The organism is Streptomyces sp. NPDC042364 (assembly GCF_056437585.1).
Genome location: NZ_JBWKAJ010000006.1, coordinates 360,955 through 473,042 on the forward strand (window position 1 = coordinate 360,955; position 112,088 = coordinate 473,042).

A 112,088-nucleotide genomic window follows, 5' to 3' on the forward strand; every position below is an offset into this window, starting at 1 on the left:
GCTGGTCGAGCAGGACGCAGACATAGGCGGGCGGAAGGGGACCGTAGTCGTTGACGAGATTGACCAGGGAGCCCCCGGCGACCAGGTCCATGGTGAACAGGACCTTGTCGTCGTCGGCGGCCCAGCTGGCGGGCGCGAGCACGTGGGGGTGGTCGATCCGCACGGCCTGTTCGCGGACGAAGCGGAGCAGAGCGTGCGCGTCGCGCTGCTGCAGGACTTTGGCGGCCACGTACCGGCGGCGTCTGTGGTCCCACGTGCGCCAGACCGCGCCGACTCCCCCGCGTCCGATCGGGTCGACCAGTTCGTACCGGCCGGCGAAGACCTCACCCATGGTTGTGCGTCGTTCCCCCTTCGGCTCCCCCCTTGGCTGCCCGTCGGCGGAGGACACGGCATCCGAGCCGTCCTCCGCGGCGTCGGCTTCTGCCTACCGGTTTCCCGCGGAGCTCGATTCCGTACCTCTGTCCCCGGACGCCCTGTGCGGCTCTTCCCCTCTTCCCCCTCTGCCTTCCGGCTCTCGGCTCCGGCCGGCCCTGCCGCCGACTCGTTCCCTCCCGGCTCTCATCGAGCCTACGGTCGCGTCCTGGTGTTCCCGCTGGGCCTGTTCGGCCCTGCGCTCTCGCCCCCTGCTTCGGCCGTCCCCCGTCTCGGCCTCGGCCCGGTCGCCGACCCCGTCTCGGTGACCGGGCCCTGCGCTCAGTTCTGGTGGGACTGGTAGTGAGCCACCGCGTCCGAGGTTCGGCCCGCGCCGTACACCCGGAGGAACTCTGCCAGTTCGGGGTGGGTCGGGGCGAGGGTGTCCGCCGCGTCGATGATGTCGCCCGCGGCCGCCACCGAGCGGAGCAGCGACTGGATCTCGCGGACGACCCGCTTGACCGTGGGCGCCCCGGAACTCGTCGTCGACTGCGTGGTGTTGCTGAGCACAGATCCCCCCTGTGACTTCTTGATCTCGTCCATGCGCTCGGTCGCCTCGGCAGCGCTCACGCTGCCGTCCGCGACCTGACCCGCCAGGTCCTGCAGCAGTTGCACCCGCTGGACCACGGCCGGGTTTCCGATCTTGGCTCGCTGACCACTCATCAGCTGCGACAGCATCGGTGCGGAAAGGCCCAGTACCCCCGCGAGACGGGCCTGGTTGAGACCCAGGTCCTCGATGAGCCTACGGAAGAGCGCCCCCAGCGGCTCTCCGTACCAGTTCCGCTGCAGCTCCCGGGCTCTTGCGGTCGCTTCCTGCTGTGCGGCGTCCATTGCGTCTCCCCATCGCTTCCCCAAAAACTGCGGTTCGCTGTAGCGAACCACGACGAGCATCTTACGGAGAGTGGTCGTTCACGGGGACCCCCAATCTTTTTGCGAGATACCGGGGGTGACCCGGTACTCTGGTCTGCGGCGCCACCCGGTGGTCGGTACTTCCGGGCGGACGCCTCCCTTCCGGGGCCTTAGCTCAGTTGGTAGAGCGCTGTCTTTGCATGGCAGATGTCAGGGGTTCGACTCCCCTAGGCTCCACAGCGGATGGACCGGGCCGGACGTCGTTGGACGTCCGGCCCGGTCCTTTTTCGTCGCCCGCCGCCGACCTGTCATATCGGGCCCCGGTGGAGCCTCGTCGCGATCGCGATCTGTGCAGTGGGCGAACAGACTGCCCCTGGAGCCGCGAGACGGTTGAAGGCGTGTGTCGGTGTGCGCACATGCGAAAACCGTGGGTTGCGTCACAGGGGCGGAGGTTCGACGACGGCTATCACTCTTCGCAATCGGACCGACACATTCCGGTGGGGGTGTTCAGGTGCCCGGTACAGGTGGGCGTTTCACGTGAAACAGCCCTGTGGGCCGGAAGGCAGTGAACGCTTCCGGCCCACAGGGCTGTTGAAAGGCTCCCGCCTCAGGCGAACAAGGTCACACCTGTGTCCGCCGCGGGCGAAAGCCCTCGGCTGCCAACGTCGCTGTGCGGCCACTGTCGATCTCGGCAGCCATCTCGGTTGCGTCGATCTCGGCGGCACCGCCCGCTGCCTGTCAGGGCTGCGGTAGGGCCCGTCCCGGGAACGGCGCCACCGGCTCAGCGGCGGTCGTCGCTGTTCGCTTCGTCCTCGGCCTGCTTCGCCTCCACCTCGGGGTCGAGGCCGGACTCGCCGCTGCCGTCCACGGACGACAGCCGGCCGGGCTCGGAGACCTCGGTGGCAGCGGGGGGCTCGACCAGCCAGTCGGGGTTGGCCTGCTTGTCCCACCACTTCCAGGCGGCGAATGCACCGCCCGCGAGGACACCGAGTACGGCTACACCCTTGAAGGCGCGGCCGGCCCTGGCGCGACGCTGCTGCTTGCGGACCAGCTTCTGGATCTGCTCGGGTGACACCTGCCCGCGCAGCGCGGCCAACGCGGCCAGGCTCCGGGCCGTCGCCTCTTCCCGCATGGGGCCGGCAGCGGCCACTGCCTGCTCGAATCGCGGGCGGGAGTAGTCGGCGGCCTGACGGGCCGCCTTGCGGGTGCGGACGGCGGCCTCGTGGGCCGCGCTGTCGATCTTCGGCGGTACATGCGTGCGTGCCTGTTCCAGACGCGGGACGACGAGGGCGCCGTACTGGACGCGTGCCTGTTCCGCGGCCTGCGACACCTTCGGCGCGATCTTCACGCGCGCCTCCTGGGCGTAGTGCGAGGCCTTTTCCTTGGCCGTGTCGGCGTAAGGCGCCACCACTTCCGCGGCGTGCAGCACGCTGTCCTTCGCCGAACCGGTCGCGGCGCGCACGCTGTCGATGCGGGTCACGGGATCCTCCTCCTCGGTGGCGTACGGTATTTCGACTTTCCACCCTTTTGGCGATCATGCCTCCTGGAATGCTCTGAGGCATGTGAGGGCGGGCATCCGGGTCATGCGAGTCGACTCCGTGTGATCAGGAAGCAGGGAACCGCTCGAGATCCGGTGCTGTGCAATTGCGGATGAATACGGGGCAACGGGAACTTGTCCACGACAGTGCCGACAATGCCACGGATCGTCGCCAAGCGCGCCGATACCGCGGGTACCCGACCGTTTTTCCGTGCGCATGCCGTACAAGGGTGTGGCCGTCGGGCGACTCCGGGCGCCGTCCGTGCGAGGATCGGGGAAGTCACAGAGGACAACGGAAGGCAGATCGTGGCTGAGCAGCTGTACGCCACCCTGAAGACCAACCACGGCGACATCGAGGTGCGGCTGCTGCCGAACCACGCGCCCCAGACGGTCAAGAACTTCGTCGAGCTCGCCAAGGGCGAGCGTGAGTGGACCCACCCGGCCACCGGCAAGAAGTCCACGGACAAGCTCTACGACGGCACGGTCTTCCACCGGGTGATCAGCGGATTCATGATCCAGGGCGGTGACCCGCTGGGCAACGGTACCGGCGGCCCCGGCTACCAGTTCGGGGACGAGTTCCACCCGGACCTCGCGTTCGACAAGCCCTACCTGCTGGCCATGGCCAACGCGGGTCCCGGCACCAACGGCTCGCAGTTCTTCATCACCGTCGCCCCGACGGCCTGGCTGAACCGCAAGCACACCATCTTCGGTGAGGTCGTCGACGCGGCCAGCCAGAAGGTCGTCGACTCCATCGCGACCGCCCAGACCAACCCCCGCACCGACCGCCCGGTCAACGACGTCGTCATCGAGTCCGTCGTCGTCGAGACCCGCCAGGGCTGAGCCGCCCGGCGGGTCCGCCCCCGGACCGCGGCCTGAAGGGCACCTTCGCCTGCCGGACCCAAAAGGTTCGCAAGGTCCCGAAGGGAACCATTCGCCCCGCTCATCCGTAAGGAAGGGCGGGGCCGATGCGTTCCGCACAGAGACGGAGGGGACCGATGGACCAGGTGCCGAGCAGCCCGCAGGAGGCGCAGAGCCTGCCCACCTGCTACCGGCACCCGGATCGCGAGACGGGTATCCGCTGCACCCGCTGTGAGCGCCCGATCTGCCCCGAGTGCATGGTGAGCGCCTCCGTCGGCTTCCAGTGCCCCGAATGCGTCCGCACCGGCTCGGGTACGGGCCACCCGCCCTCCGCCTCCCAGCCCCGCACCCTCGCCGGCGGCACGGTCAGTGCCGACCCACGGCTCGTCACCAAGATCCTGCTCGGGGCGAACCTGCTTCTGTTCCTGGTGCAGATGTCGCTGGGCAGCCGTTTCACCAACCGGTTCGACCTGATCGGGCGGGCCTGGGTCCCGGAACTCGGCACCTCGCTCCAGGGCGTCGCCGAAGGCCAGTGGTACCGGATGGTGACGTCGATGTTCCTGCACGGCGGCGTCGCGCACATCCTGTTCAACATGCTCAGCCTCTGGTGGATCGGAGGCCCTCTGGAGGCGGCCCTGGGTCGCGCCCGGTATCTGACGCTCTACTTCGTCTCCGGGCTGGCCGGCAGTGCCCTCACCTACCTGCTGGCCTCGCCGTACCAGGCGTCCCTCGGAGCCTCAGGCGCGATCTTCGGTCTCTTCGGCGCGACCGGCGTCCTCATGCGGCACCTCAACTACGACATGCGCCCGCTGGTCATCCTGCTGGTGATCAACCTGATCGTCACCTTCAGCCCGATGTTCAACATCTCCTGGCAGGCCCATGTGGGCGGGCTCGTAGGCGGTGTCGTGGTCGGCTACGCGATGGTGCACGCTCCTCGAGAGCGGAGGGCGCTCATTCAATTCGGGGCGTGCGCCCTGGTCCTGGCCGCCGTCGTGATCATGACCCTGGTCAGGACGGCCCAGCTCACCTGACCAGCCCTGAACCACCCAGGAACGGCCCTGGGGCGGTATCCCCGCAGCATCGTTGTCCACAGACCGTGGCGGATCTTGTGCATAGGGTGCGGGAACACGTGTGCCCCCTGTCACTCACCGGCGTTTCCGCAGGTCAGGCAGGGGGCGAACATACTTGCGAGTGTCGGTGAACCAGTCATACCGGCGTCAACGCCCGATGAGTTATCCACAGATCGTCGTTCTTTTTCCCCACTGTGGAAAACGCCTGTGGATAACTCCGTGGATAGCTCTGGGGAGGGCTAGCCGCACGGTGTGGGAAGTGCTACTTCCACTGGGTCGAGACACCGAATCCGGCGGCGATGAAGCCGAAGCCCACCACGATGTTCCAGTTGTCGAGCGAGTCGATGGGCAGCGAGCCGTCGGTCACATAGAAGATGACGATCCAGGCGAGGCCGATGAGGAACATGGCCAGCATGACGGGAGCCACCCAGCCACGGCTGTTCAGCTTGATGGCAGTGGCCTGCTTCGACGGCGGCGGCGTGTAGTCGGCCTTCTTGCGGATACGTGACTTCGGCACGAGGGTCTCTCCTGTCGATGCGCTGCGTGGCCGCGCAGGGAACGGGGCGGGCTCGGGGCAGCGTACAAGGGGACACTGAATGCTCCCCCGGGCGTCCGTTAGCGTAGTGCTTCCGCGCCGCCTAAGGAGATAAGGGTACGTTGAGCAATTCAGCCGACTCCCCCGAGGCCGGTTCCGGCGACTCCTCCGGGACGGTTTCCGGGGCCACCGCGTCCGACGGCGCATCGGCCACCGAGACAGGTGACGCCTCCTCCCGGGGCGGCTTCCGGCCCGTGCGCGTGCTCACCGTGGGAGTCTTCGCCCTCGCCGGGCTGATCTTCTTCACCAGCTTCGACACGGCCAAGGGCACGAATATCCGTACGGACGCCTCGTTGCTCAAGCTCTCCGACCTGATCCAGGAGCGCAGCCACAAGAACGGGCAGCTCGACGAGTCCAACGCGGTGCTCCGGGACGACGTCGAGGCCCTCGCCGAGCGGGACGACGACAGGTCCGAGGCCGACGACGCACGGCTCACGGCGCTGGAGAAGTACGCCGGCACCCAGAAGCTCAAGGGCGAGGCCATCACCGTCACCCTCGACGACGCTCCGCCGGACGCCACCGCGAAGCTCCCCGGCTACCCCGAGCCCCAGCCGGATTACCTGGTCATCCACCAGCAGGACCTGCAAGCCGTGGTGAACGCCCTGTGGCTGGGGGGCGCCAAGGGCATCAAGGTCATGGACCAGCGGCTCATCTCCACCAGCGCCGTGCGGTGCGTCGGCAACACCCTGATCCTCCAGGGCCGCGTCTACTCGCCCCCCTACAAGATCCAGGCGGTCGGTGACCCCGAGAAGCTCCAGCAGGCGTTGGCCGCGAGCAAGGCGATCCAGAACTACATGGTGTACGTCAACGTCTACGGACTCGGCTGGAAAGTCACCGAGGACGGGCCGGTGACTCTGCCCGGCTACTCGGGCACAGTGGATCTGCAGTACGCGAAGCCCGTGGAGTAGAAGCCCTCAACGGCAGCCGGGGGATCTGTGTCGGTGCGTGTGGTCGTCAGGACCGTCAGCGAACTCTGCATCACCGTCGGCACCCTGATCGTGCTCTTCGTCGTCTACGTGCTCTTCTGGACCGGTGTGAAGGCCGACACCGAGATGGACCGCCAGGTCGACCTGCTCCGGGACCAGTGGGCGAGGCAACCGGTGCGGCCGACATCCGTGCCGGGGACCACGGCGAGCCCGAAGCGGCCCGCGCCGTACGAGGACGCTAAGCCCTTCGCCCTCATGTACATCCCGCGTCTTGGTTTCACGTGGAACAAGCCCGTCCTCGAGGGCACCAGGACGAACACCCTGAAGAAGGGGCTCGGGCACTACGCGAACACCGCTCAGCTGGGACAGAAGGGAAACTTCGCGGTCGCCGGCCACCGCCGAACCCACGGCGACCCCTTCAAGGATTTTCCCGACCTGCGCCCCGGCGACGCGGTGGTCCTGACCGACGGCGCCCACTGGTTCACCTACGTCATCGACAAAGGGCCCTATCGGACATTGCCCACGGACGTCCAGGTCATCGACCCCGTGCCGAGGAAGTCGGGCTACACACGCGCGGGGCGCTACCTCACGCTGACGACCTGCGACCCGGAGTGGGGCCACAGCCATCGGCTCATCGTGTGGGGCCATCTCGAATCCACGAAGCCTGTGGAGTCAGGGAAACCTGAGGCACTACGCCGTTAGTCTGGTGGCGGTACGGCGTGAGTCCGGTGCCGCGGTGTGAAGGAAGGGACGGCATGTACGGCTGGATCTGGCGGCATCTGCCCGGCAATGCATGGGTGAAGGCGCTGCTCTCCATCGTGCTCTCCCTGGCCGTCGTCTACGTCCTCTTCCAGTACGTCTTTCCCTGGGCGGAGCCCCTGCTGCCCTTCAACGATGTGACGGTGAACGACCAGTGAGTGCCGCCCGACCCGCCCGCATCCTCGTTGTCGACAACTACGACAGCTTCGTCTTCAACCTGGTCCAGTACCTGTACCAACTGGGCGCGGAGTGCGAGGTGCTGCGCAACGACGAGGTCGCGACCGCGCACGCCCAGGACGGCTTCGACGGTGTCCTGCTGTCCCCGGGACCGGGCACCCCCGAGGAGGCCGGCGTCTGCGTCGACATGGTCCGCCACTGCGCCGAGACCGGCGTGCCCGTCTTCGGTGTCTGCCTCGGTATGCAGTCCATGCAGGTGGCGTACGGCGGTGTCGTCGACCGCGCCCCGGAACTGCTGCACGGAAAGACGTCCCTGGTGGAGCACGAGGGCAAGGGCGTCTTCGCGGGACTGCCCACGCCGTTCACCGCGACCCGCTACCACTCGCTGGCCGCCGAGCCCGCGACCGTGCCGGTCGAACTGGAGGTCACGGCTCGCACACACGACGGGATCATCATGGGCCTCAGGCACCGTGAACTGCCTGTCGAGGGCGTGCAGTTCCACCCCGAGTCGGTGCTCACCGAGCACGGCCACCGCATGCTGGCCAACTGGCTGGCGGAGTGCGGGGACGAAGGGGCTGTGGCGAGGTCGGCGGGGCTCGCCCCGGTGGTGGGCAGGGCCACGGCGTGACGGCCCTGCGCCCCGAGCGCGAGAGTGCCCCCTACGGCGGCGAGGCCGCGTACGGGGGCGCCGAGTCGTTCGAGGCGGAGGACTTCCGCACTCGGCCCCCGGCCGAGCCGCCGCGGCAGTGGTACGTCCCGCCGCAGCCCCAGGCTCAGGACATGGAGTACGCCCAGGGCGAGTGGTACGGCCGACGGGACTACCCGGAGCCGTCGTTCGAACCACGCTCCAGGACGCCCTACGGCGAGCCGTACGAGAGCTACGAACCGAACGCCTACCAGGCGGCACGGCCCACGGTCTATGAACCGGCCGTGCACGAGCCTTCCCCGGCCGACATCGCGCAGGAGCACCCGCCGATCGACGAGGAGACGGTGGCCCTCCGGGTGGAGGAGGCCCGGCGTCTGGCCGCGGAGACCGAGGCGATAGGCGCGCCGCCCGCGCCGGGGGGCCGTGCGGCGCGCCGTAAGGCCGCCAGAAGGCACGGGAGGCACGGAGGGTCCCCGGGGGGCCGTACGAGCTCCGGAGCCGCTCAGGGGCCCGATCAGCCCTTGGGTGCGACCCGAGAGGCATCGGGGGCTCTGTCCCGGGTCGAGGCTCGGCGGGCTGCACGGGCACGCAAGCCCAGCCTGGGCGTGGTCGCCAGCCGGGCGATCGGCGAGGTGTTCATCACCACCGGCGTGCTGATGCTGCTGTTCGTGACGTACCAGCTCTGGTGGTCGAACATCCGCGCCCAGCAGCAGGCGGGCCGGGAGGCGACGAGCCTTCAGGAGGAATGGAGGAGCGGCAAGCGCGCGCCAGGTGCGTTCGAGCCCGGGCAGGGCTTCGCCATCCTCCACATTCCGAAGCTCGACGTGGTCGTGCCGATCGCGGAGGGCATCAGCAAGTCGAGGGTCCTGGACCGCGGGATGGTCGGGCACTACGACGAGAACAGCATCAAGACGGCGATGCCTCAGGACAAGACGGGGAACTTCGGTATCGCCGGACACCGGAACACCCACGGAGAACCGTTCCGGTACATCAATCGGCTCAAGCCGGGCGACCCGATTGTCGTGGAGACGCAGGACACGTACTACGTCTATGACATGGCCTCGATTCTGCCGGTGACGGCGCCGTCGAACGTCAGCGTGCTGGCTCCCGTGCCCCCGGGCTCCGGGTTCACCGGGCCGGGCCGCTACATCACGCTCACCACGTGCACCCCGGAGTTCACCAGCAAGTACCGCATGATCGTGTGGGGCAAGATGGTGGAGGAACGGCCGCGCAGCAAGGGGAAGCCCGACGCGCTCGTCCAGTAGGGGCTCGACCAAGGGCGGATGAACTGTGGCAGTGACCACCGACGAGACCGAAGAGCAGACGGACACCTCCAAGCCCGAGCGGAAGCGTCGTCGCATGCGACGGATCGCGATGGCGGTGAGTGTCTTCGGGGAACTCCTCATCACAGCGGGCGTGGTGCTGGGCCTGTTCGTCGTCTACTCGCTGTGGTGGACGAACGTCCTGGCCGACCGGGAGGCCGGCCAGGAGGCCGACAAGGTCCGTGACAACTGGGCGGCGGCGGACGACCGCCCGGGCGCCCTGGACACCAAGGACGGCATCGGCTTCCTGCATGTGCCCGCCATGGGGAACGGCGAGGTCCTGGTCAAGAAGGGCACCTCGGCCAAGGTCCTCAACGGCGGTGTCGCCGGCTACTACACCAGCCCGCTCAAGGCGACCCTCCCCACCTCCGACAAGGACGGCAACTTCACCCTCGCCGCCCACCGCGACGGCCACGGGGCCAAGTTCCACAACATCGACAGGCTCGAGAAGGGCGACCCGATCGTCTTCGAGACCCGCGACAACTGGTACGTCTACAAGGTCTACGAGACCCTCTCCGAGACCTCGAAGTACAACGTCAAGGTCCTGTCGAGCATCCCCAGGGAGTCCGGCAGGAAGAAGGCCGGCAAGTACATCACCCTCACCACCTGCACTCCCGTCTACACCTCCCGCCACCGGTACATCGTGTGGGGCGAGCTGGAGCGAGTGGAGCGGGTCAACGCGGAACGCACCCTGCCGAGGGAACTGCGCCAGTAGTACCCGCGCCGAGTGTGGAAAGGCGGATGCCCGGCCCTTCTCAGGAAGGGCCGGGCATCCGCCTTCGTGCGGGGCGAGGTGGTGATCAGTCCTCGAAGCGGGCGCCGGTGAGGCCTCCGAAGAAGCCGCCGTTGTTGCCGCCGTTGTTGTTGCCGCCGTTGTTCCCGCCGAAGCTCACGGAGGCGAGGGTGATCGTCGTCTGGCTCGGTTCGGCGTCGTTGCCGCCGTCCGGGTCCTGGTCGGTGACCAGCGCGGTGTCGCTCTGGTCACTGCCCTGGGCGAACTGGATGTTCGTGAAGCCCGCCTGCTGCAGCAGCTGCTTGGCCTCGCCGACCGTGCGACCGACGACGTTCGGGACCTTGGACTTCTTCTCCTCGGCCTTCTTGCCGACCTGGATGGTCACCGTGTCGCCCGGGTTGAGCTCGGTGCCGGCCTCGGGGTTGGTCGAGATGACCTTGCCGACGAGGTTGTCGTCGTCGGTCTCCACATCGATGCAGCTGCCGACGAGGCCGTTGGCCTGCATCTGGGCCTTGGCGTCGTCACAGCTGCGGCCGGTGACCGTCGGCACGACGGACTTCTCCGCCTCCTTGGCGACCGTCAGCGTGATCGTGGAGCCCTTCTCGCGCTTGCCGCTGTCGGGGTCCTGGCTGATCACGACACCGGCCTTGCGGTCGGACTCCTCGTTCTTCCGGTCGACCAGGAAGCCCTTCTCCACCAGCTGGGCCTTGGCCTCGTTGAACTGGAGTCCGGTGACGTCGGGGACGGAGACCTTCGGCGCGCCCGTCGAGATCACCAGGGCGATGGTGTCGCCCTTCTTCACGGGGTCGCCGGCGCCGGGATTCTGCTTGCAGACGTTGCCCGTCTTCTGGTTCTCGCACGCGGCCTGGGTGGTGGTGACCTCGAGGTCGACGTTGGTCGCCGCCTGCCGGGCCTCCTTCTCCGTCTGGCCGACGAAGTTCGGGGCCTTGAGGGTGTCACCGCCCGTGTCCCCGCCGGCGAACATCCACCGTCCGATGAGGATCGCGCCCACCAGCACCAGCACACCAGCGACGACCAGCAGGATCGTCGAGGTGTTGTTCTTCTTCTGCTGGCGGCGCCGGCCCTGGCGGTCGTCGTAGCCGTAGCCGTCGTCCCCGTTCATCGGGGGCAGCATCGTGGTGGCGCCGGCGTCCTGGGAGCGCATCGCCGTGGTGGCCTGGTCGTCCGGGTAGCCGCCGTAACCGACCGAGCCCATGGCCGCCGTGGCCGCGACGGGCTGGCCGTCGAGGCAAGCCTCGATGTCGGCGCGCATCTCGTCGGCGGACTGGTAGCGGTAGTCCGGGTCCTTGACCAGGGCACGCAGGACGATGGCGTCCATCTCCGGCGTGATCTCCGGGTCGAAGACGCTCGGGGGCTGCGGCTCCTCCCGTACGTGCTGGTAGGCGACCGCCACGGGCGAGTCGCCGACGAACGGGGGACGGACCGTCAGCAGTTCGTAGAGGAGACAGCCGGTGGAGTACAGGTCGGACCGGGCGTCCACCTGCTCGCCCTTCGCCTGCTCAGGGGAGAGGTACTGGGCGGTGCCGATGACCGCGGAGGTCTGGGTCATCGTCATGCCGGAGTCGCCCATGGCGCGGGCGATACCGAAGTCCATCACCTTGACCTGGCCGTTGCGCGTCAGCATGACGTTGGCCGGCTTGATGTCACGGTGGACGATGCCGTTGCGGTGGGCGTACTCCAGACCCTGGAGGATGCCGATGGTCATCTCCATGGCCCGCTCCGGCAGCAGCTTGCGGCCGCTGTGGAGAAGCTCACGGAGGGTGGAGCCCTCGACGTACTCCATGACGATGTACGGGATCGAGACCCCGTCGATGTAGTCCTCGCCCGTGTCGTAGACCGCGACGATCGCGGGGTGGTTGAGCGAGGCGGCCGACTGGGCCTCCCGGCGGAACCGGGCCTGGAAGGTGGGGTCGCGCGCGAGGTCCGCTCGCAGCGTCTTCACCGCCACGGTGCGGCCGAGGCGGGTGTCCATCGCGAGGTAGACCTCCGCCATGCCACCACGGCCGAGCACCTGGCCCAGCTCGTACCGGCCGCCGAGGCGACGCGGCTCTTCCATAGCTTCCTACCAGCCCTCTCCGTCGGTCCCGACCGCACCTTTGTGTGGTCCGGCGGCTGTGCTCCGGGCATACGGTACCCGTCTCGCCTTTCATGACCTGGCCAACCGCGTCACCCGATACAGGACCGGTATCGCAACGTGCACCGATGTGGAGGTGACGTGAGCGGGGTCACTTCTTGCTGTTGATCACTGCCTGCATGACGCTCTTCGCGATCGGGGCGGCGAGACCACCACCGGAGATCTCACCCCGGTCGGCACTGCCGTCCTCGACGACCACGGCCACGGCCACCGGCGAGCTGCCGTCGCCGAGCTTGGCGTAGGAGATGAACCAGGCGTACGGCAGTTCCTTGTTGTCGATGCCGTGCTGGGCGGTACCGGTCTTGCCGCCGACGGTGACACCGTCCGCGTTGATCTTCGCCGCACCGCCGGTGCCGCCCGGATCGTTGACGACGGTCTCCATCATTTCCTGGAGCTTCTGGGCTGTTCCCGGCGAGACGGCCTGGGAGAGCGGCTCGGGGTCGTGCGACTCGATGACGTCGAGGCTGGGGGCGCGCAACTGGTCGACCATGTACGGCTTCATCAGCTCACCGTCGTTGGCGATCGCCGCGGCGACCATCGCCATCTGCAGAGGCGTGGAGCGGTTGGAGCCCTGGCCGATGCCGTCGAGCGCGTTCTGCGGACGGTTGTCCTCGGGATAGACGCTCTCCGCTGCGCGGACGGGGGTGTCCAGCTCGGCGTCGTTGAAGCCGAACTTCTCCGACTGCTCGATCATCTTCTCGTTGGTGACGCTGTCGCTGAGCTTGGCGAAGACGGTGTTGCAGGACACCTTCAGGGCCTCGCGCAGGGTCGCGTTCTCGCACTTGCCGTGCTGGTTGGTGAGGTTGGTGCTCGTGCCGGGCAGTCGGTAGGGATCGGGGGTGTCCGTGGCCTCGTCGATGCCGTCGACCTTGCCGCTCTCCAGCGCGGCGGCGGCCGTGACCACCTTGAACGTGGAGCCCGGCGGGTAGGTCTCGCGCAGCGCGCGGTTCAGCATCGGCTTGTCCTTGTCCTTCTCCAGCTTCGAGAAGGTCTCACTGTCCTTCTGGCTGATGCCGGCGAAGGTGGACGGGTCGTACGACGGCGTGGAGGCCAGGGCGAGGATCGCGCCGGTCTTCGGGTCGATCGCCGCGACGGCACCCTTCTTGTTGCCGAGGCCCTTGAAGGCGGCCTTCTGCGCGGCGGAGTTGAGGGTGGTGACGACGCTGCCGCCCTCCTTCGTCTTGCCAGTGATCATGTCCAGCGTGTTCCGGAAGAACAGCCGGTCGTCGTTGCCGGTGAGGATCCCGTCCTCGAGGTTCTCCAACTGCGTGGCGCCGACGATCTGCGAGGAGTACCCGGTGACGGGGGCCCACATCTCGCCGTTCTTCCAGGTGCGCTTGAACTTGTAGTCGGTGCCCTTGGTCTCGACGGACCCGGTGATGGCCTTGCCGTCGACGATGATGTCGCCGCGTGGGGTGCCGTAGCGCTCGATGGCGACGCGGCGGTTCTTGTTGTCGCTCTTCAGGGCGTCGGCCTGTACGTACTGGATCCAGTTGTCGCGGATGAGCAGGGCAAGGATGAGGAGCCCGCAGAAGATCGCGATCCGGCGCAGCGGCTTGTTCACGGTCGGACCACCTGGGTCATCTCGGCGTCGGGGTTCGGGGCGGGGGCCGGCGCGGGGCGCCGCGCGGTGTCACTGATGCGGATCAGAATGCCGATCAGCGCCCAGTTGGCGATCACGGAGGAACCGCCGTATGCCACGAAGGGCAGCGTCATACCGGTCAGCGGGATCAGGCCCATCACACCACCGGCGACGACGAAGACCTGGAGTCCGAAGGCTCCGGACAGGCCGACGGCCAGCAGTTTGCCGAACGGGTCCCGAGCGGCCAGTGAGGTACGAATGCCGCGTTCCACGATCAGGCCGTAGACCAGCAGGATCGCCATGACACCGGCCAGGCCCAGTTCCTCGCCGAAGGTGGCGAGGATGAAGTCGGAGTTGGCTGCGAAGCCGATGAGGTCCGAGTTCCCCTGACCGAGACCGGTGCCGAGGGTTCCGCCGGAGCCGAAGGCCCACAGGGCCTCCATGGACTGCTGGGAGTGACCGGCGATGCCCTGCTGGCTCAGCTCGTACTCACGCATCGGGTCGAGCCAGGCCTGGACACGCTGCTGGACATGGATCTCGAACGAGGCCACGCCGACGGCGCCGGCGGCGGACATCAGCAGACCGAAGACGATCCAGCTGGTCCGCTCGGTGGCGACGTACAGCATGATCACGAACATGCCGAAGAAAAGGAGCGACGTACCGAGGTCGGTCTCGAAGACCAGGATCAGGATGGACAGGACCCAGACGACCAGGATGGGCCCGAGGTCGCGGCCGCGCGGCAGATAGAGGCCCATGAAGCGGCGACTGGCCAGGGCCAGCGCGTCTCTCTTCACCATGAGATAACCGGCGAAGAAGATGGCCAGCACGATCTTGGCGAACTCACCTGGCTGGATGGTGAATCCGAAGATGGAGATCCAGATGCGTGCGCCGAAGACGTTCAGACCGAGGCCGGGCACGAGCGGCAGCAGCAGCAGGACGAGGGCAGCCGCCATGGAGATGTACGTATAGCGCTGCAGGACGCGGTGGTCCTTCAGGAAGACGAGCACGGCGATGAACAGCGCCATGCCCAACGCCGAGTAGAGCAGCTGCCTGGGGGAGGCTTCGAAGAACTCGTCGCGCAGCTGGAGTCGTTCCGACTGGTCGAGCCGCCAGATGACCACCAGCCCGAGCCCGTTCAGCAAGGTGGCCAGCGGCAGCATCAGCGGGTCTGCGTACGGTGCGAACTTGCGCACGGCGAGGTGGCAGATACCGGCGACCAGACCGAGTCCGAGGCCGTATGCGAGGAGCCCGGCGGGGACCTGGTCGCTGATGGCCAGCCCGGCGTTGGCGTAGGCGAACACCGGGATCGCGACCGCGAAAGCCAGCAGCGCCAGTTCGGTGTTGCGGCGGCTCGGCGCGCCGATCGCGCCGATCGTGGACGTGTGCTGCGTCGACGTGTTGGTAGTACTGCTCATCGTGTGCGTGGGCCCCTCGCGGCTTGCCTACTACTCACCGCACCGCGAGACCAGCTTCTGCTCCTCCTCCGAGAGGCTGGGGCCGGCTGACGGTGTGGGTGTGGACTGGGTCGGGCTCGGGGACGTCGATGGCGTCGACGTCGGGGACGGTGTGGCCTTGGACGTGAGGGAGGTCTTCGTGGTTCCCGTGACGCCCCCGGCCTCGCCCGCACCGGTCTTGGCGTTGTTGTCCGCCGCCTCACGGCGCTCGGCGTTCTTCTTGCACGCCGACGCCTGGGTGGCCAGTTCGTCGATCTTCTTCCTGGCGTTGTCCAGACCGCCCTCGGCGATCGTGGCCTCGACAAGCTTCTGCTGGTAAGGCGGCAGGTACTTGAGTTCGATCTCGGGGTGGTCCTTCTCCACCTTCGAGAGCGAGATCCAGGCAAGGTCCTGGCTGATGCCGCGGTAGAGCGCGACATGGTCGTCCTTGGTGCCGACGTAGTACTGCGTCTGCGTCCAGCGGTACCCGCCGTAGAGGCCCCCGCCGATCACGGCGAGGGCGAGGACGCCGAAGAACGATCTCTTGAGCCACCTGCGCTTCTTGCCCGGCTTGACGAAGTCGGAGTCGGAGTAGTCCCCGAAACCGCCCGCCGCCGGCAGGTATCCGGTGGTGTCGCCGGAGCCGGGCGGGCCGAACTCGCCGCCACCGCCATGGCCGTGCCCCTGGCGGCCGAGCCCGGAGGCGCGGCCGGCGGGGGTCTGCATGATGCCGTTGTCCTGAAGGTGGAGCTGGTTCTCGGCGACGGCGCCCACCACGACGGGGGTGTCGTGGAGCTGGCCGGCGAGGGTGTCGCCCGTGTCGAGGTCGAGGACGTCGGCGACGATGACCGTGATGTTGTCCGGGCCACCGCCGCGCAGCGCGAGCTCGATCAGCTGCTGGACGGTCTCCTCGGGCCCCTGGTAGCTGGCGAGGGTGTCCTCCATCGTCTGGTGGGACACGACGCCGGACAGGCCGTCGGAGCAGATCAGATACCGGTCACCGGCGCGGACCTCACGGATGGAGAGGTCGGGCTCGACGTGGTCGCCGCTGCCCAGCGCGCGCATCAGCAGGGACCGCTGCGGGTGGGTCGTGGCCTCTTCCTCGGTGATGCGGCCCTCGTCGACCAGACGCTGCACCCAGGTGTGGTCCTGGGTGATCTGGGTGAGCACACCGTCGCGCAGGAGGTACGCGCGGGAGTCGCCGACGTGCACGAGGCCGAGCCGCTGGCCGGTCCACAGCAGGGCGGTGAGCGTGGTGCCCATGCCCTCCAGCTGGGGGTCCTCCTCGACCATGGCGCGCAGCTGCTCGTTGGCCCGCTGCACGGCGGTGCCGAGGGAGGTCAGGATGTCGGAGCCGGGGATGTCGTCGTCGAGCGTGACGAGGGTGGAGATCACCTCGGAGGAGGCGACCTCACCGGCCGCCTGGCCGCCCATGCCGTCGGCGATCGCGAGCAGCCGCGGGCCGGCGTAGCCGGAGTCCTCGTTGCCCTCGCGGATCATGCCTTTGTGCGATCCGGCGGCGAAGCGCAGTGACAGACTCATGCGCACCTCGCCCGTCGGCTCCGGGTACATCCGCACGGTGCCCACCCTCCGGTCGGGAGCGCGCCGGGGCCCCTGGTGGGGGCCTCCGCTGCGTGCTCGCTCCGCTCGCGCCTATTCATGATGTAGCACTACTTCCGCAGCTCGATGACGGTCTTGCCGATGCGGATCGGCGCGCCCAGCGGAATCGGCGTGGGGGTCGTCAGTCGGTTCCGGTCGAGATACGTGCCGTTGGTGGACCCCAGGTCCTCGACGATCCACTGGCCGTCGCGGTCCGGGTAGATCCGGGCGTGCCGACTGGAGGCGTAGTCGTCGTCCAGCACGATCGTGGAGTCGTGCGCGCGGCCCAGCGTGATGGTCTGGCCCTGCAGCGCGACGGTCGTCCCCGTCAGCGTGCCCTCGCTGACGACGAGCTTGGTCGGGGCGTTGCGCCCGCGGCGCCCGCCACCACCGCCTGCGGCGGGCTGCTGGCCGCGCTGCTGCGGAGGCGCGGCCTGCCGGGCGGCGGTCTGCGGGCGCGCGTTCTCCCGGCGCGACCCCCGCTGGGTGACGCGCGTACCGAACAGGTCGCTGCGGATGACCTGCACGGCCACGATCACGAACAGCCACAGTACGGCCAGGAACCCCAGCCGCATGACCGTGAGGGTCAGCTCTGACATTGCCCCCGCTTCACCCTTCGGCTTGCCGGTAAATGATGGTGGTGCTGCCCACGACGATCCGCGAGCCGTCGCGGAGCGTAGCGCGGGTGGTGTGCTGCCCGTCCACCACGATGCCGTTGGTGGACCCGAGATCCTGGATCGTCGAGGGCGTTCCGGTCCGGATCTCGCAGTGCCGGCGGGAGACGCCGGGGTCGTCGATCCGCACGTCGGCTTCGGTGCTGCGGCCCAGCACCAGCGTCGGGCGGGAGATCTGATGGCGGGTGCCGTTGATCTCGATCCAGTAGCGCGTGCGTCCAGCGGCGCCCGGGGCTGCCCCGGCGCGCTGGAGGTAGGGGGCCGAGCCGGGACGACCGCCGGGCGGCGGTGTGGGCGGCATCGGCGGGGCGCCGACGGGCGGGTAGCCGTAGCCACCGGGGCGGCCGTCGGCGGGGTTCGCCGGGGCGCCCCCGGGGGCCTGCTGGTTGGTGGAGGAGGCGAGCGTACGGCTGCGCACCCGGTACAGGCCGGTGTCGAGGTCGTCCGCCTTCTCCAGGTGGACCTTGATGGGGCCCATGAAGGTGTACCGCTGCTGCTTGGCGTAGTCGCGCACCATGCCGGCGAGTTCGTCGCCGAGCTGACCGGAGTAGGGGCTGAGGCGCTCGTAGTCGGGTGTGCTCAGTTCCACGATGAAGTCGTTGGGGACGACCGTGCGGTCGCGGTTCCAGATGGTGGCGTTGTTGTCGCACTCGCGCTGGAGCGCTCCCGCGATCTCCACGGGCTGGACCTCGGACTTGAACACCTTGGCGAAGGTGCCGTTGACCAGACCTTCGAGACGCTGCTCGAACTTCTTCAGGACTCCCATGGGGCACCTCCTCCGTCGTCACCGCTCTGCGTACTGCGTCCGTACTGCTTACTGATCGTATCCACGCGCCGGGAAATCGGCTGGTTCCCCCCGTCGGCCCGGTCGGCCGGTGTCACCGGCGCCGACGCCCACTGAGGTCCCCTCCCGGCTTCCCACCGGAGCTCCTCTTCGAACTACCTCTGCCCGAACTCTGCCAGGGATCGTAGAGGCGGCACGAGACCAGTGTCCCGCACCTGACCGTGCACCCTGCCCTCCTCCCATGGAGATGGCCGGGACCGGTACGAGGTTGATACGTGAACCAGCACTCGTTGATACGCGACGCAAGGGGGCAGGTGTTCGGTCCCCGCTGGTCGCCGCGAGGCCGGGTGAGCCGGAGGGGCGGCCACGGATAAGGGATGTGAACCCACCCTCGACAGCGTGCTAATCTTCTGGATGTCGGAAGGCGCCAGCACCAAAAGGCCGGGGCCGGATGACACACCCAATGCGCGGGTGGCGGAATAGGCAGACGCGCTGGATTCAGGTTCCAGTGCCCGCAAGGGCGTGGGGGTTCAACTCCCCCCTCGCGCACAGCGAAGCGGTCCCATCGTGATGACGATGGGACCGCTTCTTTTTGTGCTCTCCAATGCATCCGGGGCCCGGCCGTCTGATCCGTGAGTGTGAGGAGTCTCTCAGCGGGTTCGGTAAGGGCTTTCACTCTTTGACGGCACGGAATGGCGTGGGAGGCATGCCGGGTCCCCTGTGTGGGGGCGGGTTCCTGTTTCACGTGAAACGTCCTGGAGTGGCACATCGGGGATGTTCTACGTGAAGCACTGTGGGACGTGGCTGGTGAGGCGGCGTGCTCGCTTCAGCAGGTCCTGGTAGACGGGATGCTCGGCGATGGCGGGCTGCGTCCCGTGAGGGAGGCGGGACGGGGCGCGGCCGGAGCCGGCGATCAGGCCGGTGCCGGTCTCGCGTATGACCGCGTGGAACTCCTTGCGCTCGCCCTCGGGCAGAGGATGAGGCCTCGGGGTGCTCAACTCGATTGGGCTATCCATGGTTCGGACAGGATCAGCCGGTCGATCTCCGTCCCGGGCGCAACCGCAGTGGATGCGGGCGCGAGTGAGGTGGCTGACCAGTGTGTATCGCGGTCATCCACCGGTCGATTCCCCATGGCTCCCGGGGGCGCGCGGTGCCAGGTTCGCGCCGCTTCGCGGGGCGTGCGCGGGTGAAGGGAGGCCCCCAGCCTGGGCGTTCGCCCTGTGAATTCCCGTCGCTACCGTTGACGCTCGCTCGCCTCATACCTATCTTCTGGTCGGCAAATCGTACAGCGTTCGTAATTTCGAATGATGAGTTGTCTGGTCCCCGCCCTCCCCAAGTCAGAGACGAGACGCACATGGCTCCGCCCCTCTCCAGGCGCTTTCTCCTCCAGTCCGCGCTCGTCGCCGCGGCACTGCCCGGTGTCTCCATCGGGACGGGCGGTGGTCGCGCGGCCGCCGCGACCCTTCCGGTGCCGTCCACCTGGTCCGTGCGGCCTTTCGAGCTCAAGGACGTGAGGCTCGGACAGGGCGGCCTGTTCGCCGGCAAACGGCAGCTGATGCTCGACCACGGTCGCGGCTACGACGTGAACCGGCTGCTCCAGGTGTTCCGCGCCAACGCGGGGCTCTCCCCGAAGGGCGCGGTCGCCCCCGGGGGCTGGGAGGGTCTCGACGGTGAGGCCAACGGCAACCTCCGGGGCCACTACACCGGGCACTTCCTGACGATGCTCGCGCAGGCCTACGCCGGCACCGGGGACACGGCGTACGCCGACAGGATCCGGACCATGGTCGGGGCCCTGAGCGAGGTGCGTGAGGCGCTGCGCGGCGCCCCGAAGATGCTCGCCGTCACCGGGAAGTGGGGCAGCGCGCACGAGAACGTCCGGGGCTCGTACCAGTACATCGACCTGCCGGCCGCCGTGCTCGGCGGTGCCGCGGCGATCACCCTGTCGGTCTGGGTGAAGCCCACGCACAACGCCAACTGGCAGCGGGTCTTCGACTTCGGCGACAACACCACCCGGTACATGTACCTGGCCACCCGCAACGGCAACGGGGTGCCCCGGTTCGCCGTCACCACCAGCGGGCCGGGCGGGGAACAGGGGCTCAACGGCACGGCCGCGCTGCCGCTGGACCAGTGGAGCCATCTGGCGGTGACCATCTCCGGCTCCACGGGCACCCTCTACGTCAACGGCACCGCCGTCGCCCAGAACGCCTCCATGACGCTCAACCCGTCCGTCCTGGGCGCCCTGACGAACAACTGGCTGGGCCGCTCCAACTTCTCCGGCGACCCGGTGTACGCGGGCGCCTTCGACGAGTTCAACGTCTGGTCACGTGAGCTGTCCGCGGCCGAGATCACCTCGCTGCAGACGAACGAGGCCAAGAACTCCTCCGCAGGGCTCGGCGACCTCGCGTCGTACTACTTCGCCGCCACCAACGGCGGCACGTTCGCCGACGCATCGGGGCGCGGCCTCACCGCCACCCTGCGCCGCACCTGGGGCGGGCCGAGCCATCCCGGCTTCCTCGCCGCGTACCCGGAGACGCAGTTCATCGCGCTGGAGTCGATGACCAGCGGTGACTACACGAAGGTATGGGCGCCCTACTACACCGCGCACAAGATCCTCAAGGGCCTGGTGGACGCCTACCAGGCCACCGACGACGCCCGGGCACTGGACCTCGCGTCCGGGATGTGCGACTGGATGTACTCCCGGCTGTCCAAGCTGCCCGACGCCACGTTGCAGCGCATGTGGGGCATCTTCTCCAGCGGCGAGTTCGGCGGCATCGTCGAGACGATCGTGGACCTGTACGCGATCACCGGCAAGGCCGATCACCTCGCCCTGGCCAAGCTCTTCGACCTCGACCGGCTCATCGACGCCTGCGCCGCGAACACGGACATCCTCGACGGCCTGCACGCCAACCAGCACATCCCGATCTTCACCGGCTACGTCCGCCTGTACGACGCGACGGGCGAGACCCGCTATCTCACCGCCGCCGAGAACTTCTGGAACATGGTCGTCCCGCAGCGCATGTACGGCATCGGCGGGACGAGCACGGCCGAGTTCTGGAAGGGCCGCGGGGTCATCTCGGGCACGATCAGCGACACCGACGCCGAGACCTGCTGCGCGTACAACCTGCTCAAGCTGAGCCGGATGCTGTTCTTCCACGATCAGGACCCGAAGTACATGGACTACTACGAGCGGGCCCTGTTCAACCAGGTGCTCGGCTCCAAGCAGGACCAGGCCGACGCGGAGAAGCCGCTGGTCACGTACTTCATCGGCCTCGAGCCCGGCCATGTGCGCGACTACACCCCGAAGCAGGGCACGACCTGCTGCGAGGGCACCGGTATGGAGAGCGCGACCAAGTACCAGGACTCGGTGTACTTCACCAAGGCCGACGGCAGCGCCCTGTACGTCAACCTGTACAGCGCCACCACGCTGAACTGGAGCGCCAAGGGCGTGACGGTCGCCCAGACCACCGACTACCCGCGGGAGCAGGGCTCCACGATCACCATCGGGGGCGGCAGCGGCACCTTCGAATTGAAGCTGCGTGTGCCGGCGTGGGCGACCGACGGGTTCCGGGTGACCGTCAACGGCAGCGCCGTGAGCGGCACGCCGACCGCCGGGAGCTACTTCACGATCCCCTCCCGCACCTGGCGCAGCGGGGACGTCGTACGCGTGACGATCCCGTTCCGGCTGCGGGTGGAGAGGGCGCTCGACGACCCGTCCCTGCAGGCCCTGTTCCACGGACCGGTCAACCTGGTCGGCAGGAACAGCAGCACGAGCTGGCTGCCGTTCAGCCTGTACCGCAACGCCGGTCTCTCCGGTGACCTGCTGCCCTCCCTCACGCCGGTGAGCGGAAAGCCGCTGCACTACACGCTCGACGGCACGGAGTTCGCACCCTTCTTCGAGGGAACCGAGGATCCGACGCACGCGTACATCAGGCGCTCCGAACCGAAGGTCTTCTTCGGCGGCACCGACTCGGGCGTGGCCAACCCCGCGAAGTCCGACGGCACGACGCTGCTCGACGAGATCTGGGCGGGGGCGCCGTTCACCGGCAAAGGCGCGCTGGTCGCGCGCGTGCAGTCGACCGTGAACTCCTGGGTGTCGGCCGGGCTGCTCAGCCAGGCGGACGGGCAGAAGGTGGTCACGACCGCGCGGAACGCGTCCTATGCAGCCTGAGCCCGACAACGGAGCTGGAGGCTGAAACCCGAGGGCTGTGCGGTGATTCTCCGATCGCCTCACGGAACTCGCCGCGGCCGGCCTCGTGGTGCGCGAGGTCAACGAGGGGCCGCCCCTGCGGGGTGGGTTTTTCCACAGGCGGACGGAGGGCGGGCGGCTGGTTGTCCACAGGGTCTGACGAGTTTCGGCCATCGGCTGTACCGTCGTCACGAGTTGATGTTCGTGCGTGGACAGGTGCGGGGGAGGCGGTCGCTGTGACCGAAGACGGGACCACGACGGTGCATGCCGGAACCGGTTCGGTGGCGGAGCCCGAGGCCGTTGCGACGGCGGCCGAGCCCGTGGCCGACGGCCGGTCGCCGGGGTCGGCGCAGTCCGGGGCGCGGGCGGCACGGACACGGGTGCCGTGGGTGCCCGGGTTCGCGCGGTGGCGCTCGCAGGGGTCGCCCAAGGAGGAGGGCAAGGCCCTGCGCGAGCGGGTGCCGCGCGGCGTGCACGCGGACCTGACGCTCACCACCGACCGGCCCGACGCGGTGACGGCGGTCGAGGAGTCCAACCGGGGCCGCATTCCCACCCTCACCCCGATAAGGGTCGGCAGGATGGCGGCCACCCCGTTCGCCTTCCTGCGCGGCTCGGCCGGCCTCATGGCCCACGACCTCGCCCGCACGCCGATGACCGGCATCGGCACGCAGATCTGCGGCGACGCCCACGCGGCGAACTTCGGCCTGTACGGGGACGCCCGCGGCGGCCTCGTGATCGACCTCAACGACTTCGACGAGACCGTGCACGGCCCCTGGGAGTGGGACCTCAAGCGCCTCGCCACCTCGCTCGTGCTCGCCGGCCGTGAGGCGGGCGCGGACGAGGACACCTGCCGCAAGGCCGCGCTCGACACGACAGGCGCCTACCGGCGCACGATGCGGCTGCTCGCCAGGCTTCCGGCCCTCGACGCGTGGAACGCCATCGCCGACGAGGAGCTCGTCTCACACGCCGACGCACACGACCTGCTCGGCACGCTGGAACGGGTCTCGGAGAAGGCGCGGGCCAACACGAGCGGACGTTTCGCGGCCAGGTCCACCGAGGCGGTGGAGGGCGGCGGGCGCCGCTTCGTGGACGCCCCGCCGGTGCTGCGCCGGGTGGACGACGCGGAGGCCGCGGCGGTTGCCGCGTCTCTGGAGCAGTACCTGACCACTCTCTCGGAGGATCGCCACCCGCTGCTCGCCCGCTACGCCGTGCACGACGTGGCGTTCCGTGTGGTCGGCACCGGCAGCGTGGGCACCCGCTCGTACGTCGTGCTGCTGCTGGACCACCGGGGCGAGCCGCTGGTGCTCCAGGTGAAGGAGGCCCGCCCCTCGGCGCTCGAACCGCATCTCGCGACGGCCGGTTTCGATGTCCCGGACGTGGCTCACGAGGGCCGTCGTGTGGTCCTCGGGCAGAAGCGCATGCAGGTGGTCAGCGACATCCTGCTGGGCTGGACGACCGTGGACGACCACCCCTTCCAGGTACGGCAGTTCCGCAACCGCAAGGGCAGCGTCGACCCCGCGGCCCTCGCGGCGGACCAGATCGACGACTACGGCCGTATGACCGGCGCCCTTCTGGCCCGTGCCCACGCCCACAACGCCGACCCTCGGCTCATCGCCGGCTACTGCGGCAAGAACGAGGAGCTCGACGAGGCCGTGGCGATGTTCGCCGTGGCCTACGCCGACCGCACGGAGGCCGACCACGCGGACCTGGTGGCGGCGGTACGCGCGGGGCGGATCGCGGCGGAGGCCGGGGTGTGACGGCGTCGGGATGTGACGGATGACGGGCGTCGGGATGACGGGGATCGGCGAGCGGTAGCCCAGACGCCGCCGGCCTGAAGAGACTTGACCCCGAACGCGCCCCGCCCCGGAACGGACCGCACCCGCTCAACTGCTCCGGGTGCCCGCGCGGAGCTGCGGCGGTGGTGGTGCGAGCCGTCGGTATCCGGTTGTTTCCCGGTCGGGTCGTGGGCGTTCGGGCGGGCTCGGTGACGCTCGGCGTCGTGGCCTAGGCTGGGTCGGGTGACGAGCCCGGAAGCCGATCAGACCCAGTCCGAGCACCCCGCCGAGCCTGTGGAGCCCGCCGGGGGCCCGGGGCAGGCCGAGGGCGTGTCAGCAGAGGCTGCGGAGTCCGTGGAGGATGCCGCGTCCGCCGAGGGGGCGCTGTCCGGTGACGGCACCGGGGGTGAGCGGCCCGAGGAGCGGCTGGAGCGGGCCGTGCGGGCGGCCGAGCAGGCGTTGATCGAGTACGAGATCGCGGTGGAGACCTTCCGGGTCGAGGTGGAGAACTTCTCCCGGTTGCACCACCAGAAGCTCGGACCGATGTACGCCCGGCTGGACGAACTCGACGCCCAGATCGCCGAGGCCAGGGCCTCACGGACCGGCGACCCCGAGGACGTGCGCAAGGCGCAGGAGGCACGGGCGCGGGTCATGCCCATGCCGGGCGTGGAAGAGCTGTTCCACGGCTGGATGGACTCGGAGGGCCTGTTCCCCGAGGCCGCGGCCATGCTTACCGACCAGGCCGTGAAGCCCCCCGAGCGGGTCCGTCCGAGCGACGAGGCCCGCAGGCTCTACCGCGAGCTGGTCCGCAAGGCCCACCCCGACCTGGCCCAGGACGACATGGAGCGCGAGCGGCGTGACGCGTTCATATCCCGGGTCAACGCGGCATACGGGCGGGGTGACGAGACGCTGCTGCGGGAGCTGTCGCAGGAGTGGGCCGCGGGTCCCGTGCCCGAGGAGCGCAGGCCCAGCCGCAGCGAGGAGCTCTACGCCCGCCTCGAATGGCTGGCCCAGCGCAAGGAACTGCTCACCCTGGTCGCCCGCGAACTGGAGGAGGGCGCCATCGGCTCCATGCTCCGCATCGCTCCGGACGACCCCGACCGCCTCCTCGACGAGATCGCCGAACAGCTGCTGGCGGAGGTCGCTCAGCGGGAGGCGGAGCTGGCAGGGCTCCTGGGGCAGGACAGCCACGACGGCCCCGGCGGCCAGGACAGCCACGGCGGGCAGGGCGAGCAGGGCGGCCAGGACAGCCACGGCGGATAGGCCGGGCAGGCTGGGGGACCGGTCATACCGGGCCGGCCGGGGTGAGTGAGCGGGGCACGTCGGCGCTGCGTGGGCGGGCGGGCGGTCGGGTAGCGTCGTACGTATGCATTTCGGAGCTGGTGTGCCCACGGTCGAGGTCGGGGACCTCAAGGACGACGACTTCCTGCTCGATGTCCGGGAGGACGACGAGTGGCAGGCGGGTCATGCCGCAGGGGCGTTGCACATCCCGATCAGTGAGTTCGTGGCGCGGTACGGCGAGTTGACCGAGGCGGCGCCGCAGGACGGCAGGGTTCATGTGATCTGCCGCTCGGGCGGGCGTTCGGCACAGGTCACCATGTACCTCGTCCAGCAGGGCATCGACGCCGTGAATGTCGAGGGCGGTATGCAGGTCTGGGCGGCCGCCGGCCGGCCGGTCGTGGACGACAAGGGCGAGAACGGGTTCGTTCTCTAGGAACCGGAGAGCCGGGAGCCGTCCGGCTCAGGGGCGTCTCAGGGGCGTGTGGGGGTTCCGCGCGCCCCTTTCGCCGGTGTGCGCGGCGCTCAGCCCAGCGGGTGCGCGGCGAGCAGGTCGCCCAGGGCCTCTTCGTGCGCCGCTGCGGGGCCGAGAGACAGTTCGAGATGCTTGGCCCAGGCGTGGTAGCGGTGCAGTGGGTATTCGACGTCGGCGCCGAAGCCGCCGTGCAGATGATGCGCGGTCTGCACGACCCGTCGTACGCCCTCCGAGGCCCAGATCTTCGCCACGGCGACGTCCCCGGCCGAGGGCAGCGCGCCCGGCGCTCCGGAGCTGATGCGCCAGGCGGCCTGCCACAGGGTGGCCTCCATGGCGCGCAAGTCGATGTAACGGTCGGCGGCCTGTACGGCGACGGCCTGGAACGAGGCGATCGGGTGTCCGAACTGCTCCCGCTTCCCGGTGTACTCGCCGGTCATGGTGAGCACGCCCTCCCCCAGTCCGAGGGCCAGCGCACAGGTGCCGGTGGCCAGAAGTTCGCGGAGGCCCTCCCAGGCGCCCTCCGCGACGATGACGTCCCGTGCGGCGATCCGGGCCCCGTCCAGCCGCACCTCGGCGAGCCGCTCACCCGCCGTCGAGATCTGCTCGGCGAGGACGACGCCCTCGTGAACGCGGGGGACGAGCGCGAGCAGGACGGTGTCGGCGCCGACCGCGCCCGTGTCCGCGTGCCGGGGCCCGGCGAACCCGGCGGCACCGACCGCTTCCGGAGCCCCCGCGATGTCCGGGGTCCCTGCGGTCCCCATGGCTCCGGCCACCGGCACGACCGTCGCGGGCACGACGATGTGGTCGGCGTTGAACGCCCAGGGCACCGCCGTCTGCACGCCGTCCAGGACCCAGGTTCCGTCGGCGTCGCGTCGTGCGGTGACGGCCAGTTCGGCCGGGTCGTGGCCGGTGCGGCCGTGGGCGGCCACGGTGAAGACGACCTCACCCCGGCCGACCCGCGCGAGCAGATCGGTCTTCGCTTCCTCGCTGCCGTACGCCTGTACGGTCGCGGCGGCCGCGCTGCTCTCCAGCAACGGCACCCGGGCCAGCACCTTCGTCGACTCGCGCAACACCAGGCACAGTGCGATCGCGTCGAGCCCCGACCCACCGTAGGCGGGGTCCAGCAGCAGGCTGAGCAGGTCCGCGCCGGCCAATCGCGCCCACAGCGTCCGGTCGAAGTCGTCGGCCACCGCCCCAGGTACGAGCGAAGGGCTCGGAACCCCGTCCGGCGCGACCCCGGCGAACACCGCCCTCGCCGCCTCGGCCGCCGCCTGCTGCTCCTCGGTGAAGGTGAAGTCCACGGTTCCGCCCTTCCGTGTCGGCGATGACGGGGCGTCAAGATAGAACAGGTTCTAGAAGAAGACCAGGTTCTGGAAAGGGGTTCGGCCTGCCCGGCTGCTCGCCTCAGCGGTGGGCCGCTGCGCCGTAAGGTGTCCCAGGCTGTGGATAACCTCGTGGATGCCGTGCGAGCGGTGTGACGATGTGACTGCTGTGGCCACCGGGACTGTGCCGGATGCGCGCGGCTGAGTAAGTTCCGGTGGGGAAACGGACCGGGTGTGGGAATCGGGGAGCGGGGCGGAATGGACGCGTACGACGAGGTCTCGAACGCCCGGCGCGGGCCGGACGAGCCCGAGGGCTCCGCTTCCACAGGCCCGGGCGCCGAGGTTGCCAAGGGCGGGGACGACGCCGGCACCGGCGCACCTGCTCCCGCGCCCGTATCGGGCCCGGGCGCCGACCCGGCCGCCGGGTCCGAGCCCGGGTCCGAGTCCGGGTCCGAGTCCGGGTCCGAGTCCGGGGCCGAGCAGGAGTCCTACGCCGTCCCGGCCACCGTCCCCGTGCCCGCGGCCGAGCCCGGCACCCTTCCCACGCCGTCCCCGGCTCGTGCCCCGGCATGGGCGGCGAGGCCGAATCCCCCCACCCCGCTCCCGGCCCCCGGCGCCCTCCCCCCGCCGCGACCGTCGCCCCGGCCATCCGGCATAGCCGCGCTCTCGCTGCCGTATCAGATCGTCGTGGCGCTCGTGCTGGCCGTGGTGGCCGTGGTGGCCTGTGTGCATGTCGGGATGGTGTTCCTGCATGTGGCGCCCTCGAACACGATGACGAAGCAGCACGGCCAGGCGGTCGACGACTGGGTGTACCCGGAGTTCGAGCAGAACTGGAAGCTGTTCGCGCCGAACCCGTTGCAGCAGAACATCGCGGTGCAGGTCAGGGCGGAGGTCCGCAAGCCGGGCGGCGGATTTCGCGAGACCGGCTGGTACGACCTCTCCGCGTTGGACGGCGCCGCCATCGACGGCAACCTGATGCCCAGCCACACCCAGCAGAACGAACTGCGCAGGGCCTGGGACTTCTACGTCTCCACGCACGACACCGACAACCGTGCGACGAGCTCACGCGGTGAGCTGTCCGAGCGCTATCTGCGCCGCATCGTCGTGATGCGCCTCGACCGGGAGCTCGACGGCGCGCAGGCCGGGGGCTCCGGTGGGGTCGTCGAGCGGATACAGGTCCGGTCCCGTACCACCAACGTGCCGGCACCGGAGTGGAGCGAGGAACAGGTGTCCGACAAGCCTGTCGTCCGCGAGCTGTCCTGGTGGTCGGTGACCGACCGCGACCGCACGGAGGCGAGCGCCGAATGACCTCGATGACTCCGACCGGCCAGGCCAACCCGACCGGCTTGACCGGCCCGGCCGGCGGCCTCCTGGCTCGTCTCTCGGCCGTCATCGGTTCCGGGATCACCCGGGTCACCGACAACGCGCTGGGGCCGTACCAGAGCGCGATCGTCCGTATCGGCTTCGCCGGGACCTGGCTGCTGTTCCTGCTGCGGGAGTTCCCGCACCGGCGCGAGCTGTACGGGCCGGACGGGCCCTGGAGCTGGGACCTGGCGCAGCGGTTGATCGCGGACAACGGCGCGTTCACGACCCTGATGTGGTCGGACGGCATGCTGTGGTTCGAGGTCGTCTACGCACTCGCCGTGCTGTCGAGCCTGATGCTCGTGCTCGGCTGGCGCACCCGTGCCGCGAGCGTGCTCTTCATGGTGGGCGTGCTGTCGCTGCAGAACCGCAGCGTGTTCATGGGCGACGGCGGCGACAACGTCATCCACCTCATGGCGATCTATCTGGTCTTCCTCCGCTGCGGCCAGGTCTGGTCGCTGGACGCCCGGCGTGAACGGCGCGGGCGCGAGCGCCTGGAGCGCCAGGGCGAGGCGTCGGCGGACCGCGTCGGTCCCGTCCTGTGGTGCGTGCTCGGCTTCCTGCTGCTGGTGGCGACGTTCGGCGGTCTGATCCCCGGCGGCTTCTGGGGCGGCTGGCTGACCGTCTACTGGGGGCTGTGGGCGGTGCACGGCGTGTGGTGGGCCGTACACCGCATCGAGTCGGACGTCAGGCCCCGTGTCCTGCTCGACATCGTCGGCAACCTCGCGCACAACGCCGCCCTGGCCGTGATCATGGCCGAGGCGTGTCTGATCTACGCGACGGCCGGCTGGTACAAGATCCAGGGCTCGCGCTGGCAGGACGGTACGGCCGTCTACTACCCGCTGCACCTGGACTACTTCTCGCCGTGGCCGGCGCTCTCCGAGCTGATGACGTCGAGCGGCACGATGGTGATGCTGGTGACGTACGGGACGGTCATCGCCCAGGTCGCCTTCCCGTTCACGCTCTTCAACCGGCGCGTCAAGAACGTCCTGCTCGCGGTCATGATGACCGAGCACGCGGCGATCGCCGTCATCCTGGGGCTGCCGTTCTTCTCGCTCGCGATGATCGCCGCCGACGCCGTGTTCCTGCCGACGTCGTTCCTGAAGCGCGTGGGCGGCTGGGCGGCACGCGCGCGTGACGGCGCGGTGCGCCGGGTGCTCCCGGGCCGCGCCCGTACGCGGTCGGACCAGAGCGAGCAGGTGCCGCCGCCTCCCGAGAAGGAGACGGCCGAGCAGGCGCACGTAGGCTTCACCGCATGAGCGATCCGTTGAGCGCGGTATGAGCGCGCCCGTGGCGGAACCGGCGTACGGGGACGGCGACCCGGTACGGACCTGGCGCCGTCTCGCCGGCACCTGCGTGCTGCTCGACGGCTTCCACGCCCTCAAGCACGCCCTGCGCTTCGCGGCGGACGTCCCGGTGGCCGTCACCACCGACCGGGCGGCGGCGCTGGCCCTCGCCGACGACCTGGCCCCGGACGTGCGGGAGCCGCTGGCCGCGCTGCTCGCGGAGGTGCCGGAAGAGACGTACCGCACGCTCGTGCCGCGCCCGCACCCCACGGCGGTCGCCGCCCTGGCCGTGCGCCCCCCGCGCGCGAGCAATCTGGCGGCGCTCACGCACACCCCGCGCACCGCGCCGGTCGTCGTGCTCGACAATCCGCGCAACCTGGGCAACGCGGGAGCCGTGATCCGGCTTGCCGCCGGTTTCGGTGCGACCGGGGTGGTCACCACGGGCACCCTGGACCCCTGGCACCCCACGGTCGTACGCGGCGGGGCGGGCCTGCACTTCGCGACCGCCGTGGAGCGTCTGGAGGTGGCCGATCTGCCGTCGGGCCCGCTCTTCGCCCTCGATCCCGAGGGGGACGACATCCGGGCCCTGAAGCTGCCGGACGACGCGCTGCTCGCCTTCGGCTCGGAGCGCAGCGGGCTCTCCGCCGAACTGCGGGAGCGCGCCGACCATCTGGTGTCCCTGCCGATGCGTCCCCAGGTGTCCAGCTACAACCTGGCGACGAGCGTGGCCATGACGCTTTACCACTGGAGCACGGCGGCCTTCTGAGCAGGCATCTACCACTGGAGCACGGGAGCCCTCTGAGCAGGCGTGGCCCGGCGCCTCCCCCGAGAGCGCCGGGCCACGTGCCGAGCAGCGGTGCGTTACGCCTCGCGCCGGATCTCGACCATCCGGAAGCGGTTCGCCACGAACGCCGCGTCGCACAGCGCCGCGTTGGCCGCCGGGTTTCCTCCGGAGCCGTGGAAGTCGGAGAACGCCGCGGTCTGGTTCACATAGACCCCGCCCGTCAGGTTCAGCGAGAGCTGTGCGCACTCGTCCAGGCAGACCTCCTCGACGGCGCCGGCGACCTCGTCGGAGGTGGTGTACGCCCCGACGGTCATCGCACCCTTGTCGCGGATGGTCCTGCGCAGCAGTTCGACGCCGTCCGCCGCCGAGTCGACGGCCACGGCGAACGACACGGGCCCGAAGCACTCGCTCATGAAAGCGGCCTCGTCGTCGGGCTTGGCGCCGTCGAGCTTCACGATCACCGGCGTACGGACCACGGCGTCCGGGAACTCCGGGTTGACGATCTCGCGGGAGGCGAGCGCGACCTCGCCGAGACCGGCGGCGGCTTCCAGCCGGGCCTTCACATCGGGGTTGACGATCGCGCCGAGCAGGGCGTTCGCGCGGGCGTCGTCACCCAGCAGACCGCCGACCGACCGGGCGAGGTCGGTGACGACCTCGTCGTAGGACTTGGGTCCCTCGTCGGTGGTGATGCCGTCGCGGGGGATCAGCAGGTTCTGCGGGGTGGTGCACATCTGGCCGCTGTACAGGGACAGGGAGAAGGCCAGGTTGGAGAGCATGCCCTTGTAGTTGCCGGTCGACTCCACGAGGACCGTGTTGACGCCGGCCTTCTCCGTGTAGACCTGCGCCTGGCGGGCGTTGGCCTCCAGCCAGTCACCGAACGACGTCGAGCCCGTGTAGTCGATGATGCGGATCTCGGGGTGCGTGGCGAGGGTCTTGGCGATGCCCTCGCCGGGGCGCTCGGCGGCCAGCGCGACCAGGTTCGGGTCGAAGCCGGTCTCGGCGAGCACCTCGCGGGCGACCCGCACGGTCAGCGCGAGCGGCAGGACCGCGCGCGGGTGGGGCTTCACCAGGACCGCGTTGCCGGTGGCGAGCGAGGCGAACAGGCCCGGGTAGCCGTTCCACGTCGGGAACGTGTTGCAGCCGATGACGAGGGCGATGCCGCGCGGGACGGCCTTGAAGCGCTTGTCCAGCTTGAGCGGGTCGCGCTTGCCCTGGGGCTTGCTCCACTCCACCTCGTCCGGGGTGCGGACCTGCTCGGCGTACGCGTAGGCGACCGCCTCCAGCCCCCGGTCCTGCGCGTGCGGGCCGCCAGCCTGGAACGCCATCATGAAGGCCTGGCCGCTGGTGTGCATGACGGCGTGGGCGAACTCGTGGGTGCGGTCGCTGATCCGCTTGAGGATCTCCAGGCACACCGCCGCGCGCGCCTCCGCGCCCGCGTCACGCCACGCGCGCTGTCCTGCCTTCATGGCGGGCAGCAGCGTGTCGAGGTCAGCGTGCGGGTAGGTGACGCCCAGTGCGATGCCGTACGGGGAGGTCTCGCCGCCCACCCAGTCGTCGGTGCCGGGCTGGCCGAGGTCGAGGCGGGTGCCGAGCAGCGCGTCGAAGGCGGCCTTGCCCTCGGCCATGCCCAGGCTGCCGTTCTCGCCGTACGCCTTGGGGTGCTCGGGGTGGGGTGACCAGTACGCGCGTGTGCGGATCGCCTTCAGCGCCTCGTCGAGGGTGGGCCGGTGCTTGGCGATCAGGTCGTGCGCGGACAGTTCGGCGGCCATGCGTGACCAACTCCTCACGTCAGGGGCTCTGCTGTGAGCTCTGACCTGGGCAGCGACAGGAGGACAGAGTTAGAGTAACCGAACGATCGGTCGGGACAAGGGGGTCCGCCGCATCTGTGGACAACCCCGTGCGGGAGGATCGCGCACATGACAGGACTCGACCTCAGCAGCCCCGTGGCCGTCGTGGGCACCGGCACCATGGGCCAGGGCATCGCCCAGGTCGCACTGGTCGCCGGCCACTCCGTACGCCTGTATGACGCCGTGCCCGGCCGCGCCCGGGAGGCGGCCGAGGCGATCGGCGCCCGGCTGGACCGGCTCGTGGCGAAGGACCGACTGGCCGGCGCCGACCGGGACGCCGCCCGTGCCCGGCTGCACGCCGCGCAGGACCTCGCCGACCTTGCGGACTGCGCCCTCGTCGTCGAGGCCGTGCTGGAGCGGCTCGATGTGAAGCAGGAGCTGTTCCGGGCGCTGGAGGAGGTCGTCGACGACGACTGCCTGCTCGCCACCAACACCTCCTCCCTCTCGGTCACGGCCATCGGCGGCGCCCTGCGCAACCCGGGACGCTTCGTCGGCCTGCACTTCTTCAACCCGGCGCCGCTGCTGCCGCTGGTCGAGGTCGTCTCCGGGTTCGCCACCGACGTCACCTCGGCCACGCGCGCGTACGAGACGGCCCGCGCCTGGGGCAAGACGCCGGTCGCCTGCGCCGACACCCCCGGCTTCATCGTGAACCGCATCGCACGACCGTTCTACGCGGAAGCTTTCGCGGTGTACGAGTCACAGGCGGCCGACCCCGCCACCATCGACGCGGTGCTCCGCGAGTGCGGCGGTTTCCGGATGGGCGCCTTCGAGCTGACCGATCTCATCGGCCAGGACGTCAACGAGTCCGTCACCCACTCCGTGTGGCAGTCCTTCTTCCGGGACGTGCGGTTCACGCCGTCGCTGGCCCAGCGGCGGCTGGTCGAGTCCGGCCGGCTCGGCCGCAAGACCGGCCGGGGCTGGTACGACTACGCGGACGGCGCCGAGCGCCCAGAGCCCCACACCGCCGAGCCCGCCCCGGCGCCCGCCCATGTCGTCGCCGAGGGCGACCTGGGGCCCGCCACCGAGCTGCTCGCGCTGATCCGGGAGGCCGGTATCGGCGTCCGCGAGGAGGACGAGGACCACGGCACGCGGCTGGTCCTGCCGAGTGGCGGCCAGCTGGCCCTCGCGGACGGGCAGACCTCCGTGGAGTTCCGCGACGTCGTCTACTTCGATCTGGCGCTCGACTACCGGCGGGCCACCCGGATCGCCCTGTCGGCGTCCCAGGACACCTCGTCGCAGACGCTCACCGAGGCCATCGGGCTCTTCCAGGCCCTCGGCAAGGACGTCAGCGTCATCGGGGACGCCCCCGGCATGATCGTCGCCCGCACGGTGGCCCGGATCGTCGATCTCGCGCACGACGCCGTGGCCAAGGGAGTGGCGACGGAGGAGGACATCGACACCGCGATGCGGCTCGGCGTCAACTACCCGCTCGGACCCTTCGAATGGGGCCGAAAGCTGGGCCGGAACTGGGCGTACGCCCTCCTCGACGACCTGCATCTGCGCGACCCCTCCGGGCGCTACGCGCCGTCCCTGGCGCTGTACCGCCACGCCTACGCGTCCGACAAGCGGGAGGGGACCTCCTCATGACCACCGCCAAGCGCGACACGTACACCCCGGAGACGCTCCTCTCCGTCGCGGTGCGGGTCTTCAACGAGCGCGGCTACGACGGTACGTCCATGGAGCACCTCTCCCGGGCGGCCGGAATCTCCAAATCCTCCATATACCACCACGTCAGCGGCAAGGAGGAGCTGCTGCGGCGGGCCGTGAGCCGGGCACTGGACCAGCTCTTCGGGATCCTCGACGAGGAGCCCGCGCGCACCGGGCGTGCCGTGGGGCGGCTGGAGCACGTCGTCCGGCGCATGGTCGAGGTCCTCATCGCCGAACTGCCGTATGTGACGCTGCTGCTGCGCGTGCGCGGCAACACCGACACCGAGCGCTGGGCGCTGGAGCGGCGCCGCGACTTCGACCACCGGGTCGCCGAGCTGCTGAAGGCCGCGGCCGCCGACGGGGACGTGCGCGGGGACGTGGAGGTGAGGCTGGCCACCCGGCTGGTGTTCGGGATGATCAATTCGATCGTGGAGTGGTACCGGCCGGACGGGCGTGGGATGGGCGAGCGCGAGGTTTCCGAAGCGGTGGCCCATCTGGTCTTCTCGGGGCTGCGCGCCCAGCGCTGACGGTCATTCGGCCGGTTTCCGCCGCCGCGGATCGGTCACTTGACCGGTTCCCGCCGTCGGCCGTCGGCCGTCGGACCGGTTCCCGCCGCGCCGCAGTGCGTCGGCCCCCTGCCGGTTCCCGCAGGCGCGCGTCCGGGCGTCCACGGGCCCACCGACCCATTATATCGCTCACTTGTTCGGTTTCGGAGGTGCGTGGCGGTCACCCCTCCGGTTCCACGTGCTCCTCCTCGAAGACCAGCAGCGTGCGGGTGCTGAGGACCTCCGGGATGCCCTGGATCTTGGTCAGGACGACCTCGCGCAGGGCTCTGTTGTCCGCCGTGTGCACCAGCAGCAGGACGTCGAAGTCGCCGCCCACCAGGGCGATGTGGGCGGCGCCCGGCAGCTGGCGCAGCTGTTCGCGGACGGTGCGCCAGGAGTTCTGCACGATCTTCAGAGTGATGTAGGCGGACGTGCCCTTTCCGGCGCGCTCGTGGTTCACGCGTGCCCCGAAACCGCGGATCACGCCGTCCTCGATGAGGCGGTTGATACGGGCGTAGGCGTTGGCGCGGGAGACGTGGACCCGCTCGGCGACCGACCGTATCGACGCGCGGCCGTCGGCCTGCAGCATGCGCAGGATGTCCTGGTCTATGGCGTCCAGCGGTCTGGGGGGCGGCAGGGCCGGGCCGTACTCCGGCGGCTCGGCCATTTGTTCAGATGCCATGCGCCCCCACCTTCCCGCCATGGACGTACTGCGTTCATTTGAGGCTGTGCAGAACCGTTTGTCCACAGCCTCGGGGTGCCTGTAGCCAAAATGCGTCATCGACCGAACAATCGGTAGGTGAGACGCGTCACAACCGTGCCGCGTCCCAGAGCCACTCCCACGAGGAGGTGCCGTATGACGGTCATGGAGCAGCGGGGTGCGTACCATCCGACACCGCCCCCCGCCTGGCAGCCTCGCACCGACCCCGCGCCCCTGCTGCCCGACGAGCGTCCGTACCGCGTGCTCGGTACCGACTCGGCGGCTGACGCCGACCCCGCACTGCTGCGCCGCCTCTACGCGGAGCTGGTGCGGGGCCGGCGGTACAACACGCAGGCCACGGCCCTGACCAAGCAGGGCAGGCTCGCCGTCTACCCCTCCAGCACCGGCCAGGAGGCCTGCGAGGTCGCCGCCGCGCTCGTTCTCGAGGAGCGCGACTGGCTCTTCCCGAGCTACCGCGACACGCTCGCCGCCGTCGCCCGCGGCCTCGACCCCGTGCAGGCGCTCACACTGCTGCGCGGTGACTGGCACACCGGTTACGACCCGCACGAGCACCGGGTCGCGCCCCTGTGCACCCCGCTCGCCACCCAGCTCCCGCACGCCGTGGGCCTCGCGCACGCCGCCCGCCTCAAGGGCGACGACGTGGTCGCGCTCGCCCTGGTCGGCGACGGCGGCACCAGCGAGGGCGACTTCCACGAGGCGCTCAACTTCGCGGCCGTCTGGCAGGCGCCGGTCGTCTTCCTCGTCCAGAACAACGGCTTCGCCATCTCCGTGCCGCTGGAGAAGCAGACCGCCGCCCCCTCCCTCGCCCACAAGGCCGTCGGCTACGGAATGCCGGGCCGTCTGGTCGACGGCAACGACGCGGCCGCGGTGCACCAGGTGCTCGCCGAGGCCGTGGCCCACGCCCGCGCGGGTGGTGGCCCCACCCTGGTCGAGGCGGTGACGTACCGCATCGACGCCCACACCAACGCCGACGACGCCACCCGCTACCGCGGCGACGCCGAGGTGGAGACCTGGCGCGCGCACGACCCGATCACGCTCCTGGAGCGCGAGCTGACCGAACGGGGCCTCCTCGACGAGGCCGGCATCCAGGCGGCGCGCGACGCCGCCGAGACGATGGCCGCCGATCTGCGCGAGCGCATGAACCAGGACCCGGTGCTCGACCCCATGGACCTCTTCGCCCATGTGTACGCCGAGCCCACCCCCCAACTGCGCGAGCAGGAGGCCCTGCTGCGTGCCGAGCTGGCGGCGGAAGAGGAAGGGGCGCACTGATGACCACCGTCGCTCTCAAGCCCGCCACCATGGCGCAGGCGCTCACCCGCGCCCTCCGGGACGCCATGACCGCCGACCCGACGGTGCACGTCATGGGCGAGGACGTCGGCACCCTCGGCGGGGTCTTCCGGGTCACCGACGGACTCGCCAAGGAGTTCGGCGAGGACCGGGTCACCGACACCCCGCTCGCCGAGGCGGGCATCCTCGGCACGGCCGTCGGCATGGCGATGTACGGGCTCCGGCCGGTCGTCGAGATGCAGTTCGACGCGTTCGCCTACCCGGCGTTCGAGCAGCTCATCAGCCATGTCGCCCGGATGCGCAACCGCACCCGCGGCGCCATGCCGCTGCCGATCACCATCCGGGTCCCCTACGGCGGCGGCATCGGCGGCGTCGAGCACCACAGCGACTCCTCCGAGGCGTACTACATCGCGACTCCGGGTCTCCACGTCGTCACCCCCGCCACCGTCGCCGACGCGTACGGTCTGCTGCGCGCCGCCATCGCCTCGGACGACCCCGTGGTCTTCCTGGAGCCCAAGCGCCTGTACTGGTCGAAGGACTCCTGGAACCCCGAGGAACCGCAGTCGGTCGAGCCGATCGGCCGCGCGGTCGTGCGCCGCTCGGGCCGCAGCGCCACGCTCATCACCTACGGCCCGTCCGTGCCCGTCTGCCTGGAGGCCGCCGAGGCGGCCACGGCCGAGGGCTGGGACCTCGAAGTGGTCGACCTGCGCTCGCTGGTGCCCTTCGACGACGAGACGGTCGCCGCGTCCGTACGGCGCACCGGGCGGGCCGTCGTCGTCCACGAGTCCGGCGGCTTCGGCGGGCCGGGCGGCGAGATCGCGGCCCGGGTCACCGAGCGCTGCTTCCACCACCTGGAGGCGCCCGTGCTGCGCGTCGCCGGGTTCGACATCCCGTACCCGCCGCCGATGCTGGAGCGGCACCACCTGCCCGGTGTCGACCGGATCCTCGACGCGGTCGGGCGTCTGCAGTGGGAGGCGGAGCACTGATGGCCCAGGTCCTGGAGTTCAAGCTGCCCGACCTCGGTGAGGGGCTCACCGAGGCGGAGATCGTCCGCTGGCTGGTCCAGGTCGGCGATGTCGTCGCCATCGACCAGCCCGTCGTCGAGGTCGAGACGGCCAAGGCGATGGTCGAGGTGCCGTGCCCCTACGGAGGCGTCGTCACCGCCCGTTTCGGCGAGGAGGGCACGGAACTGCCCGTGGGGGCGCCGCTGCTGACGGTGGCGGTGGGTGCGCCGGTCGCCGGCGGTTCCGCGGGGTCCTCGGGCGCCGCGGAGGGTACGGGCGCCGCGCAGGGTTCCGGCTCCGCCGCGAAGGCCGAGGGCTCCGGGAACGTACTGGTGGGATACGGCACTTCGGAGGCGCCCAGGCGACGCAGAAGGGTACGGCCGACGGCTCCGACGGCTCCGACGGCTCCGACGGCTCCGACGACTTCGACGACTTCGACGGCTCCGACGGGGGCTGTCGGCGCGGCGGTGAACGGAGGCGTGCCCGCCGCGGTGGCCGAGAGGTCGCTCGCCGACGTCGCGCCGCTCGCCGGTGCCCCGGTGCGTGGCGACGGCCCGGTGCCCGTGATCTCCCCCCTCGTCCGTCGTCTCGCCCGTGAGAACGGTCTGGATCTGCGGCAACTGCATGGATCGGGCCCCGACGGGCTGATCCTGCGGGCCGATGTGGAGCAGGCCCTGCGGGCCGCCACCGCCGTCACCACGTCGGCCGTCACCACCGCCGACACCGCGAAGCCGTCGGCGTCCGCCGCCTCCCCCACGGCCGCCGCGCGGCCCGCGAGCGCGGAGATCGCCGCCGGCACCCGTGTCCCGCTGCGGGGTGTGCGAGGTGCCGTCGCCGACAAGCTCTCCCGCAGCCGGCGGGAGATCCCGGACGCCACCTGCTGGGTGGACGCCGACGCGACGGAACTGATGAACGCCCGCGCGGCCATGAACGCGGCCGGCGGCCCGAAGATCTCCCTCCTCGCGCTGCTCGCCCGGATCTGCACCGCCGCGCTGGCCCGTTTCCCGGAGCTCAACTCGACGGTCGACATGGAGGCCCGCGAGGTCGTACGCCTAGACCAGGTGCACCTCGGGTTCGCCGCGCAGACCGAACGAGGACTCGTCGTGCCCGTCGTACGGGACGCCCACACGAGGGACGCGGAGTCGCTGAGCGCGGAGTTCGCCCGGCTCACCGAGGCGGCGCGGACCGGGACGCTCACGCCCGCCCAGCTCACCGGCGGCACCTTCACCCTGAACAACTACGGCGTGTTCGGTGTCGACGGTTCCACGCCGATCATCAACCACCCCGAGGCGGCCATGCTCGGCGTCGGCCGTATCGTCCCGAAGCCGTGGGTCCACCAGGGCGAGCTGGCGGTACGACAGGTGGTGCAGCTCTCGCTCACCTTCGACCACCGGGTATGCGACGGCGGTACGGCGGGCGGCTTCCTGCGCTACGTCGCGGACTGCGTCGAACAGCCGGCGGTGCTGTTGCGCACGCTCTGATCACCGGCCTGCGGCCGCCGACCTCGCCGGCCTTCCGGTTCGGGCCCGGCGAGCGGCCGTGATCGTGTGATCCCCCGTGCTCGTGAGGCATCCCCGCGTTCCCTGTGATCGCCGGGACACGCATACTCGGGGGATGACCGCGTACGAGCCGCCGGGCGGGCCCCCCGGTACCGAGGCGTACGACGCCGAGGCGTACGACGCCGTCGTGCTCGCCGGCGGTGCCGCCCGGCGGCTCGGCGGCGCTGACAAGCCCGGAGTGCGCGTGGGCGGGCGTGCCCTGCTCGACCGGGTGCTGGCCGCCTGCGCCGGGGCCCGGACGACCGTCGTCGTCGCCGACCCCCGCCCCACCGTCCGGCCCGTGCTGTGGGCCCGTGAGGAGCCCGCCGGCGGTGGCCCGCTCGCCGCGCTGGACGCCGGGCTCCGGCACACCACCGCCCCGTACGTCGTCGTGCTCTCCGCCGACCTGCCCTTCCTCGCCGAGGAGACGGTACGGCGGCTCCTCGACACCCTCCGGGGCAGCGCCGACGGGCCCGAGGACTCCCCCGCCGCCTTCGCCGACGGCGTCGTCGTCACGGATCCTGACGGCCGAGACCAGCCCCTGGTGGCCGCGTACCGGGCCGACGTGCTGCGCCGTGAGCTGGCGCGGCTCGGCGTCGAGCACGGTGGGACGGCCGGGCTGCCCCTGCGGCGGCTGGTCGCAGCGCTCCGCCTCACTCGTATCACCGACCCGGTCGCGTCGTTCGACTGCGACACCTGGGACGACATCGCCGCCGCCCGCGCACGGATCAGGGAGCATGGCCACGTGTTGGATGAATGGATTTCCGCAGTCAAGGACGAGCTGGGCATCGACCTCGACGTCGACACCCGAGAACTGCTCGACCTCGCCCGCGACGCCGCCCACAACGTGGCCAGGCCCGCGGCGCCGCTGACCACCTTCCTCGTCGGCTACGCCGCCGCGAAGGCCGGGGGAGGCCCGGAAGCGGTCGCCGAGGCCGCCCGCAAGGCCACGGCCCTGGCTCTCGGCTGGGCCGACGAGAACACCGCCGACGGCCCCGACGCGACGTCCGGCGCCCCCGACTCCGCCCCGGACGCCGGATGACCGCCCAGGACGCCGAGGAACTCGACGTGGACGTGGAGGAGGCGCTGGCCGTGGCCAACGACAGACCCGTCCGAGGGCCCCGCTCCGCCGACGAGACTCCGCCCGACGGCCGACCCGGCGCTCACCGGACCGAGGGGCACGCTCACCACCGGGCCACCTCCTGGCCCGAGGCCCGCGCGGTCGCCGAGCGTGCCGCCCGCTCGGCCGGACGCAGGTCCCCGCTCTCCGTCACCGTCGAGGACGCCCTCGGTCTGGTGCTCGCCGCTCCGCTCACCGCTCTCACCGACCTGCCTTCCTTCGACACCTCCGCGATGGACGGCTGGGCGGTCGCGGGGCCCGGTCCGTGGAAGGTACGGGAGAACGGCGTGCTGGCCGGGCACGCCGAGCCGGAGCGGCTCACCGACGGTGAGGCGGTCCGGATCGCCACCGGAGCACGCATTCCGCTCGACACCACCGCCGTCCTGCGCAGCGAACACGGCCGCACCGACGAGAAGGGCCGGTTGCACGCCACCAAGGACATGGTCCACGGTCAGGACATCCGTCCCCGAGGCCAGGAGTGCCGCAGCGGTGACCAACTGCTGCCGCTCGGCACCCTGCTCACCCCCGCCGCACTGGGACTCGCCGCGGCCGCCGGGTACGACACCCTGACCGTGCTGCCGCGCCCCCGCGTCGAACTGCTCGTCCTGGGCGACGAACTGCTCACCGAGGGGCTCCCGCGCGACGGCCTGATCCGCGACGCCCTCGGCCCGATGCTGCCGTACTGGCTCCGGGCCCTCGGCGCCGAGGTCACCGCCGTACGCCGACTCGGCGATGCCGCCGACGCCCTCTACGAGGCCGTGCGGTCCTCCTCCGCCGACCTGATCGTCACCACGGGCGGCACCGCCGCCGGACCCGTCGACCATGTCCACCCCACGCTGCGTCGCATCGGCGCCGAACTCCTCGTCGATGGCGTCAAGGTGCGCCCGGGCCACCCCATGCTGCTGGCCCGCACCAAGGAGAACCAGCATCTCGTCGGTCTGCCGGGCAACCCCCTGGCCGCCGTCTCGGGGCTGTTCACCCTCGCCGAGCCCCTCCTGCGGACCCTGGCCGGACGGGCCGCGCCCGAGCCGTACGGGATGCCGCTGAAGGAGGCGGTGCAGGGGCACCCGTACGACACCCGGCTCATCCCTGTGGCCCTGCGCGGTGACGACGCCGTACCCCTGCACTACAACGGTCCCGCCATGCTTCGCGGCATCGCCACCGCCGATGCCCTCGCCGTTGTGCCGCCCGGTGGTGCCCGCCCCGGTCAGGAGCTGGAACTGCTCGATCTGCCCTGGACGACCGCGGGGATCCAGGTGTGTTTCACGTGAAACATCCATATGCCCAACCGGCCTTGCGGGCGAGAGGGTTTCACGTGAAACAACGGGCACACGAAGGCGTGGAACAACGGCCACACGAAGGCGTAGAACGGCCAGGGGATGTACGGGGAAACGGGGAGTGTTTCACGTGAAACTGCCGGGTTATGACGTGATCGCCCGCGCCGCGGACGAGCGTCACGTGACCCATCCGGTGAAACTGCCGAAGAGGGAGATCGAACGCCCGATCCGACAGGTCGCCAGACGACTGGCGATGGCGTTGCTCGTGCTGGTCGCGACGGCGTTCATCGTCTACGCCGACCATGAGGGCTACAACGACAACTCCGATGGCAGCGTCGACCTGCTGGATTCGTTCTACTACGCCACCGTCACCCTCTCGACCACCGGATACGGCGACATCACGCCGGTCAGTGACGCCGCCCGGCTCACCAACATCTTCGTGATCACACCGCTGCGGGTGCTGTTTCTGATCATCCTGGTCGGCACCACGCTGGAGGTCCTCACGGAGCGCACGCGCGAGGAATGGCGACTGAACCGCTGGAGGGCGGCCTTGAGGGAGCACACCGTTGTCGTCGGCTTCGGGACGAAGGGGCGGTCCGCGATTCAGACCGTCTGTGCGACGGGGCTGAAGAAGGAGCAGGTCATCGTCGTCGACCCCAGCTCCAAGGTGATCGAGGCGGCAACGGCCGACGGATACGCGGGAATCGTGGGTGACGCGACCAGAAGCGATGTGCTGCTCCGGGCCGAGGCGCAGAAGGCGCGGCAGATCATCATCTCCACCGCACGGGACGACACGGCCGTGCTGGTGACGCTGACCGCGCGCCAGATGAACCGCGGGGCGAAGATCGTGGCCGCCGTACGGGAAGAGGAGAACGCGCCGCTGCTGAAGCAGTCCGGGGCCGATGTCGTCATCACCAGTGCCAGCGCCGCCGGCCGGCTGCTCGGTCTCTCGGTGCTCAGCCCCGCCGCCGGCATGGTCATGGAGGATCTGATCCAGCAGGGCAGCGGTCTCGACATCGTCGAACGGCCCGTCATAAAGGCCGAGGTGGGGCGCAGCGTACGGGAGACCGAGGACCTGGTCGTCAGCGTGCTGCGCGGCCACCGGGTGCTCGGCTACGACGACCCGTCCATCGGCCAACTCCAGCTGACGGACCGGCTCATCACCATCGCCCGTGCCACACCCAGCACAAGGATCACTCCCGAGACGAAGCACCTCCCGTAGCCGCAGCAAGAGGGCGCCCCCGGGGACGTACTCCCACGGGGGCGCCCTTACGCAGCGACCGCTACTTGCGGTTGTACAGGCGCATCGTGATCGGCCCGAAGACGAGCACGAACAGGGCGGACCAGCCGAGCGACCAGGCGATCTCCGCCGTGGGCCACTCGCCCGCCATCAGCTCGCGCACGGCCGAGGCCAGATGGGTGATCGGGCTGTTGTTGACGAACGCCTGGAGCCACCCCGGCATGGTGCGCGGGTCGACGAAGACGTTGGACAGGAAGGTCAGCGGGAAGATCACCATCATGCTGACCCCCATCACCGACTTCTCGGTGCGCAGCATCAGCCCGAACATCGTCCAGATCCACGAGAACGCGAAGGAGAAGACGATGAGCAGCGCGACCCCGGCGACCACACCCACCACTCCGCCGTCCGGGCGGTAGCCGAGGATCAGACCGACGGTGAGCATCACCACGGACGCGATGGCGTACAGCAGGGCGTCGCCCAGGAGATAGCCGACCATCGTCGACGGCCGCCAGATCGGCAGCGAGCGGAACCGGTCGAAGACACCCTTCTCGATGTCCGTGTTGACCGAGACACCGGTGTACATCGTGATCATCACGACCGACATCACCAGAATCCCCGGCAGCAGGAACTGGATGTACTCCTTCGGGGAGCCGGCCAGGGCACCGCCGAAGAGGTACGTGTACATCAGCACCATCATGATCGGGAAGGCGGTGACGTCGAAGAGCTGTTCAGGAACGTGCTTGATCTTGAGGACGGCCCGCCAGCCGAACGTCAGCGACGCCGACAGGGCGCTGGGCCTCGGCGGCCGGTCCTTGGCGATGAGCAGCGCGGCGAGCGACTCGGTGCTGACGGGGGCGAGTTCCTTGCTGTCGGTGCTGGTCGCGGTGCTCATGCCGCCGCCTCGTCCTTCTTGTCGACGTTCTGGGAGTCGTGGGCCTTGGTGTCGTGTCCGGTGAGGGCGAGGAACACCTCGTCCAGGCTGGGCTGCCCCAGCGAGAAGTTGTCGACGATGACGCCGCCGCGGGCCAGCTCGGCGAGGGCGCGGGCCGCGGACTCGGCGGCGCCCTGGCCGTTGGCGGACCCGGCGCCCACGCGTGCCGTCAGGGCCACCGGGTCCGGCTCCCGCTGCACTTCGGCGTCGAGTGCGAGTCGGAGCACCTCCTCGGCCTGCGGACGCTGGGCGGCGTCACGCAGCCGCAGATGGACGGAACCGGCCCCCACGGACGCCTTCAGCTCGCCCTTGGTGCCTTCCGCGATCACCTTGCCGCGGTCGATGACGGCGATCCGGGACGCCAGCTGGTCCGCCTCGTCCAGATACTGGGTGGTCAGCAGCACCGTCGTGCCCTGGGCGACCACCGCCCGCACGATGTCCCACACCTGGTTGCGGCTGCGCGGGTCGAGACCGGTCGTCGGCTCGTCGAGGAACAGCAGGTCCGGGGTGTTCAGGATGGACGCGGCGATGTCGATCCGGCGCCGCATGCCGCCCGAGTAGTGCTTGACCTGCTTCCCGGCGGCCTCGCTCAGCCCGAAGGCCTCCAGCAGCTGCTCGGAACGGACCCGAGCCGCCCGCTTGTCGTGGCCGAGGAGACGGCCCAGCAGCACCAGGTTCTCGGTGCCGGTCAGGTCCTCGTCCACGGACGCGTACTGCCCCGTCAGGCTCACCCTGCCGCGTACCTCGTCGGCCTCGCGGACGACGTCATGGCCGAAGACATGCGCCTCGCCGCCGTCGGGCCGCAGCAGCGTGGCGAGCATCTTCACCGTGGTGGTCTTGCCGGCGCCGTTCGGGCCGAGGACGCCGTAGACCGTGCCGGCCGGCACGGCCAGGTCGACGCCGTCGACGGCCCGGGTCTCGCCGAACGTCTTCACCAGACCCGCGGTCTCGATGGCGAGGCCGGATGTCTGTGCGCTCATGTCTGAGATCCTTCCGCGTGCGGGGCCCGTGTCCGGGGCTACGCAAAGAGAGACCGCCGGGTCCCGCGAAACTCATCGGTCGTGCGGGCGTGATTCCTCCACGGTCCCTCCCTCGGAGATCGAACGCACCCCGATTAATGACAACGAACGCAGCGGCCCCGGGCCAAGGGCGTGGGTGCCGGCGGCCGGCGACGGCGACCCGGGAGCCGCAGACGGCGTGACCGGGCGTGTGTGACGGGGTGGCCGAGGGGGCCGGGCCGGGACCGGGGACGCCCTGGGAGAGGCGCGGGGACGAGGAGTAGCGTCCCCTCATGCATGCGATCACGATTCCCGAACCCGGTGGACCCGAGGCCCTGGTGTGGGACGAGGTCCCCGACCCGGTGCCCGGCGAGGGCGAAGTGCTCATCGAGGTGGCGGCGAGCGCGGTGAACCGTGCCGATCTGCTTCAGCGGCAGGGTTTCTACGACCCACCGCCGGGTGCCTCCCCCTACCCCGGGCTGGAGTGCTCCGGACGTGTCGCGGCGATCGGGTCCGGCGTGTCCGGGTGGAGCGTCGGCGACCAGGTGTGCGCGCTGCTCTCGGGCGGCGGCTACGCGGAGAAGGTCGCCGTCCCGGCCGGCCAGCTGCTGCCCGTTCCCTCCGGCCTCGACCTCCACCAGGCGGCGGCGCTCCCCGAGGTCGTCTGCACGGTCTGGTCGAACGTCTTCATGATCGCCCACCTCCGGCCCGGCGAGACACTCCTCGTCCACGGCGGCTCCAGCGGCATCGGCACGATGGCCATCCAGCTGGCGAAGGCGGTCGGTGCGAAGGTCGCCGTCACCGCGGGTACCGAGGAGAAGCTCCGGCGGTGCGCCGCTCTCGGCGCGGACATCCTGGTCAACTACCGCGAGCAGGACTTCGTCGAGGAGGTCCGCAAGGCCACGGACGGCAAAGGGGCCGATGTCATCCTCGACAACATGGGGGCGAAGTACCTGGACCGCAACGTCCGCGTCCTCGCCGTCAACGGACGCCTCGCCGTCATCGGCATGCAGGGCGGCGTCAAGGCCGAGCTGAACATCGGGGCACTCCTCGCCAAGCGGGCCGCCATCAGCGCGACCTCGCTGCGCGCCCGGCCCCTGGAGGAGAAGACGGCCATCGTCGCCGCCGTACGCGAGCATGTGTGGCCGCTGGTCGCGGGTGGCCTGGTACGCCCCGTCGTCGACCGGCAGATCCCGATGAACGACGCGGCCACGGCCCACCGGGTCCTTGAGGACAGTGGCCACGTGGGCAAGGTGGTACTGGTGGTGCCATAGGCGCCACGAGGGCCGCGCACGCCGTGGCCTGGCCGGTGGCCGAGGGCGGCCCCGCCCCCCTTGTGTGCCGGGCTCCGCCTCCCTTGCGTGCCGGGGGCCGTACGAGTGGCCGTACAAGTCACTCGAACGCCGTACGAGGAGCTGTACAGCGGCTGCCGTGGAAGAGCCGTACGGCGGCGGCCGCCGAGGCCCCGGCCCACTCAGGCCCGCCCTGTGCGGCTCCCGTCCGGCTCGGCTCTCGGCCACGAGTCCTCGGCCGGGTCAGCCCTCGGCCCGTCGGTCTGCGCCCGTCCGGCACCGACCTTCCTCAGCCCCGCCGGATCCGCAAGCCCACGAAGGCCAGGCCCAGGCCCAGGCCCATCAGCATGAGGCCGCCGCCCAGGGCGAGGAGCTCCACCACGGGGCCCTCGGCGGCTCCGGCTCCCGGCCGGCCGACGGGTGACGCGGCGGGCGGGCGGGCGTTCTGCGGCGGCTCGGGGGCCATGGTGTCCTCCGAGCCGTCCGGTTCGGCGGCCGGCTCCTCGGACGCCCCGTACAGCTCCTCCGGGTCCATGAGCTCCGCGTCCGGCCGCCCGGGACGCTCCCGCCCCTCTCCCGCCCGGCTGCCGGCTCGGGAGGTGGTGGGGCCGGGCTCGACGGCCGCGTGGACGGACGGCACCGTTCCCGCCACCGGGACCATGAGGAGTCCCGTGACGAGGACCAGTCCCGTCACACGTGACGAACAGAGCCGAGAGATCACGACCTCAGCCTCACACGCCGCCCGCACCCCGGCATCCCGGCCCCGCCCGTCGACAACCGGCGGGAACCCCCTGGGACCCCACGAGAGTTCCCGGGGGGTTCCCGAGAACTCCCGGGAACCCCCGACTTCCCGGGAACCTCCTGCGGGCACCCGAAAGCCCCTGAGAGCAGTCGAAGACCGGTGGGGGAACACCTGGACCTCATGGGTGAACGGTGGATCACCCTGTGTCGGGGGCACCACGCTGGTGAGGTGCAGGCGTGCGAGAGAATGGCGGCATGGAGATGCCGAGGAACGAACGGTCGCCCGAACAGCCCCAGATCCTGGTCGTGGGCCAGGACGGAATGGCGGTGGGCGGCGGAGGAGACGAGGACTCCCGCGAGGTTCCGGTGACGGAGATGGTGGAACAGCCCGCGAAGGTCATGCGCATCGGCAGCATGATCAAGCAGCTGCTCGAGGAGGTGAGGGTGGCACCCCTCGACGAGGCGAGCCGGGCCCGGCTGAAGGAGATCCACGCCAGCTCGGTCAAGGAACTGGAGGACGGGCTGGCGCCCGAGCTGGTCGAGGAACTCGAGCGGCTCTCCCTGCCCTTCACCGACGAGGCGATCCCCAGCGACGCGGAACTGCGGATCGCGCAGGCCCAGTTGGTCGGCTGGCTCGAAGGGCTCTTCCACGGGATCCAGACGACGCTGTTCGCCCAGCAGATGGCCGCCCGGGCCCAGTTGGAGCAGATGCGCCGGGCCCTGCCCCCCGGTGTCGGCGGCCAGGAGGGCGAGGACGACCCCCGTACCCTCGGCCGCTCGGGCGGCCCGTACCTCTAGTCCCGTGACCGGGCCACGAGGCCCTGAGCCACCCCTCACCGTCAGCATGAGAAGGGCCCGGCGCCCCAGGTGCCGGGCCCTTCCCCCGTCAGCGGGCCGGTTGTCAGGCCGGGTTGCCCGTGGAGACCTTGAGGATGATCGTCGGCATCTGCTTGGGGTCGACGTCCTCGCTGGCAGCGGGGTACTGCTCCATGACGGTGCCCTCGCCGTACGTGTTCTCGTCCACGTTCTTGGTGTCGTACTCCCAGCCCGCCGCCTGGAGGCACTTCTTCACCGAGTCGATGTTCTTGAACGAGAAGTCCGGGAGTTCGACCTTCTCGGGGTCGTTGTAGGACTCGGTCGGCTCCGTGCACTCGGAGGTCTCGATGACCTTCGACGTGTCGGGTCCCTTGTGTCCCTCGACCACGCTCGGCGAGGAGGAGGCGCTCGTGCCGTTGTCGCCGCCCTCGGCCTCGGTGCCGGCGCTCTGCGCGAGGGCCGTGATCAGGCCGCCGATCGCGATGAGGGAGACGACGATCGCGCCGATGACGACCCCCTTGTTGCTCTTGCCGCTCCCGGAACGCCCGGCCGAGAGGGGGGACTGATGCGGTGCGATGTTGTACGGAGGCGGGGTGGCCGCGCCCTGCTGGGGCGCATACGCGGCGGTCTGCGGCGGCGTCTGGTACCCGCCCTGCTGCGGATAACCGTACGACGGGGCCGGCGCGGGCGTCGGGTGGCCGAACCCGCCCGTCGACGGCGGCTGGTACGGCGTCTGGACGCTGCCCGACTGCGGCACACCCGCCTGGTCGATGGGCGGGAAGACCGCCGACGACACCCCGGCGCCGTTCGACGTCTGGGCGCCCGGCACGATGCTCGGCGCGACGGGCTGGAGGGAGGCGGCGACACGCAGGCACTCGTCGCGCATGGCCTCGGCGCTGGGGAACCGCTCGTTCGGGTTCTTCTTCAGCGCGCGGGCGATCAGGGCGTCCACGGCCGGCGGCAGCGAACGGTTGATCGAGGAGGGAGCGACCGGCTCCTCCTGGACGTGGGCGTAGGCGATGGCCAGCGGCGAGTCCGCCTCGAACGGCAGCCGCCCCGTCGTCAGCTGGAACAGCATGATGCCGACCGAGTACAGGTCGGAGCGCGCGTCGACACCGCGGCCGAGGGCCTGCTCGGGCGAGAGGTACTGGGGGGTGCCGACGACCATGCCGGTCTGCGTCATCGAGGTGACACCGGACTGCATGGCGCGGGCGATACCGAAGTCCATGACCTTCACGACGTTGCGCTTGGTCATCATGACGTTGCCCGGCTTGATGTCCCGGTGGACCAGGCCCATCTCGTGGCTGATCTCCAGGGCCGCCAGCACGTCCGCGGTGATCTTCAGCGCCTTGTCGGCGGGCATCGCGCCCTGCTGCTGGATGTCCGCGTCGAGGACCGAGCCGAGCGGCCTGCCCTCGATGTACTCCATGACGATGTACGGCGTCGCCATACCGTCGACTTCGTCCTCGCCGGTGTCGAAGACCGAGACGATGTTGGTGTGGGTGAGCTTCGCCACGGACTGCGCCTCGCGGCGGAAGCGCTCACGGAACGCCTGCTCGCGGCCGAGCTCGGTGTGGAGTGTCTTGATAGCGACCTGTCGGTCGAGCACCGAGTCGTACGCGAGGTGGACGGATGCCATACCGCCCTCGCCGAGCAGGTCACGCAGCTGATAGCGGCCGCCGGCGAGCGAACGCCCCGCGTACCGGCCTTGTGCGGCGTCCTGGCTCATCTTCCTGCGTCCCCCATCGGCGCGCGCGGAGCCCCCCGGCGAGGCGTCCGCGATCGGTGATCCTGGTGATCCTTTGTGCTATTCCCGGCCAAGTCTGCCCCAGGGCACCGACACGTCAAGCGCGGTGCCCGTTCCGTGACCGTACGCGAAAGAAGCGTCGCGGAAGCGTTACAGGGGGCGTACGCCCGGTACACAGAACTTGCACGAGTGCGCGCACGGCGGGTTTCATGGCCGGTCAACCTGCGAATCCACCGTGAATCCGTCGCGAGCCCCTCGTTACCGGTCGGACGTCCAAGTCGGACCGGCCTCTTGCGTGAAGGCTGTAGCGTGGCCGACGGAGACCGTAACAAGAACCGCGCGGACCGCGGGCAGAAACGACGGCGAGGACTGATGGCACAGCAGCAGCGCTCTCAGGGCCCGTCCGACCCCGAGGCGACTGGCGGCGGAATGTCAGATGCGCCGGAGCAGTGGGGCAACGGCGGGCTTGTCGGCGACGGTCGGTACCGGCTGACCCACAGACTCGGCCGGGGCGGCATGGCCGAGGTGTTCGCGGCCGAGGACGTACGCCTCGGCCGGACGGTCGCGGTCAAGCTGCTGCGCTCGGACCTCGCCGAGGACCCCGTCTCCAAGGCCCGCTTCACGCGCGAGGCCCAGTCCGTGGCCGGCCTCAACCACCACTCCATCGTCGCGGTCTACGACTCCGGCGAGGACGTCGTGAACGGCACCCCCGTGCCGTACATCGTCATGGAGCTGGTCGAGGGCCGCACCATCCGCGACCTGCTGCTCAACGCCGAGGCCCCCGGCCCCGAGCAGGCGCTGATCATCGTCTCGGGTGTCCTGGAGGCGCTCGCCTACTCCCACCAGCACGGCATCGTGCACCGTGACATCAAGCCGGCCAACGTCATCATCACCCACAACGGCGCGGTGAAGGTGATGGACTTCGGCATCGCGCGCGCCCTGCACGGCGCGTCCACCACGATGACGCAGACCGGCATGGTCATGGGCACCCCCCAGTACCTCTCGCCGGAGCAGGCCCTCGGCAAGGCCGTCGACCACCGCTCCGACCTGTACGCCACGGGCTGCCTGCTCTACGAACTGCTGGCGCTGCGGCCGCCGTTCGTCGGCGAGACCCCGCTGTCCGTGGTCTACCAGCACGTCCAGGACATCCCGGTCCCGCCCTCGGAGGTCGCCGAGGCGGCGCCGCCGGAGCTCGACGGGCTCGTCATGCGCTCCCTCGCCAAGGAGCCCGACGACCGTTTCCAGACGGCCGAGGAGATGCGCGGCCTCGTCCAGTACGGCCTGCAGATGCTGTACGACCAGGGCAGCCACACCGGCACCTGGAACACCGGGCCCGTGACCATGCACGAGGGCCGCCACACCCCGCCGGGCGGCATGGCCGGTACGACCGCCATGCCCCACCCCGGCGAGATGGGCACCTCGCAGATCCCGCAGCCGATCCTGCCCGGCTACGGCGGAGGCGGCCGCGACGACGGCGGCTTCGAGGGCAACGGCAACCGGGGCAGCGGCCGCGGCAAGCTGTGGATCCTCGCGGTCCTCGCGGTGATCGCCATCGCTGCGGGCGTCGCCCTGGCGCTGAACGGCGACAAGCAGACCGGAAACGGCCCCGAGGTCACCAAGTCGCCCACGGCGTCCTCGTCCGGCAAGGACAAGAAGGACGACGAGACGCCGAGCACCGAGGAGAGCCAGGACGACTCGGGCGGCAGCACCGACTCGGGGAACAACCAGAACTACACGCCCCAGGTCCCGCAGACGCCGAGCTTCAGCGAGAAGCCCACGCAGAGCGAGCCGGCCGAGCAGCCGACGAGCGAGGAGCCCCCGGTGGAGGAGCCGACGTCCCCGGAGGAGCCCGAGCCCACGGTGAGCTCGCCGCCCGACGAGGAGACGGGCGGCGCCGACGCCGGCGGTCTGACGAGCGGCGTCACCGGCGGCGACGAGGAGTGACGGATCGAGGCCCCCTGTACGGGGGCCTCTTTTCGTAGGGGGTTTCGCACCGCTTTTCATACGGGGACGAACGACCCACCCCTAACGGCCCTCGAAGAAGAGTCTTCCCGTGGCCGGGGTGGCCGGGATAACGTGCCGGTGTCCCGGCCCCCTGCCAGGCTGTAACCAGTGCTGTGACCAGCGACTGTTCCCCACCGACACGACCTCCTCGGATCCCCTGGTACCGAAATACTTGGAAATCCAAGGAAAAACGCAGGTCAGTAGGGGTTTCACAGGAATGTGGCGCAGTGGGTAACGTGCCTCGTGCAGGGCGCTCGCCGGGGCACCTGTCACGTCTGTTCCCGGTCAAGGGCACCCACCCCGTGCACGGATTCCGGGATCAGGCGAGCCGCACTGGTCTTCCGGCAATCCCGGGGGCCGGACCGACGGAGGAGCACACGTGACCGTGGAGAGCACTGCCGCGCGCAAGACGACGCGACGCAGCGCCGCAGGCAAGACCGGCAGCACCGGCAGCAGGGCGGCCGGCACCACCGGCACCAGGCGGGCCACTGCGAAGAAGACGACCGGCGGCGCCGAGCCCGAGCTCGTCCAGCTGCTGACGCCCGAGGGCAAGCGCGTCAAGAACGCCGAGTACGACCCGTTCGTCGCCGACATCACCGACGACGAGCTGCGCGGCCTGTACCGCGACATGGTGCTGACCCGTCGCTTCGACGCCGAGGCCACCTCCCTGCAGCGCCAGGGTGAGCTGGGCCTGTGGGCGTCGCTGCTCGGCCAGGAGGCCGCCCAGATCGGCTCCGGCCGCGCCACCCGCGAGGACGACTACGTCTTCCCGACCTACCGCGAGCACGGCGTCGCCTGGTGCCGCGGCGTCGATCCGACCAACCTGCTCGGCATGTTCCGCGGCGTGAACAACGGCGGCTGGGACCCGAACGGCAACAACTTCCACCTCTACACGATCGTCATCGGCTCCCAGACGCTGCACGCCACGGGCTACGCCATGGGCATCGCCAAGGACGGCGCCGACTCGGCGGTCATCGCCTACTTCGGTGACGGCGCCTCCAGCCAGGGCGACGTCGCCGAGGCGTTCACCTTCTCCGCGGTCTACAACGCCCCCGTCGTGTTCTTCTGCCAGAACAACCAGTGGGCGATCTCCGAGCCCACCGAGAAGCAGACCCGCGTCCCGCTGTACCAGCGCGCCCAGGGCTTCGGCTTCCCCGGCGTCCGCGTCGACGGCAACGACGTCCTGGCCTGTCTCGCGGTCACCAAGTGGGCGCTGGAGCGCGCCCGCCGGGGCGAGGGCCCCACCCTGGTCGAGGCGTACACCTACCGCATGGGCGCCCACACCACCTCCGACGACCCGACCCGCTACCGCCACGACGACGAGCGGGTGGCCTGGGAGGCGAAGGACCCGATCGCGCGCCTGCGCAGTTACCTCGAGTCCGAAACGGACACGAACGAGGGATTCTTCGCGGAACTCGAAGCGGAGAGCGAGGCGTTGGGAAGGCGAGTGCGCGAAGTGGTGCGTGCCATGCCCGACCCGGACCACTTCGCCATCTTCGAGAACGTGTACGCGGACGGGCACGCTCTGGTGGACGAGGAGCGCGCGCAGTTCGCCGCGTACCAGGCGTCGTTCGCCGACGTGGACGTAGAGGAGGGCAAGTAGCGATGACCACGCAGACCGCGACCACGGCTTCGACGTCGGCCCCGGCGCCGAAGAACATGGCTATCGCCAAGGCGATCAACGAATCGCTGCGCAAGGCCCTCGAAGCCGACCCGAAGGTCCTCGTCATGGGCGAGGACGTCGGCAAGCTCGGCGGAGTGTTCCGGGTGACGGACGGCCTCCAGAAGGACTTCGGCGAGGACCGGGTCATCGACACCCCGCTCGCCGAGTCGGGCATCGTCGGCACGGCCATCGGCCTCGCCCTGCGGGGCTACCGCCCGGTGGTCGAAATCCAGTTCGACGGCTTCGTCTTCCCCGCGTACGACCAGATCGTCACCCAGCTCGCCAAGATGCACGCCCGCTCGCTGGGCAAGGTCAAACTGCCGGTCGTCGTGCGCATCCCGTACGGCGGCGGCATCGGCGCCGTCGAGCACCACTCGGAGTCCCCGGAGGCGCTGTTCGCGCACGTGGCGGGCCTGAAGGTGGTCTCGCCGTCGAACGCGTCGGACGCCTACTGGATGATGCAGCAGGCCATCCAGAGCGACGACCCGGTGATCTTCTTCGAGCCCAAGCGCCGCTACTGGGACAAGGCCGAGGTCAATCCGGACGCCATCCCCGGCCCCCTGCACAAGGCCCGCGTGGTCCGTGAGGGGACGGACCTCACCCTCGCCGCCTACGGCCCCATGGTGAAGCTCTGCCAGGAGGCCGCCGACGCGGCCGCCGAGGAGGGCAAGTCCCTGGAGGTCCTGGACCTGCGGTCGGTGTCCCCCCTGGACTTCGACTCGATCCAGGCGTCCGTGGAGCGGACCCGCCGGCTGGTCGTGGTCCATGAGGCCCCGGTCTTCTTCGGCTCGGGCGCCGAGATCGCCGCCCGTATCACCGAGCGGTGCTTCTACCACCTGGAGGCCCCCGTCCTCCGGGTGGGTGGCTACCACGCCCCGTATCCGCCGGCGCGTCTCGAGGAGGAGTACCTGCCGGGTCTGGACCGGGTGCTCGACGCCGTCGACCGCTCGCTGGCGTACTGAGGGAGAGGTCCGTGACGACGATGACAGACACGTCTCTGCGCGAGTTCAAGATGCCCGACGTGGGCGAGGGACTCACCGAGGCCGAGATCCTCAAGTGGTACGTCCAGCCCGGTGACACGGTCACCGACGGCCAGATCGTCTGCGAGGTCGAGACGGCCAAGGCCGCCGTCGAACTGCCCATCCCGTACGACGGCGTCGTACGCGCCCTGCACTTCCCCGAGGGCACCACCGTCGACGTCGGCACGTCCATCATCGCGGTGGACGTGGCGGGCGGTGCCGCCCCGGCACCGGCCGAGGAGGCCGCGCCCGCGAAGCCCGCCGCCGAGCCGGTGGCCGAGCCGCGGCCCGCGCCCGCCCCGGCCAAGCCGGAGGGCCGCAAGCCGGTCCTCGTCGGCTACGGCGTCGCCGAGTCGTCCACGAAGCGACGCCCCCGCAAGGGCGTCCCGGCCGCCGTGCCGCCCGTCGAGGACACCCTGTACGGCGCCACCGCCCTCCAGAGCGTCCAGGGCGAGCTGAACGGCCATGGCCCGCACGGCGGCACCGTGCCGCGCCCGCTGGCGAAGCCGCCGGTGCGCAAGCTGGCCAAGGATCTCGGCGTCGACCTCACGACGATCACCCCGTCCGGCCCGGACGGCATCATCACCCGCGAGGACGTCCACGCGGCGGCGGCCCCGCCGAAGGCGCCCGAGCCCGTCGTGGAGGCCCCCGCCGCGCCCGCGGCCCCCGCCGCCGCTGCGGCGCCGGCGGTGTCGTACGACGGCGCCCGCGAGACCCGTGTCCCCGTCAAGGGCGTCCGCAAGGCGACGGCCGCGGCGATGGTGGGCTCGGCGTTCACCGCGCCGCACGTCACGGAGTTCGTCACGGTCGACGTGACGCGCACGGTGAAGCTGGTCGAGGAGCTCAAGCAGGACAAGGACATGCAGGGCCTGCGGGTGAACCCGCTCCTGCTGATCGCCAAGGCCCTGCTGGTCGCGATCAAGCGCAACCCGGACATCAACGCCTCGTGGGACGAGGCGGCCCAGGAGATCGTCGTCAAGCACTACGTGAACCTGGGCATCGCCGCCGCCACCCCGCGCGGTCTGATCGTGCCGAACATCAAGGACGCGCACGCGAAGACGCTGCCGCAGCTCGCCGAGTCCCTGGGCGAGCTGGTCTCGACGGCGAAGGAGGGCCGAACCTCCCCCGCCGCCATGCAGGGCGGCACGGTCACCATCACCAATGTCGGCGTCTTCGGCATCGACACCGGCACGCCCATCCTGAACCCCGGTGAGTCGGCGATCCTCGCCGTCGGCGCCATCAAGCCGCAGCCGTGGGTCCACAAGGGCAAGGTCAGGCCGCGTCAGGTGACGACCCTGGCGCTCAGCTTCGACCACCGGCTGGTGGACGGGGAGCTGGGGTCCAAGGTCCTCGCGGACGTCGCGGCCATCCTGGAGCAGCCGAAGAGGCTGATCACCTGGGCGTGACACCGCCTTGGGCCGGATAGGCTCACGGTGAAGGGGCCGGTCGCAACTTCGTCTTGCGACCGGCCCCTTCGTCGTTGGCCCTGTTCAAGCGCCCGTCAGCGCTGGTTGAGCACGTACACCGGCGCGCCGTCCTCCGTCGCGCCCTGGGGGCGGATGCAGGCGTGCTTGCGCAGCAGCCGCAGGCAGTCGTTGACGCGTTGCACGGACAGCCCCGTACGGGCGGCGATCGCCTCCAACGGTTGACGCAGTTCACCCTCCTCGACGAGCACCGGGGCGATCACCACGGCCACCGTCCAGACGTCCGCCGTCACCGACAGCCGCTCCCGCCAGTCGGCCAGCACGGACTCGGTGGTGGGGTGTGCCTCGAAGGCGGTGGCGGATGGGGCCGGGTGCTCGACGGAGAGGGCGTCGAGCCGGTTGGCGATGCGCTCCATGGCCTGGGCCATGGCCTGCTGGGCGACGAGGCCGGCGCGCTGCATCTCGAGCATCTGCTGCTGCGTCTCCAGCATCGTCTGCTGTGTGTCGACCATTTGCTGTTGCAGCGCGAGTGATTTCTGCTGGGCGACCGCCAGTTGCTCGTCGGCCTGAAGGTTGCGCTCCTCCAGCCGGACGATGGCGTCGGCGATCTGCTCGGGCATGGCGTAGGCGATGGGAGCACCCGGGCCGGCGGGCTGGACCTCGGCCTCCTCAAGGGCGTAGGAGCCCTCGCGCTGAATGGTCTCGATCACTTCGGCGACCCACTGCTTGAAGGGCGCGCACTCGGGCTTGGTGCAGGCGCCGACGAGCAGGATGAGACCTTGGAGATCGATGAGGTTCATGTCTCGGCGCCACTCTCTACCTGCGGGAACGCCGAGACCGTGACCCCCAGTCACTGTCTCGAGAATCTCTCGGTGCTCTTCCGGGACGTGGTCGAGAAGAGCCTTTCGAGGTGTGGTGTAGCCGAGTTGCTTGCAGACGTCCACCGCCGGAAACCAGTGCGTCCCGTCCGGCATGGTCAGCCGGCGGACGCGGGCTCCGGTGGCCGCGTACACGAAGTCGCCGGCGTCGATGGCGTCGTGCCACGTCCGCGGGTCGGGCTGGTGCTTGCTGGGTTCGATCATGTGAACCACCTCCGCTGCGGAACGTAGGGCGGAGGAAATCGAATATGCCAGCTGAATGGTTGATGTTCACTATCGCGAGGGAAGATCGCGGAAACGGCTTGCCGCCGACACGGCGAAGGGGGCCACCGCTGTTGGGCGGTGGCCCCCTTCCGTGCCTCTGTGGAGGCTTGGCCTCACAGGGTGGCGAAACCGTAGTTCATCAGCTTCTTCACGTCCGCCGTGCGGTTCTCCGGGGAGGAGGAGGTGAGGACGGTGCCGACGATGGTCTTGCCGTTGCGGGTCGCGGCGAAGACGAGGCAGTACTTGGCCTCGGTGCCGGAGCCGGTCTTCACGCCGATGGTGCCGTTCCAGCCGAGGAGCTTGTTGGTGTTCTCCCACGGCTTCATGGTGCGGGTGGCACCGGTCTTCGTGATGGTCTTCGCCGTGTACTTGGTGGTCTTCACCACCGTCTTGAAGGTGGGGCTCTTCATCGCGCTGCGGGCGAGAATCGTGAGGTCGCGCGGCGTCGAGCGGTTCGAGCCCTTGCTGATGCCGTCGAACGAATCGAAGTGCGTGTTCTTCATGCCAAGGCTCGAGGCCATCTTGTTCATCTTGGAGATGAACGACTTCACGCGTGCCGCGCGGGTGGAGCCGGTGCCGAACTTGTCGGCCAGGGCGTAGGCGGCGTCGCAGCCGGACGGCAGCATCAGCCCGTACAGCAACTGGCGCACGGTCACCTTGTCGCCCACGATCAGGCCCGCGTTGGAAGCCCAGTTGTTCTGGACGATGTAGTCGCTGTATGCCTTCTGGATCTTCACCGTGGAGTTCAGGTTCAGATTCGACTGCGACAGCACGACCTTGGCGGTCATGATCTTCGTCGTGGAGGCGGTGAGCCTCGTCGTGTCCGGCGACTTCGAGAACAGGGTCTTGCCGGTGGCGCTGTTCATCACGAACCCGCCCTTGGCGGTGATCGTCGGCTTCGCGGGAGCGGCCTGCGCGGGTGCGGAGCCGACGGCTCCGGTCACGACCAGCGCGCCGGTGGTGATGACTACGGCAGCGGCTCTGCGGACACGTGCACCCTTTATGGCGGTCATCAAGTCAAGTACCCCGATTGCGTCAAATGTCTGAGGAGTGCGGCCGGTTGGAAGCCGGGTCGGCAGGCACAGCAGGGCCGCTTCTCGTGTGACAAGTGAGTAGCACAAAAGGTTGTGCCGCGGGTGGCGGGAGGGTCAATTCAAGTCCATGTCACAGCCCCTGACGGTTGGAGGCGGGGTTTCGGAGGGGGTTCGTCCCGGATCGTGGACGGGGCGAGCCATGCGTACGTGTTGTATCTATGGTGTGGGCATGGCCTCCGCTGCACCCTCGAAGCCCCGTCCGCCCGCCGCCCCGGCCGTCAGGCAGCCCCCGGCCGCCGACCGGGTGTACGCGCACGTCAAGCAGGGCGTCCTGGAACGTCGCTACGAGGGCGGCACGCTGCTCACCGAGGGTGAGCTGGCCGAGGCGGTCGGCGTGTCCCGGACGCCGGTGCGGGAGGCGTTGCTGCGACTGGAGGCCGAAGGGCTGATCAGGCTCTATCCCAAGAAGGGTGCGCTGGTTCTGCCCGTCTCCGCCCAGGAGATCGCCGACGTCGTGGAGACCCGGCAGCTCGTCGAGGAGCACGCGGTCCGCAAGACCGTCCCAGCCTCGCCGCGGCTCATCGCGCGACTGGAGGAACTGCTCGAACAGCAGAAGGCGCAGGCGGCCGCCGGGGATCTGGCCGGCGCGGCGGTGACCGACCGGTGTTTCCACGCCGAGATCGTCCGCAGTGGCGGCAACGAGATTCTCTCCCGCCTGTACGACCAGCTCCGCGACCGGCAACTGCGCATGGGTGTCGCCGTGATGCACGCCCACCCGGACCGCATCACCAAGACGCTCACCGAGCACGAGGAGATTCTCCGGGCGTTGCGCGAGGGTGACGCGGAGGCCGCCGTGGGCCTCGTCCACCGGCATGTGAGCTGGTTCTCCAACCTGGCCCGGGGGGAGGTCCGTTGAGCCGCCCCGCTCCGTCGCCCTGCGCCGCTCTGCCCGGAGACCCGCCCGGTGGCCGCCGCGCCCTCGCCGTCTGGGGCGTCGGCGTCTCGGTCTACTTCGTCGCCGTCATCTTCCGTACGTCGCTGGGGGTGGCGGGTCTCGACGCCGCCGACCGCTTCCATGTGAGCGCCTCCGCGCTTTCGACGTTCTCGATCCTGCAACTGCTGGTGTACGCGGGCATGCAGATACCGGTGGGTCTGCTGGTGGACCGGCTCGGCACCAAGAAGGTGCTGACCCTCGGGGTCGTGCTGTTCACGGCCGGCCAGATCGGCTTCGCGCTGGCCCCGTCGTACGGCATGGCGCTCGCCTCGCGGGCGCTGCTGGGCTGCGGTGACGCGATGACGTTCATCAGTGTGCTGCGGCTCGGCACCCGCTGGTTCCCGGCCCGGCGCGGGCCGCTGATCGCGCAGTTCGCGGGGCTCGTCGGCATGGCGGGCAATCTGGTGTCGACGCTGGTGCTCGCCCGGCTGCTGCACGGCGTGGGCTGGACGGCCGCGTTCGCGGGCAGCTCGGTCGCCGGGCTCGTCGTCCTGGTCCTCACGGTGCTGTTCCTGAAGGACCACCCGGACGGGCACGAGCCTGAGCCGTTCCCGCACCGGGGGGCGGCGTACGTGCGGCGTCAGATAGCGGCGTCCTGGCGGGAGCCGGGCACCCGGCTCGGGCTGTGGGTGCACTTCACCACGCAGTTCCCGGCGATGGTGTTCCTGCTGCTGTGGGGCCTGCCGTTCCTGGTGGAGGCGCAGGGGCTGAGCCGGGCCACCGCCGGTGACCTGCTCACCCTCGTCGTCCTGTCCAACATGGTGGTCGGGCTGGTGTACGGCCAGATCGTCGCCCGGCACCACGCGGCGCGGCTGCCGCTGGCGCTCGGCACGGTGCTCGCGACGGCGGCGGTCTGGGCGGCCACGCTGATCCACCCCGGCGAGCACGCGCCGATGTGGCTGCTGATCGTCCTGTGCGCGGTCCTCGGCGCGTGTGGCCCGGCGTCGATGCTCGGCTTCGACTTCGCCCGCCCCGCGAACCCGCCGGAACGTCAGGGAACCGCGTCCGGAATCACCAACATGGGCGGTTTCGTCGCCTCCATGACCACCTTGCTGGCCGTCGGCGTCCTGCTCGACCTCACCGACGACAACTACCGCATCGCCTTCTCCGCCGTCTTCGTCCTCCAGGCCCTGGGCCTGTCCCAGATCCTCCGCCTGCGCGCCCGTGCGGCCCGCCGCGAACGTGAACGCCTGGTCGCCAGCCGCGTGGAGACGGTGCACGTACCCGCGTAAGGGACACCATGCCCCGATGTAAGGGTCTCCATGGCGTTGCACCCCTGTCTTAATATGTCAGGTGCGCTGGCTCTTTTACCCCTTACTCATCGGTGATCCTCCCCCGTAGCTTGATCGAGCTCTCTGGGCCCATGGAGGGGGGGGAAGCGCATGGACGTCCTCGACGTGCTGGGACTGCTGCTGGCCGCGGTGGCCGCCGGGTGGGTGGACGCGGTGGTCGGTGGGGGCGGAGTCCTGCTGATCCCCGTACTGCTGCTGACCTTTCCCCAGTACCCGCCCGCGACGGCGCTCGGCACCAACAAGATCGCCGCTGTCATGGGCACCGCGACCGCCGCGTACATGTTTCAGCGCCGCACCCGGCTGGATCGCTCGATCCTCATACCGGCCGCGGCGCTCGCGGCTCCCTTCGGCGCGCTGGGCGCCATGTCCGCCGCGAGCGTGCCCACCGGCTCCTTCCGCCCCGTCATCATGGCGCTGCTCGTCGCCGTGGCCCTCTTCGTCGCCTGCAGGCCGTCGTTCGGCGTACGGCGGGCAGAGACGGTCGTGACCCGGCGGCGGCGTACCGCCGCCGTCCTCCTGGCCGGTGCCGGTATCGGCTTCTACGACGGGGTCTTCGGCCCCGGCGTCGGCACCTTCCTCATCATTTCCTTCACCACGCTCCTGGCCACGCGATTCCTGGAGAGCGCGGCCATGGCGAAGGTCGTCAACGCCTCGTCCAATCTCGGAGCCCTGGCGGTCTTCGCCTGGCAGGGCAACGTGCTGTGGACCCTCGGCCTCGGCATGGCCGTGGGAAACATCGCCGGGGCCATGCTCGGCTCGCGGACCGCGCTCAAGCGGGGCTCCGGCTTTGTACGTGTCGTCCTGGTGGTCGTGGTGACGGGCATGGTGACGAAGATGGCCTACGACCAGTTCGCCTGACCGGAATCCGGCGGAGCGGCCGCTACACCGTCACCGCGAAGGCGTGGAGGATGGCCGCGATGAGATGGGGGTCGCCCTCCGCCTTGATGCGGTCGGCCACGGTGTCGGCGGTGACGCGGCCGCAGGCGAGGCGGACGTAGGTCTCCCAGTCCAGGGTGAGGGTGGCCGCGGGGCCGAGCGCGGGGGCGGTCTCCAGGGTGCCGCGGCCCTGGATGTCGACGCGGACCGTGCGGATGAACTCCACCGGGCCGTGCACGTCGAGGACGACGGCCGAGCTGCGCGGGGCCTGCGCGTCCTCCGCGACGACCTTCGGCAGCACGGAGAGCAGCTCGTCACGGACGATGTACGCCCCCGGCGAGTCCAGGTTGCCCGGCTGGCCGAGCGCCGCCCGCAGGTCCTGCTCGTGGACCCACACGTCGAAAGCCCGGTTGCGCATGGCCTGTTCCAGGGTCAGTTCCGTGCCGAGCGGGCCGCGGATCTTGTGGTCCGGCTGCCGCGACTCGTTCCGCAGCTGGCGGTTGCGGCGGATGATCGTGTACTCCAGCTCGGACGTCATCTCCGGCGCCGTGTGGTGGCGGCGGGCGTCGACCTGCATCTCCATGTACCGCTGGTGCTCGGTGCGCACGTGGTACAGGTCGCGCGGGAGGGTGTGGATCGGGCGCGGGTCGCCGAGCATCTCGCAGTCCATGCCGATGACATGGGAGACCACGTCGCGCACCGACCAGCCGGGGCACGGCGTCCGCCTGTTCCACTCGCCCTCGACGAGCGGTGCCACCAACTCGGCTATCGCGTCCACTGCGTGGGTCCAGGCGTCGGCGTAGGGCTGGAGAGTGGGATGCAGACTCACGGAACGGGACCCCTCGGGCGGTCGGTACGTGTCAGTACGGGCGGTGCGTGTCGGCTACGTGGCGGGTGGTCTTCAGTGGGGGCGTCGGCGTTGACGGCGGTGAGTGGGCGTCGGCGGCGGTCAGTGGGTGCTGTGGAACGTTAAGTTACGCTGCTGTGCGGCACCCCGGCAGTGCTTTCGTGTGACGATCGTAGGCCCGTGTTTGACGGCTCGAATGCCAGGACGGTGGTAGTGTGCGCGCCTCGCTCCTTCAGATCGGTGTAGACGAGGGCGAATCGGTCGATTCGCGCAGGCGGCGGGTGGCTTCGCTGGTCCGTGAGCAGGCCGGTGCCGATCTCGTCGTCCTGCCGGAGCTGTGGACCACCGGCGCATTCTCGTTCGAATCCTTCACCGCGGAGGCCGAGCCGCTCGACGGGCCGACCTGCGAGGCGATGGCCAAGGCGGCGAGCGACGCGGGCGTCTGGCTGCACGCCGGTTCGATCCCCGAGCGGGACCCTGAAGGCCCCCTCTACAACACATCTCTCCTCTTCTCCCCCTCCGGCGAACTCACCGCCGCCTACCGCAAGATCCACCGCTTCGGCTTCGACAAGGGCGAGGCCGTCCTGATGGGCGCGGGCACGGAACTGGTGACGGTGCGGCTGCCCGAAACCACTCTCGCCATGGCCACCTGCTACGACCTCCGCTTCCCCGAACTCTTCCGCGGCCTCGTCGACGCCGGCGCCGAGACCTTCGTCGTCCCCGCCGGCTGGCCCGAACGCCGCCGCGCCCACTGGACCCTGCTCGCCCGGGCCAGGGCCGTCGAGAACCAGGCGTACGTCCTTGCCTGTGGAACGGCGGGCACGCACGCGGGAGTTCCGCAGGCAGGTCACTCGATCGTGGTCGATCCGTGGGGCGAGGTGCTGGCCGAGGCGGGCGCCGCAGAGGAGGTCCTCACCGTGGAGTTCGACCCGGCGAAGGTGGCGACGGTCCGCGAGCAGTTCCCGGCCCTGAAGGACCGGCTCCTGGGCCTGGAGACCCCGCGCCGCTGACCACCGGCCGGGTCGGCCGCGGCCCAGCCCTCGTCGTTCCCTCAGCCGATCCCTCTCTCCCGCTCCGCCAGGTTGATCACGCACACCGTCACGGCGATCAGCAGCGCCGGGTCCGCGTCGTCGCGCACGACGTCCAGGCCGTACGTCTCCCGGATGTGCAGCCATCTGCGGGAGACGACGGCGAGTGCCTCGCCCCCGTACTCGATGAGGAACTCCCGGTCGAGGATCTTGCCGCTGACGTCGAGTTCCGTGCCGTCCGCCAGCGACACCCGATAGTGGTTGCGGAGCAGGGACAGGCGCTTGCGGCGGACCGTCGCCAGGGTCTCGCCCTCCCGCTCGATCTCCATGGTGTCGCGCAGCGCGAACATCTTCTTCCGGATCACGATCAGGACCCGCCCCGCCGTGTCCTTCAGCTCGAAGGTGTCCCGCAGCCGCAGGGCCTTGCCGTCGACGAGGAAGACCTTTGCGCCGTGCTCGTCCTCGATCCAGTAGTCGTCACCGATGCCGAGGATCCGGTCGCGTACGAGGAATCTCATGCCCTCAGGCGTTCCCCGGGGCCCGCCGCGAAACGTCGCCGGTAGGCCGAAAGGACGCAGAGCCGGCGACGCGGCGAGCGTCGGCAGCGGTCGCGTCTCGGGCGACGGCCGGCGCGCATGGTCGCCCCGACGACGGCGCGGGAAGGCCCGGGAAATCGCCCTGGGCCGGCGCGCGGAGTCGCCGTACGGGGGGCGGGCGCTGAAGATCACCCACATACCGGTCCGCAGGTTGTCCACAGGGGTCCGGTGAGAGTTGTCCACAGGCTCCGCGGCGGACCGCGGGCAAGTGGCACCCTTGATCCATGAGCGATTCCACGACCCAGCACCCGGCACCCCGCCGTGTCCGTGTCCGCGCCCCCGAGCTGACCGGCAAGGGCGGCTGGCTGAACACGGGCGGGAAGCATTACACCCTCGCTGACCTGCGAGGAAGGATAGTGCTGCTGGATTTTTGGACGTTCTGCTGCATCAACTGTCTGCACGTCCTGGACGAGCTGCGGGAGCTGGAGGAGAAGCACCGGGACACCGTGGTGGTCATCGGGGTGCACTCGCCGAAGTTCGCGCACGAGGCGGAGCACGCGGCGGTGGTCGACGCCGTCGAGAGGTACGGCGTCGAGCACCCGGTCCTCGACGATCCGGAGCTCGCCACCTGGAAGCAGTACGCGGTACGGGCCTGGCCGACCCTGGTGGTGATCGACCCCGAGGGGTACGTGGTCGCCCAGCACGCGGGCGAGGGCCATGCGCACGCCATCGAGCGGCTCGTCTCCGAGCTGGAGGCCGAGCACGGGGCGAAGGGCACCCTGCGGCGCGGCGACGGTCCGTATGTGGCGCCGGACCCCGAGCCGACCGTGCTGCGCTTCCCCGGGAAGGCGCTGCTCCTGCCCGACGGGGACCTCCTCGTCAGCGACACCACCCGTCACCAGCTGGTACGGCTCGCCCCGGACGGCGAGACGGTCGTCCGCCGGTACGGCGCCGGTGAGCGGGGCTTCGTGGACGGCAGCGCCGAGCACGCCCGTTTCAGCGAGCCGCAGGGGCTGGCGCTGCTGGAGGGCGGTGCGGTGGTGGTCGCCGACACCGTGAACCACGCGCTGCGCCGCCTCGACCCGGCCACCGGCGAGGTCTCCACCCTCGCGGGCACCGGCCGCCAGTGGTGGCAGGGTTCGCCGACCTCAGGCCTGGCCTGGGAGGTCGACCTGTCCTCACCGTGGGACGTGGCCCTCTTCGGAGGCAAGGTGTGGATCGCGATGGCCGGTGTCCATCAGCTGTGGACGTACGACCCGGAGGACTGCACCGTCGCCGTGGCGGCGGGCACGACGAACGAGGGGCTCGTGGACGGGCCGGGTGCCGAGGCGTGGTTCGCGCAGCCGTCCGGGCTCGCGGCCACCGCGGACCGGCTGTGGCTCGCCGACTCCGAGACGTCGGCGCTGCGCTGGGTCGACCTCGACGGGGTGGTCCACACGGCGGTCGGTACCGGCCTGTTCGACTTCGGGCACCGGGACGGCGCCGCCGGCCAGGCGCTGCTCCAGCATCCGCTGGGGGTCACGGCCCTGCCGGACGGCTCGGTGGCGGTCAGCGACACCTACAATCACGCGCTGCGCCGCTACGACCCGGCCACGGGCGAGGTGACGACCCTCGCGACGGACCTGCGGGAGCCGAGCGACGCGGTGCTCGTCGGGGACGACATCGTGGTCGTCGAGTCCGCCCGCCACCGGCTGACCCGGCTGCGGCTGCCTGAGGAGACGGTGAAGGTCGAGGCCGTAGCCCACCGCACGCAGCGCGCGGCCACCGAGGTCGCCCCCGGCAGCCTCCGGCTGGACATCGTCTTCCAGGCGCCGGCCGGACAGAAGCTCGACGAACGGTACGGCCCGTCGACCCGTCTGCTCGTCTCGTCCACCCCGCCCGAGCTGCTGCTGCGGGGCGAGGGCGCGGACACGGCCCTGTCACGCACGCTGGAACTGAACCCCTCCATAGCCGAGGGCGTCCTGCACGTCTCGGCGATGGCGGCGTCCTGCGACGACGACCCGGCCAACGAGTACCCGGCCTGCCACGTCCACCAGCAGGACTGGGGTGTGCCGGTCCGGGTCTCGTCCGATGGCGCGGACCGGCTGCCGCTGGTGCTCGCGGGCATGGACGAGAACCCGGCCGGCCTCGGCTGAGACCGTTCGTCCTCGTCGTCCTTGTCGCCCGCCGGGGCGGTCACACGCCGCCGTAGCCGTCCCGGTGGTGGTGCCGTTCCTCGTCGATCACGGGTGTCGTGGACGGCACCACGACCCGCCTGCGCCTGGCGATGCTGCTGAACGTCGCGACGCCGATCAGTCCGACGATCATGAAGATGATGCCGACCAGATCGAGGTTGACCCCTTGCATGTCCCAGTCGGTGGCGAACGTGAGGATGGCGCCCACGGCGATCAGAATGATGCACCCGCCCAAACCCATGAGTGTTCCCTCCCAGTCCGGTTGGGTCGGCCGGTCGTTCCGGTCGTTCGGTCCTACCGGTGGACTCCGGGTACCCGAACATGCGCACCAGTAACTGGTTCTGGTGGGGCGGCACCTGAGGAGGGGGGCGACGGATCGGGCGGGTGTGGCGGGCGGGCGGGCGCCGGTCAGCCCTCCAGGAAGGCGGCCAGGGCGTTGGCCAGGAGGTAGGGGTCCTTGGCACCGCAGAGTTCGCGGGCGCTGTGCATGGAGAGGATGGCGACGCCGATGTCGACGGTCTGGATACCGTGCCGGGCCGCGGTGATGGGTCCGATGGTCGTGCCGCACGGCATGGAGTTGTTGGAGACGAACGTCTGGAACGGGACGCCGGACTTCTCGCAGGCGGCGGCGAACACCGCGCGGCCCGAACCGTCCGTCGCGTAGCGGTTGTTGACGTTGACCTTGAGGAGCGGGCCGGCGTCCGCGCGCGGGTGGTGCGTGGGGTCGTGCCGCTCCGCGTAGTTGGGGTGGACGGCGTGACCGGTGTCCGAGGAGAGACAGATCGTGCCGGCGAAGGCGCGGGCCCGGTCCTCGTACGAGCCGCCGCGGGCGAACACCGAGCGCTCCAGCACCCCGCCGAGGAGCGGTCCGTCGGCGCCGGTGTCGCTCTGGGAGCCGTTCTCCTCGTGGTCGAAGGCGGCGAGCACGGGGATGTACGACGGGCCGTCACCGGAGGTGGCGACCGCGGCGAGCGCCGCCGTACCGGCGTGCACGGACAGGAGGTTGTCCATGCGGGGCCCGGCCAGCAGTTCCTTGTCGCGGCCCAGGTAGGCGGGCGGCTCGACGGAGTGGGTCATCAGGTCCCAGCCGGTGACCTCGCCGGCGGGCAGGCCCAGTTCCTCCTCCAGGAAGGCGATCAGGTCGCCGTCGCGGACGTCGTCGCCGAGGCCCCAGACGGGCTGGAGGTGGCGCTGCTTGTCGAGCTTCAGGCCCTCGGCGGAGACGGAACGGTCGAGGTGGATGGCGAGCTGGGGCACCCGGAGCAGGGGCCGGTCGACGTTCACCAGGCGGTTGGTGCCGTCGCGCAGCGAGAGCCGGCCGGAGAGGCCGAGGTCCCGGTCCAGCCAGGAGTTGAGCAGCGGGCCGCCGTAGATCTCGACGGCGACCTGGCGCCAGCCGTGGGCACCGCTGTCGGGGCGCGGCTTCACCCGCAGATTGGGGGAGTCGGTGTGGGCGCCGACGATACGGAACGGGGTGTGGGGTTCGGCACCCTCCGGCACGTACCAGGCGATGATCGCGCCGCCGCGCAGCACGTACCTGCCGCCCAGGGAGCCGTCCCACGCGTCCGTCTCGGAGACCTGGCGGAAGCCGGCCTTCTCCAGCCGCTCCGCGGCGTTCGCCACCGCGTGGTACGGGGACGGGCTGGCCGCGAGGAAGGTCATCAGGTCGTCGGTGTGGCCGCGATCGAAGCGTGGGGGTGTGCGCATGGGGTTCACCTTAACGACGTACGAGGGCCCGCTCCCGGCGTTGGGAGCGGGCCCTGGTGTTGAAGTGCGGGGGGACGGGGCGGTGGACGGACGGGCAGGGCCCGTCCACCACCCGACCCTGTTCGCGGGGGGCCTCGGCCCCGGTGGCATCGCCGTCCGGGGCCGAGGCCGGGCGGTCAGAACGCCGCTTCGTCCAGCTCCATCAGGTCGAGGTCGACGCCCTCCGAGACCTTGCGGGCCAGGGTGACGCCGGGCAGGACGTTGGCGGCGAAGAACTTGGCCGCGGCGATCTTGCCGGTGTAGAAGGCCTTGTCCTTGGCGGACGCGTTCGGGAGCTTCTCGGCGGCGACGGCGGCGCCCTTGAGGAGCAGGTAGCCGACGACGACGTCACCGGAGGCGAGGAGCAGGCGGGTGGTGTTGAGGCCCACCTTGTAGATGTTCTTGACGTCCTGCTCGGTCGCGGCGAGGTCCGTGAGCATCAGGCCGACGATGGCCTCCAGCTCGACCGCGGCCTTCGCGAGGTGCTCGCGGGCGCCGGCCAGCTCCTCGCCGCCCTCGCCCAGCGCCAGGAACTTCTTGATCTCCTCGGCGAGGGTGTTCAGAGCGGCGCCCTGGTTGCGGACGATCTTCCGGAAGAAGAAGTCCTGGCCCTGGATCGCGGTGGTGCCCTCGTACAGGGTGTCGATCTTGGCGTCGCGGATGTACTGCTCGATCGGGTACTCCTGGAGGAATCCGGAGCCGCCGAAGGTCTGCAGGGACTGGGCGAGCTGCTCGTAGCCCTTCTCGGAGCCGTAGCCCTTGACGATCGGGAGGAGCAGGTCGTTGAGGGCGTGCTCGGCGGAGGCGTCCTCGCCGGCCGCCTCCTTCACCGCGATCGAGTCCTGGACGGAGGCGGTGTAGAGGACGAGCGCGCGCATGCCCTCCGCGTAGGCCTTCTGCGTGATCAGCGAGCGGCGGACGTCCGGGTGGTGCGTGATGGTGACCTTGGGCGCGGTCTTGTCCATGAAGTTCGCCAGGTCGGGGCCCTGGACGCGCTCCTTGGCGTACTCGAGGGCGTTGAGGTAGCCCGTCGAGAGGGTGGAGATCGCCTTCGTGCCGACCATCATGCGGGCGAACTCGATGATGCGGAACATCTGGCGGATGCCGTCGTGCTTGTCGCCGATCAGCCAGCCCTTGGCGGGGTGGCGGTCGCCGAAGGTCATCTCGCAGGTGTTGGAGGCCTTCAGGCCCATCTTGTGCTCGACGTTGGTGGCGTAGACGCCGTTGCGCTCGCCCAGCTCGCCGGTCTCGAAGTCGAACAGGTACTTGGGTACGAGGAAGAGGGACAGGCCCTTGGTGCCGGGGCCGTGGCCCTCGGGGCGGGCGAGGACGTAGTGGAGGATGTTCTCCTCCATGTCGTGCTCACCGGAGGTGATGAAGCGCTTCACGCCCTCGATGTGCCAGGAGCCGTCCTCCTGCTGGACCGCCTTGGTGCGGCCCGCGCCGACGTCCGAACCGGCGTCCGGCTCGGTGAGCACCATGGTGGAGCCCCAGGTCCGCTCGACCGCGATCTGGGCGATCTTCTTCTGTACGTCGTTGCCCTCGTCGTAGAGGATGCCGGCGAACGCCGGGCCGGAGGAGTACATCCACACGGCCGGGTTCGCGCCGAGGATCAGCTCCGCGTAGGCCCAGATCAGGGAGGCGGGAGCGGTCGTGCCGCCGATGCCCTCGGGGAGGCCGAGCCGCCAGTACTCCGACTCCATGAAGGCCTTGTAGCTCTTCTTGAAGGAGGCCGGGACCGGGGCGGTGTTCGTCTCCGGGTCGAAGACCGGCGGGTTGCGGTCGGCGTCCGTGAAGGACTCCGCCAGCTCGTTCTCGGCGAGACGGGTCAGCTCCTCGAGGATGCTCTTGGCGGTGTCCGTGTCCATCTCCGCGAACGGGCCGGTGCCGTACAGCTTGTCGCGCCCGAGCACCTCGAAGAGGTTGAACTCGATGTCGCGGAGATTCGACTTGTAGTGCCCCATGGCGACGGCTCCGTAGAAGAGAGATCGGCGAGGCACTGGATCCTCGCGCTAGTTCACATACCAACAAGTAGCTTCTAGTGGATGATGCTACCCACCGGTAATAAGAAGCAACCCCGATCCGGTCATCTGTGACTCGTTACGCTTTGCCGCATGTACGGCTACGACCAGAGCGCTGGCACTCAGCAGCAGTACGCCCCGCCGCAGCAGCCCATGTCCGGGCAGCAGATGCCGGGGCAGATGCCCGGCGGCCCGATGGGCGGGGGCTACGGGCAGCAGCCGCCGCTGTACCCCGAGCCGTCCCCGCCGTCCCTCGCCGACGCGGTGCGTGCCTTCACCACGGGCCAGCTGGCCGCCGAGGACTTCCAGCAGGTCTTCGCGACGTCCAAGGTCTACTGCCCGCGCGGCGACAACCCCGGCTTCCTGGCGCTGCACAACACACAGCAGCCGGTGATCCCGATGTTCACCTCGCTCAAGGAGCTGCGCCGGTACGCCGGCAAGGAGTCCAAGTACTTCGTGATCACCGGAGCCGAGGTCATCGACCTGCTTCCGACCGGCTACGGCTTCGTCCTCGACATGGAGGGGGAGCACCGGATGGTCTTCGACGCGAAGGCGGTGGAGCAGATGGTGGAGTTCGCGATGCGGCGCATGTACGGATAGGTCTGCGGTCGGGCTCGGCGGGCCGCGGGGCCGGGCGGGCCCGTGCGCTCGGCGGGCGGGCTCCGGTCCCGGCTCGGTGTCCGGAACTGATCGCCAGGCGAGTGGAACGCCCGGAGGGAATGTCCTCCGGGCGTTCGTCGTTGGGTCTGGCAGAAAGTTCAACAATCAACTAAAGTGAGCGTACAAGGAGGTACCGACATGCCCGCAGTGACCGTCGAGAACCCGCTGACCCTGCCCCGTGTCGTAGCGCCGGCCGACGCGGTGGCCCGTCCGGTGCTCGCCGTGACGACCGCGCCCAGCGGTTTCGAGGGCGAGGGCTTCCCGGTCCGCCGTGCGTTCGCCGGGATCAACTATCGCCACCTCGACCCGTTCATCATGATGGACCAGATGGGTGAGGTGGAGTACGCGCCGGGAGAGCCCAAGGGCACGCCCTGGCACCCGCACCGTGGCTTCGAGACCGTCACCTACATCATCGACGGGATCTTCGACCACCAGGACAGCCATGGTGGTGGGGGCACCATCACCAACGGTGACACCCAGTGGATGACGGCCGGTTCCGGCCTCCTCCACATCGAGGCTCCGCCGGAGTCGCTCGTCGTGTCCGGCGGCCTCTTCCACGGCATCCAGCTGTGGGTGAACCTGCCGGCCAAGGACAAGATGATGGCGCCGCGCTACCAGGACATCCGCGGCGGCCAGGTCCAGCTCCTCACCACCCCCGACGGCGGCGCGCTGCTCCGCGTCATCGCCGGCGAGCTGGACGGGCACCAGGGCCCCGGCATCACCCACACCCCGATCACCCTGCTCCACGCGACCGTGGCGCCGGGCGCGGAGATCACGCTTCCCTGGCGCGAGGACTTCAACGCGCTGGCGTACGTGCTCGCCGGGCGCGGCAGCGTCGGTGTGGACCGGCGCCCGATCCACCTCGGGCAGACGGCCGTCCTCGGCGCGGGCTCGTCCATCACCGTGCGGGCGGACGAGAAGCAGGACTCCAACGCGCCCGACCTGGAGATCGTGCTGCTCGGCGGACAGCCGATCCGTGAGCCCATGGCCCACTACGGCCCGTTCGTCATGAACACCCGCGAGGAACTGCAGCAGGCGTTCGAGGACTTCCAGAAGGGCCGGCTGGGCACGATCCCGGCGGTCCACGGGATGACCGAGGGCGGTATCTGACCCCCGCTCAGCCTGCGATGCCGCGAGGCCCCCGCCCGACCGCTTGAACCCAAGCCGGGTGGGGGCCTCCGGCGTGTACGGGGGCCCCGTGCGGTGTGACAAGCGGGAGTGCGCCGGGCGGCCAGGGGGTGCGTACGCATGAGGCGGAGCGTTCCCTTAGGCCGGTGGTGGTGTGGGACGCACGGCCGGTCCACCCCCCGTGGGGCCGGCCGTGGCGACAATGACCCACCGCATGGCGAGCACGGGGGACCGCGGGAGCACGGGCAAGCCCTGCCTCGCCCGGTCTGAACTGGGGGTACGCCGAGTGGGTCACCCCTCCGGTGCGGGGGGCTCGTGGAGTTCGAACCAGATGCTCTTGCCTTCGCCGCGCGGGTCGACGCCCCAGGCGTCCGCGAGCATGTCCATGAGGACGAGACCGCGTCCTGAGGAGGCCAGCTCGCCGGGGCGGCGTTTGTGCGGGAGGTCGTCGCTGGCGTCTGTCACCTCGATCCGCATCCGGCGCTTGCCGCCGTCGCCGGTCATCTCGGCGACGAGCAGCGCGTCGGCGTCGGTGTGGACGAGGACGTTGGTGAGCATCTCGGAGACGAGGAGGACGGCCGAGTGGACCTGGTCGTCGGAGGTCCAGTCGTGCAGCAGTTCGCGGACCTGCTGGCGGGCCCCGGCGATGCGCTCGGGCTCGGCCTGGGCGACGGTCAGGGCGGTGCGGCGGACGGGAGGCTTCATGGCGACGGTGCCACCGCGGCCGGACCCCTCGGCCTCGCGGGACAGCAGCAGCATCGCTATGTCGTCCTCGCGCCGGTCGGCGAGCGGTCCGGGGGTGTGATGGGAGGACGGGCCGTGCACACCTTGGACGAGCGCGTCGGCCAGCGCCTCCAGCCGTCCGGGAGCGAGCCCGTTCACCACCGGGCTCGCTCCGTCCAGCGCCACGGGGACCGGACTCGCCTGCGCGGGCGCCGGACCGTCCCCCACCAACGCCGTACCGGCTGCCGCCGCCGATGCCGGGACGCTCCCCGCCGATGCCCGACCGGCTGCCGTGGGCGCCGAACCTGCCCCAGCCGACGCCGGGGCGGCCGCCGTGGGGGCCGGGCTCGCCATGTCCCGTGCAACGGCTGTCCTGTCCTTGGCGGGGCCGTCTCCCCCGACAGCGTTGCCATCCGGATCACGCGGGGGCTGGTCGAAGGACTCCAGGATCGTTCTGATGCGGCGCCAGCCCGTGTCGAGGTCGTGGCCGCCCGTCTCGATGAGGCCGTCGGTGCACAGGAGCATCGTCTCGCCGGGTTCGAGGACGAGCCGGGTGGTGGGGTAGTCGGCGTCGGGGTCGATGCCTAGGGGCAGGCCCCCCGGGGTCGGCCGGACCAGCACCGTGCCGTCGGCCATGCGGATCGCCGGGTCCGGGTGCCCGGCACGGGCGATGTCCAGCACGCCGGTCACCGGGTCGACCTCCACGTACAGGCAGGTCGCGAAGCGCAGGTCGGTGAACTCGCCGGAGGAGTCCACGGTGACGCCGTGGAGGAAGCGGGACGCGCGGGAGAGGACCGCGTCCGGCGGGTGGCCCTCGGAGGCGTACGCGCGCAGGGCTATGCGGAGCTGGCCCATGAGTCCGGCGGCGCGTACGTCATGGCCCTGGACGTCGCCGATGACGAGGGCGAAGCGCCCGTTGGGCAGGGCGATCATGTCGTACCAGTCGCCGCCGACCTGGAGTCCGCCGCCGGTCGGGACGTAGCGTGCGGCGACGCTCATACCGGGGATCTCGGGGCCGAGCGTGGGGAGCATCGTGCGCTGGAGGCCGTCGGTCAGTTCGCGTTCGGTCTCGGCGGCGCCCGCGCGGGACAGCGCCTGGGCGAGCATCCGGGCCACGGTGGTCAGGACGGACCGTTCGTCAGGGGTGAAGGTGACCGGGTGGGTGAAGCCGGCCATCCACGCGCCCATGGTGCGGCCTGCGACGATCAGCGGCAGGAAGGCCCAGGACTGGCGGTTGAACCGTTCCGCGAGCGGCCAGGCGGTGGGGTAGCGGGACTTGTAGTCCTCGGGGGAGGAGAGATAGACGGCCCGGCCGGTGCGGACGACCTCGGCCGCCGGGTAGTCCGTCTCCAGCGGCATGTGTGTGAACGGGCCCTCGTCGCCGTGGTTGTGCCCGTGGTGCCCGATGACGGTGAGGCGGTCGCCCTCCACCCCGAACACGGCGAGCCCGTCCGGGGAGAAGCCCGGCATCGCCAGGCCCGCCGCGACGCGCAGCACCTCCTCGGTCGACCGCGCCTCGGCCAGCGCCCGCCCCGCGTCCAGCAGGAACGCCTCGCGGGAGCGCCGCCAGTCGCCGGTGACGGCCGCCGGGGCGCGGGCGGCGGTCTGCGGCGAGGGCTCGGTGACCTCCTGGATGGTGCCGATCAGCTCGACCGATCTGCGCAGGGGGTCGAAGGTCGGTTTGGAACGGCTGCGGACGGTACGGATGACCCGGCCCTGCTCGTCCATGATCCGTATCCGGACCTCGGCGAGGGTGTCCTCGGCGACGGCGAGCTGCACGACGGAGACGATCTCGTTCCAGTCGACGGGGTGGAGTCTCGACCGCGCGCCGGCCTGGGTCAGGGTGGTCGGTTCCGGGGGCAGCCCCAGGAGCCGGGCTGCTTCGGCGTCGACGGTGACGGTTCCGGCAGCGCTGTCCCAGGTCCACAGTCCCGTCGCCAGGGCGGACAGGACGTCCTCCACGGTGGGCGGGGGCTCACCAGTGCGCATTGACCCACTCTAAGAACAGCCGATCGGACCGTGCCACCGAAGCTGTACCGGGCACCGAGCGGTACCTGAGGTAACCGCGATCGGCGACGACGGCGGTGACAGCGGTTGACGTTATCGACAGAAACCGCTTGCGGTCCTGGCTATGGCTGTGACGGTGAGTATCCGTGCGGGAAAAGGTGTCCGGGGTGGGGAGAGCGGTGTCCAACAAACCATAGGACGCGGTTACCCGCGCGGGTGGCGGTAAATGGTGGGGAGGCGATCTTGGGGTGCCCGGTACCCTTGGCTGTGTTTCACGTGAAACACGGACAGTGAACCGTGTGGCACGGTGCCAGATCCCCGATCAGCGAAGACTGGATGAACGACGATGCATCGGTACAGGTCCCACACCTGCGGCGAGCTCCGCGCCTCTGACGTCGGCACCGACGTCCGGCTGAGTGGCTGGCTGCACAATCGGCGCGACCTGGGCGGCATCCTCTTCATCGATCTGCGCGACCACTACGGCATCACGCAGCTCGTCGCCCGTCCGGGCACCCCGGCTTACGAGGCCCTGGACAAGATCTCCAAGGAGTCGACCGTCCGTGTCGACGGCAAGGTCGTCTCCCGTGGCGCCGAGAACGTCAACCCCGACCTGCCCACCGGCGAGGTCGAGGTCGAGGTCGGCGAGGTCGAGCTGCTGGGCGCGGCCGCCCCGCTGCCCTTCACCATCAACGCCGAGGACGGGGTCAACGAGGAGCGGCGCCTGGAGTACCGCTTCCTCGACCTGCGCCGTGAGCGCATGCACCGCAACATCATGCTGCGTACGGCCGTGATCAGCGCCATCCGGCACAAGATGACGGCCCTCGGCTTCAACGAGATGGCGACGCCGATCCTGTCCGCCACCTCCCCCGAGGGCGCCCGCGACTTCGTCGTGCCCTCGCGCCTGAACCCGGGCAAGTTCTACGCCCTCCCCCAGGCTCCGCAGCAGTTCAAGCAGCTGCTGATGATCTCGGGCTTCGACCGGTACTTCCAGATCGCGCCCTGCTTCCGTGACGAGGACGCGCGCGCGGACCGTTCGCCGGGCGAGTTCTACCAGCTCGACGTCGAGATGAGCTTCGTGGAGCAGGAGGACGTCTTCCAGCCCATCGAGAAGCTCATGACCGAGCTGTTCGAGGAGTTCGGCAACGGCCGTCACGTCACCTCGCCGTTCCCGCGCATCCCGTTCCGGGAGGCGATGCTCAAGTACGGCTCCGACAAGCCGGACCTGCGCGCCCAGCTGGAGCTGGTCGACATCACCGACATCTTCGAGGGCTCGGAGTTCAAGGCGTTCGCCGGCAAGCACGTGCGCGCGCTGCCGGTGCCGGACGTGTCCGGACAGCCCCGGAAGTTCTTCGACCAGCTCGGCGAGTACGCGGTGGAGCAGGGCGCGAAGGGCCTGGCCTGGGTGCGCGTCGGCGAGGAAGGTGCGCTCACCGGTCCGATCGCCAAGTTCCTCACCGAGGAGAACGTCGCCGAGCTGACCAAGCGCCTGTCGCTGGCCCCGGGTCACGCGGTGTTCTTCGGCGCCGGTGAGTTCGACGAGGTCTCGAAGATCATGGGTGCGGTCCGCGTCGAGGCCGCCAAGCGCGCCGGCCACTTCGAGGAGGGCGTGTTCCGGTTCTGCTGGATCGTCGACTTCCCGATGTACGAGAAGGACGAGGACACCGGGAAGATCGACTTCTCGCACAACCCGTTCTCGATGCCGCAGGGCGGTCTGGAGGCCCTGGAGACCCAGGATCCGCTGGACATCCTCGGCTGGCAGTACGACATCGTCTGCAACGGCGTCGAGCTGTCCTCCGGCGCGATCCGGAACCACGAGCCCGAGATCATGCTCAAGGCCTTCGAGATCGCGGGCTACGACCGTGACACCGTCGAGGAGCAGTTCGCCGGCATGCTGCGCGCGTTCCGCTTCGGCGCCCCGCCGCACGGCGGTATCGCCCCGGGCGTGGACCGCATCGTCATGCTCCTCGCCGACGAGCCCAACATCCGCGAGACCATCGCCTTCCCGCTCAACGGCAACGCCCAGGACCTGATGATGGGCGCGCCGACGGAGCTGGAGGAGGCGCGCCTGCGGGAGCTGCACCTCTCGGTGCGGAAGCCGCAGCCGAAGTAGAGAAGTGTGTGAGGCAAGCCTCATGGAGGCTTGAAAGAGAAGGGTCCTGAAACCGTCCGTCGGTTTCCGGACCCTTTTCCATGCGCGGGGAACCGCCGGCGGCAACGGGCAGCCGACGCGTCGCAAGTCGTCGTGGCGGGTGCGGGTGCCGTCGCGGCGAAGGGGAACAGGGGCGAAACCACAGTGCTTTCCCACGGTACTGACAGCGTCCCTCCCTATTTTCCTCGTCCATGACGGGAAATCAGATCGGAAACGACAAGGCCCCCGAGTCCCGGGGGCCGAAGCACAAGAGGGACCTGACGCGCCGCAAGGTCGTGGTCGCGGGTGCCGGAGCCGTGGCCGCGGTGGCCGCGGGCGGCGCCGTCGTCGCGACCGCGAGCGCGGACCCGACCGGGAAGACCAAGGTCACCACTCCCGGGTCCGCGACCGCGAGCGCCGGTGAGGAGTGCTACCGGCTCACCTCGGAGACCACCGAGGGCCCGTACTACATCGACGCCGACAAGATCCGGCAGGACATCACCGAGGACAAGGAGGGCATCCCCTTCACCCTCCGCGTCAAGGTGATCGACTCCGGGAGCTGCGCGCCGATCCGTGACGCGGCCGTCGACATCTGGCACTGCGACGCGCTGGGCCTCTACTCGGGTTACGAGAGCTTCTCCGAGGGCGGCGGCACCGCCCCCACCGACGCCCCCTCGGGCGTCCCCACGGACATGCCGTCCGGCACCCCCACCGGCGAACCCCCGTCGGGCGGCGGCGGAGGTGGCGGTGGCGGCGGGCACGAGGAGCCGACCAGCGACACCCGTTATCTGCGCGGCACCTGGAAGACCGACAAGAAGGGGTTCGTCACCTTCAAGACGGTCTTCCCGGGCTGGTACCGGGGCCGCTGTGTCCACGTCCACACCAAGGTGCATGTCAACGGTGAGTGGACGGACTCCGGTTACGAGGGCGGGAACACCTGCCACACCGGCCAGTTCTTCTTCGACGAGGCGGCCGTGCTCGCCTCCGCCGAGGTCGAGCCGTACTCCACGTCGACGACGGAGCGTACGACCCTCGACGAGGACACGATCTACGACGGCAGCGGCACCCAGGGCGGTCTGCTCAAGCTGAGGTACAAGAAGAACGACATCGCCAAGGGCGTCATCGGCACCATCACCGTCGGCGTCGACCCGGACGCGACGAACACGGGCTCGGACGCTTCTGCGGAGCCGGGAGCGTCGGCGACGGAGTGACCGACGCCGCTCGGCGCGAGGCCCGGAACCCCTCCCCTGGGTTCCGGGCCTTCGGTGTGTCCGCGCGTATGCGCGGGGCCGGGCGCCGGGGAAGTCATCAGTGGACGCACAGGTTTCCCGTCGGAGGGGCACAGCGGGCGCGGGTGTGATGGGACAGGGAAGGCGAGGAACCCGTAGGGGAAGGAGACGTCGGAGAGTGGAGGAGGCCATGGAATTCGCCGTGCTGCTCGCACTGCTGCTGGTCCTCGGGGCGGTGGTCGCGGTCGTCGCCCGGCGGCGCCTCGACGGCACGCGGGACGCGACGTCCGGCCTGGCCGCGGAGGCCGACGCCAACCGCTGGGTGGTCCGGCTCGGCGGCAGTCTGGCCGGTATCGACGTCCGGGCGCAGACCGGGGCGGACGGCGACGCGGCCCGCTCCCTGACCGAGGCCGCCCAGAGCCTTCGCTCCGCCCGGGCGCGGCTGGCGGCCGCCCGTACGCCCGACCAGTACGCGGTGGTCGTCCGGACGGCGGCCGAGGGCCTGCACCACGTGGGGGAGGCCCGCAGGGCGCTGGGGCTGGACCCGGCCGCTCAGGGGACGGAACGCGGTCCGCTCGACCGGGCCGCCCGGGGCGGAGGGGCAGACCGGGGCGCACGGGCCGACCGGGTCGGGCGGGCCGACTGGGTCGGGCGGGCCGACTGGGGCGGGCGGGCCGACTGGGGCGGGCGGAAGGAACTGTTGCACGGCCTCGACGCGTCCTACTGGTCATGACCACGTCGACCTCCGCCGCCGCCCCGCCCCTCACGACCCTCGGGGAGGAGATCCTCCTCCTCTCCCTCGACGACTCCACGGGTGAGGCGAGGCTGCCGCTGCGCACGACGTACGCGATCGCGGCGGCGGCCCTGCTGGAACGGGCACTCGCGGACGACCCGGAGGACGCGGCGCTCCCGGACGACGCCGAGAAGTGGGTCAACGAGCACCGGGACGAGGAGTACGAGACGGCCCTGCGGGGTCTGCTGGACAAGGGTCTGATCCGTGAGGAGAGGCGCCGGCTCCTCCTCGTCTTCCGCACCACCGTCCACCCGGAGGCCGACGGCACGGTGGAAGCGGCGCTGCGCAGGCGCCTTTCGGCGGTCGTCCTCGAGGGACGCGAGCCGGACCATCGCACCGCCGCCCTGATCACCCTGCTCCACCACGCCGAACTGCTGGAACTGGCCTTTCCGGACCTGGGGAAGGAGCAGACCGCTGCGGTCGAGCGGCGCATGACGGAGATCGCCGAACGCCACTGGGCCGTCCCCGCCCTGCGCCGCATGGCCGCGGCGGCCGCCGCGGCGTCGGCCGCGCTCGTCGCCGCGACGATGGTGACGACGGTCGTCGTGATCACGACGGTGACGTGAGCAGTGGTTCCGGTTCTCCCTCGTAAGGTGTCCGACTCATGAGTGGTCTTTCCCCCGAGTTCACCGAGGCGCTGGCCGCCGTTCTGCGGGACCTGGGCGCGCAGTGTCCCGTGAGCCCCGATGTGCGGGAGGACCGGGACGGCCACGGTGTCGTGCTCTACGCGCCCGACGGTTCGGGGCAGGGGGTGTGGGCCGAGCCGGACGGGCGGCCGGGGATGCTGCTGGCCGAGGTCGCCGACCAGGTGCAGAGCTGGGCGGTGGAGGCGCTGTGGGCGGCCGGTGAGCCCGCGGTGTGGCCGCGGTGCCCGGAGCATCCGGACGCGCATCCGCTGGAGGCGGCCGTCGAGAAGGGCACGGCCGTATGGGTGTGCCCGCGCGGCGGTACCGGCGCCGTCCCCGTGGGGGAGCTGCCCTCGGGTGGGTGATCAGGGGGCGCCGCCGTCCTATGACGCCTCGGCGTCCGTGCTTCCCGCGTCCGTGCTTCCCGCGTCCGTGCTTCCCGCGTCCGTGCTTCCCGCGTCCGTGCTTCCCGCGTCCGTGCTTCCCGCGTTGGTGCTTCCCGCGTTGGTGCTTCCCGCGTTGGTGCTCCCCGCGTCCGCGTGATCGGCTTTGGCGTTCTCGGTCGTCGCCCCGTCGGCCTCCGCGCCGTCCGCCTTCCAGCTCTCGGCCTTCGCGTCGTCCGCCCCCGCGCTCCCGGCCTTGGTGTGGAGCACCTCGCGGGCCTGTTCGGCGGCGCGGATCGTGCTCTCGCTGACGAAGTCGAGGAAGCGGGCGACGTTCTCCAGTCGGGCGGCGGCCGGGGTGCCGTTGCCGAGGACGCCGACGCCCTGCCGCGCGATCTCGATGACCTGGGTCAGGGCCCGGGCGCTGGCCAGCATCGACTGATACCAGATGTCGTCGTCGACGACATAGCGCTCGCGGCGGCGTTCGTCGCGCTCCCGGCGGACGAAGGCCTGGTTCTCCAGGTACGAGATGGCCTTGGAGACGGACGCCGGGCTGACCTGGAGACGCTGGACGAGCTCGGACGCGGTGAGGCTGCCCGTGTCGGTGACCGTGAGGCACGCCATGACCCGGGCCATCATCTTGGGCATGCCCGAGGCCATCATGACGGTGGCGAACGTCTCCTCGAACTCGCGTACGGCCTCGGTGTCCCGCCCGTCGGCCCGCGCGGACGACACCGGCTCCCGGGGCGCGGTCTGCCTGCGCCGCTGCGCGCGGCGTTCGGTGGCGCGATGGGCCAGGTCGGCGCGGTAGGCGGTGGGACCGCCGTTGCGCATGACCTCGCGCGTGACGGTCGAGGTGGGGCGGTCGAGGCGGCGGGCGATCTCGGCGTAGGCGAGACCGTCGGCCAGCCCCAGGGCGATCTGCTGACGTTCGGGCTGGGTGAGCCGGCCTCCCGGCATGGGCGTCTCCTTCACGGTCCGCGAGTGGCCCCATTCTAGCGTTCACTTCTGCTCATTGCAACGAGAGGCTGAGTGAGGTGTTGCGTTAATCGCGATGCTGTTGCAACGATTTCAGCCCTCTGGCCTGCGAATACAAAGATTGCATGCAACGACGTTGTTGCCGGATACCTGAATGCAACGTAGCTTTTCTCTTGTCGGAAACAACGACCCAGAGGAGAGAACGATGCAGAAGTTCGCCACCCCCGCCCCGATCGCCGCCGTCCTCGACATCCAGGCCGGGCGGGTGCAGGTCATCGCCGCCGACCGTGCCGACACCGCCGTCGAGATCCGGCCCGTGGACCCGGCCAAGAGCCGGGACGTGAAGCTCGCCGAGCAGAGCACCGTCGAGTTCGCGGACGGCACCCTGCGGGTCACCGCCACGGCGCCGGTCAAGAACCGGCTCATGGGCCCCGCCGGCGCGGTCGAGGTGACCGTCCAGCTGCCCGCCGGTTCCCGGGTCGAGGCCACGTCGGCCGGCGTCGAGTTCCGGGGCGTCGGCCGGCTCGGAGACGTTGCCGTCGACGGCGCCCTCGGCCAGGTCAAGCTCGACGAGACCGCCCACGCCCGCCTTGCCGTCCTGGCCGGGGACGTGTCCGTCGGCCGCCTGGGCGGGCACGCCGAGATCACCACCCAGCAGGGTGACATCCGCATCGGCGAGGCCGTACGCGGCACGGTCGTGCTCCGCACCGAGTCCGGTGACATCTCCGTCGCCGCCGCCCCCGGCGTCTCGGCGGCCCTGGACGCCGGTACCGCCTACGGCCGCGTCAGCAACGCACTCAAGAACGACGGTGCCACCGCACTCGACATCCGCGCCACCACCGCCTGCGGCGACATCACCGCCCGCAGTCTCTGACTCCCCGGTACACCCCGACCCCGGTACACCCCGACCCGGCGGCTCCGACCCCGGCGCACTTCGGCCTCGGCACACCGCCCCCGGCGCCTCCGACCCCCGGCACACCCCGGCCTCGGCATCTCCGGCCCCGGCACTTCCGACCCCCGGCCCCTTTGAAGGAGCACCCACCATGACCACCCCGGCCATCGCGGCGAACGGGCTGCGCAAGTCTTACGGCGACAAGGTCGTGCTCGACGGCGTCGACCTGACCGTCCCCGAGGGAACGATCTTCTCCCTGCTCGGCCCGAACGGGGCCGGCAAGACCACCGCCGTCAAGATCCTGTCCACCCTCATCGGCGCCGACGGCGGCCGGGCCCGGGTGGCGGGCCACGACCTGGCCGCCGACCCGCAGGCGGTCCGTGCCGCGATCGGTGTCACCGGTCAGTTCTCCGCCGTCGACGGGCTGATCACCGGCGAGGAGAACATGCTCCTCATGGCGGACCTGCACCACCTGCCCCGGAGCGAGGGACGACGGGTCGCCGCCGAACTGCTGGAACGCTTCGATCTCACCGAGGCCGCGAAGAAGCCCGCCGCCACCTACTCCGGCGGTATGAAGCGCCGCCTCGACATCGCGATGACGCTGGTCGGCGACCCGCGCGTCATCTTCCTCGACGAGCCCACCACCGGCCTCGACCCCCGCTCCCGCCACACCATGTGGCAGATCATCCGCGAGCTGATCACCGGCGGTGTCACCGTCTTCCTCACCACCCAGTACCTGGAGGAGGCCGACGAGCTCGCCGACCGGATCGCCGTGCTCCACGACGGCAGGATCGCCGCCGAGGGCACCGCCGAGGAACTCAAGCGACTGATCCCCGGCGGCCACGTCCGGCTCCGCTTCTCCGACCCGGCCGCCTACCGGTCCGCCACCTCCGCGCTCAGCCAGGTCACCTGCGACGACGACGCCCTCACCCTGCAGATCCCCAGCGACGGCTCCCAGCGCGCGCTGCGCTCCGTCCTCGACCGGCTGGACGCCGCCGGCATCGAGGCCGACGAACTGACCGTGCACACCCCCGACCTCGACGACGTGTTCTTCGCCCTCACCGGCGGCACCGACATCCCCGCCCAGGCCAAGGAGGCCCTGCGATGAGTTCCCTCTCCCTCGCCGTCCGCGACTCGTCCACGATGCTGCGCCGCAACCTGCTGCACGCCCGGCGCTATCCGTCGATGACGCTGAACCTGCTGCTCACGCCGGTCATGCTGTTGCTGCTCTTCGTCTACATCTTCGGTGACGCGATGAGCGCGGGCCTCGGCGGCGGAGCCGACCGCTCCGACTACATCGCCTATCTGCTGCCGGGTCTGCTGCTGATGACGGTCGGCTCCACCACGATCGGCACCGCGGTGTCCGTCTCCAACGACATGACCGAGGGCATCATCGCCCGCTTCCGCACCATGGCGATCCACCGCGGCTCGGTGCTCATCGGGCACGTCGTCGGCAGTGTGGCGCAGTGCGTGATGAGCGTGGTGCTCGTCGGCGCCGTCGGCGTGGCCATCGGCTTCCGCTCCACCGACGCCACCGTCCTGGAGTGGCTCGCGGCCTTCGGGCTGGTCACGCTGTTCTCCCTGGCGCTCACCTGGATCGCGGTCGGGATGGGCCTGGTCAGCCCGAACGCCGAGGCGGCCAGCAACAACGCGATGCCGCTGATCTTCCTCCCGCTGATCTCCAGCACCTTCGTACCGCTGCACACCATGCCGGGCTGGTTCCAGCCGATCGCCGAGTACCAGCCGTTCACCCCCGCCATCGAGACCCTGCGCGGGCTGCTCCTCGGCACCGGGATCGGCCACAACGGATGGCTCGCCCTCGCCTGGTGCGTCGGTCTCGCGGTGCTCGGCTACTTCTGGTCCACCGCGAAGTTCAACAGCGACCCGAAGTAACCGCCGTGACAGCGCGGGCAGGCACCCGCCCCCCCGTCCCACCCCGGGCGGCGTACACCGACAGGGCGTCGGAGTACGCCGCCCCGTTCGTGTGTCGCCGCACCCCGTGCTCACTCGGCCTCCGGCGGGGGTGTCAACGCCTCCTCCTCCAGCAGGCGTTCGGCGATGTCGGCGGCCCAGGACTGGGCCCAGCGGCGGAGTGACATGGTGGCCTGCTCGTCGAGGCCCTGGCGGGCGAACTCTCTGTCGTCGAGCCACTCGGTGGCCTCCAGCCGGGACTGGAGGTCGGCGAGATCGAAGGTCGAGGCGGTGGCGGAGGTGTGGCGGCGGGCCAGTTCCTCCAGTTCGGGGATGGTCCAGTGGACGGTGGCCGCGTGGACCGTGACGAGGTCGCGGGCGGTGTTCCGGTCGGCCAGGGCACGGACCTTCGTACCGACCACGTCCTCCAGGGAGAGGGTCGGGCCCAGCGACGTCTCGACCGCCGGGCGCCACAGGGACTCCTTGAGGATGTCCAGGGTGCGCTCCTCCGCGGTCGTCGGGTCGGTGACGAGGAGGTGGGCGGAGAGCGGGGTGGCCTCCGCCTCCTCCACCAGCCAGCCGCGTTCGGCCAGCCCGGTGCGGACGGCGCGGGCGATCTGGTCCATCGGGGCCGGATGTTCCGTCGCCACCTCCAGCACGCGGCCCGGCGGGCGGCTCTGCGTCAGGCCGTGGGCCCGCACGGCGTGGTCGCCGGTCACGGCGAGCGCGTAGGGGGCGCCGATGGCCAGGATGTCCAAGAGGAGATGGAGGACCGGGTCGGGGGGACCCGGGTCGGGAAGGTCGTTCACGCGCGGGCCTGGGCAGTGGTGGGGGGTGGGGCCATGGACATGGATTATCACGGCCCCCGGACTTTCCCCCGGTTTTCCGGCGGTCCACCCGCCATCGGCCCTCCGGACTTCTCAAGTTCGGTTAAGACAAGACAAAGCAGGCTCATAGCCTGACCCGCGATCGTCCCGTGTCATGGACCAGACCCTTCTCGTGGTCGCCGATCTGGCTGCCATCTCCGTGCTGACCTTCGCGGTCTACTTCCCCCGCCACCATCGTCGGGACCTCGTCGCCGCCTTCCTCGGCATCAACGTCGGCGTGCTCGCGGTGGCGATGACGCTCGGCTCGTCCTCGGTCGGGATCGGGCTCGGGATGGGCCTGTTCGGCGTGCTGTCGATCATCCGGCTGCGGTCGTACGAGATCGCCCAGCACGAGATCGCGTACTACTTCTCCGCGCTCGCCCTCGGCCTGCTGGCCGGGCTGCCGGAGCGGGTGAACGCCCTGTCCGCCCTCCTCATGGCACTGATCGTCGCCACCATGTACGCCGGCGACCACCCGCGGCTGTACGGCCGGTACCGGCAGCGCGTCCTCCGCCTCGACGCCGCCCACACCGACGAGGACGCCCTGCGCGCCCACCTCGAAGTGCTCCTCGGCGGGCGCGTCGTGAACCTGTCCGTGCAGAGCGTCGACCTCGTCAACGACATCACCCTCGTCGACGTCCGCTATGTCGCCGGCGGCGAAGTCCCGCGCGCACCGCACGAGGCCGGGGTGCGGGAGACCGGGGCGCGGGTGCGGGAGACCGGGGCGCGGGAGGCCGGGGCGCGGGTCGAGCACGAGGTGCGGGCATGACCGCCGTCGACTCCATCGACTCCATCGACTCCATCGGCCCCGTGGTCGGGGCGCTGCGCCCCGTCGGTCTGGACGAACTCGTGGAGCGCGCCGCGCTGCTGACCCGGCTGGACCGCAAGTACATGCTGCCCCTGACCGATCTGCCGTTCGTCGTGGGCGGCCTCGACGAGGACCTGCGGGTCCTGGAGGCCGACGGCCGGCGGAGGTTCGCGTACCGCTCCGTGTACTTCGACACCCCGGACCTGGACGGCTATCTGGGCGCCGCCCGCAGCCGCCGGCGCCGCTTCAAGCTGCGCGTGCGCACCTATCTCCCCGCCGACTCCTCGCGCGAGGGCACGCACTACGTCGAGGTCAAGACGCGGGGCCCGCGCGGCACCACCGTCAAACAGCGCGTCCCGTACCAGGGCGACCCCTGGCGGCTGAGCCCCGAGGCCCGCGCGTACGCCGACGAGACGCTCGGCGAGGCGGGCATCGACGTGCGAGGCCTGCGGCTGGTCCCCACGCTCACCACCCGCTATCTGCGCACCACGCTGTTGCTGCCGGACAGCGGCAGCCGCGTCACCGTCGACACCGGCCTGAACTGGGCGCTGCCCGACGGCACCGCACTGCGCACCCCCGACCGCGCCGTCGTCGAGACCAAGGCCGGGCGCGCGGGGTGCGGCGCCGACCGGCTGCTGTGGTCGCTGGGTCACCGGCCCCTGCCCGTCTCCAAGTACGGCACCGGACTCGCCGCGCTGCGGCCCGGCCTGCCCGCCCACCGCTGGCTGCCCGTCCTGCGGCGCCACTTCCCCTCCGCATCCGCATCGAACGGGAGTCCCGCATGAACACCGGAGCACTGCGCCGGCTGCGTACCAGGGCCGCCGCCGCCCTCGCCTCCGTCGTCCTCGCCACCGCCGCGCTGTCCGGCTGCTCCTCCGGGAGCGACGCGGCGTCCGGCTCCGGATCAGCCGCGTCGAGCGCGAACGCGGCCTCGGCGGTCGACGGGGACCGCACGGCGGCCGAGGTGCTCGCCGACAACGAGAAGACGCACGCCGAGGACGGGGACACGGGTCATGACGAGTCCGAGGCCGTCTCCATCGAACTGAAGGGCGACTCGGCGGAGGTGGACGGCAAGGGTGTGGACGTCGACGGGGCGACCGTCACCATCACCTCCGCCGGCACCTACCGGATCAGCGGCACCCTCGACGACGGGCAGATCGTGATCACCGCGCCGGAGGCGACGGTGAAGCTGGTCCTCGACGGCGTCGCCATCTCCCACTCCTCCGGGTCCGCGATCGCGGCCACCGAGGCGGAGCGGCTCGTGGTGGTCCTCGCGGAAGGCAGCGCGAACAAGCTGAGCGACACCGGCTCCTACGCCGACGACGCCGAGGCGAACGCCGCCCTCTACAGCGCGGGCGACCTCACCATCGGCGGCAGCGGCTCCCTGACGGTGAAGGGCAACGGCAACGACGCCATCGCCGGGAAGGACGGGCTGCTCGTCGAGGGCGGCAACGTCACCGTCGAGGCCGCCGACGACGGCATCCGGGGCAAGGACTACCTGGTCGTCAGCGGTGGCACGGTCACGGTCACCGCCGCGGGCGACGGGCTGAAGTCCGACAACGGTGACGAGGACGACGCCGGGTACATCGCCGTCGAGGGCGGCACGGTCTCGGTCACCGCGGGCGGCGACGCCGTGGACGCGGCCACCGACCTCGTCGTCACCGGCGGCGAGCTGAGCGTCGAGGCCGAGGCGTCCGACGACACCTCCGCGCACGGTCTGAAGTCGGGCGTGATCACCGTGCTCGAAGGGGGCACCGTCGACGTGTCCGCCTCCGCCGACGCCCTGCACGGTGAGGCGGCCGTCCATCTCGCCGGCGCCGACGTCACCCTGTCCGCGGGCGACGACGGCGTACACGCCGAGGGCGACCTGGTCATCAGCGCCGGCAGTCTGACCGTCACCGGCTCCAACGAGGGTCTGGAGGGCAAGGACATCCTGGTCAGAGGCGGTACGACCAAGGTCACCTCCCAGGACGACGGCGTCAACGCGTCCGGCGGCGAGGCCACCTCCGACGACCAGGGCGGCGGACCCGGCGGTGGCGGCGGCGAGAACGTCGGCGACTACACCGCCAAGGTCACCGGGGGCACCCTGGTCCTCGACTCCCAGGGCGACGGCTTCGACTCCAACGGCACCGCCGAGATCACCGGCGGCACGATCGTCGTCAACGGCCCCGAGGCCGGCGGCAACGGCGCGCTCGACGTCAACGGCGGCTTCACCGTCAGCGGCGGCACACTCCTCGCCTCCGGCAGCGCCGGCATGGTCGTCGCCCCCGACGGCGAGTCCGAGCAGGGCTGGCTGTCGGCCACGCTGGACGCGTCCGTCGAGGCCGGCACGACCCTGCACATCGTCGACTCCGACGGCGGGATCGTCGCCTCGTACGTCACCTCCAAGACCATCCAGAACGTCGTCTACTCCGGTGAGGGCGTCGAGAGCGGCGAGGAGTACACCGTGTACTCCGGCGGCTCGGTCTCCGGCTCCGACACCGGCGGCCTGGCCCGGTCCGGCAAGCTCGGCTCCGCCGAGAAGATCGCCACGGTCACGGCGGGCGAGGCCCCGGAGGGCGGCGGCTCCGGCGGACCCGGAGGGGGCGGGGGCCGCGGGCAGTAGCCGTACCCGGGCCGGACCAGGGCGGGGCCGGGGCATGGCCGGGCGCGGTGTGACGGGTGGGGCCAGACTGGAAGGAGTGGCGGAGCTTCCGGAAGGCCCCGCCCCGAGCACTCATGGGAGGTCGGCATGAAGGCAGTCACACGGATGGACGTACCCGTCGAGTTCGAGGGCGACGGGGTCGAACTACGGATGCAGGACATCGGCGGGGACACGGAGGTCGCCTTCGTGCGGCTCCCCAAGGGCGCGGACATGGGCCCGGCCCTGAAGGACGAGCCCGACGGGCTGTGCCAGGTCCCGCACTGGGGCTACATGTTCAAGGGCAGGCTGGTGATGCACACCAAGCAGGGCGACCAGACCTACGAGGCGGGCGAGGCCTTCTACTGGGCGCCCGGCCACGCACCGGAGGCCCTGGAGGACTGCGAGTACGTGGACTTCTCGCCCCGCAAGGAGTTCGAGGAGGTCATCGCGCACATCAAGTCGAACATGGGCTGACCCCCACTCACCGGCACCGGCGGAAAGGGAACTTGGAGGCAACCTTTCCCGGAACGGCGACCACACATGAGTCGGGACCCCCTTCACGGGGGCTCCACACGAACCACGTGTTCACCCGAACCACGTACGTTACGTAAGGACTCATCCGTGGCTTCTGCCTCCTCGCGCCCGTCCCACCGCCGGTCCCTCCGCAAGCGCCGCACCCTCGTGGTCACCGCCGCCGCCGTGGCCGCCGGAGTCGGCGCCGGCGTCCTGGTGATGAACGCCAACGCCGCCCCCACGGACCTCTACCACCAGGTGCTGCCCGCCAAGGACGGCTGGGCGGCCTCCGGGTCCGGCACGACCGGCGGTTCGAAGGCGGACGCGGCGCACACCTTCACGGTCTCGACCCGCGCCCAGCTGGTGAAGGCGCTCGGCTCCCCGACCGACACCACCCCCCGGATCATCAAGATCAAGGGCACGATCGACGCCAACACCGATGACGCGGGCAGGAAGCTGAGCTGCGCCGACTACGCCTCCGGGACCGGCTACTCGCTCTCCGCGTACCTCAAGGCCTATGACCCGTCGACCTACGGCAAGAAGGTGCCGTCCGGCACCCAGGAGACCGCCCGCAAGGCCGCCGCGGACAAGCAGAAGAAGAACATCGTCTTCCGGGTGCCGTCGAACACCACCATCATCGGCGTCCCCGGCACCAAGGCGGGGATCACGGGCGGCAGCCTCCAGGTCCAGAACGTCAAGAACGTCATCATCCGCAACCTGACGTTCGCCGCGACTGAGGACTGCTTCCCGCAGTGGGACCCCACCGACGGCTCGTCCGGCGAGTGGAACTCCAACTACGACTCCGTCACCCTGCGCGGGGCGACCAACGTGTGGGCCGACCACAACACGTTCACCGACGAGCCGACCTTCGACAAGTCGCTGAAGACGTACTTCGGCCGCAAGTACCAGATCCACGACGGCGCCCTCGACATCACCAACGGCTCCGACCTGGTGACCGTCGAGCGGAACCTCTTCTCCAACCACGACAAGACGATGCTGATCGGCAGCAGCGACACCGACTCCACGGGCAAGCTGCGCGTCACCATCCACCACAACGTGTGGAAGGGCATCGTCCAGCGCGCCCCGCTGGCCCGCATCGGCCAGATCCACCTCTACAACAACGTCTACGACACGACGAGCCTCAACGGCTACGAGCCGAAGTACAGCATCGACTCCCGCGCCAAGGCGCAGGTCGTCGCCGAGCACAACGTCTGGCGGATCCCGGCGGGCGCGAAGGTCGCCAAGCTGCTCAGCGGCGACGGCACCGGTTCACTCGCCGGCAAGGGCAACCTGGTCAACGGCACCGCCACGGACATCGTCGCCGCGTACAACGCCGCGAGCTCGAAGAAGCTGAAGACGACGGTCAACTGGACCCCCGCCCTGACGGCGGGCCTGGAGACGTCGGTGAAGGACCTCCTGACGTCCCTCACGGCCTCGACGGGCGCGGGCACCCTGTCCTGACCGCCCCTCCCGAACGTGACCCCGCCCGGCCATCCTTCTCCGGTGGCCGGGCGGAGTCACCGCGGACGCACGGGGCGCCCGCTGCCATCAGGCAAGGCGCACGACGTCGTTCTCCGGTGTCAGGAGCCAGCGGAAGTGGTCGATGAGCGGCTCGACCGTGTGGGGATCACGCAGGACCACACCGAGCTCGATGTTGTCGGACAAGGCGCGGTCGGTCAGGTTGGCGCTGCCCAGAAAGGCTGTGTGGCGGTCGGCGGCGATCAGTTTGGCGTGCAGGACGCCCGAGGTCCCGGCTCGGTGCCAGACGCGCACACTGTCGGGCAGCGCCGCGAAGGCCGCCGATGCCTGTGTGGACTCCTCGAGCAGAAGGTCCACGCCCACTCCGCGATCGACCGCCCGCCCTATTTCTTCGACGATGTCCCGGGCGCCGTGCGCGGCGAAGCTGGCGATCAGCAGTGACGATGCCGCCGAGCGGATGATGTCCACCGCGACTCCGCTCGTCAGCCGGGCCGGTACCGACGCACTCATCGGCCCGCTCACCACGACCTGCGCGGGAAGGGGCCGGGGACAAGCGCGCACCGTGGCCAGAGCGAGGGCCAGCCCCGATCCGGGCATGCCGGGCCCTTCGATGCTCCAGGCGCGGATGATCTCGGTGAGCTGTTGTGCAAGCCCCGCCGCAGGCTGGGCGGCTATGAAACGGGCGAGCAGCGGATCACCTGGGTCGGTGACGGCCCCGAGGACGTGTTCCAGTGCGACGACACGGTCCTCGGGTAAGCGATCGCACAGGGCGGCCAGGAGGCCCGGAAGGCGCGACGACGAGGCGGCGGTCCGGGCGGCGGGTACAGCGCCATGAGCGGCGGCCCGACGATTGCCGGGCTCATTCGGCTCGCGTTTCGCCGTCGGTTCCCTCACGTCACTCACGGCCTGAACGCGCATTTGTCGTCGGCCAGTGTCTCCACCAGCAGAGCCCGGTCCAGGAAGTGGTTTCCCCGCTCGCACGAGGTCTCCGCGGCGAACAGGCACGCGTGGCAACCCGCTCCGTGCAGCCGGGAGTGGATGCGCGGGTCGTGCTCGGCGCACATGGGGTCGGAGCTGCACAGCCGGGCCTCTTCGAGGGCCTGGGCGATCGCCGGTCCGAGACGTTCCCTGCGGCCGAGCGAGACGAGACCACCCAGGGTGCCCTCGCTGTCGGGGGCGGCTGTGTAGAGCAGGATTCCGGACATGGGGTCGGGCCCCGACCGTGCGTAGACGCGCTCGGCTATGCCCGAGGCCCCGTAGCCGCATTCCAGGGCGAACTGGCGGATGAGGACATGGGCCAGGGTGTGCAGAAGCACGTACCGGATGCCCGGCCACCGGGGTTCGACGCGGCGGGCCACGCACCACCCCAAGTGGGCGGTTTTCAGCTTTCCCTCACGGGCGACTACGGCGTCCTGCTGCTCCCATGCGGCGAGCCGGTCCTCCTTGAGCGCGAGGAACACACCCTCGCCGCGGAGTTCGGCGCAGGGAACCCAGGTGGGGCGGCCGTCGCGGCTGAGCGGAGCCACGTGGCGCGAGCCCGTCTCCTCGCCGGGCAGCCACTCGGGAGCTTCTATGCGGGTGAAACCGGTGAGCGCGGACACCTCGCGCAGTCGGTGCACGAGCACGACGCTGTCCAGCCAGTCCGCGGTGTCATCGGGGAGCCGCCGTTCGCGCACGGTGGTGAAGTCCGGCAGGGCGTGGTCGCGGGGGTGGGTGAAGGCCCGCCATTCGGGTGTGGTGAGGTCGAAGTCCTCGTCCTCCTCACCCTGGTCGCCTGCGACCGCCTGGGCCTCCTTGGTCACCGCCGCCCACACGGCGTCCGTTCCGTACTGCTCCAGCTCGGGCCAGCAGGCCTGGGTGGGCAGCAGCATCTTTGCCGCGTCCGCGGGGACGGCGGCCAAGGGCGAGAGCAGACTCCAGTGTTCCTTCACCGCCTGGGTGAGGGGTTCCTCGGCCCGGGGGATGCTGAACAGCTTGAGCTGGGAGGCGAACCAGCTGTTGGTGGCGCCGAGCACCATGGTGCGGGTCGGTTCGGGGCAGCCGCCCTGGGCGAAGGTGCCCAGGTGAGGGTGGTGGCCCCGGCAGGCCGGCAGGTTCCGCTCTCCTGCCTGTCCGAGGGCGTCGGCCATGGAGCGGGGCTGCACTCCGCAGGTGCACCGCACGAAGACGTTGGCGGCTTCACCGGTGGTGCCCGACTCGGTCAGGCTCAGGGTGTGCCCTTCGCACGAGGTGTCACCGCGGTGCACGAAGTACACCCAGGGAAAGTCGTCCATGTGGCCCTCGGGGCAGGCCACGAGGAAGCGGGCGGGCAGCGCGGTGGGCTGTCCTTTACCGGGGCCGCCGCAGTTGACGTGGACGTACTTCGTCTTCTCGGGCCGGTAGGGGTTCTTCTTCAGCTGGAAGAGGCCACCGGAGGCGGGGGCCAGCTGGTTGCAGCGCTCGCGTGAGCAGCGCAGCCAGCGAGGGAACAGCCCGACGGGTACACCCGTCCTGGTCCAGTCGCCGTACGGGTCGGCGGGGTCCTCGGGCATGTGGGGCGGGGTACGCAGGGCGGCGACCTGGCTGCCCAGGCGACGCCGTACGGCGGCCAGCAGGCGGTCCTCGGTGAGGACGCGGGCGCGGACGGGGTCCCAGTCGTCCAGGCCCATGACCATGGTGGAGAGGTTGGGCAGGTCGGTGACGGCGCCGATGCCGTAGGTGTGCAGGAGCTGGCTGGGACGCAGTTCGCCCACGCGGAGTGCTTCGGCGGCGGGGGCGGTCATGTGGTCTCCCAGGGATCTGAATCGGTGTCCGGGGTAGCGGCGTCCGGTTGTTCACGCGGAAGGTAGGGCGGTTCGCCGGCGAGGTCGCCGCCCGCGTCGCCGGTGAGGATCAGCCGGATCGGGGGCTCGACCTCGCGCAGCGACGTCGGGCAGGTCATGAGCCGCCACGGCCCGCTGTCCGGTTCCAGCAGGAGGGGGGCGACGTCACCCTGGCGTCGGGCAGCGCGGTAGCCGAGGACCGCACCGGGTGCCTTGCGTTTCTGTTCCCAGTAGTCGAGTCGGGTGTCGAGCCGGGCCCGGACCTCGTTGGCGATGTGGCGGTTGTCCGTGACGTCCTTGGCGCGCAGTTCGAGGGAGCGGACGGCGTGGCTGACGACCTCGCCGCGCCGGTCGACCCACTGGGCGCCGCGGTTGGCGTTGTAGTCGGGCTTGAGGTTGCGCACGAGGGCCGCGAGGACGCCGGTGAGCCCCCGGTCGACGGCGCGGTCGGCGAACGGTGTGACGGACAGGGCTTCCACGTGCTGGTAGATCGTGGCGTGGAAGGACTCGAACGTCTCGTAGTGCGAAAGGTCGCGTGGGCGGGCCCAGTTGAGGACGGTGAAGACGAGGCCGGGCGCCCGGCGGCCGACGCGGCTGGTCGCCTGGATGTATTCGGCGGTCGACTTGGGCTGGTTGTTGACGACCATGACGCCGAGCCGGGAGACGTCGACACCGACGGCGATCATGTTGGTGGCGAGCAGGACGTCGATCGGGCGGGGCGCCCCCTTGGGCCTGGGGCCGAAGGTGAGGTCGAGCTTCTCCAGGATGTCGGGGATGGCGTCGGAGGCCATACGGCTGGTCAGCTCGGCGGGCTCGCCGATCCACCGGGCGGCGAGTCCTCGGCGGTCGGCCCGGACCAGCCTCGCCGACACGTCGTCCTCCACGAGCCGCCGCATGCCGCCCAGGTCGCGCAGGCTGTTGAAGTAGCCGACGAGGGTCATGTACGGGTCGGTGAGGTCGCTCGGGCCGTAGGTCTCGTAGAGGTGCTGGGCGGCGGCGAGCTGGGCGACGAACACCCTGATGGCGACCGACTTCGTCCGCACGCCCTGGGCGCAGATGCCCACGTACCGTCGGCCGGGGGTCTTGTCGGTGCGTCGGCGCCGGGCGAAGAACGTGTCGTCGGCGTTCAGTCCGGACGGCGGGAAGACCGCGGTTCCGCGGGCGAACAGGTCGTGGATCTGGCGGTCGGCGCGACGGACCGTGGCGGTGGAGGCGATCACTTTGGGGCGTACGGACCGGCCCTGCTGGGGCTCCCAGGTGGAGAGTCGGTCGACGGCGGTCTCGTACAGCCCGGTGAGGGAGCCGAGCGGGCCGGAGATGAGGTGCAGCTCGTCCTGGACGATCAGGTCCGGCGGCCGCACCCGGACGGCGTCGACGGTGTGGGCGGCTTCGTGGTCGCCCGCCGCCGGATGGCTGGAGGACTCCCAGTCCGCGTCGACCGCGGACGGGGTGACGTACCCGTGCCGGGTGCAGAGTCGGGACACCTGGCCGAACAGGGCCTGGGTGTCGCCCTTCCACGGCAGCTGGGCGAACTTGTCGACGGTGGCGATGACGAGGCTGGGCGGACGCCGGTAGATCTCCTCGTCGACGACGAGGACGGGCAGTCCCTGCTCCTCGGGGGGCAGCCCGAAGACGCTGGCGCCGAAGGGGCACTCGTAGGCGTCGGGACAGGTGATGAACGTCCGCCGGAGCACCTTGTCGACGGTGATGTCGCGGCCCGCCTCCATCTTCGAGCCGCACCACGGGCAGCTGGTGAGCTGGTGGGGGGAACCCATGCGGCCGAAGCCGCCCCGGCCCTTGTCCTTCTTCTGGTCCTTGGCCCAGTCCTCCGCCTGCTCGAAGGTGTTGGGGGTGACCCGGCCGCCCACCCACAGCCCGATGCGGAACGGGTTGTGGCCCCACCGGCCCTCGTCCTCCCGGCGGATCACCTCGCAGGCGCAGATCAGCGCGGCGGCCCGCTGGAACTGCTGGATGGTGAGCAGCCGCAGGGTGTATCGCATGATGACGGCGACTCCGTGCTCGGCGTCGAGTCCGCCGAGGTGGGGTTTGCGCCGCCGGATGGCGAGGGTGAAGGCGGTCAGGCCCAGATACGCCTCGGTCTTGCCGCCACCGGTGGGGAACCAGAGAAGGTCGGCCAGTGCTGTCTTGTCGTCGGCGCGCTCCGGATGGCCGGGGTCGGCGAGCGAGGGCAGGTTGAGCAGCAGGAAGGCCAGCTGGAAGGGGCGCCAGCTGCGGTTCTTCGGGAGGTCGGCCGCCTGGACCGCTTCGTCGAGCGTCAGCGAGGGGGTGCGTCGCCGTTCGCGGGCCGCGATGGTGTGGACGCGCTGGTGCCACATGGCGCGGTTGGCGAACCGGAAGGCGTTCAGGGCCTCGGGATCGTCCCGCAGCAGGTCTATCCCGGCCTGGATGCGGTCCGCCGCGATTCCGGCGAGGCGCATGTTCTCCGCGGCTTCGGCCCGGTACGCGTCGAGCTTCTCGGCGGGGTCGTCCACCGATTGCTTCTGTCGCGCGATCCACGACCGGTAGCCGTCCACCAGGGGCAGCAGTGCGGCCCGCAGCGGGTCGGCCTCCAACCGGCTCAGCTCGCTCATGTCCAGCATGAGGTCGGCCAGCTCGGACAGGTCCGCGTCCTCCTCGCCCCGCGGGTCCGGTACGTCCGTGTGCGGCACCTCGTACGACGGGGTGGCCGTGGTGGAGACGCTCACGGCCCGACGGCGGTCGGCCGGGGAGACCTCGGCGTGCACGCCGGTGCCGTGCCCCACGGCGAACTCGGGGTGGAAGCGGTACGTCATGGCGAGCGAGCGTCGCTCCGCCTGGTCGCCCCCGAAGGGTTCGGCGGTACGGCGCGGCAGGAACGGCGAGGTGTCCGGCGCGCCCGTGACCCTCATCGACGCCTGGAACATCCAGTGGGCCGAACCGGGCCTGTTCTCCTGTCCGTTGACCAGGAACAGCGACACCAGCCAGGAACCCTCGTGCAGCCGCGCCCGCCCGCGCACGACGATGTGCGGGAAGTGCTGGACGTGCAGCGGCTGGGCCGCGATCCTGCCCTCGACCAGCTTCACGCTGACGGTGCCCGAGCAGGGCACCCGGTGGAACACCCGCTTCGGGTTGCCCTCGATCTTGGAGTCGCCCCGCTCGTACCGTGCCCACTCACAGGCGACGGTCAGCTCCTGGGTCCCCTTGTCCACCCGGACGGTCAGTCCCAGAGACGACGGGTGGAGGCTGGGCATGTGGGGCGCGGACGGCTCCGGGTCCCCCGCCTCCGGTTCCTGTTCGGGCGCCACGCTCGGCTCGTCGAGCGTCTCGGGCGCCACCTCCTTGCCGACGGTCAGGAGCTCGTTCCCGCTCTCGTCCCGCATTCCGCCGGGGGCGAGCCGGCCGATGATGTAGTGGTCCAGCGGGTTCCCCGCCAGCTCCTCCTGTTCGTCCCCGGTGGGCCCGAGCAGATCCCGCACGACGAGCTCGGCGAGCCGGTCGCGCAGCGCTTGAGGGGTGGGCGCGGACAGCACCGGGTCGGACGGATCCGGCCCGGTCCCGGAGGATGCGAGGGATTCCTGGGTCACGGGGCCAGAGTAGGTGGGGCCACCGACAACCGGTACGGCCTTCTGCGCGGAACCTGATCGACCACTTCGCATCACGCCATCCGAGGGGCTGCTTTCGGCCGGATCCCGATCAAGGTCTTTGGCGGTGAGTGTGACGCTCGTTACTGTGCGTCGCCCGAGGGTAGGAACCACGCTGCGCGCGTGGTGAGCGTGTGGGGGCGGAGGGCGAGCGGGGGCGCATGACGGACAGCACGACCGGCGGCATCCCGCCACAGCCCACCCACGTGACGGGTCACCACGGCATCCCGAGCGCGGGACCGGCACCGCCTCCCGACTGGGCGCACGCCTCGAAGGGTTTCGGGGACAACGGGCACCGGGGCGACTTCGGCGAGCAGTTCATTCGCATGCTGGCCGCCGCCGCCAACATCGACGCCGCCCGAAGGGAGCGCGACCGGGTCGGCGTGGACTGGCAGTTGGGGCATCCGGGCCAGCTGGGGACCCGCCGGTACCCGATCATCGAGGCGCAGGTGAAGTGCACGTCGTCACCGGAGATCCACCCGGACCACATCGCCTACGACCTCAAGCTGAAGAACTACAACCAGCTGGCCGGCCGGGACTACTACGTCCCCCGCTTCCTGTTCCTCGTCCTCGCCCCGTCCGACCCGTTCACCTGGTCGCACGCCACCTCCGACCGGCTTCTGCTGCGCCACGCCGCCTATTGGGCGTGCCTGCACGACCAGGAGCCGTGCGAGGACGGGACCACCAGGAGGGTCCACGTCCCGCGTGCCAACCTCCTGACCGTCGACTCCTTGCACGACCTGTTCACCGAGGGCCGTGCACTGCTGAGGGCGTCATGAACGTGATCACGGATGCGGAGTTCGAGGAAGCCGCCAAGCTGCCGCCGAAACTGCTGCGGCGCTATCTGAGCGGCAAGGGCTGGCGCTCGGAGCGCGGCCTGGCCGGCGGTGAGCTGTGGGAGCGGCTCCCGGACGCGGAACCCGGCCCGCCGTACGAGGTCCTGGTACCGCTGACGCAGCGCCGTGACTATTCGGGGCGGGTCGTCGACATACTGGAGACCCTGGCGGTCGTCGAGGCTCGCACACCGGGCGCCATCCTGCGAGAAATGCAACTGCCACCGGCGGACTGGCAGTTCCTGCGTCTGGTCCCGCCGGGCCCGTCCGGTACGGCTCCCCTGCTGGACCTGGTGTCGGCCCTCTCCGGTCTGAAGGACCTGCACACCGCCGCCGCGGCTTCCGCGGTGACCCCGCAGGCCGTTCAGCCGGGGCAGAAGCCGCAGGCGGTGAAGGAGCACGTCGCGTCGGTACGGCTGGACCAGACACGGGTCGGCAGCTACGTCATCGCGGCGCACACGCCCTTACCGGACCCGAGCCCCCAGGAAGAGCCGGACGAGCCACGGCAGGCGTCCCTCTTCGACGACGCGTTCCCGGGCGACGTGCCGGGCTCGCGCATCTCCGAGCCCTTCGCCCGCACGGTCTCCCGGATGCTGTTCGCGGGCGTCACCTGCGCGTACGCGGCCGCCGAGGAGACGCTCGCCCGCGACTCCCTGGACGGGTTCGGGCGCTACACCGAGGCGGGTCTGTCGGCGAACCTCTGCGAGGCGCTGGTGAGGATCGCCGGAGAGGAACAGCGGCCCTTCTCACTGGCCTTCGACTGGTCGCCGGAGCTGCCGGTGGAGCAGCACTCGCCGCCGGTTTCGCTCACCCCGCTGCATGTGCGGGTGCTGGAGGACGGCGCGAGGGAACTGCGCGAGCGGGCGGCCCGCGAGGAGGGCGCCATCCTGCGCGGGGTGGTCACGCGGCTGAGCGGACAGGGTGACCGGCAGGCGACGATCTACGGCTCACTGCTCCATGAGCCCGCCTCGCGGCTGCGCAGCGTACGCGTGGAACTGCGTCCGGAGGACGTGGACAGGGCCACGGTCGCCTGGCGTGACGGGCTCCAGGTGGCGGTGCAGGGGGACGTGGAGCCGTACGGGACGGGGGTGCGGATGCGGGGTGTGCGCCAGTTCGTGGTCAGGCAGGAATGAGAAGGCCGTCGAACGCCGCGAAGCTCTCCGTACCTCAGAAACCCAGATGGGTGATCTGGACGATGTAGACCCGCTCGCTGCGCACCACGACCTGGTACGTGAACATGCCGCCCGGGACGATGACGTCCCCGCCCTTCGGGTCGACTCCGTCGTGGGCCCGGCCGTGCACGTGGACCGCCTCCGCGGCCCTGACCAGCTCGTCCGCCTTTCTTTCCACAGCGGCGAGGAAGCCGGAAGGAGCGGTGCGGGCGGCCTCCTCAGCGCCGAAGGCGTACTCCCACTTCCAGCTCACCCGCGGACTGCCTTCATGGCCTCGTCCAGCACGGCGCCCAGTTCTCGCAGGGCCTCCTGCGCGACGACGGGATCCTCGTGCTCCAGGTCGCGCTTCGCACGCGCGTGGCGGGCGGACAGATCCGGGCAGCGGGCGATCTCGATGTCCCTGGCCCAGGCGAGGACCCAGCTGCGTACCGGGCTCAGGGACTGCCACTCGACGGCCTTGGCGAAGGCATCGTCCTTCGTGCGCTGCATCTCCTCCAGCCGACCGGGGTCGACGACGGCGAGGGCGGCGCGCAGAGCATCGGGAGTCTGCTCGGGACGCGGGACCAGCTCATGTCCGTGATCGGCCTGGGTGCTCATGGTGTCCTCCAGAGGGTGCCCCGGCCAGAGTATCCGGCAGGGGACACCGTGCGGCCGGGCCGTGAGCGGAGCGCGCCCCGGGGCCTGCCGGGTGCTTCCTGCGTCCGCCTGTGCCGGGTCGTCCAACAGGAGCGCGGGCCCGCGCTCACGCGAGGCGTCGGCGCCGTTCACCGCTCTGCCTCCGCGTGTCCTTGTACCGGGTCGGCCACGCCGGTGGGTGGTCGACCTTCCCGGCAGTCGCGGCAGCGGGCGCCGGGCCCGGGTGCGCGGATGCCGCGGTCACAGCCGTCGCAGTTGTGCACGGAGAGCAGGACGGGCGGAGGCTCGACGGGCGGGCGCCACGGCGGCAGGGGTGGCAGCTGGGCCGTGAGGCGGTGGGCCAGGAGGGCGGCCGGGCGGCGCAGGGGGTCGGGTGGCAGGTCGCTGGTCAGAGCGTGGCGTACGGCGGTCGGGCTGAGGTCGCGCTCCAGCCAGGCGGCGACGCCGGGGGCGAGGTGTTCGGCGTCGGTGGCGGACAGGAGAAGGCGGGGGTCCGTGCGGCGGAGGCCGGCGAGGACCTCGGTCGCCGTCTGGAGAAGGGCGGGGGAGGCGTACGCGGGCTGCGGTACGGCGGGGAGGGCGCGGCGTGCGGGTTTCCGCTGCGGCGCGTTCGCTGCTCGGCGGGCCGGGGGCCCCACCGGGCGCTTCGGGGTGTCGTCGGTCGCGTCCGCGTGTCGGCCCGGCTGGTTGCAGGAGACGGTGCGCGTGACGATACGGCCGCTCTCGGTGCGTTCGCGAGTGCGGCGCAGGTAGCCGTGGTCTTCCAGTTCGCGCAGGGCGGCGGCGATACGGGCAGGGCTCTCGGGGAAGCGGTGGGCGAGGGTCTTGATGTCCACGCGGGCGCCGGTGGGCAGGGACTGGATGTGTACGGCCAGTCCGATGGCGAGCGCCGACAGCTGCGGGTGCTGCGCGAGGTGGTTGCCGATCACCGTGAAGCGGGTGGTGTGGCGGGTGTTGTCGTGGATGACGCCGCTCGGGTGGGTGTTCGCGCGGGCGGTCCGGTGGGGGTGGTTTTTGCCCGCTCCACGGGTGTGGGCGCGCGGGGGCGCGCTAGGGTGCTGCGTGTCCATCAGGAAGGGCCTAACTTCCTCGGTGGTCAGGCCCTCGCACTGGGATGCCAGTCCCGGCGGGGGCCGTCGCATGTCTGCGGTTGTGTGGCTGCCGCGGTGGTGCGGTGCCGCGCTGAGCGTAGAGCAGGCAACCCGTCCCGAGGTCGGCTGAGTTGGGGATGTTCACTCGCCCGAGTGAGCGTGCGCCGTGGGCGGGAGGGGTGGGGCTTGGTGAGGCTTCTTTCCTCATCATGTTTCTTTGGGAAGAGCGCCTGTGGCACCGGAGTTCAGGGTTCTGAGCGCCGGTGGGAGGACGGTGTTCCGAGCTGCCACGTCGGTGGTGGTGCAGATCGCCGGGTAGAGCTGAAGGCACTGGCCGGCCTCCACGGCGGCGGGCGGCTCGGTGAACGGATCCGCATCGAATCAGCGGTGCTTGACGAGCAGCCGCATCCAGCCGCGCTGTGGATGTAGCAGCAGCCCTGGAGTCACAGGACGCCCATGCCATACGTACGGTTCTCGACACTGAAAAGCGTCGAGAACCGTACATACACATACACCGCCGGTGCAAGGGGGCAGAAACTCACAGCCGCTACGCCGTCTTTGTCGTCCTCAGGTCGACCTCGCAGTCGAGTGTCTGCGTGTACTGCTTGCCGCCCTGCACGTATTGAAACTTGCAGTATCGGGCGGATTTATCCGGCGGAGCCGTGATCTTCAAGTGGGCGAGATAGTAGATGTCGCTCTCCTGGCGCGCGGGAACGACGACCGGTTCTTTGATGTGATTCTTCAGTCGGTCGAGGTCCGGCATGTGCGGCTCCCCTTCGAGCACCAGCAGTGCCAGTCCTTCTGTGTCATCCCTGCTGTAGGCGCCATATTCGACCACCTTGATTCCCCTGGGTATGTCCACCAAGGAAACTCCAGTGATCTTTATTTCCTTGGATGACTTATTGACGGGAATCGGGAGTGCGAACCACCAGTCCTGCCCCACCTCGGCCTGGTTGCTGCCTACCACGCCTTGGGACTGCATCCCTCCGTGCAGGGCATTGCCGCGTACCGGAGCCGACTCTTTCCCCGTACTCGTACACGCAGCCAGCAGAACTGATGCAAGGGCCACGGCGCTCGCGGCTCTAATAGGAGTAGAAGACGCCAGGATTGTCCCAAACCGGGCCATTCTTCCCCCAAATGTCATGGCGATGCTTCTTGCTCTTACCGGCGGTGATTCGCTGCTTATGCTCTCGGTCATACTGGGTAGTTGCCCCGACCGAGAACCCGTAGACGCTGGCGGCCGCGGACCACTTGACGCTCTTCCCCTTTGACAGCTGGAAGTACGAGCCGGCCGGAACGTATGCCTTGTTCTTTTTTGGCGCCTTCGAGAAACCGAGGATCCCGTCCTTGTGCCGGACATCTTTTCCGTACTTACCGGTGGGGCTGCCGGAAGGGATCTTGTACTTGGACGGGATGACCTTGATCTTGCGGTAGACGAGCGAGCCGCACTGCTTGGTCTCCTTGACCTTCTTGTACTCGATCGGAACCTTCCACTGCTTCGCGAAGTACGGCCCTCGGTTGGTGTATCCCGTGGCTACACCGATTGTTGAACCGAGAGTTCTCGACCCGGAGATCTTCCAATTCTTCCCTTGCGCCACACCGATCTCAAGGGTGAGGGAAAGTTTCTCATCGTAGTCGACGGACGCCTTTGTGTCCCAATTGGCGTGGCCTTCGGCGACGGTGGTGTAGGCGATCTTTTTTGAAAGGACTTTGTACGACGTTCCGCAATCGTAGCTGAACGGCTTCACCGCACGTGAACTGATGTCGGTTCCACCGACGAGGTAAGGGTTGTAATCGTAGGCGGGGGCCCCGGTGTCGGTCTGCCACACCGGCAGCGGATCATCCCCGATGGTGTCAGTCGGGAGTTTGTCGATCTGGGAGCTCCAGCTCTGAGCCATTCGACTGGGCGTAGGCTCGTCCGCCACCTCCGGAGACAGCGGCAGCAGAGCGGTGGAGGACGCTTCTCCGGTGGCGGCCGTGGCTACCGCGGCACCGACCTGGCTGCTGGGAGTGGGGGCGGCTGCGGTGAAGTGGGCAGTAGCGGATTGCGCGACTCCTGACCCGGTCTCGCCTGTGGCTGTGGCCTGCAGATTCAGTGCCCCGCCGTTCGCGTCCACTGCGGCCTGGACATCGGCGGGGAGTGGCTGCGGAAGGTCAAGCGTCCATGAGCCGTCGGCCGAGGTGGTGGCTGTGCCGAGTACGGGCAGTTCGACGGAGGTTCCCGCATCCTCGGGCAGTAGATCCATCGCCTCCACTACCACCGGCAATCCTGCGGCTGGTGTGCCGTCACCAAGAGTGAATTTTCCACTGACTGTTGATGTCGGGCTGGGAGCCGGGTCAGATGTCGGATCGGTGTCAGCTGCAGGCACATCATCATCGGTGGAAAGAGAAGTGCCGAAGTGCGGCTTCTCGTCCAGCGGTGGCGCGAGACATGGCGCAGCGTCGACAAATATCTCACCGAAAATTCCGGTGCGGATCTCACCGTTCGCGAGTGTCAATTCACTGCTGCCCGTGTACCCCTTGATTGTACCGGAGTAATTGGCGTAGCCAGTGCTCGTGTGTACGGTGCCAGGGCCCGGGCTCCAGGCCTGGACCGCATCGGTCAGACCTGTGGCGATTGTGTTCGGTGCTTTCAGGACCGGGTTCGTGATCCTCCCCGCAGCGACTTCCAGATACGGCCATTCCTGTATCTCGCCGCCAGTGAGTGTGTAGATTTTGTCTCCTGCCATCCACACATCGTCGGCATTTTTGATCGCGATGGCCCCGGAATTGGTCGCAGGGATTTCGGATGTCAACGCCGAGATGGTGCCGGCGCCCGTCACGGGATCACTCTGTTTGAATACGGTTATCGCGCCGCTTTCCTTCTGCCCGAACAGGCGGCTTCCCCCGGCCCATACCCGCTTGAATGGCTTCCAATCCATTTCGTACGTCTTGACGGATGCCAGAAGAGGGCCGCCTGTGGCGGTGTTGTCCCTGTAGGAATTGAGGACTTCGCCCGACCCCGGCACTTCGTAGATGATTCCGTTTCCGCCGGTGAAGATGCGACTATCGCCCGGTACGGTCGCGGTTCTCTCTGTGTCCAGGATGGTGCCGTTGGCGTCGCCTCCCTGCGGGTCCCAGTCCACATACTTCCGCAGGGTACGTGGCGTACTGGGGTCGGGCGACGCGGGGCCCGGCGGAATTTCCAGGACGTATGTAGCCACGTTTGGCTGACACTCGGCCGCAACGGCGTTTTTGGCGGCAATTACGGAAGGGACGGTGAACGAACCGGTCAGTAGAGCTGTCACGCACAGCGTGTGGACAGTCATTCCGACGGGCCTCCCCCGGAGGCTTTTCTTCATGATTCTCCCCGAATGAGCGACGAATGGCGCCCTGAAGGGACGCCTTGCCGCAGGCATGTGTCGGAAGGTCCCAATGTGCGCATCTGGCCGCCATGGTCCGTGGCGGTGTGATCTGTGGCTTCCACAGATCTGATTCAACCGACGATCACGGAATCTACTCTTCTGCGTCTGGGTGGTGAATGCAATTGAGGTAGATCTGAGAAAGCGGTGGTATCAGAGCATGCCCAAAGCTTGGAAATGCGCTCAATCGGACGGCCATGTCTGCCTCGTGCGCGGGGCGATGGCAGTCGTGGTGATCTCTCAGATGCGTAGGTCACAGGGGTATGACGATGCTGGCCGGGTGTGCGGCCGGACGCGACGAAGCTCCGTTGCGGAGGTGACCGTGCCAAGTCGCCGTCCCGCAACGGCGACGCTTCGATGAGCGGTCAGGCTGCCAACCGCCCTGGCCATGCGCATCCCGACCGGCGACGCGGCGGTCCGCCGGGGGCACCAAGTACACCTGCCCCCGGCGGAGCCTGACCGGCGTCCTTGGTCACGACCCGGCCGGCACCGCCACCCTTGCTCTGGACGCCAAGAGCGCCCGCGGCTCAGGTCTGGTGCAGCCCCGCCGCGCACCTATCGCCGCGGTGACCGGCACGAAGCCGGCCGAGGGTGGACTTTTGCAGTTCATCTCACTGAGAGTGGCGGCGCGTGCTTACCGTGAACAGTGACGACGCCGATGCGTAGGGTGACTGTCCGGGGCTTGTCCAGTGCTGTCCGGGCTGTCGGAACCGTTGGCACGGGTACGGACGTTGCGGCACGGAGGCACGACGGAGGGGTGCGGTATGTCGGTGGACGGCGAGGTACGGCGGCTCAGGACCGAGGCGGACGAGCCGGGGTGGGAGGTCGACCCGGACGACGACTGGGGTGTGGCCGTGGTGGCCACCGTGGGGCGGCAGTTGCGGCTGCGGCGGGAGGCGGTGGGGATGCGGGCCGCCGAGTTCGGGGCGGCGGTCGGGTACGGGGAGGACCTCGTCTACAAGATCGAGGGCGGGAAGCGGATTCCTCGGCCCGACTATCTGGACAGGGCGGACGAGGTGTTGGGGGCGGGTGGGTTGCTCTCGGCGATGAAGGAGGACGTGAAGAAGGTTCGGTATCCGAAGAAGGTTCGGGATCTGGCGCAGATGGAGGCCAGGGCGGTTGAGCTTCAGCTCTACGATCCGCTGAACATCCATGGCTTGTTGCAGACTCCGGAGTACGCACGAGGGCTACTCCGGATGAGGCGTCCGGCCTACAGCGAGGACGAGGTGGAGCGGTTCATCGCCGCGCGTGTGGCCCGCAAGGCCGTATTCGAGCGGGATCCGGCGCCTGAGATCAGTTTCGTCCTGGAAGAGTGGACACTGCGGCGTCCGCTTGGCGGCAGGGCGCTGCTGCGCGGACAGCTGGAGCACCTGCTGAAGATCGGTCAGTTGCGGAGCGTGGAACTTCAGGTGATGCCTGCGGATCGCGAGGAGCATGCCGGGGTCGACGGCGGGATTGAGGTGCTGAAGTTCGTTGACGGCTCGGCCGTGGGACGTTCGCCAGCCGTGGCCAACGGCCGACCGGTGACCGAGCCCAGGCAGCTCCGTATCCTGGAACTGCGATATGGCATCATCCGGGCTCAGGCCCTCACGCCCCGTGAGTCGACGGTCTTCATCGAGCAACTGCTGGGGGACACATGATCCGCAACACCTCGGCCGGGGACGTTCCCGACCTGGCGTGGTTCAAGAGCAGCTACAGCAGCGGCAGCGAAGGTGACTCCTGCATCGAGGTTGCGACCGCTCCCGATACGGTCCATGTCCGCGACTCCAAGAACATCGGAGGCCCGCAGCTTGAGCTGACGCTGGACGCGTGGGCAGGCTTCGTGAAGTACGCAATCGGGAGCTGACTCCTCAACTGCATACGTCCCCGCTCCTGTGATGGCACCAACAATGGGAATGGTTGGCGCTTCCTCCATATGCTTCCGGCGAGAGATTTTGGCACATCGGTGTTGAGTGCATTAACCAGACTGCACCGCATGTTTTCACGGCTGCAACCCGCAGATCCCACGTGTTAGAACAGTGTGCCGTCTGACGTCTCCTTCGTCGGAGCAGGATGCTTTCTCTGGGCGGGGCTCTTCTTGCTGTGCAGGCCACGACGAACTTCGTCTGCGTAGACGGCGTGATTGAGTTCCAGCAGGCGGTCGTTCATTTCAACCTGGACGTTGGGGTCGACGGTCCATCGCAATCCGTGAGGGGTTTCGTGGAAATCGTGATTTAGGTGCAGGGGCGTCCAGTCGAAGCGCGTAGCAAAAGGATGAGCGAGATAAGACTCGGATACGGCCTCGTCGATCTCGACATGGATCTCGCGTAGCCGCTGGATGTCTGCGCCGAGATTATCCGGGTTGTGGACCTGGTTATAAAGGTCAGTCAGCCCAAGTTGTGGCGAACGGGTGACCTGGACGTGGCGGCGGTGCTTGTGCAGCTCCTCGCCGATTACGCGGATGCGATCAGTAAGTTCCGGTTGCGGAAACGTATCGAAGCCGTCTGACGGTGTATAGCGCAGGCGCGTCTCCAGTGTTGACTCCCCCATGACCGTCCACCAGTTGAAGTGCCATGCACTGCTCAGGAGCGCGAGCATAGCTGCCTGGTTGGATGTGTGGAAGACTGCCAATGCGTTGGAGTACACCTGGCCAGCCGGAACGATGCTTGGCATGCCGTACTTGCTGTGTAGACCGATTACAAGAACTCGATCAAAACCCGCGATTGCCTTGCGCATGGCTGTGCGGTTGTCTCCGTACAGCCACCAGCGCTGAGGTAGCGGATTTCTCAATTGGAAGCTTCCGTCAGCCTTCTTGCGCTGACGTTCCGGGCGGACGCGCTCTTCGAGAATGGAAAAAACGTCCGGATAGGTGCGTGCCTCATCCTCGGTCATTTCATCAAAGTCGATCGCCCAGCGCTTCGCAGAGGAATCCGGCCGATTGTTCACTTCGTCGTTGATGAGATATGGTCGAAGGACCCTCTCGTTGCGTGCATCTCTGGTGATCAGATCCCGCGCTTCGCTTGGGTCTAGGAGGAATCCCTTCCCTGTTGTTTTGCAACCCTGGGATGATTGGCCGGCGAAGGTCTTTAGGATATGAGGTCGCCCAGTAACCCTTGACGGTTTGGTCAGGCTGGAACTGATTCCGGGAACCTCTGTACCGTCGAGCATAAACCTTTCGTGTTTGTCATTTTTGCTGAGCCATACCAGTGAAACAGACACGCTTGCTTGGCCTGGCCATGGCTGTGACTTTACTGCGCGGACAATTTTTCCCCCATGCTTGGCCACCCTTGCCAGGCCGACATCGTGTGAATCTCCCTGGGCGATGGTGTTCACGAGGATGAGCCCGACGCGGCCTGCCTGAGTCAGGTACAAATCGCGCAGCAAGAAGTACGTGCACAGATCGGCGCGCCCCCCAGAAGTGAAGCCACCGGAAACCACTTGCCCGATATAGCTGAGGCTATCTTTGCCGATCCGGCCACTAATCTCTGTCCCACCGATGAAGGGTGGGTTTCCTGTCACGGCATCGAATCCATAATTTCCTTGTACAGGATCGGCTACAATTTCTGGGAACTCAAGCGGCCAATGCAGTGGACGCAGCGGTTCAGTACGTGGGCCGCCGCTGGGCCCGAGCAGCCAACTGTCAATGACGCCCCGCGCCTCGGCTGCTGCGGTTTTATCTCCCTGCAACGCCCGTCCGACGAGCTCTGCTAGGGAAGCCAGTCGGTTCCCGTAGGCGGCCTCCGACTTGGCCATCGCTGTGGACAGCTTCGCGGCTACGACTGCATCAGCAGCCAGGCGCAACTGTTCGGTCAACGCTTCCGCTTCAGCGAGTTTCGAAGCCTTCACCCGCACATCACGGATGTCGAGCACCTGGTGCTGCTCGATATCCCGACGTAGCTCTGCCGATCGTGACAGCAGAGGGCCGATGATCTTGTCGATGTCGCCGGAGAGGCGAGCATTGAGACGCCGCCCCTCGCTGGGCACCAGATGGAATGCCTCGATCTGATCAGCGGTAAGGCAACCAATGAGCGAGTCCCCGCACCGCAGCGCATGGTCAAGGAACGAGAACGGCCGCCCCTTCGCCAGCGTCACCAGCCACAGCGACAGCTTGGCCAGCTCCACCGCCATGGGGTCGCGGTCGACGCCGTACAGGCACCGGTCCGCCACCAACCGCCGCGCGATCTGGTGCAGTTGCTCGTGGTCGTCGCGGTCCACGTCCTGGGCGATCTCCGGCGGGAGCTCGGGCTCCCTGAGCCACGCCTCCACCACCCGGTCCGACAGGTACCGGCAGGCCGAGACCAGGAACGCCCCCGACCCCATCGCCGGGTCCAGTACCCGCAGCTTCAGCAGCTCGTCCGCCGACTTCGCGCGCCACACCCCCGGCTCCGCGCCTTCCGCCGGACCCGGCGCGAAGCACAGCGGCGCCAGCGTGTGCTCGACGACCTCCTCCGCCAGCGCCTTCGGCGTGTAGTGCGTGCCCGTGTCGCGGCGGTTGCCGGAGCGGACCATGACGACCGAGCCCGCCGGCCACACCTTCGGCTCGTCGCGCAGGTCGAGCCCGTACAGGCCGGAGAAGGCCGCCGCCCGCTCGACCAGGGCCGCGTCACTGCCGCACGCCGTCTCCAGCTCGACCGTCACCGCGCCCGACTTGGCCTGCGCGGCCGTCACGGTCGCCGGCTTCGTGCCGGCGGCAGCCGCGACCTGCTCCGCGAGGGTTCCGGCCGCCTCCCACTCCTCCAGGTGGGCCAGTGGCAGCACCGCCTCGTACTTCTTGTCCCGCCCGAAGGAGACGCCCACGTACGGCTCGTCCGCCCACCGGCAGCCGTACTCCAGCAGACCCTCGTAGACGTGGCCGATCTGCTCGACGTCCAGGCCCTTGTACGACAGGCGCTCCTTGCCCTTGAAGCCTTTGCGGGCGCGCAGGGTGAGGAGGGCGTCGAGGATCTCGTACACCACCCGGTCCGTGACCCTGGCCCCGACCAGCCACGGGAAGCGCGACGGGTCGAAGAGCGAGCCGCCGTACGCGGGGATCCACAGCCGGTCGTGGGTGCAGCCGCCGTGGATCGCGGCGAACACGGCGAGCAGGCGCGGCCAGGTGGCCTCCACCCGGTCGCCCAGTTCGTCGCCGTGCAGGCTCTGGGCCGTCGCCAGCTCCTCGTGGAGCGGGCCGACGGCGTACGACGCGTCGTACAGCTCGTCACCGGCGGGCAGGAGCCGCTGCTCCTCCGCGTAGAGGAGGAAGACCAGCCGCATCATGACGGTCAGCGCGCCCTCGTACACGTCCTTCGCGGGGACGCCGGCGAGCAGCTGCCCGCCCGCCTCCCGGTCGAGCCGGGACAGCTCCGCCACCAGCAGCGACACCGCCTCGCGGACCTGGCGGCCCAGTGTGTCGGTGACCTCGGACTGGGCCTTGGCCGTGCGCTCGAACAGGCCCGCCGTCGATTCGGTCGGCTTGCCCTCGGCGTCATGCGGCGGGCGGATCACCCGGCGGGCGGTGAGCAGGCTCGTGAAGGCGCGGGCCAGGATCGGTTCCTCGGACCACAGGTCCGCGTCGAAGACGGCGACGGTCGTCGCCTCCTTCGGGCGGGCGTGGACCAGCGCCCACTCGCGGCCGTTGGTGACCAGCGCCAGCGGCACGTTCCGGGCCCGGCACAGCTCGGCGGCCCGGTCGGTGAGGCCTGGCTGTTCGCCGCGGGGGCGGTTGAGGGAGCCGCCCCAGTCGTCGGTGCGGAAGAACAGGGCGCGGGGAGCCAGCCCCGACTGGCCGGGACCGAGCAGGACCGCGTCGGGCGTGTTCGCTCCCGCGTGCAGCGACTCGGGGATCGCGGCGCCCTCGCGCAGGCCGGGGGCGCGCCAGTCCAGCAGCTCGGTCAGCACGAACCGCTCCCAGGAGGACCGCAGCAGGGCGGGGTCCTCCTGGACCTCCGCCCAGGCCTGCCGCAGCCGCGCCCGGACGTCGTCGGGGATGGTGTCGAGGCCCGCCCCGAAGGCGCCCACCAGCACCGGCAGCGAGATGAACGGGCCGTCGGGGCGCAGCAGCCGCAGCCAGTCCTCGTGCTGCTCGGCGGGGGTGGGGACCGAGCCCTTCGGCGGAAACTTCCTCCGTGCGGAGGCTGCGGCGGGGGCGGCGGTCGGCATCAGCGGCTCTCCTGGCGGGCGGTGGCGGAGACGGGTGAGAGGGAACGGGGGACGAGGAAGGTCACGGCTACCGGGAACCAGCGGGGCGAGGGGTCGGCCCAGCGTCGGCGCAGCGCGGCCGTCTCCGTCTCCATCACCTGCGGCAGCCGCTTCCAGCGCTCCTCCAGCGCCTCGCGGTCCGCGCGGAGCTGGCGCCGTTCGTCGTCGATGTCGAACAGCGACTCCTGCTGCCAGTGCCCCTGGTCGTCGAGACGGTCGCGGATCGACTGCCGCAGGTCCTCCAGGACCGCCCGCATGCCGTCGACCTCCTCCTCGCAGCGCTTGGCGAGCAGCGTTTCGAGGGAGCGGAAACGCCGGTTGGCCTGCGTGTTCAGGGCGCGGCCCAGCCGGTCCTCCAACTGCGGCCACAGGCCGGCGAGTTCCGCTCGTACGGCCTCTGCGGGCAGCTCCTCGGTCGCGGCCGTCAGCCACGCCTCGACCTCGTCCTTCCTGGCCACGGAGAGCTTGCCGCCCTCGATCAGCCCGCCCGCCGCGATCACTTCCTCGTGCAGGCGCGCGCCGCCACTGCCCGTGATGACGACCCGGCCGTGAGCCACCAGCGCGGGCTGCCGCAGCAGCCCGTCCGGCACCACGCGTGCCGTCACCCGGGACAGCTTGGCCGACGTGTCCGCCGACCACAGCTCCGCCCGCAGCAGCCTGAGGCACATCTGCACCAGCCGGTGGCCCAGGTGCAGGTGGACCACGTCCGTACGGTCGCGGGCGTCGGCCTCGTCGAACACGACCGGGCGTTCCCTGCCGGTGAGCGGGTGCCGCAGGCCGTCGTTGCGGGCGCGCGCCCAGGCGCCGGGCAGCTCCGGGAGCCGGAAGCAGCGGGCGCCGCGGCCGGGCTGGGGGTCGGGGACCTCGGTGAGGTCCTTGCGGTGGGCCAGCAGCAGGCCCGTACGGACGACCCGCTCGACCGTGGCCGGGGTGAGGTGCAGCTCCTGGCGGCTGCCGGCCAGGGCGTCGACCAGGCGTTCCAGGTCCCGGGCCAGGTCGCGCTCCACCTTCAGCACGGCCTTCCCGGACCGCTTGGTGATCTCGGCGTCGGCGGTGGTCCAGCTGGAGCGGCGGCCCAGCATCTTCTGCTCCACCTGCGCGGCGATCACCTCGCCCGCGCTGCCCAGGTCCTCACGGATGCGCTCGGTCTTGCGGGCCGCCACGGCGAGGAAGTGCAGCTCGTCCTCCAGTGCCCCGTCCTCGTAGCCGGAGTCGGTGTGGAGGTCGTGGGCCGGGTCGAAGCCCTGCCAGCCCCGGGGCACGAAGTGGAACACGTCCACCTGATCGGCCTTCTGCCCGTGCCGGTCCACGCGGCCGTTGCGCTGCTCCAGACGGTTGGGGTTCCAGGGGATCTCCCAGTGCAGGACCCGGTGGCAGTGCGCCTGGAGGTTGATGCCCTCGCTGGCCGCGTCCGTGCCGAGCAGGATGCGTACGGGCGACAGGTCGGGGCTCTCCTGGAAGACCTGCTTGACGCGCTCGCGGTCGTCCCGGTCCTGGCCGCCGTACAGCTGTGCGATCCGTTCCTCCGGATACCCGGCGGCCAGCAGCTGCCCGTAGAGCCAGCGCTGGGTGTCGCGGTACTCGGTGAAGACGATGACCCGCTGGTCCTCCCAGCCGCCCTTCGGCCCGCCGGGGCAGACGATGTCGTCCAGCCACTCCCGGAAGCGCTCGAACTTGGCGTCCGGACGCTTCCCCGCCTCGATCGCCCAGACGTCCAGTTCCTTGAGGAGGGCGTGCTCCCGGTCGGTGAGGGGGCGCATCGCCTGGCGGGCCGCGGTGAGGGCGCGCTGCGCCGCCTCGGCCTGCTCCTGCTCGTCCGCCTCCTCGGCCTCCTCGACCCCGTCGATCAGGGGGCGCAGCACGCGCACGCTCGGGGCCGGTTCCTCCTCGGCTGCGGCCCGCCGGGACGTCATCGTCTCCAGATGGGTGTGAACGGTCTCCGCGAACGCCTTGGGCGAGGACAGGAACCGCTTCTTCAGCAGCGTGGTGACGAAGTCGGCGGCCGTCCGGCCCGCCTTGCCGTCGCCCTGGTCGCCGCGCCGGGAGCGGGCGTACTCCGCCAGCTTCGCGTACGCCTCCCGCGTCCCCTCGCTGTGGTCGATCTCCAGGGCGTGCGGGACACGCTTCGGGAAGCGGGGCTTTCCGTTCCACAGCGGTGGCAGGTCGGACTTCATGCGGCGGACCATCACCCGGCTCAGCTGCTCGTTCGACGGCCTGACGCCCCGGGCGAAACGGTGGTCGTCGAGCAGTTCGAGCAGTGCGGTGAAGGACTCCAGGTAGCCGTTGTGGGGGGTCGCGGAGAGGAACAGCCGGTGCTCGCAGTGGGGGGCCAGCAGCTTCACGGCCTGGGTGCGCTGCGAGTCCACGGCGTACTTGCCCGTCCCCGACGGGGCGCAGGTGTGCACCTCGTCCACGACCAGCAGGTCGAAGGCGCGCGGGTACTCCGGCACGTGGGGCAGCACCTCGCGCAGCATCCGCAGCGGACGCTCACGCTTCAGCCAGTCGATCGAGACGATCAGCCGCGGATGGTGCGTCCACGGGTTGGCGTACGGACCCGCCGCCCGGCGCAGCTCGCGCAGCATCCTCGTGTCGACGATCCGGAAGTCCAGGCCGAACTTGTCCCGCATCTCGTCCCGCCACTGAAGGGTCAGCCCGGCGGGGCACACGATGAGCATCGAGCGGGCACGGTGCCGCAGCATCAGCTCCTGCATCACCAGGCCGGCCTCGACGGTCTTGCCGAGACCCACGTCGTCGGCGATCAGTAGGTTCGTGCGGGGCATGGAGAGAGCCCGGACCACCGGGTCCAGCTGGTAGTCCTGGATCTCCACACCGGAGCGGAACGGGGCCTGGAGAGCCGTCTTGTCGGCGGAGGCGATGGCACCCCAGCGCACTGCGTCCAGGAAGGCGTCCAGGCGGCCGGGCTCGTCGAAGCCGTTGCCGGGGGACGGCAGCTCGTACTGGTCGTGGACGTCCGTCGCCTGCTCCAGCTCCCACACGACCCGCAGTTCCTCGTCCCGGCCGTCGCTCTCCAGGGACGACAGCTTGACCAGGTGGGTGGTGGCGGCCTCGGCGGCACGCGCCGGGTCGTCGCTCGCGGCGGTCGAGCGGACCACGTCGGTGACCACCCAGGGGCGGTGGCGCACGGTGACACGTTGACCGGGGGCCGGCACGGGTGTGCTCGACGATTCCGGACCTGCCGTCTGCATCACCATCTCGCTGGTCCCCCCCAGATCGCACGGACACACCTTTCCCCGGCGGCTGTCCAAGTCTAGGTGCGGAATGAGCGGTGATACCCGGGTCGGGGCGGATGCGGGCGGACAGGTGGAGAACGGGACAGCGGAGTGGGTTCCGAGAGCCTTCCGAAGGGCCCGTGGATCCGCATGTCTCACGGGACGGTTCGTCCGGAACCAGGGGCCGTTGCATGATCACGTTTCGTCTGGAGTGTCGTGCTGGCCCGTCCTTGGAGGGGACATCCCGGTTCGGGCAGGGGGCGGACGCAGCG

90 protein-coding genes, 2 tRNA genes and 2 pseudogenes (1 of these 94 running past the window's edge) are annotated in these 112,088 nt (G+C 70.0%); 56 read left to right on the top strand and 38 right to left on the bottom strand.

The annotated features are described in order from the left end of the window. Together AC067N_RS15790 and AC067N_RS15795 are read right to left on the bottom strand one after the other, a co-directional pair. Positions 1-331, bottom strand: partial view of a serine/threonine-protein kinase gene (locus AC067N_RS15790; protein ID WP_478679426.1) — the 5' end (the start) only. It extends 1,649 nt beyond the left edge of the window; 331 of the gene's 1,980 nt are visible here — the first part of the coding sequence; its start codon is at positions 329-331; its stop codon lies beyond the left edge, outside the window. A gap of 362 nt (positions 332-693) precedes the next feature. Further along, positions 694-1,242: a helix-turn-helix domain-containing protein gene (locus AC067N_RS15795; RefSeq protein ID WP_037689714.1), complete on the bottom strand. Its 549-nt coding sequence runs from the start codon at positions 1,240-1,242 to the stop codon at positions 694-696. A 182-nt stretch (positions 1,243-1,424) separates the two neighbouring features. Here AC067N_RS15795 and AC067N_RS15800 point away from each other — a divergent pair. Beyond that, positions 1,425-1,497 (top strand) — tRNA-Ala (locus AC067N_RS15800). A gap of 544 nt (positions 1,498-2,041) precedes the next feature. Here the strand turns inward: AC067N_RS15800 and AC067N_RS15805 are convergent. Beyond that, entirely contained in the window at positions 2,042-2,740 is a 699-nt protein-coding gene (locus AC067N_RS15805; RefSeq protein WP_478679427.1) for a DUF5324 family protein, read from the bottom strand. Positions 2,741-3,103: 363 nt separating this feature from the next. On the opposite strand from AC067N_RS15805, the gene AC067N_RS15810 reads away from it, so the two are divergent. After that, positions 3,104-3,637, top strand: coding sequence for a peptidylprolyl isomerase (locus tag AC067N_RS15810; protein WP_478679428.1), 534 nt, complete (start codon positions 3,104-3,106; stop codon positions 3,635-3,637). A 155-nt stretch (positions 3,638-3,792) separates the two neighbouring features. Next, a complete protein-coding gene (locus AC067N_RS15815; protein WP_478679429.1) occupies positions 3,793-4,686 on the top strand; it encodes a rhomboid family intramembrane serine protease in 894 nt (297 codons plus the stop codon). A gap of 301 nt (positions 4,687-4,987) precedes the next feature. On the opposite strand, the gene crgA is transcribed toward AC067N_RS15815, so the two are convergent. Continuing rightward, entirely contained in the window at positions 4,988-5,242 is a 255-nt protein-coding gene (gene crgA / locus AC067N_RS15820; RefSeq protein WP_478679430.1) for a cell division protein CrgA, read from the bottom strand. A gap of 140 nt (positions 5,243-5,382) precedes the next feature. Between crgA and AC067N_RS15825 the strand changes: the two genes are divergently transcribed. The 6 genes from AC067N_RS15825 to AC067N_RS15850 are packed head-to-tail and all read left to right on the top strand — an operon-like array spanning position 5,383 to position 9,865. Further along, on the top strand, positions 5,383-6,228 hold the full coding sequence (locus tag AC067N_RS15825) for a DUF881 domain-containing protein (protein WP_478679431.1): 846 nt from the start codon (positions 5,383-5,385) through the stop codon (positions 6,226-6,228). A gap of 33 nt (positions 6,229-6,261) precedes the next feature. Beyond that, positions 6,262-6,948, top strand: a complete 687-nt coding sequence (locus AC067N_RS15830; RefSeq protein WP_478679432.1) for a class E sortase — start codon at positions 6,262-6,264, stop codon at positions 6,946-6,948. A gap of 53 nt (positions 6,949-7,001) precedes the next feature. Next, positions 7,002-7,163, top strand: a complete 162-nt coding sequence (locus AC067N_RS15835; RefSeq protein WP_478679433.1) for a hypothetical protein — start codon at positions 7,002-7,004, stop codon at positions 7,161-7,163. Continuing rightward, on the top strand, positions 7,160-7,810 hold the full coding sequence (locus tag AC067N_RS15840) for an aminodeoxychorismate/anthranilate synthase component II (protein WP_478679434.1): 651 nt from the start codon (positions 7,160-7,162) through the stop codon (positions 7,808-7,810). The genes AC067N_RS15835 and AC067N_RS15840 overlap by 4 nt, the downstream gene beginning before the upstream one ends. Beyond that, the gene (locus AC067N_RS15845; RefSeq protein WP_478679435.1) at positions 7,807-9,093 is read left to right on the top strand and encodes a class E sortase; all 1,287 of its coding nucleotides are present in this window, start codon (positions 7,807-7,809) and stop codon (positions 9,091-9,093) included. Before AC067N_RS15840 ends, AC067N_RS15845 begins: the two co-directional genes overlap by 4 nt. Before the next feature lie 25 nt (positions 9,094-9,118). Beyond that, a complete protein-coding gene (locus AC067N_RS15850) occupies positions 9,119-9,865 on the top strand; it encodes a class E sortase (protein WP_478679436.1) in 747 nt (248 codons plus the stop codon). A gap of 85 nt (positions 9,866-9,950) precedes the next feature. Here the strand turns inward: AC067N_RS15850 and pknB are convergent, their stop codons facing one another. The 6 genes from pknB to AC067N_RS15880 form a co-directional block, all read right to left on the bottom strand. After that, positions 9,951-11,960, bottom strand: a complete 2,010-nt coding sequence (gene pknB / locus AC067N_RS15855) for a Stk1 family PASTA domain-containing Ser/Thr kinase (protein ID WP_478679437.1) — start codon at positions 11,958-11,960, stop codon at positions 9,951-9,953. A 169-nt stretch (positions 11,961-12,129) separates the two neighbouring features. Further along, positions 12,130-13,602, bottom strand: a complete 1,473-nt coding sequence (locus tag AC067N_RS15860; protein ID WP_478679438.1) for a peptidoglycan D,D-transpeptidase FtsI family protein — start codon at positions 13,600-13,602, stop codon at positions 12,130-12,132. Continuing rightward, positions 13,599-15,035: an FtsW/RodA/SpoVE family cell cycle protein gene (locus AC067N_RS15865; protein ID WP_478679439.1), complete on the bottom strand. Its 1,437-nt coding sequence runs from the start codon at positions 15,033-15,035 to the stop codon at positions 13,599-13,601. The genes AC067N_RS15860 and AC067N_RS15865 overlap by 4 nt, the downstream gene beginning before the upstream one ends. A 30-nt stretch (positions 15,036-15,065) precedes the next feature. After that, positions 15,066-16,595 carry a Stp1/IreP family PP2C-type Ser/Thr phosphatase gene (locus tag AC067N_RS15870; RefSeq protein WP_478679440.1) on the bottom strand — a complete coding sequence of 510 codons (1,530 nt, stop codon included), beginning with the start codon at positions 16,593-16,595 and terminating at the stop codon, positions 15,066-15,068. 128 nt (positions 16,596-16,723) lie between these two features. After that, complete coding sequence (locus AC067N_RS15875; protein ID WP_478679441.1) at positions 16,724-17,251, bottom strand: FHA domain-containing protein FhaB/FipA; 528 nt, start codon at positions 17,249-17,251, stop codon at positions 16,724-16,726. Between the two features lie 10 nt (positions 17,252-17,261). Further along, positions 17,262-18,092 (bottom strand): FhaA domain-containing protein, encoded by an 831-nt coding sequence (locus tag AC067N_RS15880; protein ID WP_478679442.1) that lies wholly within the window; start codon positions 18,090-18,092, stop codon positions 17,262-17,264. Between the two features lie 483 nt (positions 18,093-18,575). Here AC067N_RS15880 and AC067N_RS15885 point away from each other — a divergent pair. After that, a tRNA-Leu gene (locus tag AC067N_RS15885) sits at positions 18,576-18,659 on the top strand. A 230-nt stretch (positions 18,660-18,889) separates the two neighbouring features. On the opposite strand, the gene AC067N_RS15890 is transcribed toward AC067N_RS15885, so the two are convergent. After that, complete coding sequence (locus AC067N_RS15890; RefSeq protein ID WP_478679443.1) at positions 18,890-19,126, bottom strand: hypothetical protein; 237 nt, start codon at positions 19,124-19,126, stop codon at positions 18,890-18,892. A 338-nt stretch (positions 19,127-19,464) separates the two neighbouring features. On the opposite strand from AC067N_RS15890, the gene AC067N_RS15895 reads away from it, so the two are divergent. The 5 genes and pseudogenes from AC067N_RS15895 to AC067N_RS15915 all read left to right on the top strand — a co-directional run bounded on the left by AC067N_RS15895 (position 19,465) and on the right by AC067N_RS15915 (position 25,785). Continuing rightward, positions 19,465-22,278, top strand: coding sequence for a beta-L-arabinofuranosidase domain-containing protein (locus AC067N_RS15895; protein ID WP_478679444.1), 2,814 nt, complete (start codon positions 19,465-19,467; stop codon positions 22,276-22,278). A 49-nt stretch (positions 22,279-22,327) separates the two neighbouring features. After that, positions 22,328-22,432: pseudogene (locus tag AC067N_RS15900) on the top strand (winged helix-turn-helix transcriptional regulator); the annotation flags it as partial. A gap of 124 nt (positions 22,433-22,556) precedes the next feature. Then, on the top strand, positions 22,557-24,053 hold the full coding sequence (locus AC067N_RS15905; protein WP_478679530.1) for a DUF2252 domain-containing protein: 1,497 nt from the start codon (positions 22,557-22,559) through the stop codon (positions 24,051-24,053). A gap of 261 nt (positions 24,054-24,314) precedes the next feature. Further along, positions 24,315-25,334, top strand: a complete 1,020-nt coding sequence (locus AC067N_RS15910; RefSeq protein ID WP_478679445.1) for a J domain-containing protein — start codon at positions 24,315-24,317, stop codon at positions 25,332-25,334. A 121-nt stretch (positions 25,335-25,455) separates the two neighbouring features. Next, positions 25,456-25,785, top strand: coding sequence for a rhodanese-like domain-containing protein (locus AC067N_RS15915; RefSeq protein WP_478679531.1), 330 nt, complete (start codon positions 25,456-25,458; stop codon positions 25,783-25,785). Between the two features lie 89 nt (positions 25,786-25,874). Here the strand turns inward: AC067N_RS15915 and AC067N_RS15920 are convergent, their stop codons facing one another. Beyond that, on the bottom strand, positions 25,875-27,125 hold the full coding sequence (locus AC067N_RS15920; RefSeq protein WP_478679446.1) for an acyl-CoA dehydrogenase family protein: 1,251 nt from the start codon (positions 27,123-27,125) through the stop codon (positions 25,875-25,877). 279 nt (positions 27,126-27,404) lie between these two features. Here AC067N_RS15920 and AC067N_RS15925 point away from each other — a divergent pair, with 279 nt between their 5' ends. From AC067N_RS15925 to AC067N_RS15935, 3 genes are read left to right on the top strand one after another with little or no spacing between them, the layout of a single operon-like run. Then, the gene (locus AC067N_RS15925; protein ID WP_478679447.1) at positions 27,405-28,454 is read left to right on the top strand and encodes a DUF5819 family protein; all 1,050 of its coding nucleotides are present in this window, start codon (positions 27,405-27,407) and stop codon (positions 28,452-28,454) included. A gap of 5 nt (positions 28,455-28,459) precedes the next feature. After that, positions 28,460-29,767: an HTTM domain-containing protein gene (locus AC067N_RS15930; protein ID WP_478679532.1), complete on the top strand. Its 1,308-nt coding sequence runs from the start codon at positions 28,460-28,462 to the stop codon at positions 29,765-29,767. A 19-nt stretch (positions 29,768-29,786) separates the two neighbouring features. Continuing rightward, complete coding sequence (locus AC067N_RS15935; protein ID WP_478679448.1) at positions 29,787-30,560, top strand: TrmH family RNA methyltransferase; 774 nt, start codon at positions 29,787-29,789, stop codon at positions 30,558-30,560. Between the two features lie 95 nt (positions 30,561-30,655). Here AC067N_RS15935 and paaN read toward each other — a convergent pair whose 3' ends face one another. Then, positions 30,656-32,347 (bottom strand): phenylacetic acid degradation protein PaaN, encoded by a 1,692-nt coding sequence (paaN, locus tag AC067N_RS15940; protein ID WP_478679449.1) that lies wholly within the window; start codon positions 32,345-32,347, stop codon positions 30,656-30,658. A gap of 147 nt (positions 32,348-32,494) precedes the next feature. On the opposite strand from paaN, the gene AC067N_RS15945 reads away from it, so the two are divergent. Together AC067N_RS15945 and AC067N_RS15950 are read left to right on the top strand one after the other, a co-directional pair. Next, positions 32,495-34,012, top strand: coding sequence for a 3-hydroxyacyl-CoA dehydrogenase (locus AC067N_RS15945; RefSeq protein ID WP_478679450.1), 1,518 nt, complete (start codon positions 32,495-32,497; stop codon positions 34,010-34,012). Beyond that, on the top strand, positions 34,009-34,599 hold the full coding sequence (locus AC067N_RS15950; protein WP_478679451.1) for a TetR/AcrR family transcriptional regulator: 591 nt from the start codon (positions 34,009-34,011) through the stop codon (positions 34,597-34,599). Before AC067N_RS15945 ends, AC067N_RS15950 begins: the two co-directional genes overlap by 4 nt. 199 nt (positions 34,600-34,798) lie before the next feature. Here the strand turns inward: AC067N_RS15950 and AC067N_RS15955 are convergent, their stop codons facing one another. Continuing rightward, on the bottom strand, positions 34,799-35,284 hold the full coding sequence (locus tag AC067N_RS15955) for an Lrp/AsnC family transcriptional regulator (RefSeq protein ID WP_478679533.1): 486 nt from the start codon (positions 35,282-35,284) through the stop codon (positions 34,799-34,801). A 189-nt stretch (positions 35,285-35,473) separates the two neighbouring features. Here AC067N_RS15955 and pdhA (AC067N_RS15960) point away from each other — a divergent pair, with 189 nt between their 5' ends. From pdhA (AC067N_RS15960) to AC067N_RS15985, 6 genes are all read left to right on the top strand, one after another. Then, positions 35,474-36,607, top strand: coding sequence for a pyruvate dehydrogenase (acetyl-transferring) E1 component subunit alpha (pdhA, locus tag AC067N_RS15960; protein ID WP_478679452.1), 1,134 nt, complete (start codon positions 35,474-35,476; stop codon positions 36,605-36,607). Next, positions 36,607-37,611 (top strand): alpha-ketoacid dehydrogenase subunit beta, encoded by a 1,005-nt coding sequence (locus tag AC067N_RS15965; RefSeq protein WP_478679453.1) that lies wholly within the window; start codon positions 36,607-36,609, stop codon positions 37,609-37,611. The genes pdhA (AC067N_RS15960) and AC067N_RS15965 overlap by 1 nt, the downstream gene beginning before the upstream one ends. Then, the gene (locus AC067N_RS15970) at positions 37,611-39,110 is read left to right on the top strand and encodes a dihydrolipoamide acetyltransferase family protein (protein WP_478679454.1); all 1,500 of its coding nucleotides are present in this window, start codon (positions 37,611-37,613) and stop codon (positions 39,108-39,110) included. Before AC067N_RS15965 ends, AC067N_RS15970 begins: the two co-directional genes overlap by 1 nt. Before the next feature lie 133 nt (positions 39,111-39,243). Next, the gene (locus tag AC067N_RS15975; RefSeq protein ID WP_478679455.1) at positions 39,244-40,209 is read left to right on the top strand and encodes an NTP transferase domain-containing protein; all 966 of its coding nucleotides are present in this window, start codon (positions 39,244-39,246) and stop codon (positions 40,207-40,209) included. Beyond that, positions 40,206-41,558 (top strand): molybdopterin molybdotransferase MoeA, encoded by a 1,353-nt coding sequence (locus AC067N_RS15980; protein ID WP_478679456.1) that lies wholly within the window; start codon positions 40,206-40,208, stop codon positions 41,556-41,558. The genes AC067N_RS15975 and AC067N_RS15980 overlap by 4 nt, the downstream gene beginning before the upstream one ends. A 136-nt stretch (positions 41,559-41,694) precedes the next feature. Next, positions 41,695-42,786 carry a potassium channel family protein gene (locus AC067N_RS15985; protein WP_478679457.1) on the top strand — a complete coding sequence of 364 codons (1,092 nt, stop codon included), beginning with the start codon at positions 41,695-41,697 and terminating at the stop codon, positions 42,784-42,786. A 61-nt stretch (positions 42,787-42,847) separates the two neighbouring features. Here the strand turns inward: AC067N_RS15985 and AC067N_RS15990 are convergent, their stop codons facing one another. Further along, entirely contained in the window at positions 42,848-43,696 is an 849-nt protein-coding gene (locus tag AC067N_RS15990) for an ABC transporter permease (RefSeq protein WP_478679458.1), read from the bottom strand. Continuing rightward, positions 43,693-44,715 carry an ATP-binding cassette domain-containing protein gene (locus AC067N_RS15995; protein ID WP_478679459.1) on the bottom strand — a complete coding sequence of 341 codons (1,023 nt, stop codon included), beginning with the start codon at positions 44,713-44,715 and terminating at the stop codon, positions 43,693-43,695. The genes AC067N_RS15990 and AC067N_RS15995 overlap by 4 nt, the downstream gene beginning before the upstream one ends. A gap of 311 nt (positions 44,716-45,026) precedes the next feature. On the opposite strand from AC067N_RS15995, the gene AC067N_RS16000 reads away from it, so the two are divergent. Then, a complete protein-coding gene (locus tag AC067N_RS16000) occupies positions 45,027-46,007 on the top strand; it encodes an NAD(P)H-quinone oxidoreductase (protein WP_478679460.1) in 981 nt (326 codons plus the stop codon). A gap of 307 nt (positions 46,008-46,314) precedes the next feature. Here the strand turns inward: AC067N_RS16000 and AC067N_RS16005 are convergent, their stop codons facing one another. Continuing rightward, positions 46,315-46,719 carry a hypothetical protein gene (locus AC067N_RS16005; RefSeq protein WP_478679461.1) on the bottom strand — a complete coding sequence of 135 codons (405 nt, stop codon included), beginning with the start codon at positions 46,717-46,719 and terminating at the stop codon, positions 46,315-46,317. Between the two features lie 302 nt (positions 46,720-47,021). Between AC067N_RS16005 and AC067N_RS16010 the strand changes: the two genes are divergently transcribed. After that, the gene (locus AC067N_RS16010) at positions 47,022-47,564 is read left to right on the top strand and encodes a bacterial proteasome activator family protein (protein ID WP_478679462.1); all 543 of its coding nucleotides are present in this window, start codon (positions 47,022-47,024) and stop codon (positions 47,562-47,564) included. Between the two features lie 103 nt (positions 47,565-47,667). Here the strand turns inward: AC067N_RS16010 and AC067N_RS16015 are convergent, their stop codons facing one another. After that, on the bottom strand, positions 47,668-49,311 hold the full coding sequence (locus AC067N_RS16015; RefSeq protein WP_478679463.1) for a protein kinase domain-containing protein: 1,644 nt from the start codon (positions 49,309-49,311) through the stop codon (positions 47,668-47,670). Between the two features lie 390 nt (positions 49,312-49,701). Between AC067N_RS16015 and AC067N_RS16020 the strand changes: the two genes are divergently transcribed. The 4 genes from AC067N_RS16020 (at position 49,702) to AC067N_RS16035 (ending at position 55,421) form a co-directional block, all read left to right on the top strand. Beyond that, positions 49,702-51,273 (top strand): protein kinase domain-containing protein, encoded by a 1,572-nt coding sequence (locus AC067N_RS16020; protein WP_478679464.1) that lies wholly within the window; start codon positions 49,702-49,704, stop codon positions 51,271-51,273. Positions 51,274-51,712: 439 nt separating this feature from the next. Continuing rightward, positions 51,713-52,936, top strand: coding sequence for a pyruvate dehydrogenase (acetyl-transferring) E1 component subunit alpha (gene pdhA, locus AC067N_RS16025; protein ID WP_478679465.1), 1,224 nt, complete (start codon positions 51,713-51,715; stop codon positions 52,934-52,936). 2 nt (positions 52,937-52,938) lie between these two features. Further along, the gene (locus tag AC067N_RS16030; RefSeq protein ID WP_478679466.1) at positions 52,939-53,958 is read left to right on the top strand and encodes an alpha-ketoacid dehydrogenase subunit beta; all 1,020 of its coding nucleotides are present in this window, start codon (positions 52,939-52,941) and stop codon (positions 53,956-53,958) included. Between the two features lie 11 nt (positions 53,959-53,969). Continuing rightward, on the top strand, positions 53,970-55,421 hold the full coding sequence (locus tag AC067N_RS16035) for a dihydrolipoamide acetyltransferase family protein (protein ID WP_478679467.1): 1,452 nt from the start codon (positions 53,970-53,972) through the stop codon (positions 55,419-55,421). Between the two features lie 95 nt (positions 55,422-55,516). Here the strand turns inward: AC067N_RS16035 and AC067N_RS16040 are convergent, their stop codons facing one another. Both AC067N_RS16040 and AC067N_RS16045 read right to left on the bottom strand, forming a co-directional pair. After that, positions 55,517-56,521: a BRO-N domain-containing protein gene (locus AC067N_RS16040; protein ID WP_478679468.1), complete on the bottom strand. Its 1,005-nt coding sequence runs from the start codon at positions 56,519-56,521 to the stop codon at positions 55,517-55,519. Between the two features lie 173 nt (positions 56,522-56,694). Then, on the bottom strand, positions 56,695-57,594 hold the full coding sequence (locus AC067N_RS16045; RefSeq protein ID WP_478679469.1) for a D-alanyl-D-alanine carboxypeptidase family protein: 900 nt from the start codon (positions 57,592-57,594) through the stop codon (positions 56,695-56,697). A gap of 250 nt (positions 57,595-57,844) precedes the next feature. Here AC067N_RS16045 and AC067N_RS16050 point away from each other — a divergent pair, with 250 nt between their 5' ends. The 3 genes from AC067N_RS16050 (at position 57,845) to AC067N_RS16060 (ending at position 60,759) form a co-directional block, all read left to right on the top strand. Beyond that, positions 57,845-58,531 carry a GntR family transcriptional regulator gene (locus AC067N_RS16050; protein WP_478679470.1) on the top strand — a complete coding sequence of 229 codons (687 nt, stop codon included), beginning with the start codon at positions 57,845-57,847 and terminating at the stop codon, positions 58,529-58,531. Beyond that, positions 58,528-59,841 carry an MFS transporter gene (locus AC067N_RS16055; RefSeq protein WP_478679471.1) on the top strand — a complete coding sequence of 438 codons (1,314 nt, stop codon included), beginning with the start codon at positions 58,528-58,530 and terminating at the stop codon, positions 59,839-59,841. The genes AC067N_RS16050 and AC067N_RS16055 overlap by 4 nt, the downstream gene beginning before the upstream one ends. 150 nt (positions 59,842-59,991) lie before the next feature. After that, on the top strand, positions 59,992-60,759 hold the full coding sequence (locus tag AC067N_RS16060) for a TSUP family transporter (RefSeq protein ID WP_478679472.1): 768 nt from the start codon (positions 59,992-59,994) through the stop codon (positions 60,757-60,759). Between the two features lie 22 nt (positions 60,760-60,781). Here AC067N_RS16060 and AC067N_RS16065 read toward each other — a convergent pair whose 3' ends face one another. Then, the gene (locus tag AC067N_RS16065; protein ID WP_478679473.1) at positions 60,782-61,606 is read right to left on the bottom strand and encodes a maleylpyruvate isomerase family mycothiol-dependent enzyme; all 825 of its coding nucleotides are present in this window, start codon (positions 61,604-61,606) and stop codon (positions 60,782-60,784) included. A gap of 233 nt (positions 61,607-61,839) precedes the next feature. On the opposite strand from AC067N_RS16065, the gene AC067N_RS16070 reads away from it, so the two are divergent. Further along, positions 61,840-62,634: a carbon-nitrogen family hydrolase gene (locus AC067N_RS16070; RefSeq protein ID WP_478679474.1), complete on the top strand. Its 795-nt coding sequence runs from the start codon at positions 61,840-61,842 to the stop codon at positions 62,632-62,634. 41 nt (positions 62,635-62,675) lie between these two features. Here AC067N_RS16070 and AC067N_RS16075 read toward each other — a convergent pair whose 3' ends face one another. Further along, a complete protein-coding gene (locus tag AC067N_RS16075; RefSeq protein ID WP_478679475.1) occupies positions 62,676-63,170 on the bottom strand; it encodes an LURP-one-related/scramblase family protein in 495 nt (164 codons plus the stop codon). Positions 63,171-63,472: 302 nt separating this feature from the next. Here AC067N_RS16075 and AC067N_RS16080 point away from each other — a divergent pair, with 302 nt between their 5' ends. Beyond that, the gene (locus tag AC067N_RS16080; RefSeq protein ID WP_478679476.1) at positions 63,473-65,323 is read left to right on the top strand and encodes a thioredoxin-like domain-containing protein; all 1,851 of its coding nucleotides are present in this window, start codon (positions 63,473-63,475) and stop codon (positions 65,321-65,323) included. Positions 65,324-65,363: 40 nt separating this feature from the next. On the opposite strand, the gene AC067N_RS16085 is transcribed toward AC067N_RS16080, so the two are convergent. The 3 genes from AC067N_RS16085 to AC067N_RS16095 form a co-directional block, all read right to left on the bottom strand. Next, positions 65,364-65,603, bottom strand: coding sequence for a DUF6458 family protein (locus tag AC067N_RS16085; protein WP_055511719.1), 240 nt, complete (start codon positions 65,601-65,603; stop codon positions 65,364-65,366). 167 nt (positions 65,604-65,770) lie between these two features. Beyond that, positions 65,771-67,069 (bottom strand): M18 family aminopeptidase, encoded by a 1,299-nt coding sequence (locus tag AC067N_RS16090; RefSeq protein WP_478679477.1) that lies wholly within the window; start codon positions 67,067-67,069, stop codon positions 65,771-65,773. A 176-nt stretch (positions 67,070-67,245) separates the two neighbouring features. Then, the gene (locus AC067N_RS16095; protein ID WP_478679534.1) at positions 67,246-69,072 is read right to left on the bottom strand and encodes an acyl-CoA dehydrogenase; all 1,827 of its coding nucleotides are present in this window, start codon (positions 69,070-69,072) and stop codon (positions 67,246-67,248) included. Between the two features lie 150 nt (positions 69,073-69,222). Here AC067N_RS16095 and AC067N_RS16100 point away from each other — a divergent pair, with 150 nt between their 5' ends. Beyond that, the gene (locus AC067N_RS16100; RefSeq protein ID WP_055511713.1) at positions 69,223-69,729 is read left to right on the top strand and encodes an SseB family protein; all 507 of its coding nucleotides are present in this window, start codon (positions 69,223-69,225) and stop codon (positions 69,727-69,729) included. Positions 69,730-69,927: 198 nt separating this feature from the next. After that, a complete protein-coding gene (locus AC067N_RS16105) occupies positions 69,928-70,899 on the top strand; it encodes a pirin family protein (RefSeq protein ID WP_478679478.1) in 972 nt (323 codons plus the stop codon). Between the two features lie 309 nt (positions 70,900-71,208). On the opposite strand, the gene AC067N_RS16110 is transcribed toward AC067N_RS16105, so the two are convergent. Continuing rightward, positions 71,209-73,629 (bottom strand): SpoIIE family protein phosphatase, encoded by a 2,421-nt coding sequence (locus tag AC067N_RS16110; RefSeq protein ID WP_478679479.1) that lies wholly within the window; start codon positions 73,627-73,629, stop codon positions 71,209-71,211. A gap of 364 nt (positions 73,630-73,993) precedes the next feature. Between AC067N_RS16110 and aspS the strand changes: the two genes are divergently transcribed. From aspS to AC067N_RS16135, 5 genes are all read left to right on the top strand, one after another. Further along, the gene (aspS, locus tag AC067N_RS16115; RefSeq protein WP_478679480.1) at positions 73,994-75,757 is read left to right on the top strand and encodes an aspartate--tRNA ligase; all 1,764 of its coding nucleotides are present in this window, start codon (positions 73,994-73,996) and stop codon (positions 75,755-75,757) included. Positions 75,758-75,987: 230 nt separating this feature from the next. Beyond that, positions 75,988-76,986 (top strand): intradiol ring-cleavage dioxygenase, encoded by a 999-nt coding sequence (locus AC067N_RS16120; RefSeq protein ID WP_478679481.1) that lies wholly within the window; start codon positions 75,988-75,990, stop codon positions 76,984-76,986. 208 nt (positions 76,987-77,194) lie between these two features. After that, positions 77,195-77,737: a hypothetical protein gene (locus tag AC067N_RS16125; protein ID WP_478679482.1), complete on the top strand. Its 543-nt coding sequence runs from the start codon at positions 77,195-77,197 to the stop codon at positions 77,735-77,737. Next, a complete protein-coding gene (locus AC067N_RS16130) occupies positions 77,734-78,363 on the top strand; it encodes a GOLPH3/VPS74 family protein (protein WP_478679483.1) in 630 nt (209 codons plus the stop codon). The genes AC067N_RS16125 and AC067N_RS16130 overlap by 4 nt, the downstream gene beginning before the upstream one ends. Positions 78,364-78,401: 38 nt before the next feature. Further along, positions 78,402-78,788, top strand: a complete 387-nt coding sequence (locus tag AC067N_RS16135; protein WP_478679484.1) for a hypothetical protein — start codon at positions 78,402-78,404, stop codon at positions 78,786-78,788. Between the two features lie 246 nt (positions 78,789-79,034). On the opposite strand, the pseudogene AC067N_RS16140 reads toward AC067N_RS16135, so the two are convergent. Beyond that, a pseudogene (locus AC067N_RS16140) lies at positions 79,035-79,766 on the bottom strand (GbsR/MarR family transcriptional regulator); the annotation flags it as partial. A gap of 223 nt (positions 79,767-79,989) precedes the next feature. Here AC067N_RS16140 and AC067N_RS16145 point away from each other — a divergent pair. The 3 genes from AC067N_RS16145 to AC067N_RS16155 all read left to right on the top strand — a co-directional run bounded on the left by AC067N_RS16145 (position 79,990) and on the right by AC067N_RS16155 (position 82,569). Continuing rightward, complete coding sequence (locus AC067N_RS16145) at positions 79,990-80,658, top strand: DUF4097 family beta strand repeat-containing protein (RefSeq protein WP_478679485.1); 669 nt, start codon at positions 79,990-79,992, stop codon at positions 80,656-80,658. Between the two features lie 169 nt (positions 80,659-80,827). Further along, entirely contained in the window at positions 80,828-81,784 is a 957-nt protein-coding gene (locus AC067N_RS16150; protein ID WP_478679486.1) for an ATP-binding cassette domain-containing protein, read from the top strand. Continuing rightward, on the top strand, positions 81,781-82,569 hold the full coding sequence (locus AC067N_RS16155) for an ABC transporter permease (RefSeq protein WP_478679487.1): 789 nt from the start codon (positions 81,781-81,783) through the stop codon (positions 82,567-82,569). Before AC067N_RS16150 ends, AC067N_RS16155 begins: the two co-directional genes overlap by 4 nt. Before the next feature lie 110 nt (positions 82,570-82,679). On the opposite strand, the gene AC067N_RS16160 is transcribed toward AC067N_RS16155, so the two are convergent. After that, on the bottom strand, positions 82,680-83,396 hold the full coding sequence (locus AC067N_RS16160) for a nucleotidyl transferase AbiEii/AbiGii toxin family protein (RefSeq protein WP_478679488.1): 717 nt from the start codon (positions 83,394-83,396) through the stop codon (positions 82,680-82,682). A 172-nt stretch (positions 83,397-83,568) separates the two neighbouring features. Between AC067N_RS16160 and AC067N_RS16165 the strand changes: the two genes are divergently transcribed. The 5 genes from AC067N_RS16165 to AC067N_RS16185 all read left to right on the top strand — a co-directional run bounded on the left by AC067N_RS16165 (position 83,569) and on the right by AC067N_RS16185 (position 88,858). Continuing rightward, a complete protein-coding gene (locus tag AC067N_RS16165) occupies positions 83,569-84,222 on the top strand; it encodes a DUF4956 domain-containing protein (RefSeq protein WP_478679489.1) in 654 nt (217 codons plus the stop codon). Continuing rightward, the gene (locus AC067N_RS16170) at positions 84,219-85,046 is read left to right on the top strand and encodes a VTC domain-containing protein (protein WP_478679490.1); all 828 of its coding nucleotides are present in this window, start codon (positions 84,219-84,221) and stop codon (positions 85,044-85,046) included. The genes AC067N_RS16165 and AC067N_RS16170 overlap by 4 nt, the downstream gene beginning before the upstream one ends. Next, on the top strand, positions 85,043-86,866 hold the full coding sequence (locus tag AC067N_RS16175; protein WP_478679491.1) for a carbohydrate-binding domain-containing protein: 1,824 nt from the start codon (positions 85,043-85,045) through the stop codon (positions 86,864-86,866). The genes AC067N_RS16170 and AC067N_RS16175 overlap by 4 nt, the downstream gene beginning before the upstream one ends. A 126-nt stretch (positions 86,867-86,992) precedes the next feature. Beyond that, positions 86,993-87,358, top strand: coding sequence for a cupin domain-containing protein (locus AC067N_RS16180; RefSeq protein ID WP_478679492.1), 366 nt, complete (start codon positions 86,993-86,995; stop codon positions 87,356-87,358). Between the two features lie 147 nt (positions 87,359-87,505). Then, a complete protein-coding gene (locus tag AC067N_RS16185; RefSeq protein ID WP_478679493.1) occupies positions 87,506-88,858 on the top strand; it encodes a pectate lyase family protein in 1,353 nt (450 codons plus the stop codon). A gap of 87 nt (positions 88,859-88,945) precedes the next feature. Here AC067N_RS16185 and drmC read toward each other — a convergent pair whose 3' ends face one another. Genes drmC through drmA form a run of 3 tightly spaced genes read right to left on the bottom strand, consistent with a single transcriptional unit; the run spans position 88,946 to position 95,240 of the window. Beyond that, positions 88,946-89,794, bottom strand: coding sequence for a DISARM system phospholipase D-like protein DrmC (drmC, locus tag AC067N_RS16190; RefSeq protein ID WP_478679494.1), 849 nt, complete (start codon positions 89,792-89,794; stop codon positions 88,946-88,948). Continuing rightward, positions 89,776-91,638, bottom strand: coding sequence for a DrmB family protein (drmB, locus tag AC067N_RS16195; RefSeq protein ID WP_478679495.1), 1,863 nt, complete (start codon positions 91,636-91,638; stop codon positions 89,776-89,778). Before drmB ends, drmC begins: the two co-directional genes overlap by 19 nt. Next, complete coding sequence (drmA, locus tag AC067N_RS16200; RefSeq protein ID WP_478679496.1) at positions 91,635-95,240, bottom strand: DISARM system helicase DrmA; 3,606 nt, start codon at positions 95,238-95,240, stop codon at positions 91,635-91,637. The genes drmB and drmA overlap by 4 nt, the downstream gene beginning before the upstream one ends. A 218-nt stretch (positions 95,241-95,458) precedes the next feature. On the opposite strand from drmA, the gene AC067N_RS16205 reads away from it, so the two are divergent. Further along, complete coding sequence (locus AC067N_RS16205) at positions 95,459-96,076, top strand: DUF4365 domain-containing protein (RefSeq protein ID WP_478679497.1); 618 nt, start codon at positions 95,459-95,461, stop codon at positions 96,074-96,076. Next, positions 96,073-97,263: a hypothetical protein gene (locus AC067N_RS16210; protein WP_478679498.1), complete on the top strand. Its 1,191-nt coding sequence runs from the start codon at positions 96,073-96,075 to the stop codon at positions 97,261-97,263. Before AC067N_RS16205 ends, AC067N_RS16210 begins: the two co-directional genes overlap by 4 nt. A 34-nt stretch (positions 97,264-97,297) precedes the next feature. Here the strand turns inward: AC067N_RS16210 and AC067N_RS16215 are convergent, their stop codons facing one another. The 5 genes from AC067N_RS16215 to AC067N_RS16235 form a co-directional block, all read right to left on the bottom strand. Then, positions 97,298-97,555, bottom strand: a complete 258-nt coding sequence (locus AC067N_RS16215; protein WP_478679499.1) for a hypothetical protein — start codon at positions 97,553-97,555, stop codon at positions 97,298-97,300. Further along, a complete protein-coding gene (locus AC067N_RS16220) occupies positions 97,552-97,899 on the bottom strand; it encodes a hypothetical protein (RefSeq protein ID WP_478679500.1) in 348 nt (115 codons plus the stop codon). Before AC067N_RS16220 ends, AC067N_RS16215 begins: the two co-directional genes overlap by 4 nt. A gap of 167 nt (positions 97,900-98,066) precedes the next feature. Beyond that, positions 98,067-99,008, bottom strand: a complete 942-nt coding sequence (locus AC067N_RS16225) for a helix-turn-helix domain-containing protein (protein ID WP_478679501.1) — start codon at positions 99,006-99,008, stop codon at positions 98,067-98,069. Positions 99,009-99,576: 568 nt separating this feature from the next. Beyond that, entirely contained in the window at positions 99,577-100,011 is a 435-nt protein-coding gene (locus AC067N_RS16230) for a hypothetical protein (RefSeq protein WP_478679502.1), read from the bottom strand. A gap of 100 nt (positions 100,012-100,111) precedes the next feature. Further along, positions 100,112-102,337, bottom strand: a complete 2,226-nt coding sequence (locus AC067N_RS16235; protein ID WP_478679503.1) for a hypothetical protein — start codon at positions 102,335-102,337, stop codon at positions 100,112-100,114. An 857-nt stretch (positions 102,338-103,194) separates the two neighbouring features. On the opposite strand from AC067N_RS16235, the gene AC067N_RS16240 reads away from it, so the two are divergent. Both AC067N_RS16240 and AC067N_RS16245 read left to right on the top strand, forming a co-directional pair. After that, entirely contained in the window at positions 103,195-104,070 is an 876-nt protein-coding gene (locus AC067N_RS16240) for a helix-turn-helix domain-containing protein (RefSeq protein ID WP_478679504.1), read from the top strand. After that, positions 104,067-104,276 carry a DUF397 domain-containing protein gene (locus AC067N_RS16245; protein ID WP_478679505.1) on the top strand — a complete coding sequence of 70 codons (210 nt, stop codon included), beginning with the start codon at positions 104,067-104,069 and terminating at the stop codon, positions 104,274-104,276. The genes AC067N_RS16240 and AC067N_RS16245 overlap by 4 nt, the downstream gene beginning before the upstream one ends. A 164-nt stretch (positions 104,277-104,440) precedes the next feature. Here the strand turns inward: AC067N_RS16245 and AC067N_RS16250 are convergent, their stop codons facing one another. Together AC067N_RS16250 and drmD are read right to left on the bottom strand one after the other, a co-directional pair. Then, positions 104,441-108,547 carry an Eco57I restriction-modification methylase domain-containing protein gene (locus AC067N_RS16250; protein WP_478679506.1) on the bottom strand — a complete coding sequence of 1,369 codons (4,107 nt, stop codon included), beginning with the start codon at positions 108,545-108,547 and terminating at the stop codon, positions 104,441-104,443. Further along, complete coding sequence (gene drmD, locus AC067N_RS16255) at positions 108,547-111,798, bottom strand: DISARM system SNF2-like helicase DrmD (protein ID WP_478679507.1); 3,252 nt, start codon at positions 111,796-111,798, stop codon at positions 108,547-108,549. The genes AC067N_RS16250 and drmD overlap by 1 nt, the downstream gene beginning before the upstream one ends. Positions 111,799-112,088: the final 290 nt, after the last annotated feature.

Coding starts and splice junctions, on each gene's coding strand:
- AC067N_RS15950 (WP_478679451.1), top strand. CDS start 34,009: ATGACCACCGCCAAGCGCGACACGTACACCCCGGAGACGCTCCTCTCC.
- AC067N_RS16075 (WP_478679475.1), bottom strand. CDS start 63,170: ATGAGATTCCTCGTACGCGACCGGATCCTCGGCATCGGTGACGACTAC.
- AC067N_RS16110 (WP_478679479.1), bottom strand. CDS start 73,629: ATGCGCACTGGTGAGCCCCCGCCCACCGTGGAGGACGTCCTGTCCGCC.
- AC067N_RS16135 (WP_478679484.1), top strand. CDS start 78,402: ATGAGTGGTCTTTCCCCCGAGTTCACCGAGGCGCTGGCCGCCGTTCTG.
- AC067N_RS16205 (WP_478679497.1), top strand. CDS start 95,459: ATGACGGACAGCACGACCGGCGGCATCCCGCCACAGCCCACCCACGTG.
- AC067N_RS16000 (WP_478679460.1), top strand. CDS start 45,027: ATGCATGCGATCACGATTCCCGAACCCGGTGGACCCGAGGCCCTGGTG.
- pknB (WP_478679437.1), bottom strand. CDS start 11,960: ATGGAAGAGCCGCGTCGCCTCGGCGGCCGGTACGAGCTGGGCCAGGTG.
- drmC (WP_478679494.1), bottom strand. CDS start 89,794: ATGCGCGTTCAGGCCGTGAGTGACGTGAGGGAACCGACGGCGAAACGC.
- pdhA (WP_478679452.1), top strand. CDS start 35,474: ATGACGGTCATGGAGCAGCGGGGTGCGTACCATCCGACACCGCCCCCC.
- AC067N_RS16150 (WP_478679486.1), top strand. CDS start 80,828: ATGACCACCCCGGCCATCGCGGCGAACGGGCTGCGCAAGTCTTACGGC.
- AC067N_RS15815 (WP_478679429.1), top strand. CDS start 3,793: ATGGACCAGGTGCCGAGCAGCCCGCAGGAGGCGCAGAGCCTGCCCACC.
- AC067N_RS15930 (WP_478679532.1), top strand. CDS start 28,460: ATGACTCCGACCGGCCAGGCCAACCCGACCGGCTTGACCGGCCCGGCC.
- AC067N_RS16080 (WP_478679476.1), top strand. CDS start 63,473: ATGAGCGATTCCACGACCCAGCACCCGGCACCCCGCCGTGTCCGTGTC.
- AC067N_RS15995 (WP_478679459.1), bottom strand. CDS start 44,715: ATGAGCGCACAGACATCCGGCCTCGCCATCGAGACCGCGGGTCTGGTG.
- drmD (WP_478679507.1), bottom strand. CDS start 111,798: ATGGTGATGCAGACGGCAGGTCCGGAATCGTCGAGCACACCCGTGCCG.
- AC067N_RS16235 (WP_478679503.1), bottom strand. CDS start 102,337: ATGACTGTCCACACGCTGTGCGTGACAGCTCTACTGACCGGTTCGTTC.
- AC067N_RS16240 (WP_478679504.1), top strand. CDS start 103,195: ATGTCGGTGGACGGCGAGGTACGGCGGCTCAGGACCGAGGCGGACGAG.
- AC067N_RS15990 (WP_478679458.1), bottom strand. CDS start 43,696: ATGAGCACCGCGACCAGCACCGACAGCAAGGAACTCGCCCCCGTCAGC.
- AC067N_RS16175 (WP_478679491.1), top strand. CDS start 85,043: ATGAACACCGGAGCACTGCGCCGGCTGCGTACCAGGGCCGCCGCCGCC.
- AC067N_RS16220 (WP_478679500.1), bottom strand. CDS start 97,899: ATGAGCACCCAGGCCGATCACGGACATGAGCTGGTCCCGCGTCCCGAG.
- AC067N_RS16225 (WP_478679501.1), bottom strand. CDS start 99,008: ATGGACACGCAGCACCCTAGCGCGCCCCCGCGCGCCCACACCCGTGGA.
- AC067N_RS15890 (WP_478679443.1), bottom strand. CDS start 19,126: ATGGATAGCCCAATCGAGTTGAGCACCCCGAGGCCTCATCCTCTGCCC.
- AC067N_RS16100 (WP_055511713.1), top strand. CDS start 69,223: ATGTACGGCTACGACCAGAGCGCTGGCACTCAGCAGCAGTACGCCCCG.
- AC067N_RS16085 (WP_055511719.1), bottom strand. CDS start 65,603: ATGGGTTTGGGCGGGTGCATCATTCTGATCGCCGTGGGCGCCATCCTC.
- AC067N_RS16125 (WP_478679482.1), top strand. CDS start 77,195: ATGGAATTCGCCGTGCTGCTCGCACTGCTGCTGGTCCTCGGGGCGGTG.
- AC067N_RS15965 (WP_478679453.1), top strand. CDS start 36,607: ATGACCACCGTCGCTCTCAAGCCCGCCACCATGGCGCAGGCGCTCACC.
- AC067N_RS15955 (WP_478679533.1), bottom strand. CDS start 35,284: ATGGCCGAGCCGCCGGAGTACGGCCCGGCCCTGCCGCCCCCCAGACCG.
- drmB (WP_478679495.1), bottom strand. CDS start 91,638: ATGACCGCCCCCGCCGCCGAAGCACTCCGCGTGGGCGAACTGCGTCCC.
- AC067N_RS16045 (WP_478679469.1), bottom strand. CDS start 57,594: ATGACCGCCATAAAGGGTGCACGTGTCCGCAGAGCCGCTGCCGTAGTC.
- AC067N_RS16145 (WP_478679485.1), top strand. CDS start 79,990: ATGCAGAAGTTCGCCACCCCCGCCCCGATCGCCGCCGTCCTCGACATC.
- AC067N_RS16020 (WP_478679464.1), top strand. CDS start 49,702: ATGGCACAGCAGCAGCGCTCTCAGGGCCCGTCCGACCCCGAGGCGACT.
- AC067N_RS15875 (WP_478679441.1), bottom strand. CDS start 17,251: ATGTCAGAGCTGACCCTCACGGTCATGCGGCTGGGGTTCCTGGCCGTA.
- AC067N_RS15970 (WP_478679454.1), top strand. CDS start 37,611: ATGGCCCAGGTCCTGGAGTTCAAGCTGCCCGACCTCGGTGAGGGGCTC.
- AC067N_RS15980 (WP_478679456.1), top strand. CDS start 40,206: ATGACCGCCCAGGACGCCGAGGAACTCGACGTGGACGTGGAGGAGGCG.
- AC067N_RS16250 (WP_478679506.1), bottom strand. CDS start 108,547: ATGCCGACCGCCGCCCCCGCCGCAGCCTCCGCACGGAGGAAGTTTCCG.
- AC067N_RS16010 (WP_478679462.1), top strand. CDS start 47,022: ATGGAGATGCCGAGGAACGAACGGTCGCCCGAACAGCCCCAGATCCTG.
- aspS (WP_478679480.1), top strand. CDS start 73,994: ATGCATCGGTACAGGTCCCACACCTGCGGCGAGCTCCGCGCCTCTGAC.
- AC067N_RS15935 (WP_478679448.1), top strand. CDS start 29,787: ATGAGCGCGCCCGTGGCGGAACCGGCGTACGGGGACGGCGACCCGGTA.
- AC067N_RS16050 (WP_478679470.1), top strand. CDS start 57,845: ATGGCCTCCGCTGCACCCTCGAAGCCCCGTCCGCCCGCCGCCCCGGCC.
- AC067N_RS16015 (WP_478679463.1), bottom strand. CDS start 49,311: ATGAGCCAGGACGCCGCACAAGGCCGGTACGCGGGGCGTTCGCTCGCC.
- paaN (WP_478679449.1), bottom strand. CDS start 32,347: ATGGCCGCCGAACTGTCCGCGCACGACCTGATCGCCAAGCACCGGCCC.
- AC067N_RS16210 (WP_478679498.1), top strand. CDS start 96,073: ATGAACGTGATCACGGATGCGGAGTTCGAGGAAGCCGCCAAGCTGCCG.
- AC067N_RS16090 (WP_478679477.1), bottom strand. CDS start 67,069: ATGCGCACACCCCCACGCTTCGATCGCGGCCACACCGACGACCTGATG.
- AC067N_RS16245 (WP_478679505.1), top strand. CDS start 104,067: ATGATCCGCAACACCTCGGCCGGGGACGTTCCCGACCTGGCGTGGTTC.
- AC067N_RS15835 (WP_478679433.1), top strand. CDS start 7,002: ATGTACGGCTGGATCTGGCGGCATCTGCCCGGCAATGCATGGGTGAAG.
- AC067N_RS16105 (WP_478679478.1), top strand. CDS start 69,928: ATGCCCGCAGTGACCGTCGAGAACCCGCTGACCCTGCCCCGTGTCGTA.
- AC067N_RS16230 (WP_478679502.1), bottom strand. CDS start 100,011: ATGCAGTCCCAAGGCGTGGTAGGCAGCAACCAGGCCGAGGTGGGGCAG.
- AC067N_RS16170 (WP_478679490.1), top strand. CDS start 84,219: ATGACCGCCGTCGACTCCATCGACTCCATCGACTCCATCGGCCCCGTG.
- AC067N_RS16040 (WP_478679468.1), bottom strand. CDS start 56,521: ATGATCGAACCCAGCAAGCACCAGCCCGACCCGCGGACGTGGCACGAC.
- AC067N_RS15865 (WP_478679439.1), bottom strand. CDS start 15,035: ATGAGCAGTACTACCAACACGTCGACGCAGCACACGTCCACGATCGGC.
- AC067N_RS15945 (WP_478679450.1), top strand. CDS start 32,495: ATGACAGGACTCGACCTCAGCAGCCCCGTGGCCGTCGTGGGCACCGGC.
- AC067N_RS15870 (WP_478679440.1), bottom strand. CDS start 16,595: ATGAGTCTGTCACTGCGCTTCGCCGCCGGATCGCACAAAGGCATGATC.
- AC067N_RS16030 (WP_478679466.1), top strand. CDS start 52,939: ATGACCACGCAGACCGCGACCACGGCTTCGACGTCGGCCCCGGCGCCG.
- AC067N_RS16060 (WP_478679472.1), top strand. CDS start 59,992: ATGGACGTCCTCGACGTGCTGGGACTGCTGCTGGCCGCGGTGGCCGCC.
- AC067N_RS15895 (WP_478679444.1), top strand. CDS start 19,465: ATGGCTCCGCCCCTCTCCAGGCGCTTTCTCCTCCAGTCCGCGCTCGTC.
- AC067N_RS15880 (WP_478679442.1), bottom strand. CDS start 18,092: ATGGGAGTCCTGAAGAAGTTCGAGCAGCGTCTCGAAGGTCTGGTCAAC.
- AC067N_RS16180 (WP_478679492.1), top strand. CDS start 86,993: ATGAAGGCAGTCACACGGATGGACGTACCCGTCGAGTTCGAGGGCGAC.
- AC067N_RS16165 (WP_478679489.1), top strand. CDS start 83,569: ATGGACCAGACCCTTCTCGTGGTCGCCGATCTGGCTGCCATCTCCGTG.
- AC067N_RS16155 (WP_478679487.1), top strand. CDS start 81,781: ATGAGTTCCCTCTCCCTCGCCGTCCGCGACTCGTCCACGATGCTGCGC.
- AC067N_RS16120 (WP_478679481.1), top strand. CDS start 75,988: ATGACGGGAAATCAGATCGGAAACGACAAGGCCCCCGAGTCCCGGGGG.
- AC067N_RS16095 (WP_478679534.1), bottom strand. CDS start 69,072: ATGGGGCACTACAAGTCGAATCTCCGCGACATCGAGTTCAACCTCTTC.
- AC067N_RS15795 (WP_037689714.1), bottom strand. CDS start 1,242: ATGGACGCCGCACAGCAGGAAGCGACCGCAAGAGCCCGGGAGCTGCAG.
- AC067N_RS16130 (WP_478679483.1), top strand. CDS start 77,734: ATGACCACGTCGACCTCCGCCGCCGCCCCGCCCCTCACGACCCTCGGG.
- AC067N_RS15975 (WP_478679455.1), top strand. CDS start 39,244: ATGACCGCGTACGAGCCGCCGGGCGGGCCCCCCGGTACCGAGGCGTAC.
- AC067N_RS15925 (WP_478679447.1), top strand. CDS start 27,405: ATGGACGCGTACGACGAGGTCTCGAACGCCCGGCGCGGGCCGGACGAG.